107 protein-coding genes and 5 pseudogenes (1 of these 112 only partly in view) are annotated in these 112,989 nt (G+C 70.8%); 64 read left to right on the top strand and 48 right to left on the bottom strand.

Annotated features, from left to right (window positions below):
* Together ABZY45_RS32390 and ABZY45_RS32385 are read left to right on the top strand one after the other, a co-directional pair.
* On the top strand, positions 1-712 hold the 3' end of the coding sequence (locus ABZY45_RS32390) for an FUSC family protein (protein ID WP_356745821.1). It extends 800 nt beyond the left edge of the window; only the last 712 of its 1,512 coding nucleotides appear in the window; its start codon lies beyond the left edge, outside the window; the stop codon is at positions 710-712.
* Between the two features lie 203 nt (positions 713-915).
* Complete coding sequence (locus ABZY45_RS32385) at positions 916-1,989, top strand: lactonase family protein (protein ID WP_356745820.1); 1,074 nt, start codon at positions 916-918, stop codon at positions 1,987-1,989.
* 283 nt (positions 1,990-2,272) lie between these two features.
* Here ABZY45_RS32385 and ABZY45_RS32380 read toward each other — a convergent pair whose 3' ends face one another.
* Both ABZY45_RS32380 and ABZY45_RS32375 read right to left on the bottom strand, forming a co-directional pair.
* On the bottom strand, positions 2,273-3,196 hold the full coding sequence (locus ABZY45_RS32380; protein WP_356745819.1) for a hypothetical protein: 924 nt from the start codon (positions 3,194-3,196) through the stop codon (positions 2,273-2,275).
* 138 nt (positions 3,197-3,334) lie between these two features.
* Entirely contained in the window at positions 3,335-4,339 is a 1,005-nt protein-coding gene (locus ABZY45_RS32375) for a BadF/BadG/BcrA/BcrD ATPase family protein (RefSeq protein WP_356745818.1), read from the bottom strand.
* Between the two features lie 205 nt (positions 4,340-4,544).
* On the opposite strand from ABZY45_RS32375, the gene ABZY45_RS32370 reads away from it, so the two are divergent.
* Entirely contained in the window at positions 4,545-5,222 is a 678-nt protein-coding gene (locus ABZY45_RS32370; protein WP_356745817.1) for a uracil-DNA glycosylase, read from the top strand.
* A gap of 233 nt (positions 5,223-5,455) precedes the next feature.
* Positions 5,456-5,527: pseudogene (locus tag ABZY45_RS32365) on the top strand (universal stress protein); the annotation flags it as partial.
* A gap of 32 nt (positions 5,528-5,559) precedes the next feature.
* Here the strand turns inward: ABZY45_RS32365 and ABZY45_RS32360 are convergent.
* Both ABZY45_RS32360 and ABZY45_RS32355 read right to left on the bottom strand, forming a co-directional pair.
* Complete coding sequence (locus tag ABZY45_RS32360; RefSeq protein ID WP_356745816.1) at positions 5,560-6,645, bottom strand: exo-alpha-sialidase; 1,086 nt, start codon at positions 6,643-6,645, stop codon at positions 5,560-5,562.
* 202 nt (positions 6,646-6,847) lie between these two features.
* The gene (locus tag ABZY45_RS32355) at positions 6,848-7,906 is read right to left on the bottom strand and encodes a LacI family DNA-binding transcriptional regulator (protein ID WP_356745815.1); all 1,059 of its coding nucleotides are present in this window, start codon (positions 7,904-7,906) and stop codon (positions 6,848-6,850) included.
* Between the two features lie 214 nt (positions 7,907-8,120).
* Between ABZY45_RS32355 and ABZY45_RS32350 the strand changes: the two genes are divergently transcribed.
* From ABZY45_RS32350 to ABZY45_RS32300, 11 genes are all read left to right on the top strand, one after another.
* The gene (locus ABZY45_RS32350) at positions 8,121-9,365 is read left to right on the top strand and encodes an extracellular solute-binding protein (RefSeq protein WP_356745814.1); all 1,245 of its coding nucleotides are present in this window, start codon (positions 8,121-8,123) and stop codon (positions 9,363-9,365) included.
* A 2-nt stretch (positions 9,366-9,367) separates the two neighbouring features.
* On the top strand, positions 9,368-10,297 hold the full coding sequence (locus tag ABZY45_RS32345; RefSeq protein WP_356745813.1) for a sugar ABC transporter permease: 930 nt from the start codon (positions 9,368-9,370) through the stop codon (positions 10,295-10,297).
* A gap of 4 nt (positions 10,298-10,301) precedes the next feature.
* Positions 10,302-11,201, top strand: a complete 900-nt coding sequence (locus tag ABZY45_RS32340) for a carbohydrate ABC transporter permease (RefSeq protein WP_356745812.1) — start codon at positions 10,302-10,304, stop codon at positions 11,199-11,201.
* 52 nt (positions 11,202-11,253) lie between these two features.
* A complete protein-coding gene (locus tag ABZY45_RS32335) occupies positions 11,254-13,656 on the top strand; it encodes a glycoside hydrolase family 3 N-terminal domain-containing protein (protein WP_356745811.1) in 2,403 nt (800 codons plus the stop codon).
* A 139-nt stretch (positions 13,657-13,795) separates the two neighbouring features.
* A complete protein-coding gene (locus ABZY45_RS32330) occupies positions 13,796-14,899 on the top strand; it encodes an endo-1,4-beta-xylanase (RefSeq protein ID WP_356745810.1) in 1,104 nt (367 codons plus the stop codon).
* 31 nt (positions 14,900-14,930) lie between these two features.
* Positions 14,931-16,199, top strand: coding sequence for a glucarate dehydratase family protein (locus ABZY45_RS32325; protein WP_356745809.1), 1,269 nt, complete (start codon positions 14,931-14,933; stop codon positions 16,197-16,199).
* A 319-nt stretch (positions 16,200-16,518) separates the two neighbouring features.
* Entirely contained in the window at positions 16,519-19,707 is a 3,189-nt protein-coding gene (locus ABZY45_RS32320; protein ID WP_356745808.1) for a glycosyl hydrolase 115 family protein, read from the top strand.
* A gap of 26 nt (positions 19,708-19,733) precedes the next feature.
* Positions 19,734-20,138, top strand: coding sequence for a hypothetical protein (locus ABZY45_RS32315; protein WP_356745807.1), 405 nt, complete (start codon positions 19,734-19,736; stop codon positions 20,136-20,138).
* Positions 20,139-20,305: 167 nt separating this feature from the next.
* Positions 20,306-21,406, top strand: coding sequence for an NADH:flavin oxidoreductase/NADH oxidase (locus ABZY45_RS32310; RefSeq protein WP_356745806.1), 1,101 nt, complete (start codon positions 20,306-20,308; stop codon positions 21,404-21,406).
* A gap of 29 nt (positions 21,407-21,435) precedes the next feature.
* Positions 21,436-22,164 carry a class I SAM-dependent methyltransferase gene (locus ABZY45_RS32305; protein ID WP_356745805.1) on the top strand — a complete coding sequence of 243 codons (729 nt, stop codon included), beginning with the start codon at positions 21,436-21,438 and terminating at the stop codon, positions 22,162-22,164.
* A gap of 51 nt (positions 22,165-22,215) precedes the next feature.
* A complete protein-coding gene (locus ABZY45_RS32300; protein ID WP_356745804.1) occupies positions 22,216-22,563 on the top strand; it encodes a helix-turn-helix transcriptional regulator in 348 nt (115 codons plus the stop codon).
* Positions 22,564-22,595: 32 nt separating this feature from the next.
* On the opposite strand, the gene ABZY45_RS32295 is transcribed toward ABZY45_RS32300, so the two are convergent.
* Complete coding sequence (locus ABZY45_RS32295; protein ID WP_356745803.1) at positions 22,596-23,993, bottom strand: FAD-dependent oxidoreductase; 1,398 nt, start codon at positions 23,991-23,993, stop codon at positions 22,596-22,598.
* An 88-nt stretch (positions 23,994-24,081) separates the two neighbouring features.
* Complete coding sequence (locus tag ABZY45_RS32290; protein ID WP_356745801.1) at positions 24,082-24,762, bottom strand: DUF305 domain-containing protein; 681 nt, start codon at positions 24,760-24,762, stop codon at positions 24,082-24,084.
* Positions 24,763-24,925: 163 nt separating this feature from the next.
* On the opposite strand from ABZY45_RS32290, the gene ABZY45_RS32285 reads away from it, so the two are divergent.
* Positions 24,926-26,416 carry a hypothetical protein gene (locus tag ABZY45_RS32285; RefSeq protein ID WP_356745800.1) on the top strand — a complete coding sequence of 497 codons (1,491 nt, stop codon included), beginning with the start codon at positions 24,926-24,928 and terminating at the stop codon, positions 26,414-26,416.
* Between the two features lie 163 nt (positions 26,417-26,579).
* Here the strand turns inward: ABZY45_RS32285 and ABZY45_RS32280 are convergent, their stop codons facing one another.
* The 5 genes from ABZY45_RS32280 to ABZY45_RS32260 all read right to left on the bottom strand — a co-directional run bounded on the left by ABZY45_RS32280 (position 26,580) and on the right by ABZY45_RS32260 (position 29,947).
* Positions 26,580-26,759 (bottom strand): hypothetical protein, encoded by a 180-nt coding sequence (locus tag ABZY45_RS32280; RefSeq protein WP_356745799.1) that lies wholly within the window; start codon positions 26,757-26,759, stop codon positions 26,580-26,582.
* Positions 26,760-26,839: 80 nt separating this feature from the next.
* The gene (locus ABZY45_RS32275) at positions 26,840-27,565 is read right to left on the bottom strand and encodes an HAD-IA family hydrolase (RefSeq protein ID WP_356745798.1); all 726 of its coding nucleotides are present in this window, start codon (positions 27,563-27,565) and stop codon (positions 26,840-26,842) included.
* Between the two features lie 30 nt (positions 27,566-27,595).
* Positions 27,596-28,285 carry a phosphatase PAP2 family protein gene (locus tag ABZY45_RS32270; RefSeq protein WP_356745797.1) on the bottom strand — a complete coding sequence of 230 codons (690 nt, stop codon included), beginning with the start codon at positions 28,283-28,285 and terminating at the stop codon, positions 27,596-27,598.
* A gap of 34 nt (positions 28,286-28,319) precedes the next feature.
* The gene (locus ABZY45_RS32265) at positions 28,320-29,255 is read right to left on the bottom strand and encodes a M56 family metallopeptidase (protein ID WP_356745796.1); all 936 of its coding nucleotides are present in this window, start codon (positions 29,253-29,255) and stop codon (positions 28,320-28,322) included.
* An 86-nt stretch (positions 29,256-29,341) separates the two neighbouring features.
* The gene (locus tag ABZY45_RS32260) at positions 29,342-29,947 is read right to left on the bottom strand and encodes a DUF5134 domain-containing protein (RefSeq protein ID WP_356745795.1); all 606 of its coding nucleotides are present in this window, start codon (positions 29,945-29,947) and stop codon (positions 29,342-29,344) included.
* 194 nt (positions 29,948-30,141) lie between these two features.
* Here ABZY45_RS32260 and ABZY45_RS32255 point away from each other — a divergent pair, with 194 nt between their 5' ends.
* Entirely contained in the window at positions 30,142-30,690 is a 549-nt protein-coding gene (locus ABZY45_RS32255; RefSeq protein WP_356745794.1) for a GNAT family N-acetyltransferase, read from the top strand.
* Positions 30,691-30,764: 74 nt separating this feature from the next.
* Here ABZY45_RS32255 and ABZY45_RS32250 read toward each other — a convergent pair whose 3' ends face one another.
* On the bottom strand, positions 30,765-31,415 hold the full coding sequence (locus tag ABZY45_RS32250) for a glycerophosphodiester phosphodiesterase family protein (protein ID WP_356745835.1): 651 nt from the start codon (positions 31,413-31,415) through the stop codon (positions 30,765-30,767).
* 281 nt (positions 31,416-31,696) lie between these two features.
* On the opposite strand from ABZY45_RS32250, the gene ABZY45_RS32245 reads away from it, so the two are divergent.
* Genes ABZY45_RS32245 through ABZY45_RS32235 form a run of 3 tightly spaced genes read left to right on the top strand, consistent with a single transcriptional unit; the run spans position 31,697 to position 34,946 of the window.
* Positions 31,697-33,094 carry a DUF6421 family protein gene (locus ABZY45_RS32245; protein WP_356745793.1) on the top strand — a complete coding sequence of 466 codons (1,398 nt, stop codon included), beginning with the start codon at positions 31,697-31,699 and terminating at the stop codon, positions 33,092-33,094.
* A gap of 26 nt (positions 33,095-33,120) precedes the next feature.
* Positions 33,121-33,885 (top strand): SDR family oxidoreductase, encoded by a 765-nt coding sequence (locus ABZY45_RS32240; RefSeq protein ID WP_356745792.1) that lies wholly within the window; start codon positions 33,121-33,123, stop codon positions 33,883-33,885.
* The gene (locus ABZY45_RS32235; RefSeq protein WP_356745791.1) at positions 33,864-34,946 is read left to right on the top strand and encodes a low specificity L-threonine aldolase; all 1,083 of its coding nucleotides are present in this window, start codon (positions 33,864-33,866) and stop codon (positions 34,944-34,946) included. Before ABZY45_RS32240 ends, ABZY45_RS32235 begins: the two co-directional genes overlap by 22 nt.
* A 74-nt stretch (positions 34,947-35,020) precedes the next feature.
* On the opposite strand, the gene ABZY45_RS32230 is transcribed toward ABZY45_RS32235, so the two are convergent.
* Positions 35,021-35,743: a lysophospholipid acyltransferase family protein gene (locus ABZY45_RS32230; RefSeq protein WP_356745790.1), complete on the bottom strand. Its 723-nt coding sequence runs from the start codon at positions 35,741-35,743 to the stop codon at positions 35,021-35,023.
* 219 nt (positions 35,744-35,962) lie between these two features.
* Between ABZY45_RS32230 and ABZY45_RS32225 the strand changes: the two genes are divergently transcribed.
* The 6 genes from ABZY45_RS32225 to ABZY45_RS32200 all read left to right on the top strand — a co-directional run bounded on the left by ABZY45_RS32225 (position 35,963) and on the right by ABZY45_RS32200 (position 40,473).
* Positions 35,963-36,289: a thioredoxin family protein gene (locus tag ABZY45_RS32225; RefSeq protein ID WP_356745789.1), complete on the top strand. Its 327-nt coding sequence runs from the start codon at positions 35,963-35,965 to the stop codon at positions 36,287-36,289.
* Positions 36,290-36,295: 6 nt separating this feature from the next.
* A complete protein-coding gene (locus tag ABZY45_RS32220) occupies positions 36,296-36,442 on the top strand; it encodes a putative leader peptide (protein WP_356745788.1) in 147 nt (48 codons plus the stop codon).
* A gap of 43 nt (positions 36,443-36,485) precedes the next feature.
* The gene (locus ABZY45_RS32215) at positions 36,486-36,992 is read left to right on the top strand and encodes a flavin reductase family protein (RefSeq protein WP_356745834.1); all 507 of its coding nucleotides are present in this window, start codon (positions 36,486-36,488) and stop codon (positions 36,990-36,992) included.
* Between the two features lie 202 nt (positions 36,993-37,194).
* Positions 37,195-37,980: an electron transfer flavoprotein subunit beta/FixA family protein gene (locus tag ABZY45_RS32210; protein ID WP_031096812.1), complete on the top strand. Its 786-nt coding sequence runs from the start codon at positions 37,195-37,197 to the stop codon at positions 37,978-37,980.
* Between the two features lie 58 nt (positions 37,981-38,038).
* The gene (locus tag ABZY45_RS32205) at positions 38,039-39,001 is read left to right on the top strand and encodes an electron transfer flavoprotein subunit alpha/FixB family protein (protein ID WP_356745787.1); all 963 of its coding nucleotides are present in this window, start codon (positions 38,039-38,041) and stop codon (positions 38,999-39,001) included.
* A 173-nt stretch (positions 39,002-39,174) separates the two neighbouring features.
* A complete protein-coding gene (locus ABZY45_RS32200) occupies positions 39,175-40,473 on the top strand; it encodes an aldolase (protein ID WP_356745786.1) in 1,299 nt (432 codons plus the stop codon).
* Between the two features lie 3 nt (positions 40,474-40,476).
* On the opposite strand, the gene ABZY45_RS32195 is transcribed toward ABZY45_RS32200, so the two are convergent.
* Positions 40,477-41,508, bottom strand: a complete 1,032-nt coding sequence (locus tag ABZY45_RS32195; protein ID WP_356745785.1) for a LacI family DNA-binding transcriptional regulator — start codon at positions 41,506-41,508, stop codon at positions 40,477-40,479.
* A gap of 183 nt (positions 41,509-41,691) precedes the next feature.
* Here ABZY45_RS32195 and ABZY45_RS32190 point away from each other — a divergent pair, with 183 nt between their 5' ends.
* A complete protein-coding gene (locus tag ABZY45_RS32190) occupies positions 41,692-42,657 on the top strand; it encodes an ROK family protein (RefSeq protein WP_356745784.1) in 966 nt (321 codons plus the stop codon).
* A 22-nt stretch (positions 42,658-42,679) separates the two neighbouring features.
* Here ABZY45_RS32190 and ABZY45_RS32185 read toward each other — a convergent pair whose 3' ends face one another.
* Positions 42,680-42,856: a hypothetical protein gene (locus ABZY45_RS32185; protein WP_356745783.1), complete on the bottom strand. Its 177-nt coding sequence runs from the start codon at positions 42,854-42,856 to the stop codon at positions 42,680-42,682.
* A gap of 196 nt (positions 42,857-43,052) precedes the next feature.
* Between ABZY45_RS32185 and ABZY45_RS32180 the strand changes: the two genes are divergently transcribed.
* A complete protein-coding gene (locus ABZY45_RS32180; RefSeq protein ID WP_356745782.1) occupies positions 43,053-44,093 on the top strand; it encodes an NUDIX hydrolase in 1,041 nt (346 codons plus the stop codon).
* A gap of 478 nt (positions 44,094-44,571) precedes the next feature.
* Here the strand turns inward: ABZY45_RS32180 and ABZY45_RS32175 are convergent.
* Together ABZY45_RS32175 and ABZY45_RS32170 are read right to left on the bottom strand one after the other, a co-directional pair.
* Positions 44,572-45,025, bottom strand: a pseudogene (locus ABZY45_RS32175) (MBL fold metallo-hydrolase); the annotation flags it as partial.
* Between the two features lie 34 nt (positions 45,026-45,059).
* A complete protein-coding gene (locus ABZY45_RS32170) occupies positions 45,060-46,424 on the bottom strand; it encodes a dipeptidase (protein WP_356745780.1) in 1,365 nt (454 codons plus the stop codon).
* A 194-nt stretch (positions 46,425-46,618) separates the two neighbouring features.
* Between ABZY45_RS32170 and ABZY45_RS32165 the strand changes: the two genes are divergently transcribed.
* A complete protein-coding gene (locus ABZY45_RS32165) occupies positions 46,619-47,884 on the top strand; it encodes a geranylgeranyl reductase family protein (RefSeq protein WP_356745778.1) in 1,266 nt (421 codons plus the stop codon).
* Here ABZY45_RS32165 and ABZY45_RS32160 read toward each other — a convergent pair.
* Positions 47,868-48,329: a nitroreductase/quinone reductase family protein gene (locus ABZY45_RS32160; protein WP_356745776.1), complete on the bottom strand. Its 462-nt coding sequence runs from the start codon at positions 48,327-48,329 to the stop codon at positions 47,868-47,870. The two genes, ABZY45_RS32165 and ABZY45_RS32160, sit on opposite strands and share 17 nt — an antisense overlap.
* 127 nt (positions 48,330-48,456) lie before the next feature.
* Between ABZY45_RS32160 and ABZY45_RS32155 the strand changes: the two genes are divergently transcribed.
* Entirely contained in the window at positions 48,457-49,185 is a 729-nt protein-coding gene (locus ABZY45_RS32155; RefSeq protein ID WP_356745774.1) for a TetR/AcrR family transcriptional regulator, read from the top strand.
* A 153-nt stretch (positions 49,186-49,338) separates the two neighbouring features.
* On the top strand, positions 49,339-49,749 hold the full coding sequence (locus tag ABZY45_RS32150) for a MarR family transcriptional regulator (protein WP_356745772.1): 411 nt from the start codon (positions 49,339-49,341) through the stop codon (positions 49,747-49,749).
* A 122-nt stretch (positions 49,750-49,871) separates the two neighbouring features.
* Here the strand turns inward: ABZY45_RS32150 and ABZY45_RS32145 are convergent, their stop codons facing one another.
* The 3 genes from ABZY45_RS32145 to ABZY45_RS32135 form a co-directional block, all read right to left on the bottom strand.
* On the bottom strand, positions 49,872-50,612 hold the full coding sequence (locus ABZY45_RS32145; protein ID WP_356745770.1) for a maleylpyruvate isomerase family mycothiol-dependent enzyme: 741 nt from the start codon (positions 50,610-50,612) through the stop codon (positions 49,872-49,874).
* A gap of 21 nt (positions 50,613-50,633) precedes the next feature.
* The gene (locus tag ABZY45_RS32140) at positions 50,634-51,002 is read right to left on the bottom strand and encodes a hypothetical protein (protein ID WP_356745768.1); all 369 of its coding nucleotides are present in this window, start codon (positions 51,000-51,002) and stop codon (positions 50,634-50,636) included.
* Positions 51,003-51,081: 79 nt separating this feature from the next.
* On the bottom strand, positions 51,082-52,305 hold the full coding sequence (locus ABZY45_RS32135; protein WP_356745766.1) for an MFS transporter: 1,224 nt from the start codon (positions 52,303-52,305) through the stop codon (positions 51,082-51,084).
* A gap of 121 nt (positions 52,306-52,426) precedes the next feature.
* Between ABZY45_RS32135 and ABZY45_RS32130 the strand changes: the two genes are divergently transcribed.
* Positions 52,427-53,641: an ROK family protein gene (locus ABZY45_RS32130; RefSeq protein WP_356745764.1), complete on the top strand. Its 1,215-nt coding sequence runs from the start codon at positions 52,427-52,429 to the stop codon at positions 53,639-53,641.
* Positions 53,642-53,682: 41 nt separating this feature from the next.
* Here ABZY45_RS32130 and ABZY45_RS32125 read toward each other — a convergent pair whose 3' ends face one another.
* The 3 genes from ABZY45_RS32125 to ABZY45_RS32115 form a co-directional block, all read right to left on the bottom strand.
* Complete coding sequence (locus ABZY45_RS32125; RefSeq protein WP_356745762.1) at positions 53,683-54,576, bottom strand: phosphotriesterase; 894 nt, start codon at positions 54,574-54,576, stop codon at positions 53,683-53,685.
* Positions 54,570-55,151, bottom strand: a complete 582-nt coding sequence (locus tag ABZY45_RS32120) for a DUF4865 family protein (protein ID WP_356745760.1) — start codon at positions 55,149-55,151, stop codon at positions 54,570-54,572. Before ABZY45_RS32120 ends, ABZY45_RS32125 begins: the two co-directional genes overlap by 7 nt.
* A 128-nt stretch (positions 55,152-55,279) precedes the next feature.
* Positions 55,280-55,864, bottom strand: coding sequence for a TetR/AcrR family transcriptional regulator (locus tag ABZY45_RS32115; protein ID WP_356745758.1), 585 nt, complete (start codon positions 55,862-55,864; stop codon positions 55,280-55,282).
* A 181-nt stretch (positions 55,865-56,045) separates the two neighbouring features.
* On the opposite strand from ABZY45_RS32115, the pseudogene ABZY45_RS32110 reads away from it, so the two are divergent.
* Positions 56,046-56,284 (top strand): annotated as a pseudogene (locus ABZY45_RS32110) (SHOCT domain-containing protein).
* A gap of 142 nt (positions 56,285-56,426) precedes the next feature.
* Here the strand turns inward: ABZY45_RS32110 and ABZY45_RS32105 are convergent.
* Positions 56,427-56,951: an ATP-binding protein gene (locus ABZY45_RS32105; protein WP_356745833.1), complete on the bottom strand. Its 525-nt coding sequence runs from the start codon at positions 56,949-56,951 to the stop codon at positions 56,427-56,429.
* A gap of 213 nt (positions 56,952-57,164) precedes the next feature.
* Positions 57,165-57,512, bottom strand: coding sequence for a hypothetical protein (locus ABZY45_RS32100; RefSeq protein WP_356745756.1), 348 nt, complete (start codon positions 57,510-57,512; stop codon positions 57,165-57,167).
* A gap of 228 nt (positions 57,513-57,740) precedes the next feature.
* Here ABZY45_RS32100 and ABZY45_RS32095 point away from each other — a divergent pair, with 228 nt between their 5' ends.
* A complete protein-coding gene (locus tag ABZY45_RS32095) occupies positions 57,741-58,871 on the top strand; it encodes a PLP-dependent cysteine synthase family protein (RefSeq protein WP_356745754.1) in 1,131 nt (376 codons plus the stop codon).
* A gap of 294 nt (positions 58,872-59,165) precedes the next feature.
* On the opposite strand, the gene ABZY45_RS32090 is transcribed toward ABZY45_RS32095, so the two are convergent.
* Both ABZY45_RS32090 and ABZY45_RS32085 read right to left on the bottom strand, forming a co-directional pair.
* Positions 59,166-59,600 carry an SRPBCC family protein gene (locus tag ABZY45_RS32090; protein ID WP_356745752.1) on the bottom strand — a complete coding sequence of 145 codons (435 nt, stop codon included), beginning with the start codon at positions 59,598-59,600 and terminating at the stop codon, positions 59,166-59,168.
* A gap of 138 nt (positions 59,601-59,738) precedes the next feature.
* Entirely contained in the window at positions 59,739-60,167 is a 429-nt protein-coding gene (locus ABZY45_RS32085) for a hypothetical protein (protein ID WP_356745750.1), read from the bottom strand.
* 213 nt (positions 60,168-60,380) lie between these two features.
* Here ABZY45_RS32085 and ABZY45_RS32080 point away from each other — a divergent pair, with 213 nt between their 5' ends.
* Positions 60,381-60,821 (top strand): VOC family protein, encoded by a 441-nt coding sequence (locus ABZY45_RS32080; RefSeq protein WP_356745748.1) that lies wholly within the window; start codon positions 60,381-60,383, stop codon positions 60,819-60,821.
* 171 nt (positions 60,822-60,992) lie between these two features.
* Here ABZY45_RS32080 and ABZY45_RS32075 read toward each other — a convergent pair whose 3' ends face one another.
* A complete protein-coding gene (locus ABZY45_RS32075; protein ID WP_356745746.1) occupies positions 60,993-61,823 on the bottom strand; it encodes a DeoR/GlpR family DNA-binding transcription regulator in 831 nt (276 codons plus the stop codon).
* Between the two features lie 313 nt (positions 61,824-62,136).
* Between ABZY45_RS32075 and ABZY45_RS32070 the strand changes: the two genes are divergently transcribed.
* Entirely contained in the window at positions 62,137-64,449 is a 2,313-nt protein-coding gene (locus ABZY45_RS32070) for a hypothetical protein (RefSeq protein WP_356745832.1), read from the top strand.
* Here the strand turns inward: ABZY45_RS32070 and ABZY45_RS32065 are convergent.
* The 6 genes from ABZY45_RS32065 to ABZY45_RS32040 form a co-directional block, all read right to left on the bottom strand.
* Positions 64,419-66,854 (bottom strand): right-handed parallel beta-helix repeat-containing protein, encoded by a 2,436-nt coding sequence (locus ABZY45_RS32065; RefSeq protein WP_356745744.1) that lies wholly within the window; start codon positions 66,852-66,854, stop codon positions 64,419-64,421. The two genes, ABZY45_RS32070 and ABZY45_RS32065, sit on opposite strands and share 31 nt — an antisense overlap.
* Positions 66,855-67,066: 212 nt before the next feature.
* On the bottom strand, positions 67,067-67,684 hold the full coding sequence (locus tag ABZY45_RS32060; RefSeq protein ID WP_356745742.1) for a hypothetical protein: 618 nt from the start codon (positions 67,682-67,684) through the stop codon (positions 67,067-67,069).
* 133 nt (positions 67,685-67,817) lie between these two features.
* Positions 67,818-68,645, bottom strand: a complete 828-nt coding sequence (locus ABZY45_RS32055; protein ID WP_356745740.1) for an MOSC N-terminal beta barrel domain-containing protein — start codon at positions 68,643-68,645, stop codon at positions 67,818-67,820.
* Between the two features lie 44 nt (positions 68,646-68,689).
* Complete coding sequence (locus ABZY45_RS32050; RefSeq protein ID WP_356745738.1) at positions 68,690-69,181, bottom strand: DUF6643 family protein; 492 nt, start codon at positions 69,179-69,181, stop codon at positions 68,690-68,692.
* A gap of 456 nt (positions 69,182-69,637) precedes the next feature.
* On the bottom strand, positions 69,638-70,504 hold the full coding sequence (locus ABZY45_RS32045; RefSeq protein ID WP_356745736.1) for a hypothetical protein: 867 nt from the start codon (positions 70,502-70,504) through the stop codon (positions 69,638-69,640).
* A 103-nt stretch (positions 70,505-70,607) separates the two neighbouring features.
* Positions 70,608-71,123 (bottom strand): DUF3592 domain-containing protein, encoded by a 516-nt coding sequence (locus tag ABZY45_RS32040; RefSeq protein WP_356745734.1) that lies wholly within the window; start codon positions 71,121-71,123, stop codon positions 70,608-70,610.
* Positions 71,124-71,287: 164 nt separating this feature from the next.
* Between ABZY45_RS32040 and ABZY45_RS32035 the strand changes: the two genes are divergently transcribed.
* Entirely contained in the window at positions 71,288-72,028 is a 741-nt protein-coding gene (locus ABZY45_RS32035) for a 3-oxoacyl-ACP reductase family protein (protein WP_356745732.1), read from the top strand.
* Between the two features lie 39 nt (positions 72,029-72,067).
* On the opposite strand, the gene ABZY45_RS32030 is transcribed toward ABZY45_RS32035, so the two are convergent.
* Complete coding sequence (locus ABZY45_RS32030) at positions 72,068-73,180, bottom strand: ABC transporter substrate-binding protein (RefSeq protein ID WP_356745730.1); 1,113 nt, start codon at positions 73,178-73,180, stop codon at positions 72,068-72,070.
* Positions 73,181-73,431: 251 nt separating this feature from the next.
* On the opposite strand from ABZY45_RS32030, the gene ABZY45_RS32025 reads away from it, so the two are divergent.
* The 4 genes from ABZY45_RS32025 (at position 73,432) to ABZY45_RS32010 (ending at position 77,887) form a co-directional block, all read left to right on the top strand.
* Positions 73,432-74,232, top strand: coding sequence for an alpha/beta hydrolase (locus tag ABZY45_RS32025; RefSeq protein WP_356745728.1), 801 nt, complete (start codon positions 73,432-73,434; stop codon positions 74,230-74,232).
* Between the two features lie 62 nt (positions 74,233-74,294).
* Complete coding sequence (locus ABZY45_RS32020) at positions 74,295-75,509, top strand: SpoIIE family protein phosphatase (RefSeq protein WP_356745831.1); 1,215 nt, start codon at positions 74,295-74,297, stop codon at positions 75,507-75,509.
* Positions 75,510-75,533: 24 nt separating this feature from the next.
* Positions 75,534-76,649: an NADAR family protein gene (locus ABZY45_RS32015; protein WP_356745726.1), complete on the top strand. Its 1,116-nt coding sequence runs from the start codon at positions 75,534-75,536 to the stop codon at positions 76,647-76,649.
* A gap of 179 nt (positions 76,650-76,828) precedes the next feature.
* Positions 76,829-77,887, top strand: coding sequence for a YihY/virulence factor BrkB family protein (locus ABZY45_RS32010; RefSeq protein ID WP_356745724.1), 1,059 nt, complete (start codon positions 76,829-76,831; stop codon positions 77,885-77,887).
* A gap of 73 nt (positions 77,888-77,960) precedes the next feature.
* Here ABZY45_RS32010 and ABZY45_RS32005 read toward each other — a convergent pair whose 3' ends face one another.
* Positions 77,961-79,154, bottom strand: coding sequence for an aromatic acid exporter family protein (locus tag ABZY45_RS32005; protein ID WP_356745722.1), 1,194 nt, complete (start codon positions 79,152-79,154; stop codon positions 77,961-77,963).
* A gap of 303 nt (positions 79,155-79,457) precedes the next feature.
* Positions 79,458-80,438, bottom strand: a complete 981-nt coding sequence (locus ABZY45_RS32000) for a TIGR03557 family F420-dependent LLM class oxidoreductase (protein WP_356745720.1) — start codon at positions 80,436-80,438, stop codon at positions 79,458-79,460.
* Positions 80,439-80,752: 314 nt separating this feature from the next.
* Between ABZY45_RS32000 and ABZY45_RS31995 the strand changes: the two genes are divergently transcribed.
* A complete protein-coding gene (locus ABZY45_RS31995; protein ID WP_356745718.1) occupies positions 80,753-81,619 on the top strand; it encodes a SigB/SigF/SigG family RNA polymerase sigma factor in 867 nt (288 codons plus the stop codon).
* 553 nt (positions 81,620-82,172) lie between these two features.
* Entirely contained in the window at positions 82,173-83,453 is a 1,281-nt protein-coding gene (locus ABZY45_RS31990) for a TerD family protein (RefSeq protein ID WP_356745716.1), read from the top strand.
* Positions 83,454-83,490: 37 nt separating this feature from the next.
* On the opposite strand, the gene ABZY45_RS31985 is transcribed toward ABZY45_RS31990, so the two are convergent.
* Entirely contained in the window at positions 83,491-84,678 is a 1,188-nt protein-coding gene (locus tag ABZY45_RS31985; protein WP_356745714.1) for a glycosyltransferase, read from the bottom strand.
* Between the two features lie 58 nt (positions 84,679-84,736).
* On the opposite strand from ABZY45_RS31985, the gene ABZY45_RS31980 reads away from it, so the two are divergent.
* The 3 genes from ABZY45_RS31980 (at position 84,737) to lnt (ending at position 87,844) form a co-directional block, all read left to right on the top strand.
* Complete coding sequence (locus ABZY45_RS31980) at positions 84,737-85,531, top strand: aspartate/glutamate racemase family protein (RefSeq protein WP_356745712.1); 795 nt, start codon at positions 84,737-84,739, stop codon at positions 85,529-85,531.
* Positions 85,532-85,601: 70 nt separating this feature from the next.
* Positions 85,602-86,174 carry a hypothetical protein gene (locus tag ABZY45_RS31975; protein ID WP_356745710.1) on the top strand — a complete coding sequence of 191 codons (573 nt, stop codon included), beginning with the start codon at positions 85,602-85,604 and terminating at the stop codon, positions 86,172-86,174.
* A 74-nt stretch (positions 86,175-86,248) separates the two neighbouring features.
* A complete protein-coding gene (gene lnt / locus ABZY45_RS31970; protein WP_356745708.1) occupies positions 86,249-87,844 on the top strand; it encodes an apolipoprotein N-acyltransferase in 1,596 nt (531 codons plus the stop codon).
* 126 nt (positions 87,845-87,970) lie between these two features.
* Here the strand turns inward: lnt and ABZY45_RS31965 are convergent, their stop codons facing one another.
* Positions 87,971-88,564: a helix-turn-helix domain-containing protein gene (locus ABZY45_RS31965; protein WP_356745706.1), complete on the bottom strand. Its 594-nt coding sequence runs from the start codon at positions 88,562-88,564 to the stop codon at positions 87,971-87,973.
* Between the two features lie 211 nt (positions 88,565-88,775).
* On the opposite strand from ABZY45_RS31965, the gene ABZY45_RS31960 reads away from it, so the two are divergent.
* Positions 88,776-89,795: an aldo/keto reductase gene (locus tag ABZY45_RS31960; RefSeq protein WP_356745704.1), complete on the top strand. Its 1,020-nt coding sequence runs from the start codon at positions 88,776-88,778 to the stop codon at positions 89,793-89,795.
* A 57-nt stretch (positions 89,796-89,852) separates the two neighbouring features.
* Complete coding sequence (locus tag ABZY45_RS31955; protein ID WP_356745702.1) at positions 89,853-90,332, top strand: NUDIX domain-containing protein; 480 nt, start codon at positions 89,853-89,855, stop codon at positions 90,330-90,332.
* A gap of 182 nt (positions 90,333-90,514) precedes the next feature.
* Here ABZY45_RS31955 and ABZY45_RS31950 read toward each other — a convergent pair whose 3' ends face one another.
* Positions 90,515-91,903, bottom strand: coding sequence for an MFS transporter (locus tag ABZY45_RS31950; protein ID WP_356745700.1), 1,389 nt, complete (start codon positions 91,901-91,903; stop codon positions 90,515-90,517).
* A 543-nt stretch (positions 91,904-92,446) separates the two neighbouring features.
* On the opposite strand from ABZY45_RS31950, the gene ABZY45_RS31945 reads away from it, so the two are divergent.
* On the top strand, positions 92,447-92,968 hold the full coding sequence (locus ABZY45_RS31945; protein ID WP_356745698.1) for a hypothetical protein: 522 nt from the start codon (positions 92,447-92,449) through the stop codon (positions 92,966-92,968).
* A gap of 10 nt (positions 92,969-92,978) precedes the next feature.
* On the opposite strand, the gene ABZY45_RS31940 is transcribed toward ABZY45_RS31945, so the two are convergent.
* Positions 92,979-93,221 carry a hypothetical protein gene (locus ABZY45_RS31940; protein WP_356745696.1) on the bottom strand — a complete coding sequence of 81 codons (243 nt, stop codon included), beginning with the start codon at positions 93,219-93,221 and terminating at the stop codon, positions 92,979-92,981.
* Between the two features lie 249 nt (positions 93,222-93,470).
* On the opposite strand from ABZY45_RS31940, the gene ABZY45_RS31935 reads away from it, so the two are divergent.
* The 7 genes from ABZY45_RS31935 (at position 93,471) to ABZY45_RS31905 (ending at position 98,416) form a co-directional block, all read left to right on the top strand.
* Positions 93,471-93,983 carry a hypothetical protein gene (locus tag ABZY45_RS31935; RefSeq protein ID WP_356745694.1) on the top strand — a complete coding sequence of 171 codons (513 nt, stop codon included), beginning with the start codon at positions 93,471-93,473 and terminating at the stop codon, positions 93,981-93,983.
* 248 nt (positions 93,984-94,231) lie between these two features.
* Positions 94,232-94,753 (top strand): nuclear transport factor 2 family protein, encoded by a 522-nt coding sequence (locus tag ABZY45_RS31930; protein WP_356745692.1) that lies wholly within the window; start codon positions 94,232-94,234, stop codon positions 94,751-94,753.
* A gap of 143 nt (positions 94,754-94,896) precedes the next feature.
* Entirely contained in the window at positions 94,897-95,553 is a 657-nt protein-coding gene (locus ABZY45_RS31925; RefSeq protein WP_356745690.1) for a hypothetical protein, read from the top strand.
* A gap of 146 nt (positions 95,554-95,699) precedes the next feature.
* Positions 95,700-95,984, top strand: coding sequence for a hypothetical protein (locus ABZY45_RS31920; RefSeq protein WP_356745688.1), 285 nt, complete (start codon positions 95,700-95,702; stop codon positions 95,982-95,984).
* A 316-nt stretch (positions 95,985-96,300) separates the two neighbouring features.
* Positions 96,301-97,107 (top strand): GTP pyrophosphokinase family protein, encoded by an 807-nt coding sequence (locus tag ABZY45_RS31915; protein WP_356745686.1) that lies wholly within the window; start codon positions 96,301-96,303, stop codon positions 97,105-97,107.
* Positions 97,108-97,288: 181 nt separating this feature from the next.
* Positions 97,289-97,903, top strand: coding sequence for a hypothetical protein (locus tag ABZY45_RS31910; RefSeq protein WP_356745684.1), 615 nt, complete (start codon positions 97,289-97,291; stop codon positions 97,901-97,903).
* Positions 97,904-98,035: 132 nt separating this feature from the next.
* Positions 98,036-98,416 carry a HEAT repeat domain-containing protein gene (locus tag ABZY45_RS31905; RefSeq protein ID WP_356745682.1) on the top strand — a complete coding sequence of 127 codons (381 nt, stop codon included), beginning with the start codon at positions 98,036-98,038 and terminating at the stop codon, positions 98,414-98,416.
* 93 nt (positions 98,417-98,509) lie between these two features.
* On the opposite strand, the gene ABZY45_RS31900 is transcribed toward ABZY45_RS31905, so the two are convergent.
* Complete coding sequence (locus tag ABZY45_RS31900; protein WP_356745680.1) at positions 98,510-99,898, bottom strand: DUF6357 family protein; 1,389 nt, start codon at positions 99,896-99,898, stop codon at positions 98,510-98,512.
* Between the two features lie 458 nt (positions 99,899-100,356).
* On the opposite strand from ABZY45_RS31900, the gene ABZY45_RS31895 reads away from it, so the two are divergent.
* The 5 genes from ABZY45_RS31895 (at position 100,357) to ABZY45_RS31875 (ending at position 104,049) form a co-directional block, all read left to right on the top strand.
* Positions 100,357-101,358, top strand: a complete 1,002-nt coding sequence (locus ABZY45_RS31895) for an endonuclease/exonuclease/phosphatase family protein (protein ID WP_356745830.1) — start codon at positions 100,357-100,359, stop codon at positions 101,356-101,358.
* A 60-nt stretch (positions 101,359-101,418) separates the two neighbouring features.
* Positions 101,419-101,679: a hypothetical protein gene (locus tag ABZY45_RS31890; protein WP_356745838.1), complete on the top strand. Its 261-nt coding sequence runs from the start codon at positions 101,419-101,421 to the stop codon at positions 101,677-101,679.
* Complete coding sequence (locus ABZY45_RS31885) at positions 101,640-101,879, top strand: PaaX family transcriptional regulator C-terminal domain-containing protein (protein ID WP_356745829.1); 240 nt, start codon at positions 101,640-101,642, stop codon at positions 101,877-101,879. Before ABZY45_RS31890 ends, ABZY45_RS31885 begins: the two co-directional genes overlap by 40 nt.
* A 151-nt stretch (positions 101,880-102,030) precedes the next feature.
* The gene (locus tag ABZY45_RS31880; protein WP_356745678.1) at positions 102,031-102,642 is read left to right on the top strand and encodes a dihydrofolate reductase family protein; all 612 of its coding nucleotides are present in this window, start codon (positions 102,031-102,033) and stop codon (positions 102,640-102,642) included.
* A 243-nt stretch (positions 102,643-102,885) separates the two neighbouring features.
* Entirely contained in the window at positions 102,886-104,049 is a 1,164-nt protein-coding gene (locus tag ABZY45_RS31875) for a TetR/AcrR family transcriptional regulator (RefSeq protein WP_356745676.1), read from the top strand.
* Positions 104,050-104,153: 104 nt separating this feature from the next.
* Here the strand turns inward: ABZY45_RS31875 and ABZY45_RS31870 are convergent, their stop codons facing one another.
* Positions 104,154-105,359, bottom strand: a complete 1,206-nt coding sequence (locus ABZY45_RS31870) for an oxygenase MpaB family protein (RefSeq protein ID WP_356745674.1) — start codon at positions 105,357-105,359, stop codon at positions 104,154-104,156.
* Between the two features lie 555 nt (positions 105,360-105,914).
* On the opposite strand from ABZY45_RS31870, the gene ABZY45_RS31865 reads away from it, so the two are divergent.
* On the top strand, positions 105,915-108,923 hold the full coding sequence (locus tag ABZY45_RS31865) for a family 16 glycoside hydrolase (protein ID WP_356745672.1): 3,009 nt from the start codon (positions 105,915-105,917) through the stop codon (positions 108,921-108,923).
* A gap of 65 nt (positions 108,924-108,988) precedes the next feature.
* Here the strand turns inward: ABZY45_RS31865 and ABZY45_RS31860 are convergent, their stop codons facing one another.
* The 3 genes and pseudogenes from ABZY45_RS31860 to ABZY45_RS31850 form a co-directional block, all read right to left on the bottom strand.
* Positions 108,989-109,828 (bottom strand): hypothetical protein, encoded by an 840-nt coding sequence (locus ABZY45_RS31860; protein WP_356745670.1) that lies wholly within the window; start codon positions 109,826-109,828, stop codon positions 108,989-108,991.
* A 201-nt stretch (positions 109,829-110,029) separates the two neighbouring features.
* Positions 110,030-110,713 (bottom strand): NUDIX domain-containing protein, encoded by a 684-nt coding sequence (locus tag ABZY45_RS31855; protein ID WP_356745668.1) that lies wholly within the window; start codon positions 110,711-110,713, stop codon positions 110,030-110,032.
* Between the two features lie 17 nt (positions 110,714-110,730).
* Positions 110,731-110,853, bottom strand: a pseudogene (locus ABZY45_RS31850) (DUF4406 domain-containing protein); the annotation flags it as partial.
* A 49-nt stretch (positions 110,854-110,902) separates the two neighbouring features.
* On the opposite strand from ABZY45_RS31850, the gene ABZY45_RS31845 reads away from it, so the two are divergent.
* A complete protein-coding gene (locus ABZY45_RS31845) occupies positions 110,903-111,661 on the top strand; it encodes a DeoR/GlpR family DNA-binding transcription regulator (protein WP_356745666.1) in 759 nt (252 codons plus the stop codon).
* A 186-nt stretch (positions 111,662-111,847) separates the two neighbouring features.
* Here the strand turns inward: ABZY45_RS31845 and ABZY45_RS31840 are convergent, their stop codons facing one another.
* Entirely contained in the window at positions 111,848-112,351 is a 504-nt protein-coding gene (locus ABZY45_RS31840; RefSeq protein ID WP_356745664.1) for a GNAT family N-acetyltransferase, read from the bottom strand.
* Between the two features lie 339 nt (positions 112,352-112,690).
* Here ABZY45_RS31840 and ABZY45_RS31835 point away from each other — a divergent pair.
* Positions 112,691-112,989 (top strand): annotated as a pseudogene (locus ABZY45_RS31835) (1,3-beta-glucanase); the annotation flags it as partial.

Genomic DNA, 112,989 nt, shown 5'->3' with positions numbered 1-112,989 from the left:
CGCCGTCAGCGTGTTCGGGATCTTCTACACCGCCGCCGTCTCCTACACCTGGATGATGCTGGCCGTGACCGCGATGGCGAGCATGCTCTACGGGGTCCTCGGCGTGCTCGACGCCGGTCTGCTCGTGCTCAGGGTGACCGAGACGGCGGTCGGGGCGCTGGGTGCCGTGATGGCGGTGCTGCTCGTGCTGCCGGTCACCACGCACTCGGTGACCGAGGCGTGGGTGGAGCGGGCGCTGCGCTGCGTACACGCCTGCACGGAGGAGGCCGCCGCGCTGCTCGCCGGGAGTGAGGGCGCCGACCCGCCCCGGCGCGTCGCCGAACTGGAGGCGATCCTCGGCCGGCTGCGCTTGTCGCTCACGCCGTTGGTGCACCCGCTCAACCCGATGCGGGCCCGTAAACGCCGGGCGAAGCAGATTCTCGCGCTGCTCGACGACTGCGCGCGCGAGGTGCGCGGCCTGGCCTCGGTCGCCGCCGATCCGGAAGCCTCGCACGACGTCCGGCTCGCAGCGGCCTGCTGGCGGGTGGAGGCGGCTGTCGAGGCACTCACCGACGCGCCCACCGTCAGTCGGCACCCTGGTCCCCACAGCGCGTCGGCCGCGGAGCCGACGGGCGCCGAGCAGGTGCTCGCCCACCTCCACGCGCTCGAGCGGACCCTGCTGCAACTCGCAGTGCCCCTGCGCAGGGCCGGCCGGGTCCCGGCCGGGGCCTGACCCTTCCGCGCCAGGCGCGCCCTGCGTTCCTCGGTGCCCCGCCGAGCTCGCGCCGGGGCGGCGCCACAGGGGGCGCTGTGTCCGGGCGGAGCCCGTCGCCACCTGGCCCTCACCACAGACGGCGCATATTGGTCTGGACCAAAAAGCGCTGCCTGCTACCGTCGGTCGTGAAGATCGTGGCGTAGGCGAAGAGGGGTGGCGCGATGAGCGCGCACGGTGTCGTACGGGCATACATAGGGTCGTTCACCTCGGCGGGAGGCCGCGGGATCACCGTGGCAGCCGTCGACCGGGGCACCGGGGCGCTGACGCCGCTCGCGTCCACGGGGGTCGTGGCGGACCCGTCGTACCTCGCGGTCGGCCGGGTACCCGAGACGGGTGACACCCTGCTCTACACGGTCAGCGAGACCTCGGAAGGTGCCGTCGCGTCGTTCGCAGTCGACGAGGACGGCACGCCCCGGCTGCTCGGCGACGTCCGGCCGGTGGACGGCAGCAGCCCCACCCATCTGACCCTCGCCGCGGACCATCTGCTCACCGCCAACTACGGCTCCGGCAGCGTCACCACTCTGCCCGTGCTGTCGGACGGCTCGCCCGGTCCGGCCGCCTGTGTGCTGCGGCACGAGGGCAGCGGGCCGGATGCCTCCCGCCAGGAAGGCCCGCACGCGCACCAGGTGCTCGCCGATCCGTCGGGGAAGTGGGTGCTGAGCGTGGACCTCGGTACGGACTCCGTACGCGTCTGCGTCCTCGATCCCGGTACAGGAGCTCTGCGGCAGCACGACGAGACGGCGCTGCGGCCGGGCACCGGTCCGCGCCATCTCGCGTTTCACCCGTCCGGGGGACACGCCTACGTCCTGAACGAGCTGGAACCGACCGTCACGGTGTGCCGCTGGGACGCCGTCGCAGGGCGCCTGGAGCCGGTCGGTGAGTCGCCGGTGCTGCCTCATGACGCGTACGCCGAAGACGGCGAGGAGCGGACGTACCCTTCCGAGCTGGTGGTCTCGCACGACGGCCGATTCCTCTGGACGGCCAACCGCGGGCACGACAGCATCTCGGTGCTCACCCTCGACGAGACGGCCGAGAAGCCCGTCCTGGCGGCTGCCGTGGGCTGTGGTGGGCACTGGCCTCGTGACCTGGCCCTCGACCCCACCGGGCAGTGGCTGTACGCCGTCAACGAGCGCTCCGGCAATGTCGGCTGGTTCGCCGTGGACGCGGAGACAGGAATCCCGACCCATGTGGGCTCCGTGGACGTCCCGGCCGCCTCTTGCGTGGTATTCGCCTGAGCGTCCTGAGCGTTCTGTGGTCTTGAGGGCCCTGAGCGTGCGGGCCTGTGGGCCCTGAGCGTTGTCAGGGCCCAGGACCCGGCCCTGAGCTTCCGGAGAGTCCCCGAGCACCCTGGCAGTGCTGAGCCGTTCTGCGCGCCTGGAGCCTCCAAGGCGCCCTGGGAGCTTTGAGCGGCATCCCGCGCGCCCTGAGTGCCTGATCCTCCCGCGGGAGGATCAGAGAGCGGCGCGGACCGGAGGAAACCGGTCCGCGCCGCGTCTTCGGTCGCCGGGCAGGCGCGGATCAGTGCGCCTGCGCTCCCTGCGGCGTGGCCGGGGTGATGCCGAGTGCCGTCGCGTACAGCGAGAGCACGAGCTTGCCGATGGCCGGGTACGCGCCGAGCGGCTCGGCGGTCGCACAGCCGGCCTCCTTCGCGGCGGCGTCCAGCAGGCCCTCCTCGACCTCCGGGCCCACCAGGTACGGCGCCAGCGCGAGCTGTGCGGAGCCGGAGTTCTGCAACTGTGCGGCGATCGAGGCGACCGAACCCTCCACGTCCAGGGCGGCGGCCATCACCGGCACCGCGAGCCGCGCGGCCAGCAGCATGCCGGTGATCCCGGCGGCCTGGACGGCCTCCTCGCCGCCGACCGTGGCCAGCACGATGCCGTCGGCCGCGGTAGCGACCGTGAAGAGCCGTGCGCGGTCGGCGCGGGCCAGCCCGGCCTCCGAGAGACGGACGTGCAGCGCCTCGGCGAGCAGCGGGTGCGGTCCGAGTACGTCGGTCAGCTCGGCCTGCGTACCGCTGTCCATGACCGCCTGCCGTATGCGCCGCATCGTGGCGCTGTCCGGCCCCGCGAGGAGCGGCACCACGACGGCGGACGGACCGGAGGGCACGGGGACCTCACGGCCCGCGGCGGTGGCCTGCTCGTAGCGAGCGGTGCGCTCGGCTGCGGCGTGGGCGAGTACGGAGGCGAGCGTGGAGTATTCGGCGTCGTCGCCGTCGAGATAGCCGATCTGGGCATTCAGGCCGGGCAGCTCGGAACGGGCGATGCTGATCACTTCCTCGGCCAGGCTGCGCGAGGCCGAGGAAGGGGTACCGGGAACGGCAAGAACGAGCGCGGCAGCGCCCTCAGGTGCGACCACGGGCTCCGGGCGGCGGTGCCGTCCGGACTGGCGAGGTCGCGGCATTCGTACAGGCAGGCCGGAAGCGGGCCCAGTGGGGGTGCTCATGGCGCCGCATGCTACTGGTTTTGGGTACCCCTCTGTTCGGGGAGGGGGCGACCAGGCGTCATCTGTCCATATATGTCTGCTCAGTGGCATAGCGGGCGACTGGCCCGCTCTGTCCGGGCGCACAGATGACCGATCCGGTCACGTCGCTCCCGGTACGAACAGCAGGGTCGGGTGGGGCGGCAGTCGCAGCCCGGCCTCCGGCGCCGCGAGGGCTCGGGCTATCTCCAGCGCGCCGTGCAACGGGTCGCCGGCGGCCGGCACCACTCGCGCTCGGGGAAGCTGCTGCGCCAATTCCTTGTGCAGGGGCCCGAGAAGAGGTTCGCCCATCCGGAACAGTCCTCCGGTCAGGGCGACTTCGAGAGCGCCGGACCGGGGGCCCGCGGATGCCGGGCACACCGCGGCGGCGGCCTCCGCGATGTGCGCGGCCGCCTCCCGCAGGATCCGCGCGGCCACGGCGTCGTCGGCGGCGCAGGCCCCGACCTCCGGGGCGAACGAGGCGAGCAGGGCGGGGCGGTCCGTACGCGGATACAGCAGGCCCGGAAGTCCGGTGGGGGGCCCGAAGGCGGCCTCCGCCCTGGCGAGCAGGGCGGCCGAACCTCCGCGCCGGCCGTCGTGGGCGCGCATCGCGGCGTCCAGCCCCGCCCTTCCGATCCAGGCACCGCCGCCGCTGTCGCCCAGCAGATGCCCCCAGCCGTCCGCCCTGCGCCATGTCGCGAGGTCGGTGCCGAGCGCGATCATGCCGGTGCCGCCGGCCACGACCGCCCCGGGGCGTTGCCCCAGGGCTCCGGCGTACGCGGTCACGGCATCCGCTGCCAGGGCCACCCGTCGCACGCCCAGGGCCTGCGCGAGCGCCGAGGGCAGCCGCTCGCGCAGCTGGCCTCCGAGGGTCGCCATGCCCGCCGCGCCGATCGCCGCGGCGACGACCCGGCCAGGCCCGGCCCGGTCCAGCAGCTCGCCGACCGCCGGCAGCAGTTGCTCGAGCAGGTGCGCGGCATCGATGCCTGCCGCCCCTGTCCGTACCGGTTCGGCGCAGACCGACGTCAGGGCCGGGTATTCGCCGTCCATGACCCCGAGCGCCACCCTCAGCCCTGAACCGCCCGAGTCCACCCCGAGGACGAACGCGTCCGGCGCGGGGGCGGTCACCGAAGCCTCCGGATCGCCGCTCCGGCGGCGCGCGCCGCGGTCACCGGCTGCAACGGGCACCGTCGCCTGCGGGCGAACGCCGGTACGGCCTCATGGGCGGGCTCCAGGGGACGGAGGACTGAAGACGTGCGGCACCCTACCGCTCGGAGCCACCTCGTGGGGCCACATGATCACGCCGGCCGTGTAGGCCGGTAGAGTGACGCCCGTGGCAGCGCGACCGTTGAGTGAACTTGTGGAGCCGGGCTGGGCCGAGGCGCTGGCGCCCGTGGCCGACCGGATCGCGTCGATGGGGGACTTCCTCCGTTCGGAGATCGAGGCGGGACGTACGTATCTGCCGGCGGGCGGGAACATCCTGCGCGCCTTCCAGCAGCCCTTCGACGAGGTGCGCGTCCTGATCGTCGGTCAGGACCCCTATCCGACGCCGGGCATGGCCATCGGGCTCAGTTTCGCCGTGGCGCCCGATGTGCGCCGGCTCCCGGGCAGCCTGGAGAACATCTTCAGGGAACTCCACTCCGACCTCGGGCTGCCCCGGCCCTCCAACGGCGACCTGACGCCCTGGACCCGACAGGGCGTACTGCTCCTCAACCGGGCGCTGACGACGGCGCCCGGCAAACCCGCCGCGCACCGGGGCAAGGGCTGGGAGGCGGTCACCGAGCAGGCCATCCGCGCCCTGGCGGCACGCGGCAAGCCGATGGTGTCGGTGCTGTGGGGGCGGGACGCCCGCAACGTGCGCCCGCTCCTCGGTGACCTGCCCGCGGTCGAATCCGCGCATCCTTCCCCCATGTCGGCGGACCGAGGGTTCTTCGGCTCACGGCCGTTCAGCCGCACCAACGACTTCCTGGTCGGACTGGGAGAGCAGCCGGTGGACTGGCGCCTTCCGTAGCGGTACCCGGACCCCCGCCGGGCCCCGCCCCCGCAGTGGTCCGGGATCAGGCACCGAGGCATAGGTCCCCTGGACCGGGGCACGAGACCCTGTGACCCGAGCTCCGGCAGGTGTACCTCCCGCACCTCCGTGAGCACCCGGCCCCTCCGGCGACCCCCCGCTGGTGGGGCCGGCTCCTTCTCCGCATCCGGTCACGCCGACGTCGTCGGCTCACTGGCGGATGTCGCCGTCGGCTCGGCTCCACCCCGCACAAGCTCCTGCACCTGTCGGCCGTCCCGGTGCTCTGTGTGCCGACCGAGGAGTGAGCCGGTCGGAGGCCCCTGGGCGGCACCTCCGGTCAGCCGAGTACCGCCGCCCGCACGCACAGCACATCGGGCAGATGCGAGGCCAACTGCTGCCAGCTGTCGCCGTCGTCCGCGCTCGCGTACACCTCGCCGTTGCGGTTGCCGAAGTAGATCCCGGCCGGGTCGGCGTCGTCCGTGCAGAGCGCGTCGCGCAGCACCGTGCCGTAGTGGTCGTCCTCCGGAAGGCCCCGGGTGAGGGGCTCCCAGGTCTCGCCCGCGTCCTGGGTCCTGAAGACCCGGCAGCGCCGGCCGGCGGGGACACGGTCCGCGTCGGCGTTGATCGGGAAGACGTAGAAGGTGTCCGCGCGGTGCGGGTGCGCGGCGGCGGCGAAGCCGAAGTCCGAGGGGAGGCCCGTGCCGATGTCCTTCCAGCGCTTCCCGCCGTCGTCGCTGCGGAACACTCCCCAGTGGTTCTGCAGGTAGAGCCGGTCCGGATCTGCCGCGTCCCGGGTGACCTTGTGGACGCACTGGCCGAACTCGGGGTCGGGATCCGGCAGGAAGACCGCCGAGACGCCTTTGTTGGAGGGCGCCCAGCGCTCGCCGCCGTCCTCGGTGCGGAACACGCCCGCGGTGGAGACGGCCACGGTCACGGCCCGGGCGTCCCTCGGGTCCGTCAGGATGGTGTGCAGGCCCTCGCCGCCCCCGCCCGGCACCCACTTGGACCGCGTCGGATGCTCCCACAGCGGCCGGACCAGCTCGAAGGACTCGCCCCGGTCCTCGGACCGGAACAGCGCGGCGGGTTCGGTGCCGGCGTACACGACCCCGGGGGCTTCGGGCCCCGCGGGATGCAGCTGCCAGACCCGCTCCAGCGATGCCTGGGTGAACTGCGGGAACTTCACGGCGGGTTGCTTCGGCTCCACCCAGGTCTCGCCCAGGTCGTCGGAGTGGAAGACGGAGGGACCCCAGTGCGCGCTGTCGCCGCCGACCAGCAGCCGGGGCGTCCCGCCGCGGGTGTCGATCCCGATCGAGTAGATCGCCTGGGCGTTGAAACTGGGAGCCCTGAAATCCCATGAACCGCCGCGCCTGCGGCCGATGAAGAGCCCTTTGCGGGTGCCTACGGTGAGCAGAACCTCGGCCATGACAGGACCTCCCGAAACGCCGTTGTGCCGGACAGGTGCCAGTCTGCACCGGGGCACTGACAGTGGCCGGTAGATGCGGCGTCGGCCCAGGTCATAGCGGTCGTGGCGGAGTCGGCCCGGTGCGGGGCGCCCGCTCCTGCGGCCGGCCCGCCCTCGCGCGGCGCACCGCGCGGGCGTGCCGGGCGACCCGGCGCGGCCCTCCTCAGCGGGCCGGCGGCGCCGTGCTGCTGCGCACCACCAGGCTCGTCGCCAGATCGACCCGGGTGGTCGCGGGCTGCCTGCCCCGGCCGAGGTCGAGCACCAGCCGGGCGGCGGTCTCGGCCATCTCTATCAGCGGCTGGCGCACCGTCGTGAGCGGCGGGCCGATCCAGCGGGTCAGGGGCAGGTCGTCGAAGCCGACAACGCTGAGATCCTGCGGAATCCGCAGCCCCAGTTCGCGTGCCGCCTCGTACACCCCGAGCGCCTGCAGATCGTTCCCGGCGAAGATGGCTGTGGGCGGTTCCGGCAGGCGCAGCAGTTCCAGCGCCGCCGTGTAACCGTCCTCGTGGTTGAACTCGCCCTCCCGGACGAGCTCGGGGTCCATCGGGACCCCCGAGGTCTCCAGTGCCGCGCGATAGCCGTCGAGCCGGGCGCGGCTGCACATCATGCGCGCCGGTCCGCCGATGATGCCGATCCGCCGGTGGCCGAGCCCCGTCAGATGACGGGTGGCGGCGAGGCCGCCCTGCCAGTTGGCCGCCCCCACGGAGGGGATGTCGTCCCCGGGATCGCCGGCCGGATCGACGACGACGAAGGGGATGGAACGGCTGGTCAGCTGGGCGCGCTGTGAGGCGTCGAGGTCCGAGAGCACGAGGATCACTCCGGCGGGACGGCGCGCGAGCACTCCGTCCACCCATGTCTGGCCCGGGGTGAGCCGGCCCGCGCTCTCCGAGAGGACCAGGCTCAGGCCCTCTTCCCGCGCGACGTTCTCGACACCCCGGACGACCTCCATCGCCCAGGCGCTGTCCAGCTCGTGGAAGACCAGATCGATGAGCTGTGACTGCTGCGAGGCGCCGCGGCGCCGGCGGTAGCCGTGCTTCAGCAGCAGTTCCTCCACCCTCGTGCGCGTACCAGGGGCGACGTCGGCGCGGCCGTTCAGCACTTTCGAAACTGTCGGAGCCGAGACTCCGGCCGCTCGGGCGATCTCTGCCAGCGTGGCGGTGCTCTCCGACGACTCGTCGACGGACGCCTTCTCCTGTTGGGGCTGGACCTTTGCAGGGCTCATGCACGAATCGTAGCTCGCCCGCAGCCATGAGCACGCGTCTGGGCAGGGTTCGTAAATCCTTGCTCCCACCCTCTTGACTGGCCCGAAACACGACCGTACGGTTCCGGCAACATTCGAAAGGCACGCCGAAACATTCGACAGAGGTGCGGTCATGCGGTCGGGGATATTCGCTCAGGGCACACGTACGACGAGATGGGCCGCAGCAGGTGCTGCGATGGCCATGGCCGGTCTGCTGGCCGGCTGCGGTTCAGGGGCCGGTGGGAGTGACAGCGGAACCATCACCGCTTACGTCTACGGCGACGACGCGGTCAAGGTTCAGCAGGCCGCGGTGGACACGTTCAACAAGACCTCGAAGGTCAAGGTGAAGCTGGTGTCGGTGCCCGGCACCGACTACGTCAACAAGCTGCGCAGCGCCATGGGCTCGCCCAGCGCTCCGGACGTCTTCTTCAACTGGGGCGGCGGTTCCATCAAGCCGTACGTCGACTCCAAGGATCTGGTCGACCTGACGTCGACGGTCAAGAACGACGCGACGCTCAAGGACGGTTTCCTTCCCTCGATCATGACGGCCGGCGGGCTCGGCGGGAAGATCTACGGGGTGCCCATGCGCGGCATGCAGCCTGTGATGCTCTTCTACAACAAGTCCCTCTTCGCCGAGCACAAGATCGAGCCGCCCAAGACCTGGGAGGACCTCCAGAAGGCCATCAAGACCTTCAAGGAAGCGGGTGTCACCCCCTTCGCGCTCGGCGGCTCCGACAAGTGGCCCGAACTGATGTGGATGGAGTACCTGCTGGACCGCATCGGCGGTCCCGAGGTCTTCAAGAAGATCCAGGACGGGGACACCGAGGGCTGGGGCGACCCGGCGGTGCTCAAGACGGCCCAGACCGTCAAGCAGCTGATCGACGACGGCGCCTTCGGCAAGAACTTCAACTCGGTCGACTACGGCAACGGCGGAGCCCCGACCTTGCTCAACAAGGGCAAGGCCGCGATGCACCTCATGGGCTCGTGGGAGTACTCGACCCAGCTGGGCAAGGCCCCCGAGTTCGCCAAGAAGGACCTCGGCTGGACCGCCTTCCCGACGGTGGCCGGCGGCGTGGGCGACCCTGCGAACGTGGTGGGCAACCCCACCAACTACTGGTCCGTCAACGCGCGGACGAAGCACAAGGACGCCGCCATCGAGTTCCTGAAGACGATGGCGTCGAAGACCTACGCGCAGGCCCTCGTCGACAACGGTGACGTCCCCACCACCTCCAACGCGTCCTCGATGCTCAGCGGTTCCCCCAACCCGCAGTTCGCCACCGACCAGTACGACCTGGTGCAGAAGGCGCCGAGCTTCACCCTCTCGTGGGACCAGGCGCTCGAAGCCCAGTACGCCACCCCGCTGCTCACCGAGATCAGCAAGCTCTTCGCCGGCAAGACGACTCCCGAGCAGTTCGTCGCAGCAATGAAGGCCGCCAAGTAACGATGTCGCACCACACTCCGGTCGCGAAGAGGCACGGGGACAGGAAGGCGGCCGTCGGCAACGTCGGCCGCCCGCCGGTCGCCTGGGCCGTCCCCGGCATCCTCTTCTTCGCCGTATTCGCGATCGTCCCCCTGGCGATCGCCGTCTACCTCTCCTTCTGTGAATGGGACGGGCTCGACTCCCCGACCCTGACCGGCCTGGACAACTGGACCCGGCTGTTCAAGGACTCCGAATTCGGGCAGGCCGCCTGGCTGAGCCTTCTCCTCACCACCATCAGCTGGGTCTTCCAGACCCCGGTGGCCCTCCTGCTCGGCGTATGGGCGGCGGGCCGCCAGCGCAGCCGGGCGTTCCTGTCCGCGATCTTCTTCATCCCGCTGCTGCTCTCCACCACCGCGATCGCCATGCTCTTCCACGCGCTGCTGGACCCCAACTTCGGGGTGATCCAGACGATCGGGCCCTGGCTCGGCATCGACCCCAACGTCATGGGGTCGTCCACCGGCGCCCTGCTCGTGGTGGCCTTCGTCGGCGGCTGGCAGTTCATGCCCTTCCACACGCTGATCTACCAGGGCGGCGCGCGGCAGATCCCGGAGGTCCTCTACCAGGCCGCCTCCATCGACGGCGCGGGCATGGTGCGGCAGTTCTTCCACATCACCCTGCCGCAGCTGCGTCACACGATGACGACCTCGTCGGTCCTGATGATCGTCGGCTCGCTGACGTACTTCGACACCGTGCTCATCATGACCAAGGGCGGTCCCGGCACGGACACCACGATCCTGCCCTACCTGATGTACCGGACCGGCTTCCAGACCTACGACCTCGGCTACGCGGCTGCCATCGCCACCGCGCTCGTCGTCGTGGCCACCAGTATCTCGCTGGTCATGGTCCGTCTCAGTGGCTTCGGGTCCATGCGGTCCACCCGGGAAGGTATGTGACGAGATGTCGATCGACACCCGCCCCGCTGCGCCGCAGCACCGGGCGAACCCTGCTCCGCCGCGCCGCGGAGGTGCCACCCGCCGACGCAGGTCCCTGGGCAACCCGGTGGCCGGCATCGGATCACTCGTCTGGCTGCTCATCGTCCTGGTGCCGCTCTACACCCTGGTCTCCGCCTCGCTGATGCGGCAGGACGAGGCGCTGAACGGCGATCCGCTGGCCCTTCCCACGGATCCTACGTTCGAGAACTACCGGACCGTGCTGGACAGCGGGTTCCTCTCGCTGATCGGCAACACCGCGATCGTCGCGGTGGTCACCGTCGCCATCGTGCTGGTGCTCTCCGTCCCGGTGGCGTACGTCGCGGTACGCACCCGCAGCCGCCTCTCCTCGCTCGCGTTCCGGACCTTCCTGCTCGGCGTCGCGATTCCGGCGCAGGCGGTGATCGTGCCGCTGTACCTGATGATCGGCAAGCTGGGGCTGTACGACACCCTGTGGGCGATCATCCTGCCCACCGCCGCCTTCGCGATGCCGGTCGCGGTCCTCGTGCTGAGCGGCACGATGCGTGACGTCTCCGAGGAGATGTACGAGGCGATGGCTCTGGACGGCGCCTCGCCCTTCCGCATGCTCTGGCAGCTGGCGGTACCGCTGTCCAAGGCCGGGATCAGCACGGTGGCGATCTTCTCCGCCCTGCAGGCGTGGAACGGCTTCCTGTTCCCGCTGATCCTGACGCAGTCGGAGGAGCAGCGCGTACTGACGCTGGGGCTGTTCAACTTCATGAGCCAGTTCGGAGTGAACATCCCCGCGGTACTGGCAGCGATCGTCCTCTCCGTCATCCCCATCTTCGCCGTGTACCTCGTGGCCCGGCGGGCGCTGATCAACGGACTGATGGGCGTGGGCGGCAAGTAGCACACCGACGCCGCCCCGGACCACCGCACTCATGAGAGGAACCCCTGCCGTCATGGCAATCCACCCCGTCCCGCAGGCCCGTCAGGCCGATCCGCCCCCCGCCGTCGACGGCCCGTGGCGCGACCCTTCGCTCAGCCCCGAGGAGCGGGTGGCCGACCTGGCGGCCCGGATGACGCTCGAGGAGAAGGCCGCCCAGCTGTACGGAATCTGGGTGGGCGCCGACGCGGAGGGCGACGGAGTCGCGCCGCACCAGAACGACATGGTCGACCCGGTCGACTTCGAGGACATCACCAGGCGCGGACTCGGCCAGCTCACCCGGCCGTTCGGCACCGCCCCGGTCGACCCGGGCGTCGGCGCCGTCTCGCTGGCCACGGCCCAGGCCAGGATCGTCGAGGCGGGCAGATTCGGGATCCCCGCGCTCGCCCACGAGGAGTGCCTCGCCGGATTCACCGCCTGGGGGGCCACGGCCTACCCGGTGCCGCTGGCCTGGGGTGCCGCGTGGGACCCGGAGCTGGTCGCCGAGATGGCCCACCGCATCGGCAGCGACATGCGGTCGGTCGGGGTGCACCAGGGCCTCGCCCCGGTCCTGGACGTGGTGCGGGATCTGCGCTGGGGGCGTGTCGAGGAGACCATCGGCGAGGATCCGTACCTGGTCGCGACCATCGGCACGGCCTACGTCCGAGGGCTGGAGTCCTCCGGGATCGTCGCCACGCTCAAGCACTTCGCGGGCTACTCCGCCTCCGCCGGCGCCCGTAACCTCGCCCCGGTCCGGGCCGGCGGACGGGAGATGGCGGATGTGATCCTGCCGCCGTTCGAGATGGCGGTGCGCGAGGGCGGCGCCCGCTCGGTGATGCACTCGTACGCCGAGATCGACGGGGTCCCGGCAGCCGCCGACCCGGCCCTGCTCACCGGACTCCTCCGGGACACCTGGGGGTTCAGCGGAACCGTCGTGGCGGACTACTTCGGCGTCGGCTTCCTGGAGACGCTGCACAGGGTCGCCGCGGACCGCGGCGACGCCGCGCGCCTGGCCCTCACCGCGGGCGTCGACGTGGAACTGCCCACCGTACGCAGCTACGGCGACGAGCTGGTCGCCGCCGTACGCCAGGGTCTCGTGGCCGAGGAACTGGTGGACCGCGCCCTGCGCAGGGTCCTGTTGCAGAAGTGCGAGCTCGGCCTGCTCGATCCGGACCGGCCGCTCCTGCCCGCCGTGCTCGACGGCGTGGACCCGGAGCAGGCGCGCGGCACGGTGGACCTGGACCCGCCGCGGAACAGGGCCCTGGCCCGGCTCCTCGCCGAGCGCTCCTGCGTCCTGCTGTCCAACGCCGACGGCGCGCTGCCGCTGGGCGGCACCGGCCGGATCGCGGTCGTGGGACCGCGCGCCGACGATCCGCTGGCCATGCTCGGCTGCTACTCCTTCCCGAGCCACGTCGGGGTCCAGCACCCCGAGGCGGAAATGGGCATCGAGGTGCCGACGGTGCTGGAGGCGCTCCGGGACGAGTTCCCCGGGGCGGGCGTCAGCTACGCGCAGGGCTGCGAGGTGGACGGGAGCGACGACTCCCTGATCCAGGAGGCCGTCTCGCTCGCCGCCGGTGCCGATGTCTGCGTGGCCGTGCTCGGCGACCGCGCCGGACTCTTCGGCCGAGGCACCTCCGGCGAGGGCTGCGACGCCGCCGACCTGGCGCTGCCCGGTCTCCAGGGCAAGCTGCTCGACGCGCTGCTCGCGACCGGCACCCCTGTGGTCCTGGTGCTGCTGACGGGGCGTACGTACGCGCTCGGCGCACAGGCCGACCGGCTGGCCGGCTGTGTGCAGGCGTTCTTCCCCGGCGAGGAGGGCGGCCCCGCGCTCGCCGGTGTGCTCTCGGGGCGGGTCAACCCCTCCGGACGCCTGCCCCTGGGCGTGCCCAACGGCCCCGGCGGCCAGCCGTGGACGTATCTGCAGCCTCCGCTGGGACAGAACAACGGGGTCAGCAATCTGGACCCGACCCCGCTCCACCCCTTCGGCCACGGCCTCTCGTACACCACGTTCGCGTGGGAGGCGGGCGCCGAGGCGCCTGCCGAGCTGCCCACCGACGGTGAGACCGATCTCGAGATCACGGTCCGCAACACCGGCGACCGTGAGGGCGCCGAAGTGGTGCAGCTCTACGTGCACGACCCGGTCGCGCAGACCACGCGCCCCGAGTCCAGGCTCATCGGCTACGCCCGGGTGCCGCTCGCCGCGGGGGAGTCCCGCAAGGTCAGTTTCCGCTTCCATCCGGACCTGGTCTCCTTCACCGGCATCAGCGGGCACAGGATCGTCGAGCCCGGTGACCTGGAGCTCCGGTTCGCCACCTCCAGCGATCCGGCCGACGTGAAGCACACCGTACGGCTGCGTCTCACGGGAGCGGAACGCACCGTCGACCACCGGCGCCACCTGGTCTGCGCCACCTCCCTCGGCGCGCTCGTCCCGGAGAACTGACGGGCCGGGGGGCGTGAGCCCCCGCCCGTCCGCTCCGCGCACCCTCGCGGGGGTGCGCGGAGCGACGTCGAAACTTTCGAAAGGCCATTCCCGGCGTAGGCGGCCGACCGCCGTGCGCCCTCACCGAAAGGCATCTGTCATGTTCAAGGCAACCAGATCGGTAGCGGTCGGCTCGGCCGTCGCCGTGCTCCTCGTCTCGGCGTTCACCCTTTCCAGCGCCTCCGCCGCCACCGACGACAGTGGCAGGCACGGGGGAGCGGGCCACAGCGCGGCGCCGCAGACGCTCGGGAGCCTCGGTAAGAAGGCCGGCCTGCGCATCGGCACGGCCGTCAGCGCCACCGCCCTGGCCGAGGACGCGCCCTACCGGGCCAAGGTCGCGGGGGAGTTCACCTCCGTCACCGCCGAAAACGCCATGAAGTGGGAATCGGTCGAGCCGACGCGCGGCGCCTACGACTGGGCCGCCGCCGACGAACTCGTCGACTTCGCGAAGAAGAACCGGCAGCTGGTCCGCGGACACACCCTGGTCTGGCACAGCCAGCTTCCCGCCTGGCTGAACAACGGAGACTTCACCGCCGAGGAGCTCAGGGAGATCCTGCGCCGGCACATCACCGAGCAGGTCACCCACTTCAAGGGCGACATCTGGCAGTGGGACGTCGTCAACGAGGCCTTCAACGACGACGGCACGCTGCGGGACAGCATCTGGCTGCGGAAGCTCGGCCCCGGCTACATCGCCGACGCCTTCCGCTGGGCCCACGAGGCGGACCCCAAGGCCCGGCTGTTCATCAACGACTACAACATCGAGGGCGTCAACGCCAAGAGCACGGCCCTCTACGAGCTGGTCACCCAGCTGCGCAAGCAGCGCGTGCCGATCCACGGCGTCGGCATCCAGGGCCACCTGGGCGTCCAGTACAGCGCGCCGCACGACATCGCCGACAACATGCTGCGCTTCGACCGCCTCGGCCTGGAGACCGCCATCACCGAGGCGGACGTCCGGATGCCCATGCCGGCCGACAGCACCAAGCTCGAGGCCCAGGCCGAGGGTTACGGCGTTCTGCTGCGCGGCTGCCTCCTCACCCCGGGCTGCAACGACTTCACCGTCTGGGGCTTCACCGACACCTACTCCTGGGTGCCGGACACCTTCCCCGGCCAGGGCGCGGCCAACATCCTCGACGAGAACTACGCCCCCAAGCCCGCCTACGGCACCCTGCGCCAGACCCTGACGCTCGCCGCCGGCCGGCGCTGAACCACACCACAGGCACGGAAGAGGCGACGGAATGACGACGGACCTCCGGATCACCGGAGTGCGCATCACTCCGGTGGCCTTCCGGGACCCGGCACTGCTGAACGCGGTCGGCGTGCACGAACCCTTCGCCCTGCGGGCGGTCGTCGAGGTCGACACGGCCGGTGGCCTGGTCGGCCTCGGCGAGACCTACGCCGACGACGGGCACCTGCGCCGGCTGCGGGCCGCCGCCGACGCGATCACCGGCATGGACGTCCACGCCCTCGGGACCATGCACCGCAAGGTCGCCGAGGCGCTGGCGCACGACGACGGCCCGGAGGGTTCCGGGCTCACCGGAATGATCACCACCAGCAGCGCCGTCGACCGGGTCTTCTCCCCGTTCGAGGTGGCCTGCCTGGACATCCAGGGCAAGGCGGCCGGCCGGCCCGTCAGCGACCTGCTGGGAGGCGCCGTACGGGATTCCGTGCCGTTCAGCGCCTATCTCTTCTACAAGTGGGCCGGTCATCCCGGGGCGGACCCCGACGACTGGGGCGAGGCGCTGGACCCGGACGGCATCGTCGCCCAGGCCCGCCGCATGATCGCGGATCACGGCTTCTCGGCGATCAAGCTCAAGGGCGGCGTACGGCCTCCCGACGAGGAGATCCAGGCGGTGCTGGCCCTGCGGGACGCCTTCCCCGGCGTCCCGCTGCGGCTGGACCCCAACGCCGCCTGGAGCGTGGCCACCTCGATCGAGGTGGCCCGTCGCCTGGAGGGTGTCCTCGAATACCTGGAGGACCCCACGCCCGGTCTCGACGGGATGGCGGCGGTGGCGCGGGAAACCCCGATCCCGCTCGCCACCAACATGTGCGTCGTCGCCTTCGACCACCTCGCGCCCGCGGTCGAGCGGGGATCGGTCCAGGTCGTGCTCTCCGACCACCACTACTGGGGCGGCCTGCACCGCTCCAGACTCCTCTCCGGCATCTGCGACACCTTCGGCATGGGGCTCTCGATGCACTCCAACTCGCACCTCGGCATCAGCCTGGCCGCGATGACCCATCTCGCCGCAGCCACACCCAATCTGACGTACGCCTGCGACACCCACTGGCCGTGGAAGACCGAGGAGGTCGTCGTCCCCGGCGCGCTCACGTTCGCCGACGGCGCGGTCCGCGTACCCAGCGGCCCCGGGCTCGGTGTCGAACTGGACCGCGACGCCCTCGCCCGGCTCCACGAGCAGTACATCGTCTGCGGACTGCGGAACCGGGACGACACCGGCTACATGCGGCGGATCGACCCCTCCTACGAGAAGAAGACGCCCCGCTGGTGAATCCGCAGCCGGGGCCGGTTCCTGCCGGCGGCCCCGGCCACGTACGCACATCGAGGAGTTCTGATGGCCCCGGCAGTCTCTGCCGGCGCGGGGCGAACAGCCAGGCCAATACCTCGCCGAGCGCTACGACGTGCCCACCCGGCAGACCCTGGCCTGGAGCGGCGCCCTGCCCCGGACGACGGCGAGCAGGAGCGGGACCCGGCCCCGCGGTCCGCCGCCGCGCCCGGCGTCACCGACTGACGCCGTACGGACCGACCGAACAGCACAGGGGCACCCGCCCGTCCAATTTGTCATGTGTGTGAACAAAATGGAGAGCAGCATGGACAAGCGCACCAGCCGCAGAACGGTCCTCGGGGCCGGTCTCGGGTTCACGGCCCTGGCCGCGACACCGCTCGGCTCCCTGATGGGACTGGCCGGGGACGCCGTCGCGGCACCGGCCGACTCCGCCGGCTCCCCGCCGATCCGGCCCACCGACCCCGGCGCGTACATCTCCTTCACGCCCCGCTCCGGCGCCTTCCCGCTGGTCAGGTCCGGGAGAGCGGCGCCGATCGTGGTCAGCGACGAGGACCACGACGGTGTCGTCCGGGTGGCGGGGGACCTCCGGGACGACATCGAGCGCGTCACCGGCGTCCGTCCCGCGCTCTCGAAGGACGCCACACCCCGGGGCCGGGAGATCGTCCTCGTGGGCACAGTCGGCCGCAGCCCGCTGATCGACGGGCTGATCGCCGCGGGGAAGCTGAGGGTCTCGGGGGTCGCGGGTAAGTGGGAGACCAGCCTGCAGACCGTGGTCGAGAACCCGTTGCCCGGCGTGGACCGTGCTTTCGTCATCGCGGGAAGCGACCAGCGCGGCACGATCTTCGGTGCGTACGACGTCTCCCGTGGCATCGGTGTCTCGCCCTGGTACTGGTGGGCCGACGTCGCCCCGGTCCACCGCGACGCGCTGTACGTCCTGCCGGGTCTGCACAGCCAGGGCACCCCGGCCGTCAGATACCGCGGCTTCTTCATCAACGACGAGAACCCGGCGCTCGGCACCTGGGCACCCGCCTACTTCGGCCCGGGCAAGGCCCCCGGCTTCGAAGGCGGCTTCAACGCCGGCTTCTACGCCAAGATCTTCGAGGTGATGCTGCGCCTGAAGGCCAACTACCTGTGGCCTGCGGTCTGGGGCCGCGCTTTCGCCGAGGACGACCCGGAGAACCACGCCACAGCGAAGGCCTACGGCGTGGTCATGGGCACCTCGCACGAGGCGCCCATGATGCGGGGCATCGAGGAGTGGAACAGGCACGCCGTCGCCGCTGTGCGCGACAGCGCGGGGAACATCACCAAGCCGGGCCGCGACCCCTACGGAGGCACCGGCGAATGGTCCTTCCGCCGCAACGCCGAGGCCATCAAGGCCTATTGGCGTGAAGGGATCCGCCGTATGGCGGACCAGGACTTCGAGGGTGTCGTCACCCTCGGCATGCGGGGCAACGGCGACGTCAGCCTGCCGGACGGCGACGGCATCGAGCTGATGACCGAGATCATCGCCACCCAGCGCGCGATCCTCGCCGAGGAACTCGGCGCGGCGGACGCCGTCCCGCAGGTGTGGACCCTCTACAAGGAGGTCCAGCACTACTGGGACCGAGGACTGCGCGTCCCGGACGACATCACCGTCGTCCTCACCGACGACAACTGGGCCAACGTCCGCAAGCTGCCGGACCTGACGCACGACCCGCGCCGTGGCGGATACGGCCTCTACTACCACTTCGACTACGTCGGGGTGGGGCGCAACTACAAGTGGGTCGACACCGCCTCGCTCCCGAACCTGTGGGACCAGCTCCACCAGAGCGCGGCCTACGGCAACCACGGCCTCTGGGTCACCAACGTCGGCGACCTCAAGGGAAACGAACTGCCCACCCAGTTCTTCCTGGAATACGCGTGGGACCCCGAGCGGTGGCCTCTGGACGCGCTCCCGGAGTGGGAGGAGCGGTACGCCGCACAGAACTTCGGCGCGCGGCAGGCCGAGGAGATCGCGGAGATCCTGCGGACCTACGCCCGGCTGCAGTCCCGCCGCAAGCCCGAACTGCTCAACAGGAAGATCACCGTCGACCCGGCGAAGGACCCCGCGACTGACTCCTCCGCCATCGTCTACGACGACCGGGCCACGCCTTTCAGCATCGTCGACTACCGCGAGCTGGAGCGGGTCACCGAGGACTGGCGACGCCTCGACGCCGCCGCGGAGCGCGTCCGTCGGTCCCTGCCGGCATCCGCCCAGGACGCCTGGTACGAACTCGTCGGCTACGCCGTCCGGGCGACCGCCAACCTGTACGCGCTGCGGGAGGCCGAGTTCACGAACCTGCACTACGCGCCCCAGGGCCGCGCCCTGACCAACCAGCTCGCGGCCACCGCCGAGGCGGGCCTGGCCGAGGACTTCGCCCTCGCGCGGCGCTTCAACACCGAGGTGGCCGACGGCAAGTGGGAGGGCTTCCAGACCCAGCCGCACATCGGCTACGGGGATGTCGACCGCTACGGCCCCAACGCGCCGTGGCAGCAGCCCGAGTTGAACAACGTCGCGATCGCCGACGAGATCTTCCCCGCCGTGCGGCGCATCGAACTCCCTCGCAGGGCCGAGATGGGCGTCGCCGTCGACGGTTCCACCGCCTGGTGGCCGGCGGCAGGGGAGGACGGCACCGAGGCGGTGCTGCCGGTCTTCAGCCCCTACCAGAGCCAGCCCGCGCAGTACGTCGAGGTGTTCAACCGGGGCACCGAGCCGTTCGACTTCCGTATCCGTACGGGCGCCTCCTGGCTGATCGCGGACCGGACCCGCGGCCGGGTCGAGGCCCAGACCCGAGTCACCTTCCGGGTCGACTGGTCGCGCGCGCCGAAGGGGATCACACGCGTTCCCGTCACCGTCCACGGTCCCGGCGGCAGCGAGGTCGTGGTCACGGCCGTGGCCGACCGGCCCCGCCTGGAGCGTTCCCAGCTGAGGGGCTTCGTCGAGGCCAACGGGTACGTCTCCGTCGAGGCCGACCACTTCCACCGGGCGGTCGGCCGCACGGGCATCTCCTGGCGGCGTATCCCGGACATCGGCCGCACCGGATCGGGCATGGAGCCCTTCCCCGTCACCGCCGCGCGGCAGACCCCGGGTGGCGACGCACCGAGGCTGGAATACCGGGTCAGCCTCTTCACCACCGGGCCGGTCACGGTCTGGGCGTATCTGTCACCCCGCAACAACGCACTGGCCACCGACGGACTGACGTACGCGGTCTCCTTCGACGACGACGCCCCGCGTTCCGTGAACATCACCGAGGTCACCGGGTCCGACGACGGCACGATGAACGTCCAGTGGGCGCGCACGACCTCGGACAACGTCAACCGCACCAGCACCGTCCACCGGATCGACCGGCCAGGCGTGCACGTGCTCAAATTCTGGATGGTCGACCCGACCGTGGTACTCCAGAACCTCGTGGTGGACACCGGCGGCCTCAAGCCCAGCTATCTGGGCCCGCCGGAGAGTCTCCGGCTGAGCTGACCGGAGCGGGACGAGGAGGCGGCAGGATGAGCATCGAGATCCGGGACACCGAGGGGCGTGGCGCGAGGCTGGAGGTGGCCCCGGGGCCGGCGGAGGGGCCTCTCCAGGTCGGAATCCTGATCGAGAGCCCGTCCGCAGGCGCCTCCTGGTCCTGCTCGCCGGCCGCGGCCAGGGAACTGGCCGCGGCGCTCCTCGCGGCGGCGGCCGAAGCGGAGGCGAGGCGATCCGCGGAGCCCGTCACCGTGAAGGCGCGCGAGCTGCTGCGGGGCGACGTACGCGACGGGGACCGGCTCATGACGGTGGAGGCGGTCAGGACGGACGGGGCGAACGTCCAGGTCACCTGGGCATCGGGAGGCGGGCGCAGCTGGAGTCAGGTGTACGAGGCCGATGCCGACATCCGGCTCCGGAGCCGACGGGCCCCGGGGAGGTGAACCCAGCGGGTGAGGGGAGGCGGCCCGGGCGTCGCACGCGGGCTCGATAATTCGACGATCGACGTAGTACGGTGATTCTCGTAGTACGGTGATTCTCGTACGATGCTGTGGCCCGGGCGGACCGGGTCGCGGTGCCGCCCGTCGCTTTCCGAAACCGGAGCCCCCCTGTGAGCGCACTGTTCGAGCCCTGCACCCTGCGGTCGCTGACCTTCCCGAACCGCATCTGGATGGCCCCCATGTGCCAGTACAGCGCGGACGCGACCGGTCCCGACACCGGTGCGCCCAACGACTGGCACTTCGCCCACTACGCCTCCCGTGCCGTCGGCGGCACCGGACTCGTCCTCGTCGAGGCCACCGGCGTCAGCCCGGAGGGACGGATCAGCGCCGCCGACCTCGGCATCTGGAACGACCGGCAGGTGGAGGCGTTCCGGCGTATCACCCGCTTCCTCACCGCACACGGCGCCGTGCCCGGCATCCAGCTCGCCCACGCGGGGCGCAAGGCGTCGACCGGCCGCCCCTGGCAGGGCGGGGGTCCCGTCCCCGCCGACGCCCCGGAGGGCTGGCAGCCGGTCGCACCGAGCGCCCTCGCCTACGACGAGCACCACACGGTTCCCACCGAACTGTCCACCGACGACATCAAGGGCATCGTCCAGCAGTTCGCCGACGCCGCACGCCGGGCGCTCGACGCGGGGTTCCAGGTCGCCGAGGTCCACGGGGCACACGGCTACCTGATCGGCCAGTTCCTCTCCCCGGAGAGCAACCGCCGCACCGACGAGTACGGCGGCTCCTTCGAGAACCGCACGCGCTTCGCCCTGGAGGTCGTGGACGCCGTGCGCGCCGTGTGGCCCGAGGAGCTTCCCGTCTTCTTCCGCATCTCCGCCACCGACTGGCTGACCGAGAACCCGGAGGACCCGCGCGAGGGCTGGACCGCCGACGACACCGTCCGTTTCGCACGCGACCTGCTCGCCCACGGCGTGGACCTGCTCGACGTATCGTCCGGCGGACTCGCCCCCAGGGCGCTCATCCCCGTGGGGCCGGACTACCAGGTTCCCTTCGCCGAGCGGGTGCGCAAGGAGACGGGCCTCCCGGTGGCCGCCGTCGGGCTGATCACCGACCCCGTGCAGGCCGAGAAGATCCTCACCGAGGGCAGTGCGGACGCCGTCCTGCTCGGCCGCGAACTCCTGCGCGACCCCTACTTCGCCCGCAACGCCTCACGCGCGCTCGACGGCGACATCGAGATGCCCGAACCGTACGGCTACGCCGTGTGACGCCGCGTCTGTCGGTACGCTGAGCGGCGATGCCGACTCCTCAGGGCCCCACGCTGCGCGAACTGGCCGTACAAGCGCTGTCCTCGACCATGCGCGGATACGACCTGCTCGCCCCGAAGTTCGACCTGACGTACTACCGGACGCCTGACCGGGTGCTGGACGCCGTCACCGACGCCGTCCGGCCGCTCGGCCCCTTCCGCAGGGGCCTGGACGTCTGCTGCGGCACCGGTGCGGGTGTGGGCGTCCTGCGTGAGCTGTGCCAGGAGCGGGTCACGGGTGTCGATTTCAGCGCGGGCATGCTCGGTGTCGCCCGGTCCGCGCATCCCGGTACGGCCGGCGTACCGCCGGTGGACTGGGTGCGGGCCGACGCCCGCGCGCTCCCGTTCGCCCCTGTCTTCGATCTCGCCCTGAGCTTCGGGGCGTTCGGGCACTTCCTGCCGGAGGAGCGCCCGGTCCTGTTCGACCAGGTGTTCTCTTCGCTGCGGCCGGGGGGAATGTTCGTCTTCCCGGTGGGCGCGCCACCGGCGGTCGGCTCCCGGCCGTACTGGTCGCTGCTCGGCTTCGACGTGGCCATGCGGGTGCGCAACGCCCTGTGGCGCCCGCGGTTCGTCATGTACTACCGCACGTTCCCGCTCGCCGGGGTGGTGGACGACCTCGTACGCACCGGCTTCGAGGTGCGGCTGCTGCCCCTGGAGGAACTCGGCCGCAGGCCCGACGGAAGCCCCCGCGCCCGGCTCGTGATGGCGGCGCGTGGATAAAACTACGACAACTCTCGTACAATAGGGACCCCTGCAGGAAGTGGAGCCACCGTGACGTCGAACGCCCCTCGCGTGCTCGCCCATCCGGCGCGCGAGGAGATCCGCGTCGAGGGGGTGCTCCATGCCCTCTCGGACCCGGTCAGGCTCCGGATCGTGCGCCAGCTCGCGGGTGCGAGCGACGACCTGGCGTGCTCCCGCTTCGACCTTCCGGTCTCCAAGTCCACCACCACGCACCACTTCCGGGTCCTGCGTGAGAACGGCGTCATCACGCAGTTCTACCGTGGGACGGCCAAGCTGAGCTGTGTGCGTACGGAGGATCTGGACGCGCTCTTCCCGGGCCTGCTGGACAGCGTCCTCGGCGCTGCCGAACTCCAGAGCGCGCGGGTCGACGAGGCCTGAGGCGGCACGCCGCCCACGCCCGCTCGGCCCCGCTACGCGCCCGGCCGCGGGCCGTCGCCGCGGGCCGCGTCGAGCAGCCCCGGCCAGTCCGGGATCTTCACCTGCCCCCGGCCGAGCGACCGGCCCAGCGCCGACTCCGCACGCTCGATGGACAGCCAGCCGTCCCACTCCACGGGCCGCAGCCCTTCGGCCCGCAGGGCGGCCAGCGGATCGGGGGAGACCTCCCGGCCGACGAGCAGCGGCGCGTCCGCCAGCAGCGAGGCGGCCGTCTCCTTGGCGCACGACCTGTTCGAACCGATCACGCCGGTGGGCCCCCGCTTGATCCACCCGGCGACGTACTCCCCGAGGGACGTCGTACCGTCCCTGAGTACCCGGCCGCCCACGTGCGGTACCGTCCCGCGCGCCGGGTCGAAGGGCAGGCCGGGCAGCGGCGTCCCCCGGTAGCCCACCGCCCGCAGCACCAGCTGCGCCTCGATGTCCTCGTACGCTCCGGTGTCCCGTACACCCCCCGCGCCGTCCGGGGCCGTCCGCGCGAAGCGCACCCCTGCCACTCGCCCCTCCCGCTCCAGCAGTTCGACCGGGCGCAGGTAGAACCGCAGCCGGATGCGGCGGCGTTCCTCCTGGTCCGCGGGGGTGGGCTGCGGGACCGCCGCCCACCCCCGCAGCACTTCGAGATTGCGCCGGACCACGGCAGGCAGCGGGAGTACTCCAGGGGCGTCCGGGGGAGCGGCGCAGGCCGGATCGAGCGCGAGCTCCGCACCGTCCACGACGACGCACGCCCCCGGCAGGGCGCCGAGCTCGCGCAGTTCCTTGGTGGTGAACCGGGCCTGCGAGGGCCCGCGCCGGCCCACCATGTGCACCTCGCGCACGTGACTCGCCCCGAGTGCGTCGAGCGCGGCGTGCGGCACGTCGGTGCCCCGCAGCTCCGCCGCGCCACGGGCCAGGATCCGCGCCACGTCCACCGCGACGTTGCCGACGCCCACCACCACGGCGGAGCGGGCGCGGAGCGCGAAGCCCGCGGTGGCCGCGTCCGGATGAGCGCTGTACCAGGAGACGAACTCGGTGGCGGAGAAGCTGCCGGGCAGCCCCTCGCCGGGCACCGCGAGCGGCCGGTCGGCCGCCGCTCCGACGCAGTAGACCACCGCGTGGTAGAGCTCCTTCAGGCGCGCCGGTGACAGCCCGCCCTCGCCACCCACCTCGACATGACCGACGAAGGTGATCCGCTCGTCCTCCAGGACCGTCCGGAGACTGCTCTGCAGCGACTTGATCTTCCCGTGGTCGGGCGCCACCCCGTAACGCACGAGACCGTACGGGGTGGGGAGCCGGTCCAGCACATGGACGCGTACGTCCGGCACCCGTGACTGCTCCAGCAGGGCCTGGGCGGTGTAGACCCCGCTGGGACCCGAACCGACGACAGCGACACGGAGCACGGCGCACCTCTTCCCGCGGATGACTCCAGCATGGCACCGCCGTGCGGAAGCGGGGAGGAGGGCGGCCCCGGCAAGCAGGTGAGGTCTCTCAGGTCAGCAGTCCGCGCATCCGGTCGATCTCGACGGTCTGCTGGGCGACGACGTCGTTGGCCATCTCCTCCACCAGGACGTTGTTCCCGTCCGCCAGAGCCTCCGTCGCCATGGTCACCGCGCCCTGGTGGTGGGTGATCATCAATTCGAGGAAGAGCGTGTCGAAGGCCTTGCCACGGGCGGCACGCAGCTGCTCGATCTGCTTGTCGGTCGCCATGCCGGGCATCGCGGAATGGTCGTGCGTCTCCTCACGCTCGTCCCCTCCGTTGTTCTTCAGCCAGCCCTCCATGGCGCCGATCTCGGGTTTCTGACTCGCCGAGATGCGCTCCGCCAGCCGTACGACGGACGAGGAGGCCGCGCGGTCGGGGACGAGCGCGGTGAGCACGAGCGCCTGTTCGTGGTGCTCGATCATCATCCGGGTGTACCGGAAGTCGGCGGAGTTGGGCGTGTCGTCGCCGACCGCCTTCGCCGCCTCCTCGGCCGACAGGGTCCGGGCGGGTTCACCGGGCTTCCCGGGCGCCACGACCGAAGGCCCCTTGTCCGCACCGGCCTTCGCGCCGGCGTCGCCGCTGCCCGCGTCACAGCCCCCCAGGACGAGGGCAGCGGCGGCGAGCACGGCTGTCGATACGGCTGCGCGCCCGTGTGCGGTCCGACGATGGATCAACACAACTACCTCCATGGCCACATGAGTGTGTCGCAGACCGTCCTAACAGCTTCCACCGGCCGATGATCAAAAACTTTTATTACGTCTCTGTTGCCATCTGTTGGTGTGTACATGTGAGGGACGATACTGCCGGGGTCCAAGAACCGTTCGTCGACGGACGGATACAAGGGAGGACGCAGTGACCTCGTTGCACACCACCAGCGTGCGGCGCAGACGTCTGGGTGTGGCGGCAGCCGCGGCCGGGCTCATCGCCACGCTGTTCACGGCAGGACCCGCAGCCGCGACACCGGACCCGGGCGACACCGCCACCACCCGCAGCGGTGTTTCCGTGAGCGAGCAGGCCGAAGCACGCGCCGCCATCGAGAGCGGTGAGATACCCGGCGTGGACGAGATAGTCCACAGCGCCAACATCGAGCACGTGACGAACATCCCCAAGGACGCGCTCCAGGGGACCAACACGGACCTGGCCTTCCAGGGAACCTACGCCTACGCCGGAAACTACGACGGCTTCCGGATCTTCGACATCCGCAACCCGAAGAAGCCGAGGACCGTCGCGCAGGTCCTGTGCCCGGGCTCGCAGAACGACATCTCGGTCTCCGGGAACCTGCTGTTCCTGTCGACCGACTCCTCACGCAGCGACAACTCCTGTGCCAGCACCACCCAGCCGGCCACGGAGAAGTCCTCCTGGGAGGGCATGAAGGTCTTCGACATCAGCGACAAGCGCAATCCGAAGTACGTCGCCGCCGTCGAGACCGCCTGTGGTTCACACACCCACACGATCATTCCGGACCGCAAGAACGTCTACGTCTACGTCTCGTCGTACTCGCCCAACGAGACGTTCCCGGACTGCCAGCCGCCGCACGACGGCATCTCCGTCATCAAGGTGCCGCGCAGCGCTCCCGAGGACTCCCGGATCGTCAACTTCCCGGTCCTCTTCCCGGACGGCGGCAACCCCGGTGCCCCGACCAACCCCGGAGTCTCGAAGACCACCGGATGCCACGACATCACCGTCCTGCCGTCGAAGGACCTGGCAGCCGGGGCGTGCATGGGTGACGGCCTGCTCTTCTCCATCAAGGACCCGGAGAACCCGAAGATCATCGACCGGGTCCAGGACAACGTGAACTTCGCGTTCTGGCACTCGGCGACCTTCAACCAGCGCGCCGACAAGGTCGTGTTCACCGATGAGCTCGGCGGCGGTGGCGCGGCGACCTGCAACGACGAGATCGGCCCGAACCGCGGTGCCGACGGCGTCTACGACATCACGGGCAAGGGCGACAACCGCAAGCTCGTCTTCCGCAGCTACTTCAAGATCGACCGTCCGCAGGCGGACACCGAGGTGTGCGTCGCGCACAACGGCTCGATCATCCCGGTCAAGGGCCGCGACCTGATGGTCCAGGCCTGGTACCAGGGTGGCGTCTCCGTGTGGGACTTCACCGACTCCTCGAAGCCGAAGGAGATCGCGTACTTCGAGCGCGGTCCCGTCTCGACGGCCGCTGTCACCACGGCCGGCCCGTGGTCGGCGTACTACTACAACGGCTACATCTACTCCAACGACATCGCCAAGGGGTTCGACGTCCTGAAGATCGACGACCGGCGGACCGACCCGGCCAAGAAGGTGCGGCTGAAGGAACTCAACGTCCAGACGCAGCCGGACTACTTCGACCGCTGATCCACCGCTCACCGAGCTCGTGACGACGTGCCCCGCCGGGCGGATCCCGCCCGGCGGGGCACGTCTATCCGATTGACCCGTGGGCGGCACGGGGACATGCTGTACCCCTGATTCCGGCGATGCGGGGGATCGCCGGAATCAGGGGTACAGCCGCGCGCCGGGCTCAGGCGGCAGGCCGCACGCTCGTGCCCGCGGCGGTGGCCCACTCCACCAGCAGACGCTGATACCGCGTCTCCTCGTCCGGGGACAGCAGACCGCCCGAGCGCTGCCACAGGTCGCGAATCTCTTCGTTGACGACGGAGGCGGGGCGCACGGTGACGGACGTGTTCGGATACGGGGACATGTGCACCAAACTAAACCCCCCGCGCCGGTCCGGTCTCCATCCAGGACAGGGACATCCCTCACACCGTCCACCGGAATTCTTCACGCACCGCCTCCGGCCCGCGCCTCTCCCACGCGTTCCACCAGGCCGAGCGACCGGAGCCCGTCCGGCCGGTCCGCCACTGGCAGGTGGTCCACGAAACGCACCTCACAGCCCACCGCGCCCGCGCCGGCGTCCGCATGCCGGTCGTCGCCGACCATCACCACATCCGCCGGATCGTGCCCCAGCAGCCCGCAGGCCCTGAGGAACAGCCGGGGATCGGGCTTCTGGACCCCGTGCTCGTAAGACAGGACGTACGCGTCGACCAACTCGTCCAGGCCGTGCGCGCGGAAGACGGGACGCAGGTCCCAGCCGATGTTGCTGACGACACCTATCGCTGCGCCCTTGTGACGCAGCCCTCGCAGCACCTCGGCCGCGTCGGGGTACGGCTGCCAGGCGGCCGGGTCCATATGGCGTTCGTACAGCGCGTCGTAGAGGCCGGGGTCCGGCAGCGCGACCCGGCGGGCCGCACCGGTGTACGCCTGCCTGTGCAGCAGCGCGCTGCGGTCGCGAACCGCCCACGCGGCGGCCAGGGACGCGGGAACCTCCTCCGGGGCCGGACCTCCTGGGAGTGCTCCGGCGGCCGTCAGCAGACGCACGTGACGCTCGAAGTCCTCCGGTGCCACCGGGACGCCCCGGGCGTCCAGAACGGCCCGCAGCCACGCTGTGACGGACTCGATCCGGAAGAGCGTCCCTGAGAAGTCGAAAAGTACACCCCTGATCGGCATGGACCGATCATCGTGGCTCCGTCCGAGGCCCTACAAGGGCGCGTCCGCGCCGCCGGGCGCACGCCTCCCCGTGTACGCGGTGTACGCGGCGACGGAGAGCGCGACCACGGCGCCTCCCATCAGCACTCCGCCCAGCACGTCGGTCATCCAGTGCACGCCCAGGTAGAGGCGCGTCAGGGCGACACCGGCCACGGAGAGCAGCGCGAGCGCCAGGGAGCCCCACCACACAGGGGCCTGTGCGCCGTGCAGGCGCAGCAGCCACATCAGGAGCCCGCAGGTCACCGCCGCCGTCATGGCGTGGCCCGAAGGGAAGGCCGCGTAGTTCGCCGAGTCGACCGGATCGGGCCACCGTGGACGCTCCCGGCCCACGGCCGCCTTGAGGCCCTGCTGCAGGAGCGTGGCGAACAGACTGGTCGCGGCGACCCACCCGGCGAGCAGACGCGCACCGCGCCACCACAGGACGGCCGCGGTCACGGCGGTCAGGGCCCGCATCGTCCAGGGGTCCCACACCCAGTCCGTGAGCACCCGGTTGACGTGGACCAGCCCTGGTTCGTTCACGGCGTCGCGGTGCAGCGCGTCGGCCAGCCCGCTGTCGAGCGACATCAGGGGCGACCAGCGCACCACGACCAGGACGAGCAGGACGAGGGACAGGGCGGCGCAGACGAGGCCCGTCAGGAGGAAGGGTGCTCGGGCGCGCGGGGCTCGGGAGGGGGAGTGCATGCGGATGATCCTCGCGGACGACCCGCACGGAACGTCAACCCAGGGCGCTGAGTCCCGGGACGAACGCCACCAGTAGCGGAACGACGGGTACCAGCGCGGCGGCGGCCGTCAGGCGCAGGCGCCGGCCGGCGGTGAGCCGTTCCCCCGGCGCGAGAAGGCGGTTCACCCTGAGCGGCACCTGTGCGCCAGGAGTGGGGCACGGACCGAAAACGCCCCGGTCCTCGTTGAGTTCGACCAGGGCGAGGGCGATAGTGAGGCGGCCGAAGCGCCGTGACGCCACGTCGTCCGCGGCCAGTTCGACGAGACGGTGCATCTCGTCGCGGAACGCCGCGAACACGGGAACCTGCGGGAACCCGGACGCGAGCGCGCCCGAGCAGTGCAGGAGCCAGTCGTGGCGGGCCTGCGCGTGCCCCTGTTCGTGCGCCAGCACGGCATCGAGCTGACGCCCCTTCAGCCGCCCGAGCGCTGCGGTGGTGATGACCAGTTGAGGGGCAGCCCCCGGCAGCCACCACGCGTCCGGGCGTTCGCCCTCCAGCACCACGAGGCGGCCACTGCCGGGTTCCTCACCGGGCATCAGCGGGGAACGGACGAGCAGTTCACGCCGTCGCCGCCTGCGGCGGCTCCGGGCCCGGTGGATCTCCCGCACGAGCATGGCGGCGGTCCACACGCCACCGAGCGCCAGCAGCACCGCGATGACAGCCGACCACGGTCCGTACGCGCCCAGGGCGTAGGCCTCGACCACGGCATGCGGTGCGGGCGCGAAGACGTGGCCGCGTACCGCCTGCCAGGCGGCCGCCGCGCTGAGGGTCATGGAGAGCCCGAACGACAGCAGGACCCCCGCCACCACGCACTGCCAGACCCAGAGGGCCACGACCGGCTCGCGCTCCGGCCATCGGGCCCTCGCCATCAGGCTGGGGGCCACCAGGGCGGCCATGGCGCCGAGCAGCAGCAGCGCGAGGGAGACCAACATGGCGTCAGCCTATGAGCGCCGCGCAGTTCACCGATATGGCCACGCACGCCAAGTGACGTACGCCACGGTGCGCCGGGCCTGTTGTCTCACAAGGTGAGCAGCATGGCGAACATGGCCATGCCCATCGTCAGCCTGCACGCCAGGGCCATCTCGGGCAGCGCGCCCCAGGCCGCACGTCGCGCGCCGCCGAGAGTCCCCCCGCCGGCCGTCGCGCCGGCGGGGCCGGCCGCCGGTATGAGACGTCCCGCCGAGCGCAGGACGTAGACCGCGTAGTAGGCCAGCAGTGCGCCGGTGAGGGTGGGGACGCCTCCGGCGGTTCCGGCCGCCCCCGCTCCGTGTGACAGGTGGGCTCCGGCGTGCGCCGCCCCGGGAGCCATCGTCACGGCCATGTAGACCATGGCGAGCGAGCCCACCAGATGGTGCCAGTGATGGCCGCCGCCCCTGGACGCCTGGACCAGCGCGCGCAGTGAGGCGCCGCCGAAGACGAGCGCGTACACCGCCCAGGTCCACTCAGGAGGCCTGAGCAGGGCGGCGGGCACCGCCATCGCGGCCATCCCGAATCCCATCACGGCCTCCGCGCGTGCCGCGCGGCGTTCCCGCTCGGGTCCGTCGCGGGTCCGCAGGAGGCAGTACGCCCCCGTGATCCCGCACAACACCATGAGCAGCCAGCCGGACAGCGCCGGTCCGTGCACGGTGCACCCCCCTACGACGAATGACGCCGGTGTCGTCCCATCGATGCCCCGATCCGGCTGCGCCTACCGGGGCGCATTGGGGTACTGGGGGAGCGCGGCAGGGCCTGCGGGGGGCGGCCGGGGCCGCGTTAGTCTCGGACAGCACCCTCGGCAGCACCCCGAGCACGCCTGGCACATCTACCGGAGAACGCCACATGGACATCGCACCGGCCTCGGCCCTCGTACACCTGACCTTCCGCGACGCGACCGAGGCGGATGTCCCGGTCCTGGTGGGGCTCGTCGAGTCCGCCTACCGAGGGGACGCGAGCCGGGCCGGGTGGACCACCGAGGCGGACATCCTCCAGGGGCAGCGGACCGACGCGGCGGGGGTGCGCGAGGTGCTCGCGGCACCTTCCGGGCGGGTTCTCGTCGCCGAGCGGGACGGCGAGCCGGTCGCCTGCTGCCAGCTCGAACACCGGGGAGACGCCGCGTACTTCGGCATGTTCGCGGTCAGGCCGGAGCTGCAGGGGGCCGGTCTGGGCAAGGTGATCATCGCCGAGGCGGAGCGCACCGCACGCGCGGACTGGGGGGTCCGGCAGATGCACATGACGGTGATCTCGGTCCGCGAGGAGCTGATCGCCTGGTACGAGCGCCGGGGCTACCGCCGCACGGGAGAGCTGACGCCCTTCCCGTACGGCGACGAGCGCTTCGGGATCCCGCAGCGCGACGACCTCGCGTTCGAGCTGCTGGTGAAGGACCTGTAGGGCCCGGCTCCCGGGGCGGCGCTGCCGGCGAGGCCGCGGGGGCCCTCAGGCCGTGAGGCAGCCTGCTGGGGCCCTCAGGCCGTGAAGCGGCCCGCCCGGCGGATCTCCGGATGGTCGGTCGTCGCGCCGTCCAGGCCCAGGGCGCGCGCGAGACGCAGGTGGTCCTGCGTGTTCACCACCCAGCCGAGCACCTTCAGGCCCTCGGTATGCGCCTGCTCCACCACCTCCAGGGTGAGCCGGCGGATGTTGAGCGCGAGCGTCGCCGCACCGACCGCCTTCGCCCGCTCCACCACGTCGCTCTCCCAGCGGCTGGCGATGAGCACCGTCCGCACACCCGGAACCAGCTGCGCGATCTCGGCGACCGCCTCGTCGTGGAACGAGGACACCTCGACGCGGCCGACCAGATCGCGTCGCAGCATGACCTCGGCCAGCGCCCGGGCCGCGGCGACATCCTTGATCTCGGCCTGGAGAGGGGAGCCGATCGCGTCGAGGACCTCCTCGAAGACGGGAACGCGCTCGCCCTGCCCGGCGTCGAGCTCACGCAGCTCCGCCAGGGTCTTCTCCGAGATGAGTCCCCGGCCGTTCGTCGTGCGCTCCACGTCGGCGTCGTGCATGACGGCGAGCGCGCCGTCCTTGCTCAGATGCAGATCCAGCTCGACGGCGTCCATGCCGGCCTGCTCCGCGCGTGCGAACGAGCGCAGCGTGTTCTCCGGCTCGACACCCATGACCCCGCGATGTCCGATGGTGAGAAAAGTCAAGGCACTCCTGCTTCCGTCCGTCGTCCTCGCCCCGCGTGCGGCTTCTGCCCCCAGGGAAGCAGTTCCCGCGCGCCGGGCGGGGTCTGCGCCGCCAGTCCGGCGGAAGAAGTTGTCGCATGGATGTGTGACAGGAAAAATAACGGTGACCATGGGGGGATGGCAGGATATTTTTCTGTCCCCCACTTGTCTGAAGGAACCGCACGTGGATACGGTTGCCTGACGCGAGGTTCTCCCGTGAAGGAAGTGTTATGACGGAAATTCTTGAGCATGCGACCGCCACCGGCGCGATAGCTGCTGCCCAGCGGGTCGTGGAGCATCCGGCCTGGCCCTCGCTCAAGAGTGCCGTCGAAGAGCTCCGCCCCTGGCAGTCCAAGGACGGCTCCATCGACTTCACGGCCGAGGGCGCCCCCACCCCCGCCGCGGCCGGCGCCGTCATCACGCGCGTGATCTCCGCGGTCGAGCAGCTCTCCCCGCTGCTCCCGCACGACGAGGCCTACCACCGCGCGCTCGTCGCGGATCTGCGCCGCTGGGCCGCCGACGGCTTCGGCGTCCCGGACTTCCTGGACTCCCTGCTCGCCTTCCAGCCCGCCCGGAACCGCGCCGACGGTCTCCAGCACCTGGTCGTCTTCGCGATGTACACCCAGAACGGCAATCCGGACCGGAACCTCGAAGCCGTCGTGCTGCGGATGGTCTGGCCCGAGTGGCTCGCCGACCTGGAAGCGACGCGCTACGACAACCCGTTGTTCTGCGGCATCACCTTCGAGGACTTCACCTCGGGTTACGACACCAATTCGGCCGTCCTCTTCCCCGAGACCATCGCCGTGCGCGAGGCGCCCGAGCGCTTCAGCTGGGGCGGGATCTTCTGTGACCGTGAGGCCGCGCGCTTCCGCCGCGTGACCGAGGCCTCCGTCGAACTGCTGGGCGTCGATCTGCCCGACGACATCCGCGAGATGATCGGCGACCAGGAGCGCTGCGAACAGGCCTTCGTGCTCTGGGACATGGTCCACGACCGCACCCACAGCCACGGTGACCTGCCGTTCGACCCCTTCATGATCAAGCAGCGCCAGCCGTTCTGGATGTACGGGCTGGAGGAGCTGCGCTGCGACCTCACCGCCTTCAAGGAGGCCGTGAAGCTGGAGGCCGACGGCTTCGGCCAGGGCCGCGACGTGCAGTTCGCGGTGCTCTTCGACCGCATGTTCCGCTTCCCTGTCACCGGTGAGCGCGTACGGAACTACGACGGTCTCGGCGGTCAGCTCCTCTTCGCCTACCTCCACAAGCACGATGTCGTCCGCTGGACCGACAACACGCTCAAGATCGACTGGGAGCGTGCCCCGCAGGTCACCAACCAGCTCTGCGGAGAGATCGAGAAGCTCTACCGCGACGGCATCGACCGCCCCAAGCTCGTGCACTGGTTCGCGGCGTACGACCTGGTCGCGACCTATCTCGCACCCCACCCCGGCTCCCGCTGGGCCAAGGGTCCGGAGGCCCTGGACCTGAATCAACCGCCTCGCAAGCTCGTCGACGACGTGCTTCCGGACGAGTTTCCCCTGAGCATGTTCTATGAGGCGCTCTCGAAGAAACTGAAGCATGTGATCGCCTCCACCAAGGGGATCACTGCGGCGGATGCCGGGCGGGCAGCTGCGTGAGCGCGCGTTCTGAGGAGGCGGTGGCGATGAACGGAACAGGCAGTGCCGACAGCGGTGCGCTCGACGGTGCGGTGATCGCGGTGGCCGGAGCGGCGGGGCCTGCGGGCCGTGCCACCTTGCTCAGGCTCGCCGAGGCGGGCGCGACCGTGGTCGCCTCCGACGCCAATCCCGAGCGGCTCGTCGAAGCGGTCGACGCGGCGCGCTACGCCCATGGGGGAGCCACCGTCACCGGGGACACGGTGGACCTGCTCGATCTGGCGGCCACCCGGGACTGGGTCGTCAAGACCGAGAAGGAGTTCGGCCGCATCGACGGCCTGGTCCACCTGGTGGGCGGCTGGCGTGGCAGCGCGGGCTTCGCGGACACCAGCCTCGCCGACTGGGATTTCCTCGAGAAGCTGCTGGTCCGCACCGTCCAGTCGACGTCGCTGGCGTTCCAGGAGGTCCTCCAGCGCAGCGACCGGGGCCGCTACGTACTGATCAGCGCGGCCGGGGCGAGCAGCCCCACGGCGGGCAACGCCGCGTACGCGGCCTCCAAGGCCGCCGCCGAGGCCTGGACCCTCGCCCTCGCGGACTCCTTCCGCAAGGCGGGGGGCGACGCGGGCCCGACGGCTGCTGCTGCGATCCTGGTCGTCAAGGCACTGGTGCACGACGCGATGCGCGCCGAGCGCCCGAATGCGAAGTTCGCGGGCTTCACGGACGTCCAGGAGCTGGCCGAGGCCATCGCCGGAGTCTGGGACGAGCCCGCCGGAGAAGTGAACGGAAAGCGTCTGTGGCTGACCCCGCAACCGTAAAGACCGATGCGCGACGTCATCACGATCCGCAGGTACGCGGCTTCGCGAGCGACAACTACGCGGGCGCGCACCCCGAGGTTCTCGCGGCCCTCGCCCTCGCCAACGAGGGCCATCAGGTCGCGTACGGCGAGGACGACTACACCGGGCACCTCCAGCGGGTCATGCACAGCCACTTCGGTCCCACGGCCGAGGCCTTCCCGGTCTTCAACGGGACGGGGGCCAACGTCGTCGCACTCCAGGCGCTGACCGACCGCTGGGGCGCGGTGATCTGCGCCGAGTCCGCGCACATCAACGTGGACGAGGGCGGGGCGCCGGAGCGGGTGGGCGGGCTGAAGCTGCTCACCGTCCCGACCCCGGACGGCAAGCTGACGCCGGAGCTCATCGACCGCCAGGCGTACGGCTGGGACGACGAGCACCGGGCGATGCCGCAGGTCGTCTCGATCACCCAGAACACCGAGCTCGGCACCGTCTACACGCCCGCCGAGATCCGTGACATCTGCGACCACGCCCACGAGCGCGGCATGAAGGTGCACCTCGACGGTGCCCGCATAGCCAACGCCGCCGCGTCGCTGGACGTGCCGATGCGCACGTTCACCAACACGGTCGGCGTCGACGTCCTCTCGTTCGGCGGCACCAAGAACGGCGCGCTCTTCGGCGAGGCCGTGATCGTCCTGAACCCGGACTCCGTCCGGGCGATGAAGCATCTGCGCAAGCTGTCGATGCAGCTCGCCTCGAAGATGCGCTTCGTCTCGGTCCAGCTGGAGGCACTGCTCGCGCGCGACCTCTGGCTGCGCAACGCCCGCCACTCCAACGCCATGGCACAGCGTCTGGCCGAGGGGGTGCGCGCGGTGGACGGCGTGGAGATCCTCTATCCCGTGCAGGCGAACGCCGTCTTCGCCCGGCTGCCCCACGAGGTGTCGGAGCGCCTGCAGAAGCGCTTCCGCTTCTACTTCTGGGACGAGACGGCGGGAGACGTCCGCTGGATGTGCGCCTTCGACACCCGCGAGGAGGACGTGGACTCCTTCGTGCTGGCGCTCAAGGAGGAGATGGCCAGGCAGTAGCGGCACGGACGAGCGGCCGACCGGATGCATCCGGTCGGCCGCTCGTCCCTTTCCTCCGCCGCGCGCGGCGGAGGTCAGCCGTTCTCGCGTACCTCGGCGGGCGTGGGCGCCGTACCTCCGAGGTGCGCCGGGATCCACCAGGTGTCGCTCGCGTCCTTAGGGCGCACCGGATAGGCGCGCTGTGCCGCCTCGAGCAGCTCCTGGACGCGCTCGCGGAGCCGGCGGGTGATCGCGCCCGCGTACTGGTCCGTGGGGGCCTCCACGGCCTCACCCACGCGGATCGTGATCGGGGTGTGGCTCCGCCGGAAGTTGCGCGGGCGGCCCTTGGTCCACAGACGCTGAGTACCCCACAGCGCCATCGGGATCAGCGGTACGCCGGCCTCCTGGGCCAGGCGCGCTGCGCCCGACTTGAAGCTCTTGAGGGTGAAGGACTGCGAGATGGTCGCCTCGGGGAACACGCCGACGATCTCCCCCGCGCGCAACGAAGCCAGTGCGTGCGCGTAGGCGTCCTCGCCCTGGTCGCGGTCGACGGGGATGTGCTTCATTCCGCGCATCAGCGGTCCGGACACCTTGTGCCGGAACACCGACTCCTTGGCCATGAAGCGGACAAGCCGCTTCTGGGGCAGGGCGCCGAGTCCGGTGAAGATGAAGTCCAGATAGCTGATGTGGTTGCTGACCAGAACCGCGCCACCAGTCTTCGGGATGTGCTCCGAACCCTGGGTGTCGATCTTCAGGTCGAGCGCCTTGAACAGCGTGCGCGCGGCGCCGATGACCGGCCGGTAGACGAGTTCTGCCATCTGGATGAAGACCCTTCTTCAATGCCTGGGGAGGGTTCTCCCGGCGGAAGTTACGCAGCCGTAGGTTTTCGGCATTGGGGCGATCGTGCCCCATGTGTGACGCCGTGGCCAGCCCCAAAGGCTCCGGGGCGGGAGATTCTCGTCACGTGAATCCTCCGGGAATGTAATGCGGACGCACGATGCTGACCCATTGCGCGGAGCTGTGAGGAGGAGACAGGGATGGACGGACAGACTGCTGCCGGCACGCTCGATGCCGCCCAACTCGGCGCGGAACTGGGGGAACGGGCGACTCTGGTGCAGTTCTCGAGCGCCTTCTGTCAGCCCTGCCGCGCCACCCGGCGGACCCTCGCCGAGGTGGCCCGGATGGTCGGCGGCGTGGCCCACGTCGAGATCGACGCCGAGGCGCATCTCACCCTCGTACGCCGGCTCGGCATCACCCGGACCCCCACGGTGCTGGTGCTCGACGCGCAGGGCCTCATCGTCCGCCGCGCGGCCGGTCAGCCGCGTACGGCGGATGTCGTCGCGGCACTGGGGCAGGCGATGTGACGGACCGTGACGCATCTCCCACATGACGGGACGCACTTGACTGTGTACGACACGCATCGTCAGTCTGGCGCTGTGCCGCCAGAACTCCTTCTTTTCGGCCGGGTCCACGTCGACCTCGTGCGCTACGCGAGTGCGCGCTGTCCGGGTGTCTGAAGTATCCGCGGACCTGCACGCCCTCTCGCAGAAGGATCTCTCCATGACGGCCTCTCCCGATCTCGGCTTCGTCCGGACGGCTGCCCCCGACCTCCTCCGTTCCGTCTTCCGGCAGCACGCCGCCGGTGTCGCCGTGATCACCGCGGCGGGCGCGAAGCCGGCCGGTTTCACCGCGACCTCTCTCAGTTCCGTGGCCGCCGAGCCGCCCCTCATCTCCTTCGGGGTGGGTACCTCGTCCTCCAGCTGGCCCGTGGTCGCGGAGGCGGAGCACGTGGGTGTGCACATACTCGGCGAGCACCAGCAGGAGCTCGCCGCGACGTTCGCCCGCAGCGGCGCCGACCGGTTCGGCCCGTCCACCGACTGGCGCAGTGGCCCCGAGGGCGTGCCGTTGCTCGCAGGGGTGGTCGCCTGGCTGGTCTGCCGTGTGGTGGCCAGGGTTCCGGCGGGGGACCACCGCATCGTCATCGCCGAGGTGGTGGCCGGGGACCCGGCGCGGGGCGGCCGGCCGCTGGTCTACCACCAGGGCCGTTTCACGGCTCTGCGAGACTGAGGGCGAGCAAGGCGGTACCGGAGCGCAGTCCGTTGGCTACGTCACAGTTCCAAGCGCTTGCTTATGGGTAACGTACTGGGTGTACTGGCGAGTAATATTTCACCGGGAGCTCGGTCGCCCCCGACCGGAAACCGCCCGATAAGGCGCCTATGCTGCGTGCAACAAGGCAGCCCAGAAATGACGATGCAGTAGGAGAGCCGGCGTGAGCTTGAGGATCGTTGTCTGTGTGAAGTACGTGCCCGACGCCACCGGCGACCGGCACTTCGCCGATGACCTGACCCTGGACCGTGACGACGTCGACGGTCTGCTGTCGGAGCTCGACGAGTACGCGGTGGAGCAGGCGCTGCAGATCGCCGACGAGGCGGACGACGCGGAGATCACCGTGCTCACGGTGGGTCCCGAGGACGCCAAGGACGCGCTGCGCAAGGCGCTGTCGATGGGCGCCGACAAGGCCGTCCACGTCGAGGACGACGACCTGCACGGCACCGACGTCATCGGCACCTCGCTGGTGCTGGCCAAGGCCGTCGAGAAGACCGGTTACGACCTGGTCATCTGCGGCATGGCGTCGACCGACGGCACCATGGGTGTGCTGCCGGCGCTGCTCGCTGAGCGCCTCGGCGTCCCGCAGGTCACGCTGCTCTCCGAGGTCTCGGTCGAGGACGGCACGGTCAAGGGCCGTCGCGACGGCGACTCCGCGAGCGAGCAGCTCGAGGCGTCCCTCCCGGCCGTGGTCTCCGTGACCGACCAGTCGGGCGAGGCTCGCTACCCGTCGTTCAAGGGCATCATGGCGGCCAAGAAGAAGCCGGTGGAGTCCCTGGACCTGGAGGACCTGGAGATCGAGGCGGACGAGGTCGGCCTGGGCGGTTCCTGGACCGCGGTCGACTCGGCGGCAGAGCGTCCGGCCCGTACGGCGGGCACGATCGTCAAGGACGAGGGCGAGGGCGGCAAGCAGCTGGCCGAGTTCCTTGCGGGCCAGAAGTTCATCTGAGCCCCGGCCGTCCCTTCCACCGCCCCGCACTCCCTCGCACGCAGGAGATTGAAGTCCCATGGCTGAAGTTCTCGTCTATGTCGACCACGTGGACGGTGCCGTCCGCAAGCCCACGCTGGAGCTGCTGACGCTCGCCCGCCGCATCGGCGAGCCGGTCGCCGTAGCGCTGGGCAACGGCGCCGCCGACACCGCCGCCGCGCTCGCCGAGCACGGCGCGGTCAAGGTGCTGACCGCCGATGCACCCGAGTTCGCCGACTACCTCGTCGTCCCCAAGGTCGACGCGCTCCAGGCCGCCTACGACGCGGTGTCCCCGGCCGCGGTGCTGCTGCCGTCCTCGGCCGAGGCCAAGGAGATCGCCGCCCGCCTCGCGCTGCGCATCGGCTCCGGCATCATCACCGACGCCGTGGACCTGGAGGCCGGTGACCAGGGCCCGGTCGCCACGCAGTCGGCGTTCGCCGCCTCGTACACCACCAAGTCCCGTGTCTCCAAGGGCACTCCGGTCATCACGGTCAAGCCGAACTCGGCCGCCGTCGAGGCCGCCCCGGCCGCGGGCGCCGTCGAGGCCCTCTCGGTCTCCTTCTCCGCCACGGCCACCGGCACCAAGGTCCTCTCCCGCACCCCGCGTGAGTCGACCGGCCGTCCGGAGCTGACCGAGGCCGCGATCGTCGTCTCCGGCGGCCGTGGCGTCAACGGCGCGGAGAACTTCGCGATCATCGAGGCGCTCGCCGACTCGCTCGGCGCCGCGGTCGGCGCCTCGCGTGCCGCCGTCGACGCCGGCTGGTACCCGCACACCAACCAGGTGGGCCAGACCGGCAAGTCGGTCTCCCCGCAGCTGTACATCGCCTCCGGGATCTCGGGCGCGATCCAGCACCGCGCCGGCATGCAGACCTCGAAGACCATCGTCGCGGTCAACAAGGACGCCGAAGCTCCGATCTTCGACCTCGTCGACTACGGGGTCGTCGGCGACCTCTTCGACGTCGTCCCGCAGCTCACGGACGAGGTCAAGTCCCGCAAGGGCTGACCGCGTCCAGGGCATCGCCCGACCGACGGCCCGGGGCCGCGTGGTGTTCTCACCGCGCGGCCCCGGGCCGTTTCCGATCACCATTGACGCACGACCAGGCACCTTATAACTTCACTATGCGGATGATAGATTCCGACAAGCGGAAAATCGCCGAATGTATGGAGGGTACGGTCATGGGTCAGCAGGAGAAGGTGGCGACGAGCCTCGCCGGCACGGTCGGCGCGGAGATCGGCGCCTCCCTCGCGGCGGTGGACGCCGAACTCGCCCGCCGCTACCCGGGAGACCCCGGCACCCGCCAGCCCGTCCACACCGTGTACGTCCCCGCCGACACCTTCGCTGCCACGACCCTCCGGACCTGGGGCGACCAGGCTCTTGAGGCCCTCGACGAGCACGCCCCCGACGCCGCGGCACTCGCCGGCGTCCTCGGCATCCCGCAGGAGCTCGCCGAGCCCGTCCACGACCGCGTACGGGCGAAGCTGGAGCGCGAACCGGTCGAGGACCTGCGCATCGACTTCGAGGACGGCTACGGGCCGCGCCCCGACGCCGAGGAGGACGCGGCCGCGGCCCGTGCCGCGCGTCTGGTCGCCGAGGCGTACGCCGACGGGACAGCTGCTCCGTACATGGGCATCCGGATGAAGTGCATGGAAGCCGCGGTGCGCGAACGGGGCATCCGCACCACGGACATCTTCCTCACCGGCCTGATGCGGGCGGGCGGCCTGCCGGACGGTCTCGTCCTGACACTGCCCAAGGTGACCTACCCCGAGCAGGTCGCCGCCTTCGTGCGGCTGCTCGAGGCCTTCGAGGAGACCCACGCCCTGCCGGCCGGGCGCCTCGGCTTCGAGATCCAGATCGAGACCAGCCAGTCCATCCTGGCCGCAGACGGCACCGCCGCGGTGGCCCGCATGATCGACGCCGCCCGTGGCCGGGCGACCGGACTGCACTACGGGACCTTCGACTACAGCGCCTGTGTCGGTGTCAGCCCCGCCTACCAGGCCAGTGACCATCCCGCCGCCGACCACGCCAAAGCCGTGATGCAGGTCGCGGCGGCCGGCACGGGCGTACGCGTCTGCGACGGCTCCACCAACGTGCTCCCGGTCGGGCCCGCGCAGCAGGTGCACGACGCGTGGCGCCTGCACTACGGGCTCACCCGGCGCGCCCTGGCCCGCGCCTACTACCAGGGATGGGACATGCACCCGCGCCATCTGCCCACCCGCTACGCCGCCGTCTACACCTTCTACCGCGAGGGGCTGGCGCAGGCCGCGTCCCGGCTCGCCGCCTACGTCGCGAAGGCGGGCGGAGACGTCATGGACGAGCCCGCCACCGCGAAGGCCCTCAGCGGCTACCTGCTCCGCGGTATCGACTGCGGAGCCCTGGACGCCGACGAGGTCACCGGTCTCACCGGCCTGACCCGTGCGGACCTGGACGGCTTCGCCTCACCGCGCCGTGGCGGTCTCACCGTGACGGCGCCGTAGGGCCTATGGCGCGGGCGGAAGTTCCCCCGAGCCGCGGGGGATGAGCCGGGTCGGGAGCTCCACCCTGGCAGGCGCGTGAGAGGCGCCGTCGAGGCGGCGGAACAGGTGTTCCGCCGCCGTACGGCCCACGGCGGCGGCGTCCTGGGAGATCACCGTGATGCCGAGCAGGTCGGCCAGCTCGATGTCGTCGAAGCCGACCAGGGCGATCCGGCGGTCGCACTCGGCGAGGACCCGCACCGCGGTGACCGTCACCCGGTTGTTGCCCGCGAAGACCGCGGTCACCGGCTCGGGGCCCGCCAGCATGGTCTCGACGGCGGACCTGACCCGGGCGGGGTCGGTCGGGCCGAGGGAGATCCAGGCGTCCTCGACCTCGATGCCGGCGTCGGTCAGGGCGGCGTGGTAGCCGCGCAGTCGTTCCGTCGCGGTGTGGATGCGGGGCTGGTCGCCGACGAAGCCGATCCTGCGGTGGCCGTGCGCGATCAGGTGGGCGACTCCCGCCCGCGCCCCGCCGAAGCTGTCCGACAGCACCATGTCCGCGTCGACCCGGCCCGCCGGACGGTCGACGAACACGGTGGCGATGCCCGCCTTCATCTCGGGCTCCAGGTAGCGGTGGTCGTCGCCGGCCGGGATCACGATGAGGCCGTCGACCCGCCGTGCGCAGAGGGCGAGGACGAGTTCCTGCTCGCGCTCGGGATCCTCGGCGCTGGAGCCGTTGATCAGCAGGGCCCCGTGGGCACGGGCCACCTCCTCCACGGCGCGGCTCAGCGGACCGTAGAACGGGTCCGCGAGATCCTCCAGGACGAGACCGATGGACGCGGTGCGGCCCTTGCGCAGGACGCGCGCGCTGTCGTTGCGGCGGAAGCCGAGTGCCTCGATCGCCTCCTGGACGCGGCGCTCGGTGTCAGGGGTCACCCCGGGCTCGCTGTTCACCACCCGGGAGACCGTCTTGAGGCCCACACCGGCACGGGCCGCGACATCCTTCATGGTCGGCCTGTTGCCGTAGCGGGTCTCGGAATGACGGGCGGTCTCGGCCACGGTGCGCTGTCCTGTCGTCGGGAACGGGTGATTCCGGCCGTCTCCGTGGTACGAGGGGATCGGCCGGGTGCTGTGGCGTCGAGCATAGGCCCTGGACAACGTTGTCAAGAGAATGGAGACTGGGTGGACCATCAGACTGAAGCCGCAGGTCCTGCGCCTCACCCCTCCGGAGAGTCCACACCGATGCATACCGACCTCGTCGCCGCGCTCGACATCGGCGGTACCAAGATCGCCGGGGCGTTGGTGGACGGCGCCGGTTCCCTTCTCGTACGGGCACAGCGTCCGACGCCCGCACAGGAGGGCGCCGAGGCGGTGATGGATGCCGTCGGCGACGTTCTGGCCGATCTGGCGGCTTCCCCGCTGTGGCTCCGGGCCGGTGCGGTCGGTATCGGCAGCGCCGGCCCCGTGGACGCCTCCGCGGGCACGGTCAGTCCGGTCAACGTCCCCGGCTGGCGCGGATTTCCGCTGGTGGACCGGGTCGCCGCCGTGACGGGAGGGCTGCCCGTCACGCTCGTCGGTGACGGGGTCGCGATGACGGCGGCCGAGCACTGGCTGGGCGCCGCCCGGGGTTATGACAACGCGTTGTGCCTGGTGGTCTCGACCGGCGTCGGTGGCGGTCTCGTTCTCGGCGGGAAGCTGCACCCCGGCCCCTCGGGCAACGCGGGCCACATCGGCCACATCAGCGTCGACCTGGACGGCGACCCCTGCCCCTGCGGTGCCCGCGGTTGCGTGGAGCGCCTCGCCAGCGGGCCCAACATCGCCAGGCGCGCGCTGGAGAACGGCTGGCTCCCCGGTCCGGACGGCGACGCCACGGCAGCCGCGGTGGCCGCCTCCGCGCGCGCCGGGGATCCGGTCGCCGTCGCCTCGTTCGAGCGGGCCGCCCAGGCACTCGCCGCCGGGATCGCCGCGACCGCCACGCTGGCCGACATCGACATCGCGGTGATCGGCGGGGGAGTGGCCGGCGCGGGCGAGGTGCTCTTCGCGCCGCTGCGCAGGTCCCTGCGGGACTACGCCACGCTCTCCTTCGTCCAGGGGCTCACGGTCACCTCGGCCGTGATGGGTACCGACGCGGGCCTGGTGGGCGCGGCGGCCGCGGCCTCGGTCCGTCCCGGCAGCGCGAACGGCGTGCGGGCCGTGGCCGCGCAGTAACGAGGGCACGAGGCCGTGCGGGTCAGGGGGTCCGGTCGGTCGGCTGCTGGGGCACCACGACCAGGAAGGCGTCACGCTCCAGATCCATCACCACCTCCGCGGGCACCCCCTCACCGCGGCGGGCCGCGGCGAACTCCTCGGCCGGCCTGCTGCCCCGCGGCCCACCCGCGGGAAACTGCTCAAGTACCGTGCGGTGCACCGCGTACCCCCTCGTCGTTCCAGTGACTGTCCGCTCCAACGACCTCCGGCGGCCCCTCGTCACGGTCCGGGGACCGGCCGGGCTCGTACAGTGGGACGCGCCCGGCAGCCCTCCGGCACAACCGCGTCGCCCCGAGGTGGTTTCCGCAGCGGGGTGTTGCGGGCAAGCCACAGGGGGCTACGGAAGAGGGGGACCCGTGATCGTCTGGATCAACGGTGCGTTCAGTGCGGGCAAGACCAGCGCCGCGTGCGAACTGATCGATCTGATCCCGAACAGCACCTTCTACGACCCCGAGCTGACCGGCGGGGGGCTGCGCATGCTGCTCCCGCAGAAGAAGCTCGCGGAGGTGACCGACTTCCAGGACCTGCCGATCTGGCGACGGATGGTGGTCGACACGGCCGCGGCACTTCTCGCGGAGCTTCCGGGGGTGCTCGTGGTGCCGATGACGCTGCTGAGGCAGGACTACCGCGACGAGATCTTCGGCGGCCTCGCCTCCCGGCGGATACCGGTGCGCCATGTGCTGCTCTCTCCCGAGGAAACGATCCTGCGTAGGCGGATAGCCGGGCGCGAGGAGTTCGCCGACGATCCCGAGCACAGCGAGAGGATCCGGCAGTGGGCGTACGAGCACATCGAGCCCTACCGGGCGGCGCTCGGATGGATCAGCGAGGACGCTCTCACGATCGACACCAGCGCCCTCACCCCGTCCCAGACGGCGGAGCGGATCGCGGAGGCGCTGCGCACGGGCGAGGCCAAGGAGTGCGGGATAGTCCAGACCCCCGAACCGCGCGCGGAGACCGTCGCGTCCGGGGTCCTGCTCTTCGACGAGCAGGACAGGGTCCTGCTCGTCGACCCCACGTACAAGCCCGGCTGGGAGTTCCCTGGCGGCGTGGTGGAGACCGGAGAGGCCCCGGCGCAGGCCGGCATCCGGGAGGTCGCCGAGGAACTCGGGCTGCGCCTCGAGGCGGAACCGAAGCTTCTGGTGGTCGACTGGGAGGCCCCGAAGCCACCCGCGTACGGAGGACTGCGCTTCCTGTTCGACGGGGGCCGGCTCCGCTGCGAGGAGGCCTCGCGGCTGCTGCTGCCGGGGGCGGAACTGCGCGGCTGGCGATTCGTCACCGAGGACGAGGCAGCGCTCCTGTTGCCTCCGACCCGCTTCGAGCGGCTCCGCTGGGCGCTGCGCGCCCGCGAGCGGGCCACCGTGCTGAACCTGGAGGCCGGGGTGCCGGTGGGCGGTTAGCTTCTGTCCGGCAGATCCCCGGCTGTGGGAGGATGCCATCCATGACGCGCATCCGAAGGGGCCGTGCCGCGTAGAACACCAGCTTCACTTCGGTCGCGGGAACGTGGCCGGGGGAGACCCTGGGTACGGTATCGCGATGTCCCAGGTCTGTCGGGAGCGGCGAACGCCGCCGTCCGTGTGCTCGAACGGGAGCGATTGTCTCCTGGCATCGTGGCAGTGGCGCTGAGCGTGTGGTCCGTGCGTGTCCATGGCACCCGGCGCCGGTGGAGGCAATGGGAGGCTGAGTTCACCTGCCCGTGCTGCGGTGCGGGGTGGGCCCGCGACAAACTGCGAGACGCTCTGTACATGCTTCCGCCAGGGGCCGCCGGCGAACTACGGGCGCAGGTGGAGCGCCTGGACACGGTGCTCCTCGGGCGAACGCATCATGAGCCGACGGCAGACCCGGAGTTGGCGTGGTGGCATCGCAGGTGCTGACCGCACTGAAGACTCCCAGCATCACCCCACCGACCGAGGCCACCGAGTCCCCGGTGAACAGCACTCCGTGGCGCGGCAGATGAAGGGCGAAGGAGTCGGGTGTGTGCCCGGGGGAGTGGACCACCCGGGCGCCGCCGCCGAACGGCAGCTCCTCGCCGTCGGTAAGCTCGCGGTCGACCCGGGTGGGCGGCGCCTCCGGAACCGTCAGCGCGCGGGTGTGCAGGGGCCGCTCCCAGTCGTGCACGACCGGCTCCGGCACGAGCACCTCGCCTCGGACCACCGGTGCGTCCAACTGGTGGGCCAGGATCTCGGCGCCTTACCGCTCGGCGACTGCCCCGGCGCCGCCGTAGTGGTCACGGTGCCCGTGGGTGAGGACGATCCGCCGGGACCCGGCCAGGGTCCAGCCCGAGCCCGCGCACGCCGTCCTCGATCGCGGAGGGCGCGTGCACATCGCCCGACGCAGGTCGGCGGCGGCGGTCTGCGCCGCCGTCCTCAGGCCTTCCTGGACTCCGCGTAGTTCCGCAGGAACAGTGCCTCGGCCACCGAGAGCCGCTCGAGCTCCTCGGGGGACACGCTCTCGTTCACCGCGTGGATCTGGGCTTCGGGCTCGCTCAGACCGATGAGCAGGATCTCGGCCTCCGGGTACAGCGAGGCCAGGGTGTTGCAGAGCGGGATCGAGCCGCCCATGCCGGAGGACTGCATCTCCTCACCCGGGTAGGCGATGCGCATGGCTTCGGCCATCGAGGTGTACGCCGGGCTCGTGATGTCCGCCCTGAACGGCTGGCCCTGGCCGACCTGTTCGACAGAGACCCGGGCACCCCAGGGTGCGTGCGACACGAGGTGGGCGGTCAGCAGCTTCGTCGCCTCGGCGGCGTCCTGGCCCGGCGGCACCCGCAGGCTGATCTGCGCCCGGGCGCTCGCCTGGAGCGAGGGGGTGGCCCCGACGACCGGCGGGCAGTCGATGCCGATGACGGTCACCGCCGGACGAGCCCAGATGCGGTCGGCGACCGTACCCGCGCCGATCAGCTCCACACCGTCGAGCACCTTGGCGTCCGTGCGGAACTCGCCCTCCGGGTACTGCAGTCCGTCCCACTCCGCGTCGGTCGTGAGCCCGTCGACGGTGGTCGTGCCGTCCTCGGACCGCAGGGACGCCAGCAGCTGGATCATCGCTGCCAGCGCGTCAGGGGCCGCGCCGCCGAACTGCCCGGAGTGGAGGTTCCCTTCGAGCGTGTCCAGCTGCACCCGCAGCATGGTCATGCCCCGCAGCGTCGCGGTGACGGTGGGCAGACCGACCCGGAAGTTGCCCGTGTCACCGATGACGATCGTGTCGGCGGCCAGCAGCTCGGGGTGGGCCTCGGCGTACTGCTCGAGGCCACCGGTCCCCTGCTCCTCGGAGCCTTCCGCGATCACCTTGACCGAGACCGGGACACCGCCGTTGGCCTTCAGGGCGCGCAGCGCGAGCAGATGCATGATGAATCCGCCCTTGCAGTCCGCCGCGCCACGGCCGAACCAGCGGCCGTCCCGCTCGGTCAGCTCGAACGGCGGGGAGAGCCAGGCCGCCTCGTCCAGGGGCGGCTGCACGTCGTAGTGAGCGTAGAGCAGCACCGTGGGTGCGCCGGCGGGGCCGGGCAGGTATCCGTACACCGACTGGGTGCCGTCGGGGGTGTCGAGGAGGGCGACGTCCTGGAAGTCCTCCGCGCGCAGGGCGTCCGCGACCCAGGCGGCCGCCGCCTCGCACTCGCTCCTGGGGAACTGCGCGGGGTCCGCCACCGACCGGAAGGCCACCAGCTCGGCGAGCTCCGCCTTCGCACGGGGCATCAGCGAGGCAACGGTCTCGGAAATCGGGTGGGCGGTCATGGGCACGCTCCTCGTGGGTGCGACGTTAGGACTATGGCGCGGTGAGTACGCGCCCGTGGGCGACGCCGTGGGTGCGACGTTGCGTGTACGACGAATTCATGGCTGATCCTCCCACAGCGGAGTTCGGCCGCGACGCGCCGTAGGATGCCGTGAGCAGCTGGGGCAACTGGTCGGATCGGGAGCAGAAGCACATCGTGAGCAGCGAGAACGCAGACGCCGGACGTGAGCCGGATGAGTCGTCGTCGGTACCGCAGGAGTCCTCGGTATGGGACGTCGTCGTGGTCGGCGCGGGTCCGGCCGGAGCTTCCGCGGCGTACGCGGCAGCCGTGGCGGGCCGCCGGGTGCTGTTGCTGGAGAAGGCGGAGATCCCCCGCTACAAGACCTGCGGCGGCGGAATCATCGGGTTCTCCCGGGACTCCCTGCCGCCGGGGTTCGAACTGCCCCTGAAGGACCGCATCCACGCGGTGACCTTCTCGCTCAACGGCAAGCTGTCCCGGACCCGCCGGTCCAAGCGCATGCTCTTCGGGCTGATCAACCGCCCGGAGTTCGACGCCGGCCTGGTGGAGGAAGCCCAGAAGGCGGGTGCCGAACTGCGCACGGGCGCGTCGGTGACACGGGTCGAGCAGCACGGCCCCGCCGTGCCGGACCGGCGCACGGTCGCCGTGGTGCTGGCCGGAGGGGAGACGGTGCTCGCCCGGGCCGTCGTCGGCGCGGACGGAAGTGCCGGCCGCATAGGGGCTCACGTCGGGGTGAAGCTGGATCAGGTGGATCTCGGTCTCGAGGCGGAGATCCCGGTGCCGGAGACGGTCGCCGAGGACTGGGCGGGCCGGGTGCTCATCGACTGGGGTCCGATGCCGGGGAGTTACGGGTGGGTGTTCCCCAAGGGCGACACCCTGACCGTCGGGGTGATCTCGGCACGGGGAGACGGAGCCGGCACCAAGAGGTATCTGGAGGACTTCGTCGGCCGGCTGGGTCTCGCCGGATTCGAGCCGAAGATCTCCTCCGGCCACCTGACCCGCTGCCGGAGCGAGGACTCGCCGTTGTCCCGAGGGCGCGTGGTGGTCTGCGGCGACGCGGCCGGGCTGCTGGAGCCCTGGACCCGGGAGGGCATCTCCTTCGCGCTGCGTTCCGGCCGGCTCGCCGGCGAGTGGGCGGTGCGGATCGCCGAGTCCCACGACGCGGTCGATGCCCGCAGGCAGGCACTCAACTACGCCTTCGCCATCAAGGCGGGGCTCGGTGTGGAGATGGGCGTCGGACGGCGCATGCTCCGGCTCTTCGAGCGGCGGCCCGGTCTCCTGCACGCGATCCTGACGGGCTTCCGCCCCGCGTGGAACGCCTTCGCCGGAGTCACCCGAGGAACCACCTCTCTCGCGGAGCTGGTCCGCTCGCATCCGCTGGCTCAGCGCGCACTCCATGTGATGGACCGCCAGGGAGCGGACCGGGTCAGCTCTCGACCGTGATCCGGAACACGGGGTGGTCGGGGCAGGCGGCGAGGAGTTCGGCGTCGGTCGACTTCGCCGTGATGCCCTGGAAGTACTGGTTGACCTCCCAGCCCCAGCGCTTCAGGTAGGCGCGGACGATCCGCACCTTCTGCTCGTCGTCCGCGATCTCGACCGCGGTGAACGTGCGGACCCTGCGGCCCACCCGCAGCTCTCCGCCGCCGGCCACCCGCATGTTGCGCACCCACTGCGAGTGGCCGCGGGCGGAGACGAGGTACCGCGTCCCCTCGTGGGTGTGGGGATTCACCGGGATGCGCTGCAACTGCCCGCTCTTTCGGCCCCGCACCGACATCTCCGCGGTACCGAGCAGGCTCAGACCGTGACGGGCCAGCCGGCCGACGAGGCTGTTGAAGCGGACATTGAGAGCGTTGCCCTGGAGGTAGTACGGCTGCGGCTGCTGTGACATGGCGGCTCCTGTCATTCGGAGAGCGGTGCTCTCGCTTTAGAGCAGTGTGTACGAGTGCGCCGCTCTAAAGCAAGAGCAGTGCTCTCGTTTGTGTTCGGCGCTCCGATCGCGTGGCACACTGAACTCCATGAGCACCATCCGAGGAGCCAGGGAACGAGCTCGTGTCGAGGTCACCGCAGCGATCAAGGACGAGGCCAGGAGGCAACTGGCGGCGGAAGGCGCCGCGAAGCTCTCCCTGCGGGCCGTCGCCCGTGAACTCGGCATGGTCTCGTCGGCGCTCTACCGCTACTTCCCCAGTCGCGACGACCTGCTGACAGCCCTCATCGTGGACGCCTACGACGCCGTGGGTGAGGCGGCGGAGGCTGCAAGGGCGACCGCCGGCGGTTCGGAGGGCCCCCATACCGGCCGTTGGGCGACCGTCGCCTGCGCCGTGCGGACCTGGGCTCTGGCCCACCCCCACGAATACGCACTGATCTACGGTTCGCCCGTCCCCGGCTACAGCGCGCCGCAGGACACCGTCGGCCCCGCGTCGCGGGTCGGCCTCGTCCTCATCGGCCTCGCACGCGACGCCCACCGCGCCGACGGCCTCGCCGTCCCCCGGCTGGACGCAGAACTGCGCCCCGAGGCCGCCCGGCTGGCGTCCGACATCGCCCCCGACCTTCCACCAGCGGTCGTGGCCGCCCTCGTCTCCGCGTGGGCGCAGCTCTTCGGGCTGATCTCCTTCGAGATCTTCGGCCAGTTCGACCGCGTGGTGGAAGCGCGTGACCTCCTGTTCCGGTCCGCCGCCACCGAGCTCGGGCGTTCGGTCGGCCTCCTGGACGGCCGGACCGCCGGAACGGCCGCGACCGGCACCTGACGCGGGCGGCCCGCACGTACTCGGGGCCCGGGCCCAGGTGCCGCGGCTCCGCGTCGCGGGAAGCGCCGGGCGTGTGTGTCGTTGCGCGTGCGTCGTTGCGCGTGCGTCAGTTGCGCGCGCAGGGGCCCGGCACGCCTCTGTTAGCGTTCCGTCATGGCAGCGAGGAAGTCCGAGCGGGTGCTCGTCGAGGAGTGGCGCGCCATGCTCGCGTTGCACGCCAGGACCGTGGGCGAGCTCGATCGCGTGCTGGACCGGCACGGGCTGGGAGCCAGCGACTTCGAGGTGCTGGACATCCTCGCGGAGGGCGCCGTGGGCGCGGACGGAGGCGATGCCTCCTGCCTCCGCGTCCAGGAGATCGCCTCCCGGGTCCACCTCAGCCAGAGCGCGCTGTCGCGGCTCGTGGCACGGCTGGAGAAGGAGGGCCTCGTACGCCGCGCGATGTGTGCCGAGGACCGGCGGGGTGTGCGCGTGGAGCTGACCGACGCCGGCCGGAACTGCCACGCGGAGGCCCGGCCGCTCCAGCGGGAGGTCCTGTCCCGGATGCTGAACGGGACCGGCGGCTGAAGAGGGAACGGGCCCCGCGCCACCGGCGGCGAGCGGCGCCCCGAATCCCGTTCTGCCCGGGCCGAGCGGCCGAGGGCGCCGGCGTGCGGCGGACAGTGCCGCACCGCGCCGGATGGGGCCCGTCAGATGACGGCGGAGTTCTCGGTCCACAGCCGGCCGAGCTCGTGGTCCCCCGACAGCTCGACGGACGAGAGCGGCAGGCGGTTCCACAGGACGAGCAGGAGATCCTCGGCGGTCCCGCTCAGCGTGCAGTCCGCCGCGGTCGCCTCCTGCCCGCGCGCCGTCACGGGAGGTTCGGCGGACAGCCTCACGGTCCACACCGCGTCCGTGTCCGTGGTCCTCACCCGCAGGGTGCGCGGCGAGTCCGTGCGCACCCTGCTCTTGGGCCGGGCGTGGAATCCGGCGAGCAGCTCGTCGATGCCGTCCACCGAGTGACGGGGTGCCACGGGTGTCAGAGCTCCGCCGCGCGCGGCTTCGGCGTCCACCCGGTGGATCCTGGTCTCGTGCGCCTGCCGGCGTGTCCAGAACGCGAGCGGTGACGGTGCGGGGAAGAAGGTCCAGCACTCCAGGTCGGCGGGTGCGGCCCGGAGCGCGTCGACCAGCAGACGGTGGCCCTCCGTGAACCAGTCCAGCAGCGCGTCGCCGTCCAGATCGGGCTCTCGGCCCTCGGGGTGGTACGCCCGGTGTCCCTCGACGACGAACGCGGTCGCCCACCGGTGCACCGTCCCGGTGTGCCTGAGCAGATCGCGTACTCGCCAGTCCGGACACGTCGGGACCGGTGCGTCGGTCCCCGCTTCGCGGGCGGCGGAGGCGAGTGAAAGCCCCTCCGCGTCAAGGGCCGTGAGGTGCTCCGATATCTCCACGCCCGCGATTGTGCCAGAACCTCAGGCGCCCTGTGGGTGTGCCGAGCGCCCCGTGCCGGGACCTCGCAGCAACTGCGAGAACCAGCCGAGAGCCCAAGCCTGTGCGAGTACCGAGAGGACCAGTGCGAGATGGACGAACCAGGCGGCGCCGCCCGCGTCCGCCGAGGCCAGTGAACTGCCGATGAGAAAGACGAACACGGTCGGCGCCGCCATGAAGAACAGCCACACCCCGGCGAGCGACGCGTCCTCGTGGGACACGAACAGGGTGTCCACCGCCACGAACGCGGCAACGGCCAGTACGAGCCCGAGATATATCCGTGAGGCCGTGTTGCCGAAGGTCAGCCGCGCCGCCGTACGCAGCCACTGCTTGTCTGCCGCCTGGTCACTCATGTCCGCTCCCCATGGATGGTCGATGCGTCCATCGTGCGCCGGACGGGACGGCCATGCCTGAGTACGGCTACTCAATCGTTCAGGTGTTCGCTGCGTTGCGGGCTGCGTACCCCAGGACCGCCGCCGTCGCGGCGAGCACGGTCACCGTGGTGAGGGCCACCGGCAGCGAGAACCAGTCGGCGAGGAAGCCGATGACCGGCGGGCCCAGGAGCATCCCGCCGTAGCCGAGTGTGGATGCGGCCGCCACCCCGCTCGGGCCCGCCAAGGCACCTGCCCGTCCTACCGCGACCGGGAATATGTTGGCCAGGCCCAGACCGGCCACGGCGAAGCCGAGCAGGGCGAGCCAGACGGCCGGGGCGAGCGCGCCGAGCAGCATGCCTGCCGCGGCCGTGGCCCCGCCCGCCACGAGGGTCCGGGTCTGCCCGAAGCGTTCGAGAAGGGTGGTGCCGCTGAGCCTGCCGATGGCCATGGTCAGCGCGAAAAGGGAGTATCCGGCTGCGGCGAGCCCGGGAGCCGCGTTCAGGTCCTGGCTGAGGTGGAGGGCGCCCCACTCGGCCAACGCTCCCTCGCCGTAAGCCGTGCAGAGGGCGATGACGCCGAAGAGGACCACGATGCGCCGCGCGCCGGGGCTCATCCTCCGTGGCCGTTCCGAGGTGTCCGTGTGCTGCTCCACAGGGGGCGGAGCGGCGCCCCGGCTGCCCAGAAGTACGGGCCCGACGGCAGCGGTGACGAGGAGCCCGATCCCGGTCAGGGCGAAGAGGTGCGTCGCGGGGGAGAGCCTGCCCGCGACCAGTCCGCCGAGCCCGGCGCCAGCCATGCCGCCGAGGCTGAACGCGGCGTGGAAGCTGGGCATCACAGGTCGCCGCATGGCGGTGACCAGGTCGACGGCGGCGCTGTTCATGGCGACGTTCATCCCGCCGTACGCGACGCCGAAGAGCAGGAGTACGAGGCCGAGGGTGAGAGCCGAACCCGTCTGCGCCGGGAGGGTGATGCTCAGCGACAGCAGCACCCCGCAGACCACCGTGACGGCATGGCTACCGTAACGCCGGCAGAGTCTGCCGGTGAGCATCATGGTGATCACCGCACCGGCGGAGACGCCGAGCAGCGCGAGCCCGAGGGTGGAGGCTGTGGCTCCGGTCTGGTGCTTGATGGCCGGAATACGGACCACCCAGCCCGCGAACAGGAAGCCGTCGAGGGCGAAGAACAAAGTCAGCGCGGTACGGAGCCGTACGGGCGAGGGTGGGGCGGTGTCTCCGCCAAGTCCCCCCGACAGGGCCGTCCGCAGTTTGTTTACTTGCGGCACAAAGTGAGCATAGAGGTGCTCCGGCGGCGCACGCAAGACGGCTGCCCCGATGGCCGTCCGGTGCACGGTGCGGGAAGCAGGAGCGTCGGCATCGGCTCCGGATCATGGGAGACTCGCCCCCATGAACGGCAAGTCGACCACCACGCGGACGAAGTTGGAGAGGGGCCGCAGCGCCCTCGGGCCCGCTCTGGAACTCGTGCACACCGGGCGCGCTCCCACCCGCGCCGTGCTGACCTCGGAGCTGGGTGTCACCCGCGCCACGGCCGGCGCGGTGGCCGCCGAACTCGAAGCGCTCGGGCTCATCAAGGTCGACTCCAGCCCGGGCTCCGCGGCCGGTTCGCAGGGCCGCCCCTCGCACCGGCTGTCCGTCCGCGACAGCGGTCCGGTCGCGCTCGCCGCGCAGGTGCACTCCGACGGCTTCCGTGCGGCGCTCGTAGGGCTCGGCGGCCAGATCGTGGCCACGGCGCCCGGGTGCGTGGCCGTCATGGCCGACCCCGCGCAGGTCCTCGGGGAGGTCGTGGACGCCGGTGCCCGGCTCCTGCGCGAGAGCGGGCTGCGCTGTGTGGGCGCGGGGCTCGCCGTGCCCTCGGCCGTCGCCGAACCCGAGGGCACGGCGCTCAACCCGCTGCACCTCGACTGGCCGGCCGGCGCACCCGTGCGGGAGATCTTCTCCGCCTGTGTACGTGACGCGGGTATCGCCGGGCCGGCGTTCACCGGCAACGACGTCAACCTCGCCGCGCTCGCCGAGCACCGGCACGGCGCCGGACGTGGCGCCCAGCACCTGCTCTGCGTCGCCACCGGACACCGGGGAGTGGGTGGCGCGCTCGTGCTGGACGGCCGTCTGCACAGCGGGAGTTCGGGACTCGCCCTGGAGGTGGGGCACCTCACGGTCAACCCCGAGGGCCGCCCCTGCCACTGCGGTGGACGCGGCTGTCTCGACGTCGAGACCGACCCTCTCGCCTTCCTCACCGCCGCGCGCCGCGAGCCGGGTCCCGAGGAATCCCTGCTCAAGCAGTCCGGCGACCTGCTGCGTGCCGAGTACGACGACCCCCGGGTACGGGCAGCCGCCGAGGAGCTCATCGACCGTCTCGGACTCGGGCTCGCCGGGCTCGTCAACATCCTGAACCCGGACCGGATCATCCTCGGTGGGCTGCACCGCGACCTCCTGGAGGCGGACCCCGAACGGCTGCGCGCGGTGGTGGCGGACCGCAGCCTGTGGGGGCGCAGCGGGAGCGTGCCCATCCTCTCCTGCACGCTGGACCACAACAGCCTCGTGGGCGCTGCGGAACTCGCCTGGCAGCCCGTACTCGACGACCCGCTCGCCGCTCTGGCCTGACACCGCTCCGGGTTCGGGTTCGGGGAGGGGTCTCCTGCCGTTCAGGCCGCGGCGAGTGCGAAGGCCCGCGCCGGATTCGCGACGAGGATCGTGCGCAGCAACTCCTCGCCGAGTGACCGCTCCAGGCGAGGACGCACTCGCCGCAGCAGGTGCGGCATGCCCGGCGTCTCCGGGACGGTCGTGTCACCGCCGAGCAGCAGCCGGTCGCCGAATCCGGCCTCGGCGAGTGCCGTGAGCTGCTCCGGCAGCCGCCAGTCGGTCGCGTGATGGGCGCGCGACGGCCCGTCGAAGGCCAGGAACGCGCCTGCCCGCGCGGCGTCGAGGTGTGTCTCGCCGTCGGGGAACCGGCCGAGATGGCCGAGGATGACATGCTGCGGACCCACCCCCAACTCCCCGCACAGCAGGTCGAGTACGTCCATGGAGGCCGTGCCCAGTTCCAGATGGACGGCGATCGGCGCCCCCGTGCGGTGATGTGCCCCGGCAGCCGCCGTCATGGTCCGTCCGGCGTGTTCGTCGATGCCGTGAAAGGCCCCCGCCACCTTGATCAGGCCGGCCCGGATCCCCGTCGCACCGATGCACCGCGAGATCTCCGTGACGAAGAGATCCTCCAGGTCCGGCATCAGCCGGTCGAGCAACTCGGCCGGGTAATGGGCCGCTCGGTGCAGCCCGGTGGCCGCGACGATACTGGTCCCGCTCTCGCGCGAGAGCGCCGCGAGATCCTCCGGCCGTCTGCCCATGCCGTACGGAGTCCACTGGACCACGGTCCGCCCGCCGAGCTCGTGGAAGCTCCGCAGCCGCTGCCCGGCCAGCTCCCGGTCGTCCAGCTCCTGGCCGGGGAGGGCCGGGGTGCGTATGAAGAGGTGGTCGTGGGCGTCGCAGACGCCCAACTCCCCTGCGGATACGTCCCCGAGGACCGTCCGGACCGGGCTCACCACTGCCTGCCCGAGCCCAGCCGGCCGCGCTCCGGCGCGGAGAGGTGCAGCACCTCGTAACGGTCCCCTGGTCCTTCAGGAGGCTCGTGTTCCCAGAGAGTGAAGTGGAGCAGCTCCCACTGGCGTGGATCGACGGCCAGCGCCGTGGCGACCGCGCCGGGGGCGAGGGCCGACCGGCTGTTCTCCTCCAGCGCGGCCTCCACCGCATCCGCAGGACGGAGCGTGTCCGCGATCCGCTCCCGACGGCGGACGGCCGTGCGGGCGAGTGCGCCCGTGGCCGGGCCCTCCCGGAACGAGAGACCGGTCCAGTGCCGCACCTCGGGACGCCCGAAGTCGTCGACGATGCCCTGGAATCCGGGGCCCCAGAGGAAGGCGTTCATGCCTTCGGGAGCCGACCACAGATACAGCGGGGCGTACTGGTTGACCGGCGAGACGCCGCCGCGTTCGCGGATCAGATACGCCTTCATACCCAGTCCGGAGAAGTCGTCGAGAAGGTGACCGCGGGTTGCCACCCGCCTCCGGATGATCTCCATGTCGTAGTCGGCGGGCAGGGTGATCTCGTACTGCATCGCGTGCATCGCGTGCTCCTCGGTCGTGGTTCGGGGGGCGGCGCGTCCGCACCAGCCGCGGGCCCCGGGCTGCCCGGTCCCGCTCGGCGCCCGGAGCTCCTGCGGCGGCCGCCGGGGTTCCGGTGCCACGGTGTGACTCAGGCCTGATCCGTGTGCCGGACCAGCAGGGAGAGCAGCCCTCGGACCCCGGCGTCGAACGCTGCGGTCGAGCCGGATGCGCGAGCCAGGACATAGCCGCCCTGGACGGTGGCCACGACGGCCGCCGCGATCTCACCGGGAACGATGCCCGGGCTGAACTCCCCTTCGTCCAGGCCCTCCTGGACGATCTCGGCGAGTCGTCCGCGCAACCAGCCGAGCGTCTCCTCCACCGGGGCGCGCAGCGCTTCGCTCGACACCACGTCCGGATCCATCGTCAGCCGGCCCACCGGGCAGCCCTTCAGCACGTCGCGTTCGCGCAGCAGGTAGGCCGAGATCCGCTCGACCGCCGTGCCGGGGCCGTCCAGCAACCGCCCGGCGGTCTCCCGCATCTCGGCGGACGTACGCAGCACCGCGGTGAGCGCCAGATCGGGCTTCCCGGCGAAGTGGTGGTACATGCTGCCCTGACCCGCCCCAGCCCGCTGCTGGATCGCCTTGGGGCTGGTGCCGACGTAACCGCGCTCCCACAGGAGTTCCTGGGTGGCCTCGATCAACCGGTCCGGAGTGCTCATGCGCCGACTGTACATACTAGTAGGTACAGAAATCCAGAGTGGCTGCGCGTGACATGGAAGCAGTTCCTGGGCGACCTCCTGCTCCCGCGGTGTACGTGCACTGTCGCCGCCCGCACGACGCCCAGGCCGCCGTGCGGAGACAGGCTCATAGACGAAGCGATGGACTCACGAAACCAATGACAGGGGAGTGACCGAGATGGACACCTTGGCGTACACCGGAGGTCCCGGGCCCTGGATCCTCTTCTTTCCGCTCGTCTGGGCGGCCGTCGCCTTCGGCGTCGTCACGCTGCTGCGGCACACCGCCTGGAGCGGTCGCCGATCGACCTCCTGGGCCGTCGGTTCGCCGCGGGCGAGATCGACGAGGACGAGTACTGGCGCAGGCTCTCCGTCCTGGACGAGCCCTACGGCCGCTACGACAAGGACGGCCCGGCGTGACGGCGCCGACCGCGTAACGACGGGAGTACGCGGACGGCGGGAGCGCGCCGATCCACTGGCGATCGACGCGCTCCTGTGGGCGTCCGGTGCGGTGGCCCCGCCGTTCGGTCGCAGGTGGGCGGCGATTGCCGCTCCCCGACCGTCAGCCGGCCACAGCCGATCTGGTCCGGGTTCGAACCGCGACCGGTTCCATGGGAACGGCGGGACAGGAACCGAACGGCCCGTCGGTCGTGGACCCGTAGACAGGCAGAGGGGGGAGAGCGCTGGTGAGGGAAGGCGCGGGCAAGGTGAACCAGACGACCTTCCCCGTGCCGGCGCTCGGTCGTACGCCCCAGCTCTCGCTGACCGCGGCAATCATCGCCAGCCCGCGCCCCGAAGTGGCGGACGAATCGGCATCGCACACGGTCGGCAGCCGGGGGTCGTGGTCGTGGACGGAGACTGTCAGCCGGTCGAGCAGCAGCTCGAGCTCGACGGTGCACGATTTGTCCGGCTGTGCATGCCGGTGGACATTGGTCAGCAGTTCGGTGACACCCAGCGCTGCCTGGTCGATCAGAGGATCGAGATGCCAGTAGCGCAGTTGCGCCGAAATGATTCTGCGGACCTGACCGATCCGCGACGGCAGGGCCTGGAGCTCCACCGCGCAGTGCCTGCTTGGCTCGCTGATCACGGCTGCGACTCCCCGAAATAGGTCCGGAAGAAGACGAAGGAACGGATCCAGCAGATGGCTCACTGCTGTTTCTGGTCATGCGTGGTCCGCCCTGCGTGGCTCCCGGCGGAAGCGCTTTCGCTGTCACCGCCGGTACACCATCAGTGACGTGGGACCAGCCTGACTCAGGGGGTTGACGTCCGCAACTCGCGGTGTGCGCGCCGCACCGCAGCGTCAGCCGCGTCGCCCGGCCGCTCCTCGCAGTGCTGCCAGGAACCGCCGGACCGGGACGGCGCCGCCCGGCCTGCGGTTGCGCTGGCCCATGGTCAGCCGGTAGCGCACCCCGTTGATGCGCGCGATCGCAGAATCGGATGCCAGGAACCAGGGCTTCCCGGCACTCACCGCCGTCACCGGTGCGCTGGCGATCTCGCGCCCGTTGCTCGTCAGCAGCACGATCCGGCCGTCCTTGACGATCACTTGGCCGGCTCGGGTGAGCGACCGCGCCCACCGCCGGATCCTGACATCGCTCGCGCTGAACTCCGCCGTCCCGTAATCGGTCGCGCTGAATTCCGTCTCGGCCATGACGACTTCGCCCCCCTTGTACCGGCTTCTGTAAGTCTGCCCCGGACGGGGCCCGCGCACCAGGCCCCCTCCTGACCGTTTCCCTCCGGCTTCGCGTACCCGGTGTGCGGACGGGCCGGGTGGCCTGGGCCAAGGAAAGGCTATGGGCTGCCAAAGCAATCGTTTGTGCAGGTGGGGGGAATATCGTTGGTTCCCAGGAGCACCGCCGTCACCCCGAGGAGACCGCCGATGGACACCAATGAGAACAGACCTGCGGGTGGCGTCACGGAGACCCTGGACATCGACCGCAGCGACCCGGGCTACCGGGCCTGGCTCAAGGAAGCCGTACGCAAGGTCCAGGCGGACGCGAACCGTTCGGCGGACACCCACCTCCTGCGCTTCCCGTTGCCGGATCACTGGGGCATCGACCTCTACCTCAAGGACGAGTCCACACACCCCACCGGCAGCCTCAAGCACCGGCTGGCCCGTTCGCTCTTCCTGTACGGCCTCTGCAACGGCTGGATCCGTCCGGGCAAGCCGGTCATCGAGGCCTCCAGCGGTTCCACAGCGGTCTCCGAGGCGTACTTCGCGAAACTGATCGGCGTGCCGTTCATCGCGGTGATGCCCCGGAGCACCAGCCGCGAGAAGTGCCGCCTGATCGAGTTCCACGGCGGTCAGTGTCACTTCGTCGACGACGCACGCCGTCTGTACGAGGAGTCGGCGGCCCTGGCGGCCGAGACCGGCGGCCATTACATGGACCAGTTCACCTACGCCGAGCGCGCCACCGACTGGCGGGGCAACAACAACATCGCCGAGTCCATCTACCAGCAGCTTCGGCTGGAACGGTATCCCGAGCCTGCCTGGATCGTCGCGACCGCCGGTACCGGCGGCACCTCCGCGACCATCGGCCGCTACGTCCGCTACATGCAGCACGACACCCGGATCTGCGTGCCCGACCCCGAGAACTCCTGTTTCTTCGAGGGCTGGGTCCGGAACGACCCGCAGGCGACCAGCGACTGCGGCTCGCGTATCGAGGGCATCGGACGACCGCGGATGGAGCCGAGCTTCGTGCCCGGGGCCATCGACCGGATGATGAAGGTGCCCGACGCGGCCAGCGTCGCCGCCGTACGGGTGCTGGAGCGCGCCATCGGCCGCAAGGCCGGCGGCTCGACGGGCACCGGGCTGTGGAGCGCTTTCAGGCTCGTCGCCGAGATGGTGGAGAAGGGCAGCACCGGCAGTGTCGTGGCACTCTTCTGCGACCCGGGGGACCGCTATCTCGACAAGTACTACTCCGACGAGTGGCTGGAGCGGCAGGGCCTGGACATCCGGCCGTACACCGAGACGATCGACACCTTCCTGGCCACCGGCACCTGGCCCTGATCCCCGCGGCGCCGGGCTCCAGGAGCGCGCTGAGGCCGCGAGGAGGGGGCGGAGCAGCGCCGCTCCCCGGCGGCCCGACGGCCGCCGCTCCCGTCCCGGCCCTCGTGCCGTCGGTCGTGCGCGTCGTCACGCGGACCCCCGCTGGCTCGAACAGTCGAAGCCCTGTCGGGGCAGGGGAGGCCGGGCACAGCTGATCAACGCTCCTGCGTGCCCGTGCGGTCGGTCCGCGTCCACGGCCGTTGTCAGTGATGCTGCGCATGACCGGCGCGTGAGGCGCCGGCCCCCGCATGCGCCCTACTCCTCCAGCAGGATCCTCAGCACCCGGCCGAAGACCCGGCGCCCTGCGCTCGCCAGCAACGGATCGCCCCAGCCGGGCAGCAGTCTCACCCGGACTTCCTCGACCCAGATCACGTGCGATCCCGAGCCGGTCGGGCACACGTCGATCGACGCCCGGCCCCGCACCACCGAACCCCGTTTCCGCAACTGGCACAACCCTGCCCGGCCGGCGGCCGGCGGGGTCCACCGTACGACCTCCATCGGGTCGTCGAAGCCCAGCGGCCCCACGCCGGTCCGCGCCACGAACACCGTGCCGGTGCGGGTGGGCAGGCCGGTGGGGACGGTGACCGATGTGAACGGAACGGTGCTGCCGTGCCGCTCCCAGTCGGTCACCCGTCGCCATGCCTCGGCGGCGGGAAGGGACGTGAAGCGCTCGATGCGGAATACGGCCACGCATCGATCCTAGGACGTCCGGCGTCCGCAGGCCGTGAGCGGAAGGGCGGCCGGGCGCGCGGGCTGCGGAGCGTGCGCACCATCGGGGGCGGGACGCGTGCCCGCCGGCAGGCGCTGCGGGCCTCCGGTCCACCGGCGTCACCCTGGTCCGTTCGCGCCGCCCCGCCCGACGTCCGCCCTCGGAACGCGGCGCCAGTCCCATCGGGGGTAGCGGTCCAGCAGGCCGAGGAACTCATGGGCGGGCAGGATGTCGCCGTGGTTGGTGTCGACGAGGCCGTGGAAGCCGGGCAGCAGGTGCGCGAGGAGGGCACGTATCGCGTCCATGGACTGCCCCGACACATAGAAGCCCCGGGGTTCTCCGATGCGCTCCGCGATGTGCTCCAGTTCCTCCTGCTCGAAGTCCGCCAGGATTCCGCCCGAGAGATCGAGGTAGTACGAGTACTCCTGCCAGTGCAGGCGCTCGGCACCCGTCGCGGGATCCGGGAAGACCCCGAGAGCGCGTAGCGGGTCCTCGAACGAGGAACTCCGCTCCGCGGGGGCGAGAACGACGACGGACGGCCAGGACACGGTGCACCTCCGCGGCAACCGTATCCGAGCGGCCCTTTCCCGGGCCTCGGCTTTTCGCCGGTCGGATACGGTCACGTCCGGCTGGTCACCCGCGGCACGCCGGAGGGCGAACCCTGGGCCCTCTCCCTCTCGGGGGTCGAGAATGCGGCACCGGCCCCGTCCCAGGGGTACCGGTAGCCGGAATTGGACTGCGTGACGAACAAGGAGCACCCCGTGGCGATTCAGCGGATGGACAACGTAGGCATCGTCGTCGAAGACCTGGAGGCCGCCGTCGCCTTCTTCACCGAGCTCGGCATGGAGCTGGAGGGCGAAGCGCAGATCGAGGGGATCGTGGCGGACCGGATGGTCGGCCTCGACGGGGTGCGCAGCGCCATCGCGATGATGTGCACCCCGGACGGCCACGGCAAGCTGGAGCTGACGAAGTTCCACACTCCCGCGGCGGTCACTGCCGCACAGCTGGACCCGCCGGCCAACACTCTGGGCCTGCACCGTGTGATGTTCGCCGTCGACGACATCGAGGACACGATCGCCCGCCTGCGCAGCCATGGCGCCGAACTCCTCGGTGAGGTGGCGCAGTACGAGAACTCCTACCGGCTCTGCAACCTCCGCGGTCCCTCGGGAATCATCGTCGCTCTGGCCGAGCAGATCGGCTAGGTCCCTCCACCGGAGCGCCCCCATGCGTGTGCCACCGCACCGGGTGCACACCGGGTACCCCGACCGGGGAGAGAGGAGGAAGCCTCACGGGCCCCTGAGTCGAGCCCCAAGATCCACGGAACCGCCAGCCACGCGTCCGGGGTGCCCGCCAGGCGTACGGGGAGCCGCCCTCTAGGCGTCCGGGGAGCCGCCCGCCACCACCAGTCCGGGCAGGTGTTCCTCCATCTCGCTGCGGGCTCCGTCCGGCAGGCCCGCGTCCGTGACGAAGGCGTCCACCTCGTTGAGCGCCGCGAAGGAACTGAGCCCCACAGTGCCCCACTTGGTGTGGTCGGCGACCACCACGACCCGGCGGGCGGCCCGCACGAAACGGCGGTTCGTCTCGGCCTCCGCGAGGTTGGGCGTGGAGAGACCGGCCTCCACCGAGATCCCGTGCACCCCGATGAACAGGACGTCGAAGTGGAGCGAGCCGATCGCGCGGTCCGCGACCGGGCCGACGAGCGAGTCCGAGGGCGTACGGACCCCGCCGGTGAGCACCACCGTCGCCGCCCCGGCCCGTCCGCCGCCCGACGCCGTCGGACGCTGCGCGGAGTGGAACACGTCGGCGACGCGTACCGAATTCGTCACCACCGTCAGCCCCGGTACGTCGAGGAGGTGCCGGGCCAGCGCGAACGTGGTCGTCCCGCCGGACAGTGCGATGGCGCTGCCGGGTACCGCCATCGCGGCGGCAGCGCGGGCGATGTCCTCCTTGGCGCTGAGCTCCAGGGTCGACTTCGCCTCGAAACCGGGCTCGTGCGTGCTCGCCTCGACGATCGGGACGGCTCCGCCGTGCACCTTCTCGATGACCCCCTGGCGCGCCAGCGCGTCCAGGTCCCGGCGGATGGTCATGTCGGAGACGCTCAGCTTGCGCGTCAGCTCGTTGACCCTGACCCCGCCGCGCTTGCGCACATCGTCGAGAATGAGCGCGCGCCGCTGCTCGGCGAGCAGGTTCTGGTTCTCGCTCAACGCCGGCCCGGCCCTTCCCTCTGTCCGCACGGTCCAACAGCGGCCCTGCAGGACGCCCTCATCCTCCCACGCACACCCGCCTGCCATCCCACTGGGGAGATTCGGTGCAAGACCCTGCGGAGGGCGCCCTCCTTCCGGGATGGTGGTGACCAGGCATCAGGCCGGAACCAGCCGTCCCCCTCCCGCCCGGCCGCGAGCCGGAGGGACCAGAGAGCGAGTCACCGAATTGCCCCCTGCCCCCCAGCCCGCACACGACGGCGGCACCGCACTGGAACTGCTCGTCCACGGCGTCGGCGGAGCCACCCCGCAGGAGATGCTCGGCGACCCGCGGACGACCCGGATCACCGGTGACGCCACCGCCGCGATCTACCGGCGTACCGAGGACGTCGGAGCCGAACAGCACCCTGAGCGCGACCGGGAAGGCCCCGTGGCCGAGGCCTACTGCTGGTCCAACCTCACCTCCGGCAACGGCTCCCGCGCCCTGTGGCTGCTCCTGCTCCCCTTCATGGTGGTCAATCTCGCCCACTGGATGCGGCCCACCACACGGGGGCGTCCCGGCACGGTCCGGCTCTACGGGGTGGTCGTCAGACTGGTCGCGCTCAGCCTCACCGTGCTGCTGACCGCCGCGGTCTGCGAGGTCGCCCTCGACCTCGTGGCCTGGCAGTGCGCGGGCACCCCCGGCTGCGCGGACCAGCGGTCCTGGCTCGGCTTCCTGTCCACGCGGCAGGACGGGTGGTTCTCCCAGCCGGGCCGCAGGCTGTCCGTCGCCGCGCTCGTGCCCGCCGCCCTGGTGGGGCTGCTCTGGTACCTCTCCAACCGCACCTGGAGCGCCTACGAAGCTCAGCGCCCGCTGACCTGGGACGAGTCCGACGACCCGCAGACCGACGACGAGGAGGAGGGCGCGCCGGCCCGTCCCGGCGCCCCGCTGGTCCGCCCGGCCCTCGGCAGGCCCGGATTCTGGTACGGCCGCAGGCTGGTGGCCCGGCTGCGTGCCGCGCACACCGCGGCGGGATTCCTCACGGTCGCCGCCACCGTGGGCGGGGCCGCGGCGCGGCACGACAGGGCCGCCGACAGCCCCGTACCCGCGGTGATCGGCGTTTTCTTCGAGGTGGCCCTCGTCCTGTGCGGGCTCGTCGTCGTCGCGGTGGTCTGCCGACGGGGGCGCAGCGAGCGGCGCGTCGACACGCTCATCGACCGCACGGTCACCACCTTCCTGCCCGGGGCCGCGATGGCCCTGCTGGCCGGTGCCGTGGCGTACGCGGGCTGGGCCCGTCCGGGCTGGGAGTCCTCAGGCGCCCTCCCCGGGGAGACGGCCTTCCGTGTCCTCACGCTCGGCCAAGGGCTGCTCGTCGTCGTACTGGCCGGGGTGGCACTGAGCCTGTACCGGAGCACCCCCGAACTCCGCACCACCCTGCACGGGCTCGGCGGTCCCGCCGTCGCCATGCTGGCCTGTGCGCTCGGCGGCGTGATGTCCGGCGGAATCGCCCAGCGGGTCGCCGACTGGCTCGACGGGCCGGGCACACCCGGTATGGGCGCAGGGTCCGCCATACCGGGTCCGCCCGTGCTCCTCAGCTGGCAGGCCTCCGTCATCCCCGTCCTGCTGCTGCTCCTGATCGTGCCCCTCGTCTGGCTGGGGGCGCGCACCGTGCGGCGCGCACGGCGCCTCGGCCCTGTCGTCGAGGCGGAGTACGAGGTGAAGCACCCGGAGCCCGGCCGCACCGGGCAGATCGCACGCATCAGGGCCGCCGCCGCCCTCACCGACTCGGCCCCCGGGATTCTCGGGCTGCTCTCAGCCGCCACGCTGCTGCTGGGTGCCGCGGCAGTGACCGGTTCCTGGCTCACCGGCGAGGTCCCCGGGCTCGCGATGGACGACGCGGCCCCGTTCGTGGAGGCGTCCGCCGAGGCGGCCCAGGCGACCGGTTCCTGGCTGATAGGCGTCGGTGTCCTCGTGCTCGTCACCTGCGGCCGCCGGGCCTACCGCGACGCCTCCACACGGCGCACCATCGGCATCCTCTGGGACGTGGGCACGTTCTGGCCCCGTGCCGCCCATCCCTTCGCCCCGCCCTGCTACGCCGAACGTGCCGTTCCGGACCTCTCGTCGCGGATGTGCGCCTGGACGGGACGCACCCGGGGCCGGCTCGTGATCTCGGGCCACTCCCAGGGCAGTGTGCTCGCCGCCGCCGCCGTCTGGCAGCTGCCGGACGCGGCCCGTCGGCAGGTCGCGCTGCTCACCTACGGCTCTCCCATCGAGCGGCTGTACGGCCGGTGGTTCCCGGCGTACTTCGGGCCTGCGGCGCTCGACGGGCTGCACCGGTCGGTGCACTGCTGGCGCAACCTCTGGCGTGCGACCGATCCGATCGGCGGGCCGGTGCGGATCGACGAGGGCGGCCGCCCCGAGGTGGACCGTGGCCCGCTGAAGGACCCCCTGGTCTACGGCCGCACACCCGAACTCCCGCTCCCCGAGCCCGTCCTGGGGCATTCGGACTACCAGGCCGACCCGGTCTTCGCCGTGGAGCGCGCCGCGCTCCTGGAACGGCTCGGGCCCGTCCTGCCGCAGCAGGCCGGGGCCGGAGCACAGGGGGCCGGTACCGAGGCTCAGGGCAGTGCGGGGAGGTCCTCGGGGTAGAGCATGGTCAGGTCCTCCGTGCTCGGCTCGGTGAGCTGGGCGACCCGGCCCGCGTGGCGTTCGACCATCGACTCGAAGGTCTGGCGGGCCGTCCTGCCGTTACCGAAGGCGGGGCCCTTGGGAAGCGCCGTGAAGTACTTGAGCAGCGCCTCCCCGGTCCCTTCCGCCAGTCTGTACTCGTGCTCCTCGCTCTGCTGCTCGACGATCCGCAGCAGCTCCTCGGGCACGTAGTCGCTGAAGGTGATGGTCCGGGAGAAACGGGACGCCACACCGGGGTTGACGGTGAGGAAACGCTCCATCTCGTGGGTGTAGCCGGCCACGATCACCACCACCGCGTCCCGGTGGTCCTCCATCAGCTTCACCAGCGTGTCGATGGCCTCCCGGCCGAAGTCGCGGCCGGAGTCCTCGGGCGACAGCGCGTACGCCTCGTCGACGAACAGAACCCCGCCACGCGCCCGGTCGAAGGCCTCCTGCGTACGGATGGCCGTCGACCCGATGTGCTCCCCGACCAGGTCGACCCTGGAGACCTCCACGAGGTGGCCGTGCTCGAGCACCCCGAGCGAGGCCAGGATCTCGCCGTACAGCCGGGCCACCGTCGTTTTGCCCGTGCCGGGAGAGCCGGTGAAGACCAGGTGCCGGCGGACCGAAGCCGCTTTCAGGCCGGCCAGCTTGCGGCGGCGGCCGACCTCGATCATGTCGGTCAGGGCCCGCACCTCGCGCTTGACGCTGTCCAGGCCCACCAGCGCGTCGAGCTCACCGAGCACAGCTCCGGAGTCCCGCGCCGGCTCGGCGGGGACCGGCGCGACGGCGGCGGGCTCGGCCGTCCGCTGCCCGGGCATGACCCCGAGGAGACCGGGGGTGCTCTGGGTCGCCGTCAGGACCGCGGGGGGCGGGGGAGTGGCCCCGCGCAGACCGCTCTCGTCACTGGTGCAGTCCGTGGCCACCGGACCGCCCGCGTGCCCGTCACCGTGGGCGGAGCCGTCGGGGAACTCGTATCCGCCGCGCGCGCACCGTTCCGTACGGCAGCGCGTCAGGGTGGAGCGGCAGCCCTCCATCACGTGGAAGCCGTAGCCCTCGCTGCCCGTGACCCGGCAGCTGTCGAAGGTGCCCCGCCCCTCGGCCGAGACGTAGAAACCGGCCTCCGCGGGGGAGGTGACCGTGCACCGCTCGATGGTCGGGTCGGCGCCCTTGGTGACGATCACGCCGGTCTGCGCCGCGTCGATGGTGCAGTTGTTCAGCGTGCCGCCACTGCCGTGGTCACGGAACCACGCCCCGGTGGACGCCTCGCGGATCCGGCAGTCGTCGAGCTGGGCGGTGGCTCCGTCGCTCACCGAGACGGCGGTGTTGCGGATCTGGGACAGATCGCTGTCCACGACGTCGGCACGTGAGCCCCGGTCGAGGACGAAGAGCGCGTCAGGCACGTCGTGGACACGGCACGAGTCGAGTATGACGGTGGCCCCGTCACTGACCCAGACCGCCGGGTAGTCACCCGTGCTGTCGTGGATCTCGCACTGGTTGGCGTCGACCCGGGTTCCCGGGTCCCACACCGAGAGGCCGTTACGCCCGAACCTGCGCACGGTGGAGCGGGTCAGGGTCAGCACCGAACGGGACCGCAGATCGACCGCGTTCTCCGGGATGTCGTGGATGTCGCAGTCGGCGAGCGTCAGGACCGCGTCGGTGTCCAGCGTGACCCCGTCGGCGGAGGTGCGGTGCACGGTGCAGTCGGTGAGGTGCGCGGTGCCGCGCGCGGTCACCTGCACGCCGCTGCCCTTGATCTCGTACATCTCGCAGCCCACCGCCTCCAGGCTGCTGCCCTCCCCGGTCACGCTCAGACCCGCGCCGGAGGCGTGGTGCACGCGGCAGCGCTCGAGGCGCGGATGCGCGCCGTCGCGCACCGACACCCCGGACTGCCCGGCCGAGACGACCTCGCACTCCTCGAACACGCCACCGGCGCCGTCGAGTACGGCGATCCCGACGCCGGCCGGGTTGTCGACGGTGCAGCGGCGCACCGTCGGCCTGGCCGCGCCCCGTACCTCCATGCCGGCCGCCGACCGCGTCACGATGCGTACGTCCGTGAGCTCGGGTGCGCCCTCCTCGACGAGCACCGCGGGGGCGGCCGAGTCCTGGCCCTCCACGTGGAGATCCATGACGACGGCGGAGGCACGGACGGTCAGGGGCACACCGTCGGCCGGCGCGATCCGGACGGATCCGGCGGAACCCTCGGGTCCGCGCAGTGTCACCGCCCGGCTGATGACCAGGTTCTCCCGGTAGGTGCCGGGGGCGACGGTGAGGATGTCACCCTCCGCTGCGGCCTCCAGGGCGGCGGTGAGGGAAGCGTATTCGCCCGTACGGCGCCGCCATCGCGATGTGCCGGTGTGCGTCACCTGGACCGTGCCCTGTGCCATGGTGCTGCTGTGCCCCCACCTCGTGCCGTGCGCTGCCTCGTGCCTGTCCGCATGTGCCGGGACCGCCGGGTACTCCGGCAGTCCGCTGCTCCGCCTGCCGAGGAGGTCGGGCGGGCCGGTCCACCGTAGCGCGCGCGACGGGCGCGAGTTGACGGGTCGGCTCCCGAAGAGCCCTGCTGGGGCGTGCGCGACAGGCACGGGCGCCCCCTGGGTCAGCTGCCCGTACCCGTTCTGCCCCAGTCCGGGCCGACTTCCGCCCAGGCGCGGTCGAGCCTGGCGTAGCGCCGGAGCGTCATGCGCCAGACGACGAGACGGCGGACGGCTTCCGTCAGGCCGCCCGCGAGCACCGCGACGCCGACGCCGGCCAGCACGGCGTGGGTGTGAGCCGTGGGGGCGTCCATGGGGCGCATCGCCGGGCGGCCCTCGCGGTCCGTCCAGATCCTGATCCGGGTGCCCGGGGTGGTGACTTCGGACGCCGTCGACACCGTGCCCGTGCGTACCGTGCCGTCCGGGGCGCGCCAGTCGGCCACCACCGACGTCCGGGTGGTGTCCTCCGTGACGGCGGCCTCCGGGTCCTGGGCGAACAGGGACCCGCCGGGCGCCTCCCGGACCACCACGGCCGAGGTGAGACTGCGTTCGGCGTGCTGGGAGCGCACCGCCTGCTGGAGCGCCTCATCGGTGAGCGACCCGCACAGCCAGCCGACCACCGGCGCCGCCAGCACGATCACCAGCAACGCCGTCAGCGCCACCCATGCCTCGTGACGGTCGGTGGGCCGGCACAGCGGATTGTGCCGCCACCGCCGGATTCCCAGAACCGCTCGCACAGTCATGCACCCCCTTCCCTGTCCGTGATAACCCGGCAGGAGGGCGAATACGTCCACGGACGACGAAGAGAGAGCAACCTCACGCCGTCAACACTTCGTGTGCCCCCGTGAGTTCCCGGTACGCCAGGTGCCACGGCCCTCAGTCGAGGACCCGCACCGGATCCCCGACCCGGATCACCCCGGTGCTCTCCGGGATCAGGTTCTGACCGAAGAGGAGTTCCTTGCCCACCCGGCGATGGCGGCCGAGCGTACGCAACGGCTCCTTGCCCCGCTCCGACGTGCGCTGGTCGGTGGTCGTGACGACGCACCGGCCGCACGGCTTCACCACACGGAACGCGACCTCCCCGATCGCGATCCGCTCCCAGTCGTCCTCGGCCCAGGGTGCCGTGCCGTCCACGACCACGTTCGGCCGGAACCTGTTCATCGGCAGAGGACCCTCCTCCGGATGCTCGCCCTGTGCGACCAGCGCGTTGAGAGCGTCCAGCGAGGCGTGCGTGGTGAGGAGCAGCGGGAATCCGTCAGCGAGTGAGACGGTCTCGCCCGGGCGGCCGAACGCCGGATCGACGGGCCTGCGGTGCGACGGCGCGTCGAGATGGACGAGCCGGACCTCCGCACCGAGTCGCGCGCTGAACCAGGCGTGCGCGGCCTCGGCCGCCTCCACCACCTCGACCTTGCTCCGGTGGAGCTCCGCGACGAGCAGCCGCCCGGGGTCACCGGGCACCTCCACTCGCACCGGCTCACTTCCGGGCCCGGACAGAGCGACCCCACCACCGGGGAGCGGTTCCGCGGACAGGTGTGCCATGCGCGGCTGCTGACGCTGGGTGACGACTCTGCTCTCGCCGTCGATCAGCATCCACCGGCGGTCGCCGTCGAGTCCCCATGGCTCGACGGCGGCCTCGTCGACCGTGCAGGCGGCCAGCGATTTGACGGGATGGATGCGCACGGCGCTGAGTGCTGCGGAATGCATGCTTCCATCCTGCCAGCAGTCCTGCCGGAGGGTGGTCCCCCTGCTCAGTACCCCCGGCCCTGGTAGGGACGGTTGTACGGGTCCTCGTACGGCGACTGCGCGGGCGCGGGCCGAGGCGCGGCGGGGCGCATCGCCTCGTAACCGGTGCCGGGCCTCTGCGGCTGCTGTTGCGGCTGCTGCTGGTAACCGCGCGGCGCCGAGGGCTGCTGAGGGATGTACGGGGCGGGAGTGTGCTGCAGCTGTGCGGGCTGCATCATCGGCGCCGGCTGCATCCCGGAGTTCTGGTACTGCGGCTGTGCCGTCTGCTGCGGGTAGCCGTACGACCCGGTGTGCTGCGACGGGGCCGCGGGCAGGGCGGGCAGCGCCGACGGCAGGGCCGGCAAGTAGCTGTTCCCGGTGTCGTAGGCGGCGGGGACCCGGATCGGCGCGATCTGAGGGGTCCCCCGCTCGGCGACCAGGGAGTCGTAGATCGGGGTGTCGGGGAACGACGGCGTGGCGTAGTAGCCGCTGCCGTAGGTGGAGCGGGGGGAGGTCATGACACATAAGTTAAGCCCACGATGTGCTGGTTGGGGAGCCCCAATCTTGGGGTTATCCGTTTTACGCTGCTTTTGTCGGCCTCACCTGCCAAGACCGCGTCAAAGCCTCCGTTAACAGAGTGGGATTTCCGCCGACGGGATGGCTGACGAGAAGTGTCGGACACACTACAAAGGGCGACATCCGCACGCCGCTCGCCAGGACGAACGGCTTCCCGGCCCCGGGTGCCCGGAGGCGTTCCGCTATCGGGAGATCACCGGGCGGTGGCCGCGAGGGCCCGCCGCCACCGCCGTGGGCGCACCGGGCATTTTGTGATCAGGGCATCACCTTCCGGTGCGGGCCCGTCCGATCTGATCCCGAAGCCGAACTCCGCACCCGGAAAGGGGGATTGCCCTGCGTTATGGATCAGGCGCGGAATGGGAACCGGGAGTCCGAAGGCCGACCGGTTCCCCGGAAGATCAGCGGAGCAATGCTCCCCGCAGGGTGATTCCGTGCCGCGTGCGCAGCCGCCGCAGCTCCCACATCGCCACGGCGGTGACGGACAGGGGAGCCCCGAGGGTGAAGACCACCCGCACTCCGAACGGCACGCCCTCGTACGCGCCCCGGAACACGTCGAAGAGGGAGACCTCCCACACGAGCAGTGTCGCGAGCAGTGGGGGAACGGTCTCGTGGAGGTCCGCCGTCCGGAAGACATGCACGAGCGACTGGGTGATGCCGTAGAGAGCGAAGGGGGCGAGCCACAACAGGAAGGCGCCCAGCGCGAACAGCAGCGCCACCCGCCCCCCGGACGCGGTCCAGTCGGTGTCCTCGTCGACGTAGCCCAGGCCCGTGATCAGCCTCGGCACGGCGAGTGTGACGACCAGTACGAGCAGCGCCCCGGCGGGCTTGCCCGCCCGCCGCAGGAACAGGCGCCGGTGGGGCGGGCGGGCCGCCACGGCGAAGACGGTGAGGGCGACGGGGAGGGTCACCCCGAGCGCGATGAGAGTTGTCCGGATCTGGCCGAAGCGGTCGTCCACGACTGCGTCGGCGTCAGGGGCGAGCCCGTAGGAGAGCAGCATCCACGTGACGGCGACCAGTCCGACGACCGTCCGCAGGACCTGCGCCTTCTTCACCGCCGGGTCGTGGACGCGGTCGGGCCGGGACGGTGTGAAGATCGCACGCCCCACGGCGATCGGGTTGAAGAGGCGCCCGAAGGTCAGTCGGCGAATCGGTGCCGGTGCTGGTGCCGGTGGCCACAGCCCCGGCGGCACGGGGGGCCGGCCTGGCTCCGGCGGCTGTCCGCCCCCGTACGGATTCCACGGCGCCCCGCCCCCGCTTCCGCTCATTCCCGTGTCCTTCCCGTCGCCGCGCCCGCAGGCCCCACGAGGGAGAGTACGCAGATCCCGCTGCGGGGAAACGCCGCATTCCCCTGCGGGCAGAGCCTCTGCTTCACGGTTCGATCCAGCTGCCGGGGTCGGCGGCGAGCGACCCATAGCCATCGAGAATCACCACACCGACGTAGGCGATGCCCGCCATCACGACGAGGAAGCCGCACAATGCGGCGAGTATCCGCAACGTCTCGTCGAGACCCGGCATTTCGTCTCCCGTCACGACCACGGCACTCGCCGGCCGCCCCGGCAGGTAGGCGACGGTCAGTTCATCACCTTCACGCGTGGTTTCGGGGACAGATATGTCCTCGAAGCGTATGAGGTCGCCCCCGGGCCCGGTGAATCCGATGACGAAACGCCTCTTGAACCTCCGTGGGCGATCCGGGGGTTCCAGCGAAGGGTGGGACGAGCCGTAGTAGGCGTGGATGCAGCGGGCCGGAGTGCGTTCACCGATGCGCACGACACGTCGGCGTCGGGCGCTGTCCACGAGGACGTAAGCGATCAGGTAGCACCCGGTGACGACGACAAGCCCCACGAGCACCAGGAATACCACGGTGAGCACATCGAAGACGGTCACGGAGGACCGATACCCGCCACTGCCGCGCCGGAATCGCAACTGTCCATGTTCCAAAGGGTGTTGAGGGCCTGGTGAGTGGGCCGAACGGCGGCTCTCCCGAAGGCCCGAGCGCCAGGTCGTAATCCCGCCAGCTATCGGCGCCGACGACGGCAATGCTCGACGACATGAATCGACTTGAAGGAAACGTTGCCTTGATCACGGGCGGCAGCCGGGGCATCGGTGCCGCTGTGGCACGACGGCTGGCCGAAGAGGGCGCCGACGTCGTCCTGACGTATGAGAACAGCGCGGACCTCGCCGCCCAGGTGGTGGAGCAGATCAAGGAGAGAGGACGCCGGGCACTGGCCATCCGGGCCGACAGTGCCGTCCCGGAGGCACTCACCGCCGCAGTGGACGAGGCCGCCGCGACGTTCGGCAGACTCGACATCCTGGTCAACAATGCCGGCGTCTTCCTCGTCGGCCCCCTCGAAGACCTGGGGCCCGCAGAAATCGATCGCACTCTGGCGGTGAACGTCCGGGCGCCGTTCGCGGCGTCCCGGGCGGCGGTGCGTCACATGAGCCAGGGCGGCCGCATCATCAGCATCGGCAGCAACGTCGCCGAGCGTGCGGTCTTCCCCGGACTGGCGCTGTACTCGATGAGCAAGACGGCGCTGCTCGGGATGACGAAGGGCCTGGCCCGAGAACTCGGTCCCCGTGGAGTCACCGTCAATCTGGTGCATCCCGGCCCCACCGACACGGACACCAACCCCGCTGACGGGCCGAACGCCGAGGTGATCGCCGGTTTCACGGCTCTCGGCCGCTATGCGGAGGCGGCTGAGATCGCGGCCACCGTCGCGCACCTCGCGAGTGCCGATGGCTCGTACATCACCGGAGCCTCGATCCATGTCGACGGCGGCTTCACCGCCTGACGCGCGGACCGGCCGACGATCCGGACCTGCGTGCGTGCGTCACCCGGAGCGCAGGACACGAAAGCGGTCGGGGCGTGCGGGGTCCCGGTCGACCACCTGTACGGGTGCCCATGCCCATTGCCAGACGCCGACGCCCGCTGCGCGGGAGAACCGGATCTGCCCACGGGTGCCCTCGACCGCGACGCGCGGCCAGGGCGCCGCGGCGCGCATCCGGTCCGTGCCGTGCGTGCGCAGGACGTCGGCGAGCACGGTGACGGTGTCATAGCCCTCGAACGCGACGAAGGAGGGCTCCATGCTCAGCCGCTGGCGGAGTACCGTCCCGACTCGCGCGCCCAGGGGGCCGAGGCGCTCGGGCAGGTAGCGCAGGAACGGGATCGCGGCGCCGTCCTCGCCCAGCGCGTCCGCCCACCCGGGGAACTCCGGCTGCCCGGCCGGTGCGCCGATCAGGATCTCGGCGAGCCGCCGGTCGCGGCGGACGGACTTCACGACCGGCACCGCCGGCTCCGGGGCGCCGACCAGAAGGAGGAGGGCCGTGGCACCGTTGCCCGCGAGTTCGTCGCACACGGCCGCAGGGGTGAGCGTACGCATGTCGAGTTCGATGACCGTGCCGCCGCGTGGAGCGAGGTGATCCCGCAGGATACGGGTCCCGGATGCCCAGTAGACACTCGGCTGGGTGACCACGGCGATGCGGTTGTGGCCCGCGCCCAGGAGGAAGTCCGCGTAGATCCGCCAGCCGTGGGACTGCGCCGGGGCGAGTCGTGCGACCCGGTCCGTGGGCCGCTCGGTGAGCGTGTCGAGGACCGCTGAAGAGCAGAGGAAGGGCAGGCCGAGGGCGTCAGCCCTTGCGGCGGCGGCCCGGGCGACGACGCTGTGGTATTCGCCCGCCAGGGCGGCCACGCCCAGGCGGGCGAACTCGTCCACGGCCGCTGCCGCCCTCAGCGGATCGGCCGCCGTGTCCCGGATCACCAGCTCCAGTGGCCTTCCGGCGATCCCTCCGGCGTCGTTCACCTCGCGCACGGCCAGGTCGAGTCCGGCGAGCAGGTGCCTGCCCGCCTCGACCCAGCCGGGCCGGGTCAGCGGGACGAGAGCGCCGATCCGGACGGATGATCCGCCGGCCCGTCCCGCCTCCGGCGTCGATGATGGCGTGTTCATACGTCCCCCGTGTGTCGGCTCGGTCGGCGTACGCCCGGATCGCGCGGTGGCAGGGCCGGGCGGTACGGATGCATCCCACCTCATCGCGTCCTCGCGGGTGTACCCGGGTGGCCGGGCATGGTCCGGGCTCCGCGCCGCTCCGCCACCGGATTCGTCACAAGGAGTGATACGTGCTGTTGGGGGCCGTTCACCGGCGCGCCGGGCCGTGGCGTCCCAACGGTGTCAGGATGTTCCTATGGAGGGATGTTCCTATGGACGTGCGCAAAAGGAACCGGGTCTCGGTGACCGGACGCGAGAGCGGACCGGTGGTGGTCCTCGCCCACGGCTTCGGGTGCGATCAGAACCTGTGGCGTCTCGTCGCACCCGTACTGGAGGAGCGCTTCCGGGTGGTTCTCTTCGATCATGTGGGCGCGGGGCGTTCCGATGTGTCCGCGTGGAGCCCTGAGCGCTACTCCACCCTGGACGGCTACGTGCAGGACGTGATCGAGATCTGCCGGGATCTCGGCCTCGGCCCCGTGACCTTCGTCGGTCACTCGGTCAGCTCCATGATCGGTGTTCTCGCCGCAGCGCAGGAGCCCGGACTCTTCGACAAGCTGATCCTCCTCACCCCCTCACCGTCGTACATCGATGACGGTGACTACCGGGGTGGCTTCAGCGAGCAGGACATCGACGAACTGCTCGAATCGCTGGACAGCAACTATCTGGGCTGGTCCGCGACGATGGCACCGGTGATCATGGGTACCCCCGAGCGCCCCGACCTGGCCGAGGAGCTGACCAACAGCTTCTGCCGGACGGATCCGGAGATCGCCCGCGTGTTCGCGAGAGTGACCTTCCTGTCCGACAACCGCGCGGATCTCGCCAGGGTGACCGTTCCCACGCTCGTCGCCGAGAGTGCGCGCGACACGATCGCCCCGCGCGAGGTTGGCGCCTTCGTCCACGCCCAGATCGCCGGGAGCGAGCTGGTGACCCTCGACTCGACAGGCCACTGCCCCCAGCTGAGCGCCCCGGAGGAGACGGCCGCGGCGATCATCGCCTTCGCGGAGAGGTCGTGACGGTGCCCCCGGGCGGCGACGGGAGCACGGGGCCGAGGACGGCGGACGGCGAGGGGTGGGAAGTGCCGGAGTTCTCCGCTCTGCCGCAGGACAGTGCGGAGGACCTGTACGAGAACGCGCCGTGCGGCTACCTCTCCACTCTGCTGGACGGCCGCATCGTCAAGGTCAACGGAACGCTGCTGCGATGGCTCGGTCACCGTCGCGAGGAACTGGTCGGACGCAAACGGTTCTCCGACCTGCTGACCATCGGCGGCAGGCTGTACCACGAGACGCATTTCGCACCGCTGCTGCAGATGCAGGGTGAGGTCAGCGGTATCGCCCTCGAACTCAAGGCCGCGGACGGCGGCCGGCTGCCCGTGCTGGTCACCTCCACCCTCAAGCTGGGTCCTGACGGTGAGCCGTTGCTGATCCGCACCACCCTGCTGGACGCCCGGGACCGACGCACCTACGAGCGGGAACTCCTGCGAGCCCGGCAGGAGGCGGAGCGCGAACGCGCCCGCCTGCACCGCCTCGCCACCACCCTCCAGCGCACCCTGCTCCCGCCGGTTCTCGAATCGGTTCCGGGCCTGGACGTCGCCGCCCGCTACCACTTCGCGTCCTCCGACGAGCTCGGCGGGGACTTCTACGACCTGTTCCCGCTGGCCGCCGGGCGCTGGGCGTTCTTCATGGGGGACGTGCGCGGCAAGGGCGCGGGAGCGGCCGTGGTGACCTCGCTGGCGCGTTACACCCTGCGGGCCGCAGCGGTCTCCGATCCGGTACCGGCCACCGTACTGGCCAACCTCAACACCGCGCTGAACCGTGAGTTCCAGGAGGACGAACCGCGCTTCTGCACCGTCATCTTCGGTCTGCTCACACCGGCGCGGGACGCTGCGGGATTCCATGTCGTCCTGGCGGGGGGCGGCCACCCCCCTGCCGTGCTGCTGCGCGCCGACGGCAGTGCCGACCAGTTGCCCACGCCCGGGGGCCAGCTGGTCGGCGTCGTGCAGGACGCCCAGTTCACCACCGTCACGGTGGATCTGAGGCCCGGCGACACCCTGTTGCTCTACACCGACGGCCTGACCGAGGCGCGCACCCCGGGCAACGGTGAACGTTACGGCGACGAAGCGCTCCTGGACTTCGCGCGAGAGCTCGCGCCCTCGTCGGCGTCCCGTACCGTCGAGGCCCTCACCGCCCTCCTGAACTCCTTCGGCGAAGGCCTCGACGACGACACCGCACTCCTGGCCATGGGCGTGCCCCCGCAGCCCGGCCGGCGTGCCGAAAAGGACGGTGGTCCGTGACGCCGATCGCGGCACAATGACCGGATGATCGGCAATCGCATCACCCACCGAACGGTGGACGGCGTCCGCATACCTGGCACGTGGCGCCACGCCTTCATCCGTAACGGCGGCGACTTCTTCCTCACGGACCTCTTCATCTACGCGGACGGGCTCATCGACTGCTGGGGCCTGGTCACCCTCGACGAGTTCGAGGGGAAGCTCCGCTCCGGATGGGTGGCCACCGACCTCCCGGAAGGCGGCAGGGCGTCGGCCCACGACCTGGCCGCCTGGCAGTTCGGTGAGCCACACACCTGGCTCACCCCCGAGCTGCTGCTCGCCGAGGTGCGGGACACCGTCGAGCAGCTGAACGGCCGCCCCGATTCGACGGCGCGATGCCTGGCCGCCGTCGACGTGTTCCTCGCCGACCGGACCGAGGAGAACCGTGCGACGGCCCGGGACGCGTATCTCGCCATCCCCGAGACGCAGCGCCACTACGCACTCGGCGACATGGACCAGAAGGACCGGCCGCTACAGGTGCTGGTCGCCGGGCCGGGTGGCACGCCCGACAGTTGGGACGACGAGCCGGTCTCCCAGGAGGAGTACGAGAGTGCCGTCGCCTACTTCGGGGAACGTGACAGGCTCATCGCCGAACGCCGGTCGAGGGTTCCCGCGGACGGCTCGGTGACGCCGCACGCGCAGGCGATCCACGTGCCCCATTCCTACCCGCGCAGGAGAGCCGGCGACCCCGGCAAGGCCGGTCTGCGCAACGACTACCCAGCTCCCGTCGACATCGACGGCATCACCTACCCGTCGGTCGCCCACGCCTACTGGGCCCTGTCGGTCGCCGACGCGACGGCGCGCGTCGCCGTCGCGTCGGCGGAGACCGCGTACGCGGCGAGGACACTGGCCGCCGGCGCCGTTCGGCGCGAGGGCTGGGAACAGGCCCGCACCGCCGTCATGACGTCCCTCCTGCGCGCCAAGTACGCACAGCACCCGGACCTGGCGGAGATTCTCCTGGCGACCGAGGACGCCACCCTCGTCTATGACGACGCCGACTCCCGTTTCTGGGGTGACAACGGCGGCAGCGGCCGCAACTGGACGGGACGTCTCCTCGAACTCGTACGCTCCGAACTCCACGCGCAGCGGGCCGGGATCGGGTAGCGGGACGGCGCCGAGGCCACCGGCCAGCCGGTGTGGGCCTCCCGATCGTCCGGCCGCCCGAGCCGCCGCACCTGTGAGAGCGCAGACGTCCCCGGCGCGGGCCCAACAACTCCTCCATCTGGTCGCACCGACCGGCGGTGAGGTCGCGCGGCCGGCGGACCTGGGGTTGTCTGCCTCTCATGTCGCACGAACAGCACGGTGAGGACGGCTCAGCTCGCGAGGACCGGCCGGGGGCGGGCCCGGACGCGGACGTGGAGCGCAACGCGCCCGATTCGCCCACGAAGGTCGGCAAGGCGTCGTGGGGGGCCGTGCTGAGACGCACGCTGAAGGAGTTCAAGCGGGACGAGCTCGCCGACCGGGCTGCGGGCCTGACCTACTACAGCATCCTGGCCCTCTTCCCCGCTCTGCTCGTTCTCGTCTCCCTCCTCGGCATCGCGGGCAGGGAGACGACCCGGACCGTGCTGGACAACATCCAGAAACTCGCCCCTGGCGCGGCGCGTGACGTCCTCGGCAACGCGGTGACCCAGCTGCAGTCCAGCAGTGGCACCGGATGGGTGATGGCGATCGTGGGCCTGCTGGCCGCCCTGTGGTCCGCGTCCGGCTACGTGGCCGCCTTCATCCGGGCCTCCAACGCCGTGTACGACCTGCCCGAGGGCCGGCCGGTGTGGAAGGTGCTGCCGGTCCGCGTGGGGCTCACCCTGGTGCTGATGGTGCTGGCCTGCGTCAGCGCGCTGATCGTCGTACTCTCCGGCTCGCTCGCCCGCCAGCTGGGCACCACGCTCGGCATCGGCGACACCGCGATGAACGTCTGGTCGATCGTGAAGTGGCCCGTACTGGTCGTGCTCGTGTCGATGATCCTTGCGATCCTCTACTGGGCAGCTCCGAACGCCAAGGGGCGAGGCTTCAAATTCGTGTCGCTGGGCAGCCTGCTGGCGCTGCTGATCTGGATGGTGGTGTCCGCCGGCTTCGCGTTCTACGTCGCCAACTTCGGCTCCTACAACAAGACCTACGGAGCCCTGGCCGGCGTGATCATCTTCCTGGTCTGGCTGTGGATCACCAACCTGGCGGTTCTCCTTGGGCTCGAGTTCGACGCCGAGATGGACCGGGAGCGGGCCGTCATCGGGGGTCACCCGCGGCGGGAGGAGCCCTACGTCGCCCCTCGGGACACCCGCAAGTGGACCGACCAGGACCGCAGGAACATGGGCGACACAGGCCCCTCCGACCCGCGCTCCGACTGAGGGGCCGTACGGGTCGTGACCCGCGCCGGGAGGGGGTCCGGCCACCGGCCGGGGTGCGAGCGGCGCCCGCCGCTCACTCGGTGACCTGCGCGGCGTCGAGGAGGACGTCGGTGGTGTGACGGAACTCCTCCATGAGCCGTGTCGCCTCGGTGACGAGGATGCCGTAGGGGGCTGAGGGATCGGCGAGGGACAAGGACAGCCGTTCGGTCTCCTCGACCACCTCCGCGCGGCGCGTCTCCGCCTCGCCGGTGAGGCGTTCCAGACGTTTCGCCTGCTGTCGCAGGGTCGTCTCGTCCAGGGTCGTCAGCACCTCGGCGACGGCGCTGACCGACTCCAGGAAGGCCGCGTAGCGCCGCAGGAAGGGCTTGCGTGCCTCGTCCTCGTCGCGGTACCGGTCGAGGCCCCGGGTGAGGGCGGCCACCTGGTAGAGCGTACGTTCCAAAGCACTGAGCACGGCCTCGTAGTCCTGGAAGCCCGGGTGACCGCGGTAACGGCGTATCAGCCGCCGTGGGTTGAGCAGCGTGCTCTCCTTGGCCGTCTGGAAACCCGATCTGGCCTGCCCGATCATCTCCCCGGTGTGCGCCGCGCGGGCACGCCAGCGTCCGGTGGTCTCCTCGTCGGGCACTCCCTCGGCGAGCACGGGGTATATCTCGGCGAGCAGGTCGTGGAGGGTGTGGGCGAGACTGTGGATGCTGTACTCGGCGCTGCGGTAGCGCAGGGGCGGAGCCACGAGGACGTTGACAGCCGTACCGATCGCACAGCCTATGAGGACGAGCAGCACGATCTCACCCAGGCGGAAGAACCGTTCGGAGCCGCTGGACGCCGAGGTGTAGGTCGCGAACGCGAAGAACGCGGCCGTCGCGACCTGCGGCCCCTGGACGCCCAGGACGTGCCAGCGCCCGATCGTGAGGGCGACGAGGGCCACGAGGGCGAAGGTCACCAGGTCCGGGCCGGCGACGTACCCGAGGGCCGCCTGCACCAGGACACCCGCGACCACCGCGCCCACGTAACGGAGCGACTGCAGGATCGATCGGTAGACGGTCACCTGCATGATCAGCACGGCGGAGAACGGCGCGAAGGCCGGAGAGCGGGAGTCGAGCACGTCGTACGCGATCACCCAGGCGAGGGTGGCGGCGAGGGTGCTCTTCGCGATCACCAGGACGGTCGCTCGCTCGTCCCCCGCGTAGGAGAAGACGCGCCGCCACCACTGGGTCACGGCGGTGAGTCGCCCCGTCCTCTCCCGGTCGGTCGTTGTGCCACCGATCATGAACGTCGATGTCCTTCCTCCGCCGGCACCTGTTTTGTTCGGCATGATCCTGTCCCGCCCTCGCAACGTCCTTCGCTCGCGCGGTCAAAGGGTTCTGCTGCCCGCTGGGCGGCTTTCGCACCACTGCCCCCGATCGGTCGTCCGAAGCCGCGCAGCGTGCGGCCGGCCGTCCGCACCCGTCCCTTCCCGGTGTCGACGGGGGACGGGTGCGGACGGCAGTACCGTGCCGGTGAGGAGGGTGGCCCGCCCGGGGGAGGGGCCGAGCCCCGGAGGCGGACGGTGTCCGGCGGTGCACCGGCGTGGTCAGGAGCCCTGTTGCCGAGGCTGAAGTCCGCGAAGGCGGGAGTCGAGCTCGCGGCTGTAGAAGTCGATGAATCCGGTGGGGTCGGGACCCGCGTTCTGCATGACGAGCCGGTCGAAGCCGGCGTCGAGATAGGGCTGAACCGCTGCCTCGTAGCGGGCGGGGTCGGGCCCACAGGCGAACTTCGCGGTGATGTCCTCGAGCCGGACCGTGCTGGTGGCCGCTTCGAAGTTCACCGGGTTGGGCAGCTCGCTCATCACCTTCCAGCCGGTGAGTGCCCAGCGGGACGTCTCCAGAGCCGCTCGCGCCGCGCTCTCCTCGTCCGGAGCCCAGGCCATCGGCACCTCGGCGTAGAGGGGGCCCGTCCCGCCGGCGTCACGGTAGTGCCGCACCAGCTCCGGCCGGTCCTCGGTGGCGAAGAGACCGTCCGCGAGCTCGGCCGCCAGTGCTGCTGCCCGACGGCCGCCGACGGCCACGGCGATCGGCGGCAGAGTGCCGGGCAGATCGAACACGCGGGCGTCGGCGAGTCGCAGGTGCTTGCCCTCGTAGGACTGGTACCCGCCTCGCCACAGGAGCCTGATGATCTCGATGGCTTCCCGGAGCATGTCCTGCCGGGTGTCGACCGTGTCCGGGAAACCCTTGCCCACAACGTGCTCGTTGAGGCGTTCGCCCGAGCCCAGACCGAGCGTGAAGCGTCCGTCCGACAACAGCGCCAGGGTGGCGGCGGCCTGCGCGATGATCGCCGGGTGATAGCGCACCGTCGGGCAGGTCACACCGGTCGCCAGCCCGATCCGGTCGGTGCGGGCCGCGATGGCTCCGAGCACCGTCCAGGCGAAGGGGGAATGGCCCTGATTGTCCAGCCAGGGGTGGTAGTGGTCGCTGATCTCGACGAAGTCGAAACCAGCCTCTTCCGCCAGCACCGCCTGGCGCACCAGTTCGGCCGGCCCGAAGGCCTCGGCCGCCAGTTTGTACCCGATCTGCATGTTCTTCGACTCCTCGCGTGTTTCTCCGGCCCGCTCCCGTCGTCAGGGCGGGCCGAGCCGCGGGCGGATACCGCCGGCTGCCCGCCGCACAACCATCTCTCCTGCCCGGGTGCCGCGATTTCGCAACCTGGCACACCCCCGTCCGGGTCGGCAGCTGTTCATCCGTCAGACGGAGCCGCGTGCACATCCCGTGGGTGTCCGGCGAAGATCGGCAGACTTTTTCGGGGACAGGAAGTGTGAGTTGCTTCGGCGGGGGTACGCGCTCAACGCCAACGGGGGACACAGGGCAGCAAACACGTGGAGGGGAAGTTTGAATGTCGACACTCGTACGTACTTCGGTCGTTGCCCCCGCGACTGAGGCAGAGCTGCCGCAGATCGATGATCCGCTGAAGATCGCTCCGAAGGACGCCCGGGCCCTCGGCAAGGTGTTCTTCGACCGGCTCCAGGTCCTCGAAGAGGGGACCGCCGAATACCAGTACGCGCGCAACACACTGATCGAGATGAATCTGTCGCTCGTCCAGTTCGCGGCGAAGCGTTACCGCAACCGCGGTGACGGACAGATGGAAGACATCATCCAGGTCGGCACCATCGGGCTGATCAAGGCGATCGACCGTTTCGAGCTCTCCCGCGAGGTCGAGTTCACCTCCTTCGCGATTCCTTACATCGTCGGCGAGATCAAGCGCTTCTTCCGTGACACCACCTGGTCGGTCCACGTGCCGCGTCGGCTCCAGGAGCTGCGGGTCACCCTCGCCAAGGCCAAGGAAGAGCTGGCGACGAATCTGAACAGGGACCCCACGGTCGCCGAGATGGCCGCCCATCTCGACATCGACGAAGAGGACGTGATCGAGGGCCTCATAGCGGCCAACGGATATACCGCGGGTTCCCTGGACCTGCCCGTGAACAGCAGCGAGCAGACCGCTTCGGGGAAAGAGGACCGGACCTACGCCGAGCTCGCGGGCGACCTCGACCCCAACATGGAGCTGGTCGAGAACCTCCACGCTCTGGCTCCGCTGATGGAGACCCTGGACGAACGCGAACGCGTGATCGTCCAGATGCGCTTCGGCCAGGAGCTGACCCAGGCCCAGATCGGCGAACACCTCGGCCTTTCCCAGATGCATGTGTCACGCCTCCTGGCCCGCATACTGACCAAGCTCCGCGCCGGCATGCTCGCCGAGGAGTAGTCCGCGGAACACCCGTGACGAGTCATCGGCGGCCTGCGGGATCATCCCCGCCCGGACGACCCGGGGCGGTGGAGCCGCCGAGGCCCACCGGGGGGCCCTGACCGGAACCGTGTACGTCGTGTCCGGCCGATGCGCGCATCGGCCGGACACGACCGGTTCCGAGGTCAGCTGTGGGGCGCGGGTTCCGTACCGGGCGGGGGGCCGGCAGGGCCTCGCCCCGGTCCGCCCGACCGCGGGGAAGGCCGGGGCCGCGACGACGCCCGATTCCTCACGCGGTCCTCGCCGCGCACACAGGCTCCGGGCGCGCGCGTGAGACCGGGCGTGCCGGGCTCCGTGCCCGAGGAACTCGAATGTTTCTCCTCGCGCCGACATCGTTCCCTGATGCGGGCGAACTCGGCAAAATGGGATGCCGTGCGGCGGCGCGATTCTCGGAGGGAGCGGGTCCGCGCCGGGCTGCCGGTGGATCGCCCGTAACCGCTCGGTCGCGACTGTGGGCTCCCCGGCGGGCCGGGGATTAGGTTGTCGGGAAACGCTCCGGGCTGCCGGACTCGTGATGGGGGCGAGCATGACCATGCAAAAGGGAACCAATGTCGCGGTGCCGGCTCCGGCCGTGCGGGTCGAACTGGGCTGGCGCGCTGCGCCGGGGACACCCGACGTGGATGCCTCGGCGCTCCTTCTCGTGTCGGGAAAGGTGCGCGGCGACTCGGACTTCGTCTTCTACAACCAGCCGGTCCACGGCTCCGGTGCGGTGCGCCACGAAGGCAAGCGCACCACCGGCGGAGTCGTCACGGACAGCCTCGCCGTCGACTTCGCGCGGATGGAGCCGGTTATCGATCGTGTCGTCGTCGCGGCCTCGGCGGACGGCGGCACGTTCGGACGGGTGACGGGCCTCTACGTGAGGGTCGTGGACGGGGCGAACGGCACGGAGATCGCGCGCTTCGAGAGCGCGGACGCGACGGTCGAGACCGCGTTCATCCTCGGTGAGCTCTACCTCCGCCAGGGGGCGTGGAAGTTCAGGGCGGTGGGGCAGGGCTACGACACCGGGCTGGAGGGCCTCGCCACGGACTTCGGGATCTCCGTCGACGAACCGCAGCAGGCGCAGCCGCCGACGCAGCCGCCCCTGCGCGCTCCCCATCAGCCGCCGACGCCGGCCGCCACGCTCCCGACCGCCCCCGTGCCCCCGCCCGCGCCACCCGTGAGGCTGACCAAGGTGACCCTGACGAAAGAGGCACCCTCGGTCTCGCTCTCGAAACAGGGCGGCACATCCGGAGCGTTGCGCGTCAACCTCAACTGGGAGGTGCGCAAGCAGTTCAAGGGCTGGGGGGCGAAGCTCGGCCGGGCCGTCGCCGTGCACGGCGACCTCGACCTCGATCTCTGCGCGCTGTACGAACTCACGGACGGCAGCAAGGGAGTGGTGCAGGCCCTCGGGAACGCCTTCGGGTCGCTGCGGCAGCCGCCGTACATCCACCTCGACGGCGACGACCGCACCGGTGCGGTGTCCACCGGCGAGAACCTCACGGTCAACCTGGACCACAAGGACCGGCTGCGCCGCGTCCTGATCTTCGTGACCATCTACGAGGGTGCCCGGAGCTTCGCCGATCTGCACGCCACCGTGACCCTGCAGCCGCAGAACGGTGCGGCGATCGACTTCTCCCTCGACGAGTGCACCGTGCCCTCCACCGTATGCGCGCTGGCGCTGATCACGGGTGACGGGCGGGACCTCACGGTGCAGCGCGAGGCCCGCTATCTCGTGCCGCAGCGCGGGGTGAGCCCTCAGCGGACCATCGACGCCGCATACGGGTGGGGCATGAACTGGACCCCTGGACGGAAGTGACGTGCCGCTGAGCCCCGGCCCCGTGGGCGGCCGGGGCTCAGGGCTCGGGTGCGGCCTCGGGGCGGGCGTACGTACGCCCCTTCCAGGCCGCGCCGAGGCCCCGGTAGTGCTGCACGGCGGAGTCCACCGTCATCAGGAGGTAGAGGACCGCGGTGAACGGCAGCAGCGGTGCCAGCCACAGCGACTGCCGGTAGTACCCGAGCATCGGCATGTACGTGCCCGCCATCACCGCCCAGGCCGCCCCGCCGGACCAGGCCGCCACGGGGTCGCCCGTCAGCAGCCCGGCGACGAGCGTGGCGGGCGGTGCGACATAGACGAGGCCGAGCCCCAGGACCGTCCCGGCGAGCAGCACCGGGCTGTGCCGCAGCTGGGCGTACGCGCTCCGGGCGACCATGCGCCACAGGTCCGCCAGCCGTGGATACGGCCGCACGCTGTCCACCCGCTCCGCGAGGCCCAGCCAGATCCGGCCGCCGGAGCGGCGTACCGCACGCGCCAGCGAGACGTCGTCGATCACCGCCTGCCGGATGGACTCAGGGAGCCGCGCCCGCTCGGCCGCGGCGGCCCGCAACAGGACGCAGCCACCCGCAGCCGCAGCCGTACGTGACCGCGGCCGGTTCACCCGGCGGAAGGGGTAGAGCTGCCCGAAGAAGTACACGAAGGCCGGGACGATCAGCCGCTCCCAGGTGCTCGCCACCCGGAGCCTGGCCATCTGGGAGACCAGATCGAACCCTGACGCGCCCTCGCTTCCCGCGGCGGTGACGAGTTCGCGCAGACTGTCCGGTTCATGAGCGATGTCGGCGTCGGTCAGCAGCAGGAACTCGGGCTTTCCCTGCCGGGCCAGCGCCATTCCGTGGCGCAGTGCCCAGAGCTTCCCGGTCCAGCCGGCATCGGGCTCACCGGGGGACACCACCGTCAGCGGGAGCCCGCCGCACCGCACGGACAGGGCGCGGGCGAGGTCTCCCGTGCCGTCGCCGCTGCAGTCGTCGACGAGGAAGATCTCCGCGACTCCCGGATAGTCCTGGGCCAGCAGGGACGGCAGGGTCTTCGGTAAAACCTCGGCCTCGTCCCGGGCGGGCACGATCACGGCGACGGAGGGCCAGCGCACCGGTTCGGCCTCGGCGCGCACGGGCAGCCGCTGGTCGGTCCGCCAGAAGAATCCCTGGCCCAGCAGCAGCCAGACCCACACGACCAGCGAACCCACGGCGATCCAGGCAACGGCGCTCATCCGTCGAAGTGTGCCCCACTCCGGCGGCGCCGCAAGGGCGGTCGACTATGGTGACCGGGTGAAGATCGCACTCATGGACTCGGGAATCGGCCTGCTCGCGGCAGCCGCCGCGGTGCGTCGGCTGCGGCCCGACGCCGATCTGGTGCTGTCGTCGGACCCCGGCTCGATGCCCTGGGGGCCCCGCACCCCCGAGGACGTGACCCGCCGCGCTCTCGCCGTGGCCCGGGCGGCCGCCGCCCTCCGGCCCGACGCCCTGATCGTCGCCTGCAACACCGCGTCCGTCCACGCCCTGCCCACCCTGCGGGCCGAACTCGAACCCGGCCTGCCGGTCATCGGTACGGTGCCCGCCATCAAGCCGGCAGCGGCGGGCGGCGGGCCCTTCGCGATCTGGGCCACCCCGGCGACCACGGGGAGCCCCTACCAGCGCGGGCTCATCCACGACTTCGCGCGGGACGTGGACGTGACCGAGGTGCCCTGCCCCGGGCTCGCCGACGCCGTCGAGCACGCGGACGACGAGGGCATCGACCGCGCGGTGGCCGCTGCCGCCGCCCTCACCCCGGCCGGGGTGACGGACGTGGTCCTGGGCTGCACGCACTACGAGCTGGTGGCCGAACGCATCCGTGCCGCCGTGGGGAGCGGCCGGGCCCCCGGCCTCGCACCGCTCGTACTGCACGGTTCCGCCGAGGCGGTGGCCGCTCAGGCCCTGCGCCGGATCGGTGCGGCTCCCGCTCCGTCGGCCGAACCGGACGGCACCCTCACCGTGCTGCTCGCGGGACACGCCGCGGACGTGCCCGCACCCGCTCTGGCCTACGCCGAGGGGCTGCTGCTCAAGGCCGTCAGCCCCTCGCTCTGAGCGGTCCCGGCGCCCCCGCCGGGTCGCGCACAGCCGCCCCGGCGCGCGGAACCTGGGTACGCTGCATGGCATGACGGACCACCCCGGCAACGCGCGGCACGGTTCGAGCCAGGCTCCGAGCACGGTCTGGACGGGACGGGCCACCAATCGTTTCCAGTGGCTGCTCGCCGCTGTGGGAGCCGGATGCCTGGCGCTCGGCATCGAACTGGCTGTCGATTCCGCCTGGAGTGCGGGAATCGTGCCGCTGCTCATGTCCGTCATCGGCTGCGTCGCGGCCGGACTCCTCATCCTCTTCGGCACCCTCGCCTTCGTGCACGTGGCCGTGAAGGTCGACGGCGACGCCCTCGAGGTCCGCTGCGGACACGCGGGGCTCCCCAGACGCCGGATCCTGCTCACCCATGTCGTGGGCGCGGACTTCGCTCCCAAGGTCACCCCCCGCCAGTGGGGCGGCTGGGGATACCGCTGGCGTCCGGAGAAGGGCACCGCCGTCGTCGTGCGCCGGGGGGAGGCGCTGGTGCTCCGGCTGGGCGACGGGAGGACGTTCACCGTCACGGTGGACAACGCGGAGGCGGCCGTACGCTTCATCCGCGACCGGCTGCACCTCGTGCCCGCGGAGAAGGCTCCGGGTTCGTCCGGCTCCTGAGCTGCGTTCCTGAACGGACGTGGACGGCCGGAGCGCCTGCCGCCCTCACAGCCGCTCACCGTAGACTCCGCCAGGTGAGCGCCACCATCACCACCGTCGACCAGCCGTCCGCCCCCGCGCCCCGCAGCAGGAAGCTGTGGCCGCGGCTCGTCCGGCCGGCCGCTGCCGTCCTGTCCGGTGCTCTGCTCTACGCGAGCTTCCCGCCCCGGCCTCTGTGGTGGCTGGTCCTGCCCGGCTTCGCCCTGCTCGGCTGGGTGCTGAGCGCACGCAGGCTGCGCGCGGCTCTGGGCCTCGGTCTGCTGGCCGGCCTCGGCTTCATGCTGCCGCTGCTGCACTGGACGGGCGAAGAGGTCGGTCCGGTGCCGTGGCTCGCGCTCGCCACGGCCGAGGCACTCTTCATCGCCGTGGGCTGCGTCGGCATCGCCGCGGTCTCCAGGCTGCCGTACTGGCCGGTCTGGGCCGCGGCGGTCTGGACGCTCGACGAAGCGGTGCGGGCCCGGGTGCCGTTCGGCGGCTTTCCCTGGGGCAAGATCGCCTTCGGTCAGGCCGACAGCGCCTTCCTGCCGCTCGCCGCGCTGGGCGGTACCCCGCTGCTCTCGTTCGCCGTCGTGCTGTGCGGCTTCGGTCTCCTGGAGGCCGTACGGCAGGTGCGCCGCCGCCGCACCGGGGACGCTGTGCCGCGTGCGGCCGTGGTGGCGGCCGCCGTGACCGTCGCCGTCCCCGTCGTCGCGGCGCTCGCGGCCCTTCCGCTCGTCGACGACGCGGCCGAGGACGGCACCGCGACCGTCGCCGCGATCCAGGGCAACGTGCCGAGGCTCGGGCTCGACTTCAACTCCCAGCGTCGCGCGGTCCTGGACAACCACGTGGCGCGTACGGAGCAGCTCGCCCGGGACGTCACGGCGGGGAAGGAGCGTCGGCCCGACCTCGTCCTCTGGCCGGAGAACTCCTCCGACCTCGATCCGTACCGCAACGCCGACGCGGCCGAGGCCATCGAACGTGCCGTGCGGGCCATCGGCGCACCCACCGTCATCGGCGCCGTCCTCACGCCCGAGACCGGGCCGCTGCGCAACACCCTGATCGAGTGGGACCCGAAGAGCGGCCCCGTCGACACCTACGACAAGCGGCACATCCAGCCGTTCGGCGAGTACATGCCGATGCGGTCCTTCGTGCGGATCTTCAGCAAGGACGTCGACCGGGTGCAGCGGGACTTCGGTGCCGGCAGCCAGGTCGGGGTCTTCGACCTGGCAGGGACCAAGGTCGGCCTCGTGACCTGCTACGAGGCCGCGTTCGACGACGCCGTGCGGGACACCGTCAGGAGCGGCGGCCAGTTCATCGCCGTACCGAGCAACAACGCGACCTTCGGGCGCAGCGAGATGACCTACCAGCAGCTGGCGATGAGCCAGGTGCGGGCGGTCGAGCACGGGCGGTCCGTCGTCGTGCCCGTCACGAGCGGTGTCAGCGCGGTCATCCGGCCGGACGGCACGATCGTGGAGAAGACGAAGATGTTCACCGCGGACGCACTGGTCGACGAGGTCCCCCTGCGGTCCTCGCTGACGCCCGCCACACGGCTCGGGGCCCTGCCGGAAGGCATCCTGGCCCTGATCGCCGTGGCCGGTCTCGGCTGGGTGACGGCCCGTTCCGCGCGGGCGAGGAAGGCCGCGGGGAAGTAGAGCCGCGTCCTCCGGGGCGCACCCTGGCCCCGGGGGCACTACGCCTGCCTCGTGGCGCTCGGCGCGGCCTGGCCGGGCGCACGTGTGCCGATCGGGCCGGGCCCGTCCGGCCCGGCCGCCCGGCCGTCACGGCAGGCGAAGCCCCGCGACGAGGAGCCTGACCAGACGACGCGCGTCATAGGCGGGGTCGTTCTCCGCGCCGATGCAGAGGTTCCCCACGCCCCGCATGAGCTCGTACGCCTTCAGGTCCGGCCGGACCTCGCCCGCATCGGCCGCCGCGTCGAGCAGTCGCGCGCACACGGGGACGAGCCGGTCGATGAAGTAGGCGTGCAGTGCCTCGAAGCCCGCGTTGTCGGACTGCAGCACCGCGGCGAGCCCGTGCTTGGTGACCAGGAAATCGACGAAGAGATCGATCCAGCTGCCCAGAGCGGCATGAGGGGTCTCGCTCGTCGCCAGCAGGGCCGGACCGGCCTCCGCGCAGGCCTCGACCTGGTGCCGGAACACACCGATGATCAGATCCGCCCGTGTCGGGAAGTGGCGGTAGATCGTGGCCACCCCCACACCGGCCCTGGCCGCGATGTCGCGCACCGGTGCCTCGACACCTGACGTCACGAAGACCGCCGCGGCGGCGTCGAGCAGTGTCCTCTCGTTGCGCAGGGCATCGGCCCGCCTGCGCGGAGCCGCCCTTCCCGCGCCCGCGCCGTCGCCGTCGTTGCTCACGTGGTGTCCTCCATCGTCCGTCCTCGCCGTCCCTACGCCCGTCGACGCCCGTCGAGATCCTCGACACCTGCCGACGCCTCGACGTTGCGAAACGGAACGGTGTTCCGTATCTTTAACGGAACGAGGTTCCGTTTGCTCATCCTGTCAGAGCGGGGGGCCGGGACCAAGCCACGCCTGCCATCACGCTTCACCGTCATGGAGGAACACGAACATGCAGTACCGCACTTTGGGCCGCACCGGCGTCCAGGTCAGCACTCTCGTGCTCGGCGCCATGAACTTCGGCGCGATCGGGCGCACCACCCAGGACGAGGCCACGGCGATCGTAGATGCCGCTCTCGAAGCCGGGATCAACCTCATCGACACCGCCGACATGTACGGCGAGGGCGAGTCGGAGGAGATGGTCGGCAAGGCCATCGCCGGCCGCCGCGAGGACATCGTGCTCGCCACCAAGGCGACCATGCCGATGGGGGAGGAGCGGAACCACCGGGGAGCCTCGCGCCGCTGGCTGGTCACCGAACTGGACAACAGCCTGCGCCGTCTCGGTGTCGACCACGTCGACCTCTACCAGATCCACCGATGGGACCCGAGCGTCAGCGACGAGGAGACGCTGTCGGCGCTGACCGATCTGCAGCGATCGGGGAAGATCCGCTACTTCGGCTCCTCGACCTTCCCCGCCTACCGCCTCGTGCAGGCCCAGTGGGCCGCCCGCGAGCACCACCTGAGCCGGTACGTCACGGAGCAGCCCAGCTACTCGATCCTGCAGCGCGGAATCGAGTCCCATGTGCTGCCGGTGACCGAGGAGTACGGGCTCGGCGTGCTGGCGTGGAGCCCGCTGGCCTCCGGCTGGCTGTCCGGTGCCGTCCGTGAGGGGCGCGAGATCACCACCAGCCGCTCGAAGGTCCTGCCGGAACGCTTCGACATCACGATTCCCTCCAACCGGGCCAGGCTCGATGCCGTCGAACAACTGGCCCGGCTGGCCGACGAGTCCGGTCTGACGATGATCCAGCTCGCCCTCGGCTTCGTGACCGCGCACCCCGCCGTGACCAGCGCCATCATCGGACCGCGCACCACGGAGCATCTGCACGCACAGCTCGCGGCGGCTGACACCGTCCTGAGCGCGGACGTACTGGACGCGATCGACGCCATCGTCGCTCCCGGGACCGATCTCGCCGCACACGAGAAGTTCGACACCCCGCCGGCGCTGCTCGACCCGGCGCTTCGCCGGCGCTGAACCTCCGGCGGCGCAACCGCCGGGTGTGGCGGCCCGGCGGACACGTAGGCTCGGCCCATGGCGACTCCAGAGTTCATCCGTGACATCCGGGCCACCGCCGGTCACCAGCTGCTTCTCCTGCCGGGTGTCACCGCGGTCGTCTTCGACGACGAGGGCAGGGTGCTGCTCGGCCGACGGTCCGACACGGGTAAGTGGTCGGTCATCGGCGGTATCGCCGAGCCTGGTGAGGAGCCCGCTCTGACTGCGGAGCGGGAGGTGTTCGAGGAGACCGCCGTGCACTGTGTGGCGGAACGGGTGGTGCTCACCCAGGCGTTGCAGCCCGTGCAGTACGCCAACGGCGACCGTTGCCAGTACCTGGACATCACCTTCCGCTGCCGGGCCACCGGCGGGGAGGCGCGGGTGAACGACGACGAGTCGCTGGAGGTGGCGTGGTTCGACGTCGACGCGCTGCCGCCGCTGAACGAGTTCTCGCTGTTCCGGATCAAGCAGTCCCTCACGGACGGTCCGACCTGGTTCGCGCCCTCCACGACGGGCTGACAACCCCTTGACTCCTCCCGCACGGGAGAGATCAAGGGGTTGCGGGGCGTTGTGTCGCCGGACGCAGGCCGCGTCTCGGCACCCGAAGCCCGGCGCCCGAAGCCCGGCGCCCGACGTCAGGCGTTCGGCTCTCGGTGTGCGGGCCTCTCTGTCCGGATCGCCTCGTCCAGTGGTGCCGCCGCTCAGACGGAACGGGCGTCGGCGGGCAGGGGCGCAGCCTCCGCGGCCTGCCTCTCGGCTCCGGGCTCGATGTCGGCAAGATCGCGGTTCCTGGTCTCCTTCGCGCAGACGATCGCCAGTACGGTGAGCAGCGAGGCCGCGATGACGTACAGGGAGATCGGCGTCGAGCTGTCGAAGTCGGCGAGCAGCGCGGTGGCGATGAGCGGCGCCGGGGCGCCCGCGGCGACGGACGAGAACTGGGCGCCGATCGAGGCGCCCGAGTAGCGCATCCGCGTCGCGAACATCTCCGCGAAGAACGCGGCCTGCGGTGCGTACATGGCGCCGTGGAAGACGAGGCCCACGGTCACGGCGAGCAGCAGGCTCACGAAGCTCCGGCTGTCGATCAGTGCGAAGAAGGGGAACATCCACACGGCCACGCCGATCGCACCGATGAGGTAGACGGGCCTGCGCCCGATCCGGTCGGACAGCGCACCCCACAGCGGGATCACGGCGAAGTGCACGGCGGAGGCGATGAGTACGGCGTTCAACGCCGTCTGCTTGCTCAGCTCCACGGCTGTCGTCGCGTACACGAGGATGAACGCCGTGATCACGTAGTAGCTGATGTTCTCGGCCATCCGGGCGCCCATGGCGATGAGTACGTCGCGCCAGTGGTCCCGCAGAACGGCCACGAGAGGCATCTTGTCCGCGGGTTCGGCAGAGGCCTTGCGCTGCTCGGCCTGGGCGAGGGCCGCCTTGAACACAGGTGATTCATCGACAGAGAGACGAATCCACAGACCGAGGATCACGAGTACCCCGGAGAGCAGGAAGGGTATGCGCCATCCCCACGTCTCGAACGAGGACTCCGACATGAGCGCGGTGAGCGCGGACAGCACCCCGGTGGCCAGCAACTGCCCGGCGGGCGCCCCCGTCTGCGGCCATGACGCCCAGAACCCGCGCCGCTTCGCGTCGCCGTGCTCCGAGACGAGCAGCACGGCGCCACCCCACTCGCCACCGAGGGCGAAGCCCTGGACCAGACGCAGGACGGTGAGCAGGACGGGTGCCGCGGAACCGATGGCGGCGTGCGTCGGCAGCAGCCCGATGGCGAAGGTGGCACCGCCCATCATCAGCAGGCTCAGCACCAGCAGCTTCTTGCGCCCGAGCCGGTCCCCGTAGTGCCCGAACACCAGAGCGCCCAGCGGACGTGCGGCGAAGCCCACCGCGTAGGTGAGGAAGGAGAGAAGGGTGCCGACGAGCGGGTCGGAGCCGGGGAAGAAGAGCTTGTTGAAGACCAGTGCGGCAGCGGAGCCGTAGAGGAAGAAGTCGTACCACTCGACCGTGGTCCCGACGAGGCTCGCGGCGACGATGCGCCTGAGGTTGTTCGGAGCGGGTGGGGTGGTTGCGGGCGACGACATCGGCACCACTTCCTGGGGTGTGACGGGGACGTTTGCGTGTTGCCACACCGTAGGAATCCGCAGGTCAGGCGCACATGTGGCGGGGCAACATAGTTCGAGGGTGCGCTATGCCTGTGGCCCCCATGCCGACTCACGGGAAAGGCGTCTCAGAGGAACGGCGGTGGTCGAAACGAGGGGCGGCCAGGGACGCGTGGTTCAGGGTGATTCGACGGTGCGGTGCTGACTCCCGTGCTGGCTTGGTGCTGACTGAAACCCCACGTCATCACCCGTCCTCACCTGTCCCCTGCTGACTTGGTGCTGACTACGCTCCGTTGAACTCGGGCATCCGGGATTGATCGACTCAGAGGCGTTGCGTGGCGGGCGACCGGACTGGGTCGTGTCCCCGGTCGTGGTGCAGCCGATCGCGGTCCATCGCTTCCGCCCTGGAGCCGTCCAGTACGTGCCGCGCCCAGCCGTCGTGCGAGCACCGCCGGCCCCCGCCGGGCAAGCCTTGACGGGGCCCTGTCCGCAGGCGTGTGTCGGAAGTGCTCTAGGTTGGCTGACGTGAGTGCGCGGGGGCGGAGTTATCGATATGTCGGACCGGTCGAACTGAAGGCTGCGGTCCGGCCTGACAGCGGCGGGTGCCCGATCAGCTCGGCCGCTGAATTCAGCGACTGGATCACTGAGCGGTCGACGGCAGAGCTGTCCGAGCCGTTCACCTTCGTGGTCGGCACGGACGGCGTGCTCCGGCTGGCGCCGCGGCGAAGCGAGCACGTGGCCTGTGCCGGCGGAGCCATGGTTCTGGGTGCCGGCGAGATCGGCTTCGTGCTGGAGGCGGACCGTTGGGTCGTGACTGAGGTCAGTAACCAGTCCACCGGGTACTGCCCGGACGTCCACTCCTGGGCGGAGGTCGCCCGAGCTCTGGACGCTGTAGAGCTCCGGCGGCCATCCGGCTTCACCCACGAGGTGGTGTTCCGGCGGTGCCCCGACTGCCAGGAGCACAACATCGTGCGCGAGGACGACTTCGTCTGCGTCTTCTGTGGCAGCGATCTGCCCGCTGAGTGGAATGTGGATCCCGCCGCGTGACAGCCGAGGGTCACAGCCACTCGTTGATCGCCGTGACGAGGACGGTCGCCTCGTAGCGGACGGCGAGCTTGTCGTTGCGCGTCGCGACAGCGCGGTGTCTCTCGATGCGGTTGATCCAGCACTTGTCCCCGTGGCGCTCGCGGTAGTCGGCCCGGTCGAAGCGCGGTGGCCGGCCGCCGCGGGAGCCGCGCTTCCGGCGGTGCGCTCCTGGTCGGCCTTGCCGGCACGGACGATGCCACGGCCGACAAGCCACCGGCCGAGCAGGCGCCGGCCCGCGCCTGGGCCTGTACCCGAGCCCGAGCTGACCAGCGAGGCCACGCCCCTGACACCACCATCGGGTGACGCGGCTCAACCAGGCGAGTGACGGCGGCCGTCGCAGGCCGCTGCCGGGCGGACCGGCCCTCCAGGATCGGAGTCACCGTCGTCTCCGGCGGATTGTTCATCGACCACGTCTGTGCCGTGCGATCGCTTTTCGACCACGGCTGTTCGAGGAGTCCCCGCCATGCGTTCACGCTTCCTGTCCGTCCTGGCCGCCGCCGTCGCGGCCGTCGCTCAACCCGCCCACGCCGCCCCGCTCGTCGACGGCGTCTACCGCTTCGCGGCTCTCCAGGACGGCAAGTGCCTGGTGTGGCCCAAGACGCACGCGAGAATCGGCGTGGTGTCCCTGGGCGCCTGCACGGACAACGTGTCGACCTCGGCGAACTGGCAGGTACGGCAACGCCCCAACGGAACGATGGAAGTCTCCACACCGGGCTCGGACCCTCGCACCTGTCTGATGGTGACGTCGCAGCACACCGTGTCGGTGAGCAACTGCGGCGACAAGTACGCCGAGTGGACCGTCTCCTACGGCTCCGCCGGGCCCGGCAGCCTGGTGTGGGCCGACATCGAGCACACGCCCGCCGACCGGTCCGGCTCGTACGGGAAGCTGGTGGACGATCCCGGTGTGACCGCCCGGCTCGTGGTGCGGCAGGCCTCCATCGAGCCCCACTACTGGGAACTGCAGCCGGCCGGTTAGAGCAGCCGACTCCTCGTACTGCGCCGGCAGCCATCCGGATCGCTCGGGTGGCTGCCGGCGCCCCTGCTCGGCCTCGATGCCCGCGGGCCCGCGACCGGAACCGGGGATCGCGCCGCCGGGCCATGGCTCAGGCGTCCCTGCTCGGCGGATGACGGGGGGCTTGCGGCGATGGGTGCGGAGCTCCCAGTTCGCTACGGCGCGGTGAGAGGCCTTGACCTCAAGCGCGGTTGAGGCCGAATGATCGAGCCATGAACGAGATGACTGGCACGACGAATCTCCGGGACCACTTCGAGATCACCACCCTCATCAGCGGCTTCTTCCGCACCATGGACGAGCGGCGGTTCGACGAGGGCTGGTCCGGGGCCTACTTCACTGATGACCTGCGGACGACGACGCCGCTCGGTGTGGCCGAAGGCGCCGACGCGGTACGCCACGTGGAGGAGGCCACCGGCCGGTTCGCCGCCACGCTGCACATCTCCTCCGACGTCCTCGTCCAGGCCGAACCAGGCGCGCGGACGGCCAATGCCTCTTGGAATGCCCACATGACCCACGTCCATCTGGACTCCACGCTGCAAGCAAGGGGCGAGGGTGCCAACCCCCTGTTCACGGTGGGCGGAATCTACGAGGGGAATCTCCTACGCACCGACAGCGGTTGGCGCATCAACCGCATGTCCGTGCGGGCCGTCTGGACCACAGGTGAGCCGCCTGTCCTGCCGGAGGAGACCGCCACCCGTGTCACGGAACTGACCGGCGCCCAGGCATCGAGCTGAGCCCGGCGGCTCCTGGGTGGAGCCAGAGCCGGACAGAGGCGACGCTGAAGAAGCTCAATGCACGGCGCGCCAGGAAAGAGCACTGGTCAGGCCGTGAGGCGGATCACAGCTGGCTGGCAACGGCGCTGACGTAGGTTCACCTGGTGCACATCTCAGCGCGGCAGACGCGCGACCTTGAAGACCAGTCCGCACCGGATGCGGTGCAGCCTTCCGCCACCCCGTCGCAGCGCGGTGGAAGAGTGGTGTGGGCAGGGGCCGGCGCCTTGCTGGCTTCAGCGGTCTGGGGCGGGTCGCTCCTGCTGCCGATAGGCGCCTCCGACGGGCCGGACGTGCGATACCGGATGAGCAACGACCTGTGCGCAGACGCAGAGATGACCGCCCTGGGCGGGCTTTGGGACAGGGGTGATGACTCCACGCACGAGGAGCACCGTCACCGGGCTATGGATGTTGCCCAGTGCAACGACTCCCTCGTGACGAACGACACGGCCCAGCAGCTGACCATACGGTTGCAGTTGCACAAGGTGACCAGTCCGCGCGCGGAGTTCGAGGCCAACGGCGAAGCAAACGAGACCAACACCGGCCCCAAGATAGTCAAGACGCCGGTCGAAGGGATTGGGGAGCGGGCCTATTTCGGGGTCATCGACTATGGCGGCCCCGGCGCAGTTGTAGTCCTTACCGTTCTTGACGGGGGTGCCGAGTTCTCCTTCAACCTGAATGCCTATGCAGAACAGACTCCCCAAAAGCTCAAACCTCTGATGATCAAGGACATGCGCGCGCTGATGGTGAACCTCGCGGTGTAGCGGGGCCAACAGCGGCCGGTCCACCTCCCGACAGATCGCAAGGGGCATGAGGCAGTAAGGGCATACAACAGCACTGGGCGGATCGCTCCGGTCCCTCCCTGCAGCTTTTTAGAAGGAATTAGCTTTTCGAGAAAGAACCCGGACGTATGAGCGCCTACTACGTCGTCGGTACCGTCGGGTTCGTCGTCCTCGCGGGTGGTGTCGCGGCCCTGGTGATGATCGTGCGCAGCGGGCTCCGTGGGCCGTACGCCCCTCGTGAGCCGACGTGCGCGGTATGCGGCCACGCCCGCTCGCACCACTGGAAGGGCAACTGCCGCTACGAGCGGGGGGACACCCGGTGGGGCGACGACAGCTATGGCACCACCTGGAAGGCGATCAGTACCCCTGAGATCTGCGGCTGTACCGCCTTCAGCTCGCGGCGGACCGGGTGACGGGGACACGGCGGGTGAACCTGCCTCGCCGGGTATCGGGGGTATCGGGGGTATCGGGTCGGTGTCGACGGCGACGGGCCGCAGGTCGTGGGGCTCGGGGTGCTCAGCCCTCAGGGTCCAGGAGTCCGCGCTCGTAGGCATGGATGCCGGTGCGGCGTACCTGGTGGGCCTCGCCGTCGATGGGGTGTGCGACGAGCCATGTCGCGGGTGGCCGGGCCCCTTCACCGGTGCGAGCATGGGACTGCGTCCGCCTTCGTGCGGAGCGCCCGGCGAACGCGTCGGAACACGCCTACCGACCCGGGACAGGAGCACGACCGTGGCCGACCAGGCGCAGGCATCCGCGGACAGCGCCGGCGGAGAGTTGCCCGCACCGGCGGACGTGGCCTTCGTACGCAGGATGCGCAAGGATTTCCAGCGCATCCAGATGGAGCACGAGTTCGCCGTCGACGAGGTGCTGACCAAGGTGTCAATCCTGCGGAAGGAGTTTCTGCACCTGCACCGGTACAACCCCATCGAGCACGTCGGTTCCCGCGTCAAATCCCCCACGAGCATCCTGCAGAAGGTCGCGCGCCTCGGTATCGAGCCCACTCCCGAGGCGATCCGGGCGTCCATCCACGACATCGCCGGCGTGCGCATCACGTGCAGTTTCATCGCCGACACCTACCGGGTCCTGGAGGCGCTCACCTTCCAGACAGACGTACGGGTGATCCGGATCAAGGACTACATCACCCACCCCAAGCCCAACGGCTACAAGAGCCTGCACGCGCTCATCGAGATCCCGGTGTTCCTCAGCACCGGCCCGGTGCCTGTGACCGTCGAGGTACAGGTCAGGACCATCGCGATGGACTTCTGGGCCAGCCTTGAGCACAAGATCTACTACAAGTACGACGGTTCCGTGCCCGCCGGTCTCGTCGCCAGCCTGACCGAGGCGGCGCATCTCGCCGAGTTGCTCGATCAGCGCATGGAGGAGTTGCACACCGAGGTGCGCGGCGCCGGCTCGGAGAGCGCCGATGACACCACGCCGGACGCCGAGGAGCAGATGCTCCTGCGGCTGTGGAAGAGCGCTCGGGCGGGCGCAGAGGCGGAGGACGGCGGCGAGAACGCAGGCGGGCCGGCGGACTGACCGCCTCGCGGGCCGGACGGCCGGTCCACCGGGCGCAGGGGAGTGGGAACCGGGAAGCGGCGCAGTCCTCCGCGTCGGCCGGGCGCTGACCAGGTGTCCTCCTCGCCCCGCCGGAAACCGGCGTGCTCCTCAGGGGTGAAGGGTGAGAAGCTGCGGTTCGGCCCGGCAGAGGGGGAACACGATGGGGCTCACCTACGGCTACGACATCTACCTGCCTCCCGAGAACGTCGCCCGGGCGCTGGTTGATCTGGCCGCGCTCGCCCCACCGCGTACGGACGGACCGCCGCTCGCGCTCACACTGCCCGGCGGGGACCGGATCGTCGTTCCCTTCACATCGGACTGGAAGAGCGCACCGCTCGACTGCTCCGCACGCGGCACGCTCGACCTCGAGACGTCCATCATGTTCGGCGTCGATGACGCGGTGCGGGAGTACGCGGAGAGGTACGGCCTCGATGTCGAGCAGGACGGACGCGTAAGGATCGGCTACGTCTACCTGACGATCCGCTTCGAGTCCATGCTGCATCCGCGTTACACCTCATTGGAGTTCTGGGCAGCGACATCGACGATGAGCCGCCTGTTCGCGCGGTCCGCCCGCGTCCGGGAGGTGTTCACCGGTCTCACAGCGGCCAGCGGTGGAGTGTGCTGCCTGTTCGACAGCGGCGACGGCAGCCTCGGGCCGGTGTGCTGGCTCAACGGTGAGACGATCCAGGAACGGGTCTCCGAGTCCGCCTACCCGGATCGCGAAGACCTCGTGGCGAGTTGGCCCGACCCCGACCCCGACCCAGCCGACCGGTGAGCGAGCTGAGCGAGCTGAGCGAATCGGATGTGCCGGGACGCCGACACCTGATGGCCGTGGTCGAGTCGGCCTGGGAGGAACTTGACGGGGCCGCGGCCCGGCGCCGGGACTTCTGCCTCGATGTCATCAGCGATGTACTGGAGACGGGTTGCCTGGCGTCGGACGACGCCGAGCGGGTGGTCGAGCGACTCGTCCTGGTCGCGCTATCCCCCGAGAGCTTGTGCGGTCCGGGAGTCGGCGCTGCACGCCGTCTGCATCGCCTCCACGCACTACCAGCTCCCCTACAGGGTGGTGGAAGCGCTCGCCGTGGGTGCGGACGCGTTCGAGCCCGTGCTCCTGCGCTATGTCCTGTTCATACTGGGCGCCACGTACGACCGTGTGGTGCTGCCGGTCGTCGAGCGGTACCTACGGCACCCCGACCCAGAGGTGCGCAGGGAGGCAGCAGAGGCGGTGGACGAACTGGGCCGGAGCCGCGAGTTCGCCCGGGGAGAGAGCCGAACCGGTCGCCCGTAGGGGCCTCTACGCCTCCCTTCCCCGGCGCCGCAGCCCGTTCGCGTCCGTCACGTCACGTCCGGCCCGGCAGGTGGCGACCCGCCTTCGGACCGGTCATGACCAGCGTTCGAGTTCGGCGTCGACGCGGGGGTCCGTGCGGACCCACACCTCGCCGGTGGCGGCTCCTGGTGGGGCGTCGACTCGCACGAGCCCCATAGTCCGGGTCAAGCGCAGGAGTTCGTCCCGGGTTTCGCCCACGTCCTCACGGGTGTCGCCCTCGAAGAGGACGTAGTGCACATCCCAGCGGTCGTTGTACCCGGAGTCGGCCCAGATCTCGCAGAAGCGGTCCACCGCCTCCTGGTCGAGGGGCGCAGTCGTGGGCCGCTCTCCTTCGAGCGCGGCGGTCGCGGCGAAACTTCGTGCGACGTCCTCAGGTCTCCACCACTCCGCAGCCTCCGCGACGGCGGCCGGGGTGAAGTCCTCCACCGTCAGGAAGCCGTCCAGCAGCCGGCCGATCCCGGTGTCGTCGATGCCCAACCGGTTCTTCTGGAGGCGGGTCACCAGCCCCTCTGCCATCGCGCAGGGGCCCGAGAAGTGGAAGATGCCGGTGGCGGCCACCAGGGTGCCGCCGTCGGGGTGTGGGACATTGAGCGTGGTGTCCGTTTCCGGCACGTCCCTCACCAGGGCGAGGAGGTCCGCCGGTACGCCGTCGTACATCGCTGCGTGCGCGCGGGCGTCGTCGGGTGAGTTGAGCGCGCTGGTGTGGTCGTACGTCACCACCAGGGCGCGGCCGTCTGCGGCCAGCCAGGCGTTGACGGTGTCTCCGTCGCCGTTGCCGAAGCCGAGGTGCGTGACCTCGCCGACCGTCGTCGGCTCGCGTCCGTCGACGCGGGTCAGGACCTCCAGTCGTTGCCGCAGTGCGCGCGGGTGGGTCCGTCGCAGCACGGATCCGTCGAACTCGTTGCGCAGGTGTGCCCGCTGGAGGCCGGCGGCGTCCGGATGCCAGGGGCCGTGGAGGTCCAGGGCGCCGAAACCGCCACGGACGAACGTGGCGATCTGGGTCCGGTAGCCGCCGGCGCCTGTGACGAGGCGGTACTCGGTTCGTGGGTCCTGGGTCCCCTTCACCCGGCAGACGGCCCCGCCGTCGTACATGAGCACCAGTGCTTCCTCGTTCTCCTCGTCCTCGATATGGAGAGACGTAGCGCCCTCGGCGCGGCATCGGTCGAGGAACTCCCCGAACGCGTCGAGGGCGGACCGAGGGTCGTCCGGGAGCCATTGCTGCTCGTTGCCCTTGTCGTCGCTGAAGGTCAGTGGCCTCATCGTCATCCTTGTGTGTCGGACCGAGGGTTCTTGTCCGCACGGTGGGTGTGCGGCGTTCATCGGGCTGCGCCGTGCCCGTCGCGCGGTGCGTCCGAGGACACCACTCGCCAGGAACGCGCGCTCACGACGCCCCGACCACCCGGTGACCCTGGTGCCGAACGGTCCGACACGATCATGCAACATGCCACTGACATGCGACGGTCGCCGCCGGCCGTCGAGCAGGGGCCGATTGCATTCAGCGTGCACAGGGGGCGAGTCCGTGCACAGGGAGACGACCGCTACGCACTGTGCTCACATACGGAATGCGCGGGTGAGGGAGTTTTCGATACGCCGAGGATATGTGCCCGTCCATAGCCTCGAAGCGATCGCGGCCGGCCGACGCAGTGCCGGGCCGGCCCGACGATCGCCAGGGGCCTCGCGTACGTACGGGACGGTTCCGTGTAACTGTCACAGTCCTTCGCGGACTTCATGAGCCGGGAACTTGATCAGTGAGTACATCAGCACGGGAGTTCGCGGACGCGCGGCAGCAGGGCGAAGCCGAGGAGCACACCGAAGCCGAGAAGCATGCCGAGGTCGTGGACCCGGTGGGGGCCGGGCAGGGTCCTGCCGGACGCCGGCGTTCCGGTACCCGTCGTGCGGGTATCCGCAGCGTGATCCGCCTCGCCGCCCGCCCTGGACCCTGGAAGCGCGGCCCGGTGCTCGCGGCGCTGGGGCTGCTGCTGGGCCTGCTCATGCTGCTGCACGCGCAGGTCCCGGATGCCGGGGGTCTCGGCAGTCTGGTGGAGACCTTCCTGCCATGGTTCGGCTTGTGCGTCCCCGTACTCCTGGCCGGGGCGCTGTGGTGCCGCTCCGCCTCCGCGCTGATCGGGCTGCTGCTGCCCGCACTGGTGTGGCTCAGCCTCTTCGGCGGGGTTCTCGGCGACAAATCCCACCCGGGCGGTGACCTCGCCGTGGTCAGCCACAACGTCGGCGCGGGAAACCCCGATCCGGTCGGTGCCGCCCGCGACCTGGCCGCTACCCGGGCGGATCTGCTGGCTTTGGTGGAAATCACCCCGCAGGCCGAGGACACGTACGAGAAGGAGCTGGCGACGGCCTATCCGCACCACGAGGTGCGAGGCACGGTCGGGTTGTGGAGCAAGCTGCCGCTCTCGGGCACCCGGACGGTCGACATCGCGATGCAGGGCATGGCCGGGCCGCTCGCGGCGCACCTGTCGGCCGAGGAGAGGAAACCCACGCCCCGGGCGCTGCGTACCACGGTGACCACGGGCCGCGGACCCCTCGCGGTGTACGTCGCCCACCTGGGTTCCGTACGGCTGATGCCCAGGGGCGGCTACCGGACGGAGCAGCGGGACGCCGGTGCGCAGGCTCTCGCCGAGGCCGTCGCCGCTGAGCGGAACGAGCGGGTGGTGCTGCTGGGCGACCTGAACGGCACGATGGACGACCGCGCGTTCGACGGCCTCACCTCGCAGCTGCGATCCGTGCAGGACGCGGCGGGGGACGGCTTCGGTTTCAGCTGGCCGGCGAAGTTCCCGGTGGCGCGGATCGATCAGATCCTGGTCCGCGGGATGCAGCCGAAGAGCTCCTGGGTGCTGCCGGCGACCGGCAGCGACCACCTGCCGGTGGCCGCCGGCATCAGCTGGTGAGCCGCGTACGTACTCCGCCGGAGGTTCCGCCGGAAGTTCCGCCGACAGGGAGCAGCTGTCTTGTTCGATTGCCGGCCCCGGCCCCGCCGGACAGGAAGTCAGCATGCTGAAGGGCTGGACCTGCCAGGGCAGTGCGCCGTCTTCGTCGGCCACTACGCCGCGGGCCAGGACCTGACGGCGCTGGACCGCAACGGCTGGGACATCGGCGCGATCGACCGGCGCTACAAGAAGTTCGTCGACGCCCAAGAGCCGGAGGCCGACCGTCTCGTGCAGCCCCCTTCATCGACGGCGGACAGGCCCTCACCACGTATCTCGCCCTGATCGACCACCGGCGCAAGCTGCCCTTCCGCGACCCCGGACTGCCGCTGGAAGTGCTCACCGACAACTGGAGCGGTTCCGCCGCCGTTCAGCTCTTCGAACGAATGGTCGCGATACTGGAAGGCCGGGCGCCGGCCTACGCCGCGCCCTACGGGGCCATCCGGCCGCCGGCGGACGGGGCCGGAGCGACGGAGCGCGGGTGAACCGCTCCCGTTCGCGGGCGCTGTGCACGGAGTGGCTAGTCCGACACATGAACCGGAGAGTCGGCGGCGCCCGCACCGATGAGTTGTCGCCCGGCACGATGTCTTCAGTGGTACGGGCAACTCGCCCGGCGAAGAGAGAGTGGTGCGCGCGATGAGGCTGGTACTGCAGGAGTTCCTGTCGCTGGACGGCGTCTGCCAGGGGCCGGGCTCTCCGGACGAGGACACCAGCGACGGTTTCACCCGGGGTGGCTGGTTCGTGCCGTACCTGGACGAGGAGTTCGAACGACTGGCCGGCGTCTGGCTCGCCGCGGCGGACGCGTTCCTCTTCGGCCGCCGGACCTACGTGAACTTCGCGCGGGACTGGCCGGAGATGACCGAGCACCCTTCCGCCCGCATCCTGAACGGGCTGCCGAAGTACGTCGCCTCCCGGAGCCTGGCCGAGGCCGGATGGGATCCGACCACGATCCTGTCCGGCGACGTCCCCGCGCAGGTCGCGGACCTGAAGCTCCGGCCCGGCCGCGAGCTGCAGATCCATGGCAGCGGTCGGCTGGCCCAGTCCCTGCTGGCCGCCGGGCTGATCGACGAACTGCGCCTCGTGATCGCCCCCGTGGTCGTGGGCGAGGGACGCCGCCTGTTCCCGGACGGGGGCGCCCCGGCAGCACTGCGGCTCGTGAGCAACGAGACGACACCGGGCGGACTGACCGTGAACGTCTACGAATCGGCCGGGGCCCCGGAGTACGGGACCTACGGGGCCGACGCGTAGGCGCCCCGGGCCTGGCCGCTCCGGAACCGGGCCCCTCCGCGGGGAGGGGCCCTGACGGATCGCCTTCGAGCCCTGGCACCTCGCCCGGCGGATCGCCTTCGAGCCCGAGCACCTCGCCCGGGGAGCACACTCGATGGCCGGAATCGGGTCCCGGGCGGTCCGCGCCGGTGGAACCAGGGAGCCTCGGTCGACGTGTGATTGACTGATCCGCATGGCCCTGTCCCCTCCACCGCCCGTTCGGTCGTGACCGCCGATCCGACCGCGGCCACTCGGCCCCGCAACCGCAAGCAGCTCATCGTCGAGGCGGCCGGCCGGGTCTTCAGCGAGCGCGGCTACCACGCCGCGTCGATGGAGGAGATCGCCGCCGGCGTGGGCATCACCGCGGCGGCCCTGTACCGGCACTTCCCGAACAAGTACGCCTTGTTCGCCGAGTGTGCCGATGTCATGGCGGACCGGCTCGTCGCCGCGATCGACGAGGTGCCGTCCGGGGCGCCCCTGCCGGATGTGCTCACGGCCGTCACCCGGGTCACCGTCGCGCATCGGGCGTCGGGCGGCGTGTACCGGTGGGAGGCCCGCTTCCTCAACCACGACGACCGCCGGCATCTCACGGCGAAGTTCGGGCACGTCGTCGGACGGGTCGACGAGGCGGTTCAGCGCGAGTACCCGCTGCCCGACGGGCGCCTGAGGGCGTCGGCAGCCCTCGGAGCGATCGGGTCCGTCACCATGCACCACACCTCGATCGCCCAACGCCGGGCCGAGGAACTGCTGTCGGCATCGGCACTGCGCGTGGCAGCGACCGATCCCGCCACGGCCCGCAGTGGTGCACGCCCGGTCAGGCTGCCGGCCCAGCCGGTGCCGCGGACGCGCCGCGCGGAGATCCTCGCGGCCGCCATCCCGCTGTTCGCCAGGGACGGGTTCGCCAGCGTCACGAACGGGCAGATCGCGGAGGCGGTGGGACTGGCGCCGTCCGCGCTCTACCGTCACTACCCCGGCAAGGTGGACATCCTCCAGGCGGCGTGCCTCCAGGCCGCCGGACTGCTGGCCCAGGGGGTGGAGCAGAGCCTGCACGAGGTGGAAGGCCCGCACGACGCCATAGTGGCCCTGGCGTCGACGTACGTGGCTTACAGCTTCGAGTACACGGCCCTCAACAGCGTCGCCGAAGCCGAGCTCGCCGGCCTGCCGGCCGATCTGCGGCGGTCCCTGGTCCTCGCCCAGCGTGAACACATCGCCGTCTGGGAGCAGCAGCTGCGACTTTGCAGACCGGAGCTCGACCCCCGCCAGGCCAGGCTGCTGGTGCACGCCGGGTTCGGTGTCGCGGTCGAGGCCGGGCGCGGCCTGCGATGGCTTGACAGCCCCGGCAACCGCGACGCCGTGACAGCTCTGGTCGTCGGTGCCCTGGGCGTCTGACCCGGGTCCGCGCGACTGGGGGAACGCCCGCGGAGGGGCCCGCGCGAGCCCGTTCCGCGGCGCACCGGCCGAGGAACGGGCTACCGCGGCGGCGGCCCGGTGGCTCAGCCCGGCCTGTTCCCCGTCGGGATGGTGATCGGGGTGGTGGTCGAGGAGGAGCCGTTGTTGAGGAAGGCCATGGCCACGCCCCGCAGGAACTGGTCGAACATGTAGAAGGCGCCGGGAGCGATGGGCGACAGGCCTTCGCGGAACAGGATGAAGGCCGGCCACACGGTGCGGACCAGGGCCGCCGCCGCGTAGTCGCGTCGCAGTCCCAGCCAGTCGCCGACCTGGTCGCTCAGGGCGTAGCGCACGAACTCGTTCAGGAAGCCGCGCGTGACACCGAGGTCGATCTCCGCGGTAAGGCCGAGCAGGACCTCGGCCAGGTCCAGGCCCTCGGGAGTGGGGGCGAGTATCGGCGTGAGCACCTGCGCCGACTGGGCGTCCGCCGCCGCCCAGGTCTGCGGGATGTACTCGGCCGGTACGCCGAGCAGATAGATGGCGACCTGCCAGGAGTGCAGGAACGCCTCCTCGTCGGCCTTCGACATGGGGATCTTCCAGTCGAGCATCTTGCGGTGGACGTACGTGCCCAGACTGTGGAAGGTGACCAGGATGTCGGCGACGCTGATCGGGATGGTCTGGTCGGCGCCCGCCTGCCAGTGCGGCGACTGCGGAAGCAGGTGACGCACCGCGCCGTGGACCAGACGCGTCTTGTTGGCGGTGACGATGAACTGCCCGGTCGGCTTGAAGGCGTCCAGCTGGGACAGGTCGTAGCCGAACGTGAACGTCTTGGCCGCCCGGTCCTTCATGTCGGCGCCGCCGAAGGACCAGTAGACGCTCCGTGCCTCCCGCGGGATCACGGTGCTCATGATCCCGCTGCCGAGGCCGTACAGCATGAACAGGTAGGTGTCCTTGCGCCGGTTGAAGTCGGCGGCGCGGGCCAGCTTGACGGGGTCGGCCCAGGAGGGCAGCTTGTTGTACGTCTGCAGGTGCGCCCTGAGTTCGGCCGGCAGGCCGCTGGGCAGTGCGTCGTTGTTGTTCACCCACCCCTTCATCGCGGTGTTGACCGCGGGAACCTGGCCGTTCTCCAGCAGCGAGACCATCAGAGGATCCGTCGCGCTGTCCCAGACGTACTCCGGGTCGGCGCCCGACCCGGCTCCGGCGACCGAGTCCTTGGATGCCCATGCCCACGCCTTGGAGGGTTCCGCCACGCCGACGAGGCCGAGCGCGACACCGAGGGACAAGGCCCTTCGCCTGCTGAGATTTTCCATTGACTTACCCGCTTCCCTGATGACCAGAAGGCGCTATGCACCGTTTTCTGGCTTGCCAGTTGCGTGAGCACGACGATTCGTACCGTGCTGAGCCATGTGATTTTCAATTAACATAGCGGGGTGTCTCGGCGTCGGCAATGGTGATGACCGACCCCAGGTGGCCGCCCGTTCCCCGTGGCTGCCCACGGCGCTCCCCGACGCGATCCGCGCCACCGTGGACGGGGTGGCGGGTCGGGGCGTTCGAAGGTTGTCCGGTCAATGCCTGTCGCATCGCCGGCGCACGTGCTGTGCGAGCCCTTGGGGCGGCCTGCTTCCGGACCCATTCTGACGAAGGCTCAGGCAAAGCCGGGTGAGCCGGGCGTCCCTGCGGGCGGCGCCTGTCGGCAGTCCATCGATGCGGTGCGCGGGGATGGGTACCCACGCACTTTGAACTCACAGATGACAAAGTATGGACTTCTTCAGCAGAAGCCCCCTAGCGTGGCGGCGCAACCGTAGACGATCGCTATTCGCGGATCAGTACAGCCCGTCCGGAGTGCCCCCGTATCTGGAGGATCGATGCATCCACGGCTGTTCCAACGTGCCCGAAGACAGCTCACCACCCTGCTCGTCGGGGGCTTCCTCGCAGGAGGCATCTGGGCCGGGCCACCGGCCGCCGCCGCGCCCGACGGCCTACCGCCTCAGGAACCGGGCGTCACGCTGCGGGTGTTCGACACCCAGGTACCACTCAGCAATCTGTGTACGCTCAAACCGGGCCAGACGCCCAACCACGACAAGCTGATGCCCACCGTCGACTGGTCCACCGTCGACGACTTCGGGGGCTACGCCGACAACTTCGTCGCGCAGGTCTCCGGTTACCTGGTCGTTCCCGCCGACGGCCCGTACACCTTCCGCCTCACCAGCGACGACGGCTCACGGCTCACGATCGACGACCAGCAGGTCATCGACCACGACGGTCTGCACGGTGCGGAGCCGAAGGACGGCTCCGCCCAACTGACCGCAGGGTCCCACCCGTTCCGCGTCGACTACTTCGAGCGAGGCGGTGACCAGCGGCTGACGCTGGCGTGGAAGCCACCGGGCGCGAGCGACTTCGCAGTCGTCCCGAGCGAGGCACTGAGCACCGACGCCGGGGTCGTCCGGGTCACGGCACCGGGCCGCAAGGAATGCGAATCGGGCGCGGACACCCCTGGTGACGGCCTCCCGCTCACCGACGTACGCCCCGACCTCGACCTCACCGACCTGCGCCCGGAAGGCTTCGAGCCGCAGGTCACCGGGATGGACTGGCTCCCCGACGGACGCCTGGCGCTCTCCACCTGGGGAGGGTCGGAGACCACTACCGGAGAGGTGTACGTCCTCGGCAATGTCACGGGCGAGACCAGCCGTGACAAGGTGACGGTGAAGAAGATCGCCGAGGGCCTGCGCGAGCCGATGGGCATCAAGTACGTCGACGGTTCGCTGTACGTCTCGCAGAAGCACGAGCTGACGCAACTCGTCGACTCCGACAAGGACTCCGTCACCGACGAGTACCGCACGGTCGCCACCTGGCCGTACGGCGGAAACTTCCACGAGTTCGCGTTCGGGCTCCTCTACCGTGACGGCTACTTCTACGTGAACCTGTCCGTCGCCATCGACTACGGCGGCGCGACCACGACGCCGCAGCCCGCGGAAGGCCGCGGCACGACGTACAAGGTCAGCAAGAAGACGGGGAAGATCCAGGCGATCGCCGGCGGCCTGCGGACCCCGAACGGAATCGGCTGGGGCCCCGAGAACTCTCTCTTCACCACCGACAACCAGGGTGGCTGGCTGCCCGCCTCGAAGCTGGTCCAGATCAAGCAGGACCGCTTCTTCAACCACTACACCCAGCCCTCAGGTGCCTTCGACGACCGCACCCCCACCCAGCCGGTGCTCTGGCTGCCGCAGAACGAGATCGCCAACTCGCCCAGCACACCGCTGTACTTGAAGGAGGGCCGGTTCGCCGGGCAGATGCTGTTCGGCGACGTCACCTACGGAGGACTCCAACGGGCCTACCTGGAGAAGGTGAAGGGGCAGTACCAGGGTGCCGTCTTCCGCTACACGCAAGGGCTCGAAGCCGGGGTCAACCGCATCACCATGGGCCCCGACGGCTCGATATACGCGGGCGGTCTCGGCGCGGACGGCAACTGGGGGCAGGAAGGCAAGCTGAAGTTCGGCCTGCAGAAGCTCACGCCGAACGGTGGCAACACCTTCGACATCAAGGAGATGCGGGCCGTCCCCGGCGGCTTCGACCTCGAGTACACCCAGCCGCTCTCCGAGGCCACCGCAGAGGAGCTGGCCTCGCACTACCAGGCGGAGCAGTGGCGCTACACTCCCACCTCCGACTACGGCGGCCCGAAGATCGCCGAGGAAAGTCTCGCCGTGCGCTCGGCGACGCTCTCCGACGACAGCCGCACCGTGCGGCTGCGTCTCGACGGACTCAGGTCCGACAGGGTCGTCCACCTGCGCTCACCACGCCCCTTCGCCTCCGCTTCCGGTGAGACGCTGTGGAGCACGGAAGCCTGGTACACGCTCAACGCCCTGCCCGGCAAGCAGCCGGCGCCTGCCACGCTGTACGAGGCGGAGGAGGCGCGGCTCACCGGCACGGCCGGCATCCACACCGACCACACCGGCTACTCGGGAAGCGGCTTCGTCGACCGCTACAACACGGAGAACAGGACCGGCACGACCTTCGACGTCACCGTTCCCAAGGCCGGCGATTACGACGTGAACCTGCGCTACAGCAACGGCCCGAACCCCTTCCAAGGGACCAAGTCCCTTTCCCTGTACGTGAACGGGAAAAAGCTCAGACAGACGGAACTCGCCTCGACGGGCACCTGGGACGCCTGGTCGACGCAGACCGAGCAGGTGCGGCTGAAGGCAGGGCGCAACACCGTCTCGTACAGCTTCGACACCGGTGACACCGGTCATGTCAACCTCGACCTGATCACCGTGCGCCCTCACGGTGATCCCGTCCCCCTCTTCGACGGGACCACGGGCTCCCAGGAACAGTGGCAGCACACGGACGGGCGGCGCGTCGAATGGCCGCTCGCCGCCGAGCGATCCATGGAGGTGTGCTGCGGCGACATCCGCACCAAGGACGCCTATCAGGACTTCAGACTGCGCATGGAGTTCCGGGTGCCCCTGCTGCCGGACGACGTGACCGGTCAGAACCGTGGCAACAGTGGTGTCTACCTCCAGGACCGCTACGAACTCCAGATCCTCGACTCGTTCGGCGACACCACCCCCGACACGAACGAGGCCGGGGCGATCTACCAGAAGAAGGCGCCGGACATCAACGCTGCCACTGCTCCGGAGACGTGGCAGACGTACGACATCACCTTCCGTGCCGCACGCTTCGACGACAGCGGGCTGAAGACCGCCGACGCGCGCGTCACGGTGGTGTGGAACGGGAAGAAGGTCCATGACGACATCGCCATCGACGGACCGACCGGCGCGGGTGCGCCGGAGGGGCCGTCGGCGGGAGCGATCCGTCTCCAGGACCACGGCAACGCCGTGAGGTTCCGCAACATCCGCATCGAGCCGCTGGGCTGACCGAGGGTCTCCACCGGCGAGCGGGGCGTCCACGAGCAGGGGGCGCCCCGCTTCGGCGCGGGGCCTCAGCCCGATCGGTCTCCCGACGCGCTCCAGGCGGACAGAAGGCCTTCCAGCCAGGCCGGCGGCAGCTCCGCCTGATCCCATTCCGCCCGGAGCGCCGAGGGCGCGGCCGTGAGCCGCTCGAGCACGGCGATGCTCGTGGGGGAGTGGAGGAGGGAGTAGCGGCCGTGCAGGGCGATGTGGCTGCGGGGCCCGAACCGCGCGTACAACTGAGCCATCCGCTCCCTGTGGGTCTCGGTGAACTCCTCCAGCTGCCCCGCGTAACCGACCCGCCCCACGACGCTCATGGTGCCGAGCACCGCGGTGAGGACCTCGTCCGACGCCTCGGGTTCGAGGTCCGAGGCGTCGTTGAACGAGAGGTAGAGCGGCGTCACCGCGACCTTCGCTCGCTCCACATCCACCCTGCCGACGGAGTGATGGGACTCGGCGGCTTCGTCACCCTCCCAGTCGGGCACCGCCGTGCCGATGGCCCGGTCGAGCGCTCGCTCGGCGAGGCGGGCGAGCGCGTCGCCGACGGCCCGGGCACCGTCGTGCCAACCGGCGTCATAGGGATCTCCCCCCTCACCCGGGGCGCGCTCCGCCTTCGCGACCTCGGCGTGCGCGTCCGCGAGCGCACCGGCTTCCACGAGCGCGATCAGCTCATCGGCCTCGTCACGGAACACACCCGCGCGGCCGAGGAGTTCGAGGAGCGTCTCCTTCGCGTTCAGGACGCTGGCGGAGTCCAGCGAGTGCCCGGACTTCTCGGTGGTGTCGATCGTGTCCTCCTCGTCGGCCTCGGTCCGGTCTGCCGGCCGGACGTGGCGCTCCGTCCGCGTCCCTGTCCCGGCCGTGAGGCCTTCCACCGGCAGGGGCCCCTTCCAGCATCTCAAGTCTCCACGAGATGCCCGGTCATCGCCGCGTCCTGGAGCGACCCGGATCACCCCGTGGCCGTACGTACACCTGTGGTGCGGGTGCCGGCAGCCGTGGCGTCGGCCGCTCGCCACGTGCTGTGACGGCGGGCCCGCCGTCGGCCGGGTGAGGTCAGCATGCTCAGCGCTCAGCGGTCAGCGGTCAGCGGTCAGTGGCTCCGGGGCGAAGGGCCCGTCCAGGGCTGCCCACTGCAGCAGCAGGATGGTCTTCCCGTCGACGATCCGTCCGTCGCGGATCATGGCCAGGGCCTCGGTGAAGGGCAGTTCGAGGACCTCGATGTCCTCGCCGTCCTCCTCCAGCCCGCCGCCGGTCCCGGTCCGGTCGGCAGGGGTGTAGGGCGCGGCGAAGAAGTGGAGGCGCTCGGTGACGGACCCGGGGCTCATGTAGGCGTCCAGGACATGGGTGAGCGGCCCCAGGGCGACCCCCAGCTCCTCGGCGCTCTCGCGCCGGATCGCGGCCGGCGGGTCGTCGGCGTCCAGCAGCCCGGCGGCGGCCTCCACGAGCATCCCGTCGGGGTGGTCGTTGACGTACGCCGGGTAGCGGAACTGACGGGTGAGCAGGACGTGACCACGTTCCGTGTCGTAGGGCAGGACGACCGCGCCGTTGCCCCGGTCGTACGTCTCGCGCTCCTGGGTGGTCCATCGGCCGTCGCGCCGACGGTAGTCGAACGTGGTGCGCCGCAGCACATGCCAGCCCTGCGAGGTGAGTTCGACATCGCGGATCACGACGTCGGCGTTGCGGTCCAGATCGCGCCCGGACCGGTCGAGGCCGGTACGTCCGCGGTGGTCGGCGATGTCGACGCCGGGGAGGGCGCTCACGCGTTCGCCTGCACCGTGGCGAAGATCGGCCATGCGGCCGCTTCGAGGCGGGCGAGATTGGCGGCCCTCGCCTGGGGGTCTCCGTCCGTGCCGGAGCGGTGGGGGCCGGCGATGAGGATGAGCATGGGCTTGTCGGTCATGCCGAGGTACGATACATGCAGAAACGTGAAAGAACATGGGAGAGTATGGATGCTGGCTGCTGAACGACGGGATCATCTGCTGGGTCTGCTCGCTCGCGAGGGCAAGATCGTGGCCAAGGACGTCGCCGCCGAGCTGGGAATCTCCGAGGACAGCATCCGCCGCGACCTGCGCGACCTCGCGGGGGAGGGCCTGTGCCAGCGGGTCTACGGCGGCGCGCTGCCCGTCTCGCCGGCGGTGGCGGACTACCGAGCCCGGCAGTCCGTGGCCCCGGACGGCAAGCGGAAGGTCGCCACCGTGGCCGCCGGACTCGTACGACCGGGTGGGGCGCTGATCCTCGACGGCGGCACCACCGCCCTCGCGGTCGTCCATGCCCTTCCGAGGGACCTGGACTGCACCGTGATCACACACAGCCCGACGATCGCCGCCGCACTGCTCGATCATGCGCGGGCGGAGGTCTTCCTGCTCGGTGGCCGCATCTTCAAACACTCGGCGGTCGCCTGCGGCGCTGCGGCGGTCGAGGCGGCGCAGAACGTCTCCGCAGACCTCTGCCTGCTCGGCGTCACCGGGGTGCACCCCGAGGCAGGGCTGACCACCGGTGATGCCGAGGAGGCTGCGATGAAGCGCGCACTGGCCGCGCGTGCCGCGGACAGCTACGTCCTGGCTTCGTCCGAGAAGATCGGCGCCGCTTCCCGGTTCCGCGTCCTGCCCTGGGAGGGGATCAGCGGCCTCGTCACGGACGCGACCGCGCACCATCCGGTCATCGAACAGCTCACGGCGCGCGGCGTCGAGATCCTGGCGGCGGACTGACGGCTACGGGCGTCCGCGCCCGTCCGCTCGCGGTCCCGGCCCGGCGTGCGACGAAAAGCCTTTGTGCGCCGACGGGCAGGTCTCTGTCGTCAGAGGCATGCGCCCGTGATCCTGACCTCTCCATGCCCATGCGGTCCGCAGGCCGGCGAGGGGGCCGCCGCCCCCAGGCCGGAAGAGTGGCGTCGCTCAGGGCAACTCGCGTCTCAGCCAGACGATTTCACCCTTGTCGTCCGTGGAGACGTGATCCCGCTCGAAGCCGAGCTTCTCCAGGACGCGCAACGACGGTGTGTTCCAGGCGCCGACGGTCGACCAGAGCCGCCTACGCCCGGTCGCGGCAGCGGCGTCGAGGACCGCGCCTGCCGCCTCGGTGGCGTAGCCGCGCCCGTGTACGCGCTGGAACAGTTCATAGGCGATTTCCGGCTCTTCCAGGGTGGAGCGGCCGATGATCAGTCCGCAGTACCCGATGAAGTCGCCCTCGGTGCGGCGCTGGATGGGCAGCAGGGCGATGCCCGTCGCCACCGTCTCGGTGAGGAACTCCGCGATGGACGTCCGGATGTGCTCGACCGTCGGCGTCCCGTTGCCGCGTTCGGAGAGCAGGGAGCTGAACTCGGCGGCGTCCGACTCCGCCCACGGCCGAAGTATCAGCCGCTCGGTCTCGAGGTGGAACGGCATGGTCTTGTATGAGGACATGCGTTCACCTTGCCTCATGCCTGAGGCGTGCGGTGCCCCTGCGCCGTGTCCTGACCACACCGGCGGCGGTCTCGCCGTCCGGTCCCGCAGGAGTCGGCCCTTGCCGGGAGGCCCGGAAGTGTGCGTGCGTGCAAGAGATGTACATGTCTCCGGTCCAGACCAAAGCCTTGACAGGCTCGGCGTTCATTCCTTAAATCACGTACTGAAGTAAGTGCTTCCATCCCTTCGTTCTCCCCGTCCGGTCGGCCGGGGGCCTCAGGGGAGTGCTCCTTCTGCTCCACCTCGGACATATGTCATGTGCGCGTCATTTTCCCTCACGCTCCCCGAAGGGAGAAGTAAATGAGTTCCACGCGCTTTCCCAGACGTCTGGTCCTGTCCCTCGTCATGGCGCTCGGCTTCGCCTCGCTGACGACCGGCCTGGCGCAGAACGCGCCCGTCGCGACGGCCGCACCCGTCTCGGACACCGCAACGGCGGCAGCAACTGCCGCTGTGACGTTCGCCGATGAGTTCAACGGGCCTGCGGGCTCCGGCGTCGACGGCAGTAAGTGGCTGACGGAGACCGGTGACAACGTCAGCAACCACGAGCGGCAGTACTACACGGCGGGTACCGACAACGCCGCGCTCGACGGCCAGGGCAA

The sequence above is a fragment of the Streptomyces sp. NPDC006516 genome (genome assembly GCF_040611875.1).
Classification (GTDB): domain Bacteria; phylum Actinomycetota; class Actinomycetes; order Streptomycetales; family Streptomycetaceae; genus Streptomyces.
Note: the sequence above shows the minus strand (reverse complement) of the source record. Positions and strands in the feature narration are given on the sequence as shown.

Excerpts from the sequence above, each read along its gene's own strand:
- ABZY45_RS32250 (WP_356745835.1), bottom strand. The coding sequence starts at position 31,415 with ATGGGTGTCGAGCCGGAGAACACGCTGCGCTCGTTCGCACGCGCGGAG.
- ABZY45_RS31955 (WP_356745702.1), top strand. The coding sequence starts at position 89,853 with ATGGCGACTCCAGAGTTCATCCGTGACATCCGGGCCACCGCCGGTCAC.
- ABZY45_RS31930 (WP_356745692.1), top strand. The coding sequence starts at position 94,232 with ATGAACGAGATGACTGGCACGACGAATCTCCGGGACCACTTCGAGATC.
- ABZY45_RS32335 (WP_356745811.1), top strand. The coding sequence starts at position 11,254 with ATGGCAATCCACCCCGTCCCGCAGGCCCGTCAGGCCGATCCGCCCCCC.
- ABZY45_RS31840 (WP_356745664.1), bottom strand. The coding sequence starts at position 112,351 with ATGTCCTCATACAAGACCATGCCGTTCCACCTCGAGACCGAGCGGCTG.
- ABZY45_RS32065 (WP_356745744.1), bottom strand. The coding sequence starts at position 66,854 with ATGGCACAGGGCACGGTCCAGGTGACGCACACCGGCACATCGCGATGG.
- ABZY45_RS32350 (WP_356745814.1), top strand. The coding sequence starts at position 8,121 with ATGGCCATGGCCGGTCTGCTGGCCGGCTGCGGTTCAGGGGCCGGTGGG.
- ABZY45_RS32140 (WP_356745768.1), bottom strand. The coding sequence starts at position 51,002 with ATGAGTGACCAGGCGGCAGACAAGCAGTGGCTGCGTACGGCGGCGCGG.
- ABZY45_RS31995 (WP_356745718.1), top strand. The coding sequence starts at position 80,753 with ATGTCGACACTCGTACGTACTTCGGTCGTTGCCCCCGCGACTGAGGCA.
- ABZY45_RS31935 (WP_356745694.1), top strand. The coding sequence starts at position 93,471 with ATGCGTTCACGCTTCCTGTCCGTCCTGGCCGCCGCCGTCGCGGCCGTC.
- ABZY45_RS32230 (WP_356745790.1), bottom strand. The coding sequence starts at position 35,743 with ATGGCAGAACTCGTCTACCGGCCGGTCATCGGCGCCGCGCGCACGCTG.
- ABZY45_RS32005 (WP_356745722.1), bottom strand. The coding sequence starts at position 79,154 with ATGATCGGTGGCACAACGACCGACCGGGAGAGGACGGGGCGACTCACC.
- ABZY45_RS32100 (WP_356745756.1), bottom strand. The coding sequence starts at position 57,512 with ATGGCCGAGACGGAATTCAGCGCGACCGATTACGGGACGGCGGAGTTC.
- ABZY45_RS32385 (WP_356745820.1), top strand. The coding sequence starts at position 916 with ATGAGCGCGCACGGTGTCGTACGGGCATACATAGGGTCGTTCACCTCG.
- ABZY45_RS32215 (WP_356745834.1), top strand. The coding sequence starts at position 36,486 with ATGACGGCCTCTCCCGATCTCGGCTTCGTCCGGACGGCTGCCCCCGAC.
- ABZY45_RS32095 (WP_356745754.1), top strand. The coding sequence starts at position 57,741 with ATGGACACCAATGAGAACAGACCTGCGGGTGGCGTCACGGAGACCCTG.
- ABZY45_RS32240 (WP_356745792.1), top strand. The coding sequence starts at position 33,121 with ATGAACGGAACAGGCAGTGCCGACAGCGGTGCGCTCGACGGTGCGGTG.
- ABZY45_RS32150 (WP_356745772.1), top strand. The coding sequence starts at position 49,339 with ATGGCAGCGAGGAAGTCCGAGCGGGTGCTCGTCGAGGAGTGGCGCGCC.
- ABZY45_RS32000 (WP_356745720.1), bottom strand. The coding sequence starts at position 80,438 with ATGCAGATCGGGTACAAACTGGCGGCCGAGGCCTTCGGGCCGGCCGAA.
- ABZY45_RS32275 (WP_356745798.1), bottom strand. The coding sequence starts at position 27,565 with ATGCCGATCAGGGGTGTACTTTTCGACTTCTCAGGGACGCTCTTCCGG.
- ABZY45_RS32025 (WP_356745728.1), top strand. The coding sequence starts at position 73,432 with ATGGACGTGCGCAAAAGGAACCGGGTCTCGGTGACCGGACGCGAGAGC.
- ABZY45_RS32330 (WP_356745810.1), top strand. The coding sequence starts at position 13,796 with ATGTTCAAGGCAACCAGATCGGTAGCGGTCGGCTCGGCCGTCGCCGTG.
- ABZY45_RS32070 (WP_356745832.1), top strand. The coding sequence starts at position 62,137 with ATGCTCGGCGACCCGCGGACGACCCGGATCACCGGTGACGCCACCGCC.
- ABZY45_RS32190 (WP_356745784.1), top strand. The coding sequence starts at position 41,692 with ATGCATACCGACCTCGTCGCCGCGCTCGACATCGGCGGTACCAAGATC.
- ABZY45_RS31960 (WP_356745704.1), top strand. The coding sequence starts at position 88,776 with ATGCAGTACCGCACTTTGGGCCGCACCGGCGTCCAGGTCAGCACTCTC.
- ABZY45_RS32160 (WP_356745776.1), bottom strand. The coding sequence starts at position 48,329 with ATGTCACAGCAGCCGCAGCCGTACTACCTCCAGGGCAACGCTCTCAAT.
- ABZY45_RS32355 (WP_356745815.1), bottom strand. The coding sequence starts at position 7,906 with ATGAGCCCTGCAAAGGTCCAGCCCCAACAGGAGAAGGCGTCCGTCGAC.
- ABZY45_RS31845 (WP_356745666.1), top strand. The coding sequence starts at position 110,903 with ATGCTGGCTGCTGAACGACGGGATCATCTGCTGGGTCTGCTCGCTCGC.
- ABZY45_RS32015 (WP_356745726.1), top strand. The coding sequence starts at position 75,534 with ATGATCGGCAATCGCATCACCCACCGAACGGTGGACGGCGTCCGCATA.
- ABZY45_RS32120 (WP_356745760.1), bottom strand. The coding sequence starts at position 55,151 with ATGCACGCGATGCAGTACGAGATCACCCTGCCCGCCGACTACGACATG.
- ABZY45_RS32245 (WP_356745793.1), top strand. The coding sequence starts at position 31,697 with ATGACGGAAATTCTTGAGCATGCGACCGCCACCGGCGCGATAGCTGCT.
- ABZY45_RS32205 (WP_356745787.1), top strand. The coding sequence starts at position 38,039 with ATGGCTGAAGTTCTCGTCTATGTCGACCACGTGGACGGTGCCGTCCGC.
- ABZY45_RS32115 (WP_356745758.1), bottom strand. The coding sequence starts at position 55,864 with ATGTACAGTCGGCGCATGAGCACTCCGGACCGGTTGATCGAGGCCACC.
- ABZY45_RS31865 (WP_356745672.1), top strand. The coding sequence starts at position 105,915 with ATGCATCCACGGCTGTTCCAACGTGCCCGAAGACAGCTCACCACCCTG.
- ABZY45_RS32030 (WP_356745730.1), bottom strand. The coding sequence starts at position 73,180 with ATGAACACGCCATCATCGACGCCGGAGGCGGGACGGGCCGGCGGATCA.
- ABZY45_RS32360 (WP_356745816.1), bottom strand. The coding sequence starts at position 6,645 with ATGGCCGAGGTTCTGCTCACCGTAGGCACCCGCAAAGGGCTCTTCATC.
- ABZY45_RS32380 (WP_356745819.1), bottom strand. The coding sequence starts at position 3,196 with ATGAGCACCCCCACTGGGCCCGCTTCCGGCCTGCCTGTACGAATGCCG.
- ABZY45_RS32265 (WP_356745796.1), bottom strand. The coding sequence starts at position 29,255 with ATGTTGGTCTCCCTCGCGCTGCTGCTGCTCGGCGCCATGGCCGCCCTG.
- ABZY45_RS32325 (WP_356745809.1), top strand. The coding sequence starts at position 14,931 with ATGACGACGGACCTCCGGATCACCGGAGTGCGCATCACTCCGGTGGCC.
- ABZY45_RS32290 (WP_356745801.1), bottom strand. The coding sequence starts at position 24,762 with ATGGAGGTAGTTGTGTTGATCCATCGTCGGACCGCACACGGGCGCGCA.
- ABZY45_RS31975 (WP_356745710.1), top strand. The coding sequence starts at position 85,602 with ATGACGGACCACCCCGGCAACGCGCGGCACGGTTCGAGCCAGGCTCCG.
- ABZY45_RS31950 (WP_356745700.1), bottom strand. The coding sequence starts at position 91,903 with ATGTCGTCGCCCGCAACCACCCCACCCGCTCCGAACAACCTCAGGCGC.
- ABZY45_RS32155 (WP_356745774.1), top strand. The coding sequence starts at position 48,457 with ATGAGCACCATCCGAGGAGCCAGGGAACGAGCTCGTGTCGAGGTCACC.
- ABZY45_RS32340 (WP_356745812.1), top strand. The coding sequence starts at position 10,302 with ATGTCGATCGACACCCGCCCCGCTGCGCCGCAGCACCGGGCGAACCCT.
- ABZY45_RS32270 (WP_356745797.1), bottom strand. The coding sequence starts at position 28,285 with ATGCACTCCCCCTCCCGAGCCCCGCGCGCCCGAGCACCCTTCCTCCTG.
- ABZY45_RS31900 (WP_356745680.1), bottom strand. The coding sequence starts at position 99,898 with ATGTTGCATGATCGTGTCGGACCGTTCGGCACCAGGGTCACCGGGTGG.
- ABZY45_RS32320 (WP_356745808.1), top strand. The coding sequence starts at position 16,519 with ATGGACAAGCGCACCAGCCGCAGAACGGTCCTCGGGGCCGGTCTCGGG.
- ABZY45_RS32225 (WP_356745789.1), top strand. The coding sequence starts at position 35,963 with ATGGACGGACAGACTGCTGCCGGCACGCTCGATGCCGCCCAACTCGGC.
- ABZY45_RS32050 (WP_356745738.1), bottom strand. The coding sequence starts at position 69,181 with ATGACCTCCCCCCGCTCCACCTACGGCAGCGGCTACTACGCCACGCCG.
- ABZY45_RS32045 (WP_356745736.1), bottom strand. The coding sequence starts at position 70,504 with ATGAGCGGAAGCGGGGGCGGGGCGCCGTGGAATCCGTACGGGGGCGGA.
- ABZY45_RS31990 (WP_356745716.1), top strand. The coding sequence starts at position 82,173 with ATGGGGGCGAGCATGACCATGCAAAAGGGAACCAATGTCGCGGTGCCG.
- ABZY45_RS32170 (WP_356745780.1), bottom strand. The coding sequence starts at position 46,424 with ATGACCGCCCACCCGATTTCCGAGACCGTTGCCTCGCTGATGCCCCGT.
- ABZY45_RS31910 (WP_356745684.1), top strand. The coding sequence starts at position 97,289 with ATGGGGCTCACCTACGGCTACGACATCTACCTGCCTCCCGAGAACGTC.
- ABZY45_RS32345 (WP_356745813.1), top strand. The coding sequence starts at position 9,368 with ATGTCGCACCACACTCCGGTCGCGAAGAGGCACGGGGACAGGAAGGCG.
- ABZY45_RS31985 (WP_356745714.1), bottom strand. The coding sequence starts at position 84,678 with ATGAGCGCCGTTGCCTGGATCGCCGTGGGTTCGCTGGTCGTGTGGGTC.
- ABZY45_RS32035 (WP_356745732.1), top strand. The coding sequence starts at position 71,288 with ATGAATCGACTTGAAGGAAACGTTGCCTTGATCACGGGCGGCAGCCGG.
- ABZY45_RS31870 (WP_356745674.1), bottom strand. The coding sequence starts at position 105,359 with ATGGAAAATCTCAGCAGGCGAAGGGCCTTGTCCCTCGGTGTCGCGCTC.
- ABZY45_RS32055 (WP_356745740.1), bottom strand. The coding sequence starts at position 68,645 with ATGCATTCCGCAGCACTCAGCGCCGTGCGCATCCATCCCGTCAAATCG.
- ABZY45_RS32305 (WP_356745805.1), top strand. The coding sequence starts at position 21,436 with ATGCCGACTCCTCAGGGCCCCACGCTGCGCGAACTGGCCGTACAAGCG.
- ABZY45_RS32200 (WP_356745786.1), top strand. The coding sequence starts at position 39,175 with ATGGGTCAGCAGGAGAAGGTGGCGACGAGCCTCGCCGGCACGGTCGGC.
- ABZY45_RS32255 (WP_356745794.1), top strand. The coding sequence starts at position 30,142 with ATGGACATCGCACCGGCCTCGGCCCTCGTACACCTGACCTTCCGCGAC.
- ABZY45_RS32130 (WP_356745764.1), top strand. The coding sequence starts at position 52,427 with ATGAACGGCAAGTCGACCACCACGCGGACGAAGTTGGAGAGGGGCCGC.
- ABZY45_RS32315 (WP_356745807.1), top strand. The coding sequence starts at position 19,734 with ATGAGCATCGAGATCCGGGACACCGAGGGGCGTGGCGCGAGGCTGGAG.
- ABZY45_RS31905 (WP_356745682.1), top strand. The coding sequence starts at position 98,036 with ATGTACTGGAGACGGGTTGCCTGGCGTCGGACGACGCCGAGCGGGTGG.
- ABZY45_RS32010 (WP_356745724.1), top strand. The coding sequence starts at position 76,829 with ATGTCGCACGAACAGCACGGTGAGGACGGCTCAGCTCGCGAGGACCGG.
- ABZY45_RS31880 (WP_356745678.1), top strand. The coding sequence starts at position 102,031 with ATGAGGCTGGTACTGCAGGAGTTCCTGTCGCTGGACGGCGTCTGCCAG.
- ABZY45_RS32060 (WP_356745742.1), bottom strand. The coding sequence starts at position 67,684 with ATGACTGTGCGAGCGGTTCTGGGAATCCGGCGGTGGCGGCACAATCCG.
- ABZY45_RS32280 (WP_356745799.1), bottom strand. The coding sequence starts at position 26,759 with ATGTCCCCGTATCCGAACACGTCCGTCACCGTGCGCCCCGCCTCCGTC.
- ABZY45_RS31920 (WP_356745688.1), top strand. The coding sequence starts at position 95,700 with ATGAGCGCCTACTACGTCGTCGGTACCGTCGGGTTCGTCGTCCTCGCG.